Origin of the sequence: Pantoea sp. R13S299 (assembly GCF_048515925.1) — a bacterium.
Lineage (GTDB): Bacteria > Pseudomonadota > Gammaproteobacteria > Enterobacterales > Enterobacteriaceae > Pantoea.
This window is the reverse complement of sequence record NZ_JBLYEF010000002.1, coordinates 230,687-346,029: the sequence shown is the minus strand read 5'-3', so window position 1 is coordinate 346,029 and position 115,343 is coordinate 230,687. Positions and strand designations below refer to the sequence as shown.

General features: G+C 54.1%; 92 protein-coding genes, 1 tRNA gene and 2 pseudogenes (2 of these 95 running past the window's edge). 52 read left to right on the top strand and 43 right to left on the bottom strand.

The window, feature by feature from the left end:
* Both fhuF and ACN1CO_RS12540 read left to right on the top strand, forming a co-directional pair.
* Nucleotides 1–114, top strand: partial view of a siderophore-iron reductase FhuF gene (gene fhuF, locus ACN1CO_RS12545; protein ID WP_419139223.1) — the end only. It extends 681 nt beyond the left edge of the window; 114 of the gene's 795 nt are visible here — the last part of the coding sequence; the start codon falls outside the window, past its left edge; its stop codon occupies nucleotides 112–114.
* A gap of 94 nt (nucleotides 115–208) precedes the next feature.
* Nucleotides 209–673, top strand: coding sequence for a YbaK/EbsC family protein (locus ACN1CO_RS12540; protein ID WP_098051571.1), 465 nt, complete (start codon nucleotides 209–211; stop codon nucleotides 671–673).
* 80 nt (nucleotides 674–753) lie between these two features.
* Here ACN1CO_RS12540 and ACN1CO_RS12535 read toward each other — a convergent pair whose 3' ends face one another.
* The 3 genes from ACN1CO_RS12535 to ACN1CO_RS12525 form a co-directional block, all read right to left on the bottom strand.
* Entirely contained in the window at nucleotides 754–1,740 is a 987-nt protein-coding gene (locus ACN1CO_RS12535; RefSeq protein ID WP_419139222.1) for a nucleoside hydrolase, read from the bottom strand.
* An 11-nt stretch (nucleotides 1,741–1,751) separates the two neighbouring features.
* Nucleotides 1,752–2,774, bottom strand: coding sequence for a LacI family DNA-binding transcriptional regulator (locus ACN1CO_RS12530; protein WP_419139221.1), 1,023 nt, complete (start codon nucleotides 2,772–2,774; stop codon nucleotides 1,752–1,754).
* A gap of 86 nt (nucleotides 2,775–2,860) precedes the next feature.
* Entirely contained in the window at nucleotides 2,861–4,249 is a 1,389-nt protein-coding gene (locus tag ACN1CO_RS12525) for an MFS transporter (RefSeq protein ID WP_419139220.1), read from the bottom strand.
* Nucleotides 4,250–4,832: 583 nt separating this feature from the next.
* Here ACN1CO_RS12525 and ACN1CO_RS12520 point away from each other — a divergent pair.
* Nucleotides 4,833–5,387 carry a histidine phosphatase family protein gene (locus ACN1CO_RS12520; RefSeq protein WP_419139219.1) on the top strand — a complete coding sequence of 185 codons (555 nt, stop codon included), beginning with the start codon at nucleotides 4,833–4,835 and terminating at the stop codon, nucleotides 5,385–5,387.
* Here ACN1CO_RS12520 and ACN1CO_RS12515 read toward each other — a convergent pair.
* Nucleotides 5,369–6,334 (bottom strand): WD40 repeat domain-containing protein, encoded by a 966-nt coding sequence (locus ACN1CO_RS12515; RefSeq protein WP_419139218.1) that lies wholly within the window; start codon nucleotides 6,332–6,334, stop codon nucleotides 5,369–5,371. The genes ACN1CO_RS12520 and ACN1CO_RS12515 overlap by 19 nt on opposite strands.
* A 504-nt stretch (nucleotides 6,335–6,838) precedes the next feature.
* On the opposite strand from ACN1CO_RS12515, the gene ACN1CO_RS12510 reads away from it, so the two are divergent.
* Nucleotides 6,839–7,852, top strand: coding sequence for a glycosyltransferase family 32 protein (locus ACN1CO_RS12510; RefSeq protein WP_419139217.1), 1,014 nt, complete (start codon nucleotides 6,839–6,841; stop codon nucleotides 7,850–7,852).
* On the opposite strand, the gene ACN1CO_RS12505 is transcribed toward ACN1CO_RS12510, so the two are convergent.
* Nucleotides 7,829–8,746, bottom strand: coding sequence for a LysR family transcriptional regulator (locus ACN1CO_RS12505; protein ID WP_419139216.1), 918 nt, complete (start codon nucleotides 8,744–8,746; stop codon nucleotides 7,829–7,831). The two genes, ACN1CO_RS12510 and ACN1CO_RS12505, sit on opposite strands and share 24 nt — an antisense overlap.
* A 102-nt stretch (nucleotides 8,747–8,848) precedes the next feature.
* On the opposite strand from ACN1CO_RS12505, the gene ACN1CO_RS12500 reads away from it, so the two are divergent.
* The 3 genes from ACN1CO_RS12500 to ACN1CO_RS12490 all read left to right on the top strand — a co-directional run bounded on the left by ACN1CO_RS12500 (nucleotide 8,849) and on the right by ACN1CO_RS12490 (nucleotide 12,432).
* Nucleotides 8,849–9,238, top strand: a complete 390-nt coding sequence (locus ACN1CO_RS12500) for a tautomerase family protein (protein WP_419139215.1) — start codon at nucleotides 8,849–8,851, stop codon at nucleotides 9,236–9,238.
* 221 nt (nucleotides 9,239–9,459) lie between these two features.
* Nucleotides 9,460–11,751: a phosphatidylglycerol--membrane-oligosaccharide glycerophosphotransferase gene (opgB, locus tag ACN1CO_RS12495; RefSeq protein WP_419139214.1), complete on the top strand. Its 2,292-nt coding sequence runs from the start codon at nucleotides 9,460–9,462 to the stop codon at nucleotides 11,749–11,751.
* Between the two features lie 216 nt (nucleotides 11,752–11,967).
* Nucleotides 11,968–12,432 (top strand): hypothetical protein, encoded by a 465-nt coding sequence (locus ACN1CO_RS12490; protein ID WP_419139213.1) that lies wholly within the window; start codon nucleotides 11,968–11,970, stop codon nucleotides 12,430–12,432.
* Nucleotides 12,433–12,445: 13 nt separating this feature from the next.
* On the opposite strand, the gene ACN1CO_RS12485 is transcribed toward ACN1CO_RS12490, so the two are convergent.
* On the bottom strand, nucleotides 12,446–13,159 hold the full coding sequence (locus ACN1CO_RS12485; RefSeq protein ID WP_419139212.1) for a GNAT family N-acetyltransferase: 714 nt from the start codon (nucleotides 13,157–13,159) through the stop codon (nucleotides 12,446–12,448).
* A 100-nt stretch (nucleotides 13,160–13,259) separates the two neighbouring features.
* On the opposite strand from ACN1CO_RS12485, the gene ACN1CO_RS12480 reads away from it, so the two are divergent.
* Nucleotides 13,260–14,708 (top strand): PLP-dependent aminotransferase family protein, encoded by a 1,449-nt coding sequence (locus ACN1CO_RS12480; protein ID WP_419139211.1) that lies wholly within the window; start codon nucleotides 13,260–13,262, stop codon nucleotides 14,706–14,708.
* Between the two features lie 5 nt (nucleotides 14,709–14,713).
* On the opposite strand, the gene ACN1CO_RS12475 is transcribed toward ACN1CO_RS12480, so the two are convergent.
* Nucleotides 14,714–15,799: a LacI family DNA-binding transcriptional regulator gene (locus ACN1CO_RS12475; protein WP_419139210.1), complete on the bottom strand. Its 1,086-nt coding sequence runs from the start codon at nucleotides 15,797–15,799 to the stop codon at nucleotides 14,714–14,716.
* 193 nt (nucleotides 15,800–15,992) lie between these two features.
* Between ACN1CO_RS12475 and ACN1CO_RS12470 the strand changes: the two genes are divergently transcribed.
* The 4 genes from ACN1CO_RS12470 to ACN1CO_RS12455 all read left to right on the top strand — a co-directional run bounded on the left by ACN1CO_RS12470 (nucleotide 15,993) and on the right by ACN1CO_RS12455 (nucleotide 19,559).
* Nucleotides 15,993–16,805: an ABC transporter substrate-binding protein gene (locus tag ACN1CO_RS12470; protein WP_419139209.1), complete on the top strand. Its 813-nt coding sequence runs from the start codon at nucleotides 15,993–15,995 to the stop codon at nucleotides 16,803–16,805.
* A gap of 61 nt (nucleotides 16,806–16,866) precedes the next feature.
* Nucleotides 16,867–17,673 carry an amino acid ABC transporter permease gene (locus tag ACN1CO_RS12465; protein WP_283546348.1) on the top strand — a complete coding sequence of 269 codons (807 nt, stop codon included), beginning with the start codon at nucleotides 16,867–16,869 and terminating at the stop codon, nucleotides 17,671–17,673.
* A complete protein-coding gene (locus ACN1CO_RS12460; RefSeq protein ID WP_419139208.1) occupies nucleotides 17,666–18,427 on the top strand; it encodes an amino acid ABC transporter ATP-binding protein in 762 nt (253 codons plus the stop codon). The genes ACN1CO_RS12465 and ACN1CO_RS12460 overlap by 8 nt, the downstream gene beginning before the upstream one ends.
* 19 nt (nucleotides 18,428–18,446) lie before the next feature.
* Nucleotides 18,447–19,559, top strand: a complete 1,113-nt coding sequence (locus ACN1CO_RS12455) for an NAD(P)/FAD-dependent oxidoreductase (protein WP_419139207.1) — start codon at nucleotides 18,447–18,449, stop codon at nucleotides 19,557–19,559.
* Nucleotides 19,560–19,605: 46 nt separating this feature from the next.
* Here ACN1CO_RS12455 and ACN1CO_RS12450 read toward each other — a convergent pair whose 3' ends face one another.
* The gene (locus ACN1CO_RS12450; protein ID WP_419139206.1) at nucleotides 19,606–20,121 is read right to left on the bottom strand and encodes an RcnB family protein; all 516 of its coding nucleotides are present in this window, start codon (nucleotides 20,119–20,121) and stop codon (nucleotides 19,606–19,608) included.
* Between the two features lie 132 nt (nucleotides 20,122–20,253).
* A complete protein-coding gene (locus ACN1CO_RS12445) occupies nucleotides 20,254–21,507 on the bottom strand; it encodes a serine hydrolase domain-containing protein (RefSeq protein ID WP_419139205.1) in 1,254 nt (417 codons plus the stop codon).
* A 241-nt stretch (nucleotides 21,508–21,748) separates the two neighbouring features.
* Here ACN1CO_RS12445 and ACN1CO_RS12440 point away from each other — a divergent pair, with 241 nt between their 5' ends.
* The 9 genes from ACN1CO_RS12440 to ACN1CO_RS12400 all read left to right on the top strand — a co-directional run bounded on the left by ACN1CO_RS12440 (nucleotide 21,749) and on the right by ACN1CO_RS12400 (nucleotide 42,320).
* Nucleotides 21,749–22,417 (top strand): YecA family protein, encoded by a 669-nt coding sequence (locus ACN1CO_RS12440; protein WP_033781757.1) that lies wholly within the window; start codon nucleotides 21,749–21,751, stop codon nucleotides 22,415–22,417.
* Between the two features lie 1,367 nt (nucleotides 22,418–23,784).
* A complete protein-coding gene (locus tag ACN1CO_RS12435) occupies nucleotides 23,785–32,667 on the top strand; it encodes a beta strand repeat-containing protein (protein WP_419139204.1) in 8,883 nt (2,960 codons plus the stop codon).
* Between the two features lie 320 nt (nucleotides 32,668–32,987).
* Complete coding sequence (locus tag ACN1CO_RS12430; protein WP_419139203.1) at nucleotides 32,988–34,247, top strand: TolC family outer membrane protein; 1,260 nt, start codon at nucleotides 32,988–32,990, stop codon at nucleotides 34,245–34,247.
* 28 nt (nucleotides 34,248–34,275) lie between these two features.
* Nucleotides 34,276–36,483 (top strand): type I secretion system permease/ATPase, encoded by a 2,208-nt coding sequence (locus ACN1CO_RS12425; protein WP_419139202.1) that lies wholly within the window; start codon nucleotides 34,276–34,278, stop codon nucleotides 36,481–36,483.
* Nucleotides 36,480–37,661 carry an HlyD family efflux transporter periplasmic adaptor subunit gene (locus tag ACN1CO_RS12420; RefSeq protein ID WP_419139201.1) on the top strand — a complete coding sequence of 394 codons (1,182 nt, stop codon included), beginning with the start codon at nucleotides 36,480–36,482 and terminating at the stop codon, nucleotides 37,659–37,661. Before ACN1CO_RS12425 ends, ACN1CO_RS12420 begins: the two co-directional genes overlap by 4 nt.
* A gap of 254 nt (nucleotides 37,662–37,915) precedes the next feature.
* Nucleotides 37,916–39,433, top strand: a complete 1,518-nt coding sequence (locus ACN1CO_RS12415) for a BglG family transcription antiterminator (RefSeq protein ID WP_419139200.1) — start codon at nucleotides 37,916–37,918, stop codon at nucleotides 39,431–39,433.
* 15 nt (nucleotides 39,434–39,448) lie between these two features.
* Nucleotides 39,449–39,922, top strand: a complete 474-nt coding sequence (locus ACN1CO_RS12410) for a PTS sugar transporter subunit IIA (protein ID WP_419139199.1) — start codon at nucleotides 39,449–39,451, stop codon at nucleotides 39,920–39,922.
* A gap of 107 nt (nucleotides 39,923–40,029) precedes the next feature.
* Nucleotides 40,030–41,454: a PTS fructose transporter subunit IIC gene (locus tag ACN1CO_RS12405; protein WP_283546355.1), complete on the top strand. Its 1,425-nt coding sequence runs from the start codon at nucleotides 40,030–40,032 to the stop codon at nucleotides 41,452–41,454.
* A 5-nt stretch (nucleotides 41,455–41,459) separates the two neighbouring features.
* Nucleotides 41,460–42,320 carry a ketose-bisphosphate aldolase gene (locus ACN1CO_RS12400; protein WP_419139198.1) on the top strand — a complete coding sequence of 287 codons (861 nt, stop codon included), beginning with the start codon at nucleotides 41,460–41,462 and terminating at the stop codon, nucleotides 42,318–42,320.
* 210 nt (nucleotides 42,321–42,530) lie between these two features.
* On the opposite strand, the gene ACN1CO_RS12395 is transcribed toward ACN1CO_RS12400, so the two are convergent.
* Genes ACN1CO_RS12395 through ACN1CO_RS12385 form a run of 3 tightly spaced genes read right to left on the bottom strand, consistent with a single transcriptional unit; the run spans nucleotide 42,531 to nucleotide 44,035 of the window.
* On the bottom strand, nucleotides 42,531–43,016 hold the full coding sequence (locus ACN1CO_RS12395; protein WP_419139197.1) for an Hcp family type VI secretion system effector: 486 nt from the start codon (nucleotides 43,014–43,016) through the stop codon (nucleotides 42,531–42,533).
* 1 nt (nucleotide 43,017) lies between these two features.
* Nucleotides 43,018–43,539 carry a hypothetical protein gene (locus tag ACN1CO_RS12390; protein WP_419139196.1) on the bottom strand — a complete coding sequence of 174 codons (522 nt, stop codon included), beginning with the start codon at nucleotides 43,537–43,539 and terminating at the stop codon, nucleotides 43,018–43,020.
* A complete protein-coding gene (locus tag ACN1CO_RS12385; protein ID WP_419139195.1) occupies nucleotides 43,520–44,035 on the bottom strand; it encodes a DUF2778 domain-containing protein in 516 nt (171 codons plus the stop codon). The genes ACN1CO_RS12390 and ACN1CO_RS12385 overlap by 20 nt, the downstream gene beginning before the upstream one ends.
* Nucleotides 44,036–44,284: 249 nt before the next feature.
* On the opposite strand from ACN1CO_RS12385, the pseudogene ACN1CO_RS12380 reads away from it, so the two are divergent.
* Nucleotides 44,285–44,536 (top strand): annotated as a pseudogene (locus ACN1CO_RS12380) (class II fructose-bisphosphate aldolase); the annotation flags it as partial.
* A gap of 35 nt (nucleotides 44,537–44,571) precedes the next feature.
* Here ACN1CO_RS12380 and ACN1CO_RS12375 read toward each other — a convergent pair.
* From ACN1CO_RS12375 to ACN1CO_RS12355, 5 genes are all read right to left on the bottom strand, one after another.
* Nucleotides 44,572–45,348, bottom strand: coding sequence for a CDP-diacylglycerol diphosphatase (locus ACN1CO_RS12375; protein WP_419139194.1), 777 nt, complete (start codon nucleotides 45,346–45,348; stop codon nucleotides 44,572–44,574).
* 20 nt (nucleotides 45,349–45,368) lie between these two features.
* Nucleotides 45,369–45,764: a hypothetical protein gene (locus ACN1CO_RS12370; RefSeq protein WP_419139193.1), complete on the bottom strand. Its 396-nt coding sequence runs from the start codon at nucleotides 45,762–45,764 to the stop codon at nucleotides 45,369–45,371.
* Between the two features lie 160 nt (nucleotides 45,765–45,924).
* Nucleotides 45,925–46,281, bottom strand: a complete 357-nt coding sequence (locus ACN1CO_RS12365; RefSeq protein ID WP_419139192.1) for a putative T6SS immunity periplasmic lipoprotein — start codon at nucleotides 46,279–46,281, stop codon at nucleotides 45,925–45,927.
* Entirely contained in the window at nucleotides 46,278–46,826 is a 549-nt protein-coding gene (locus ACN1CO_RS12360; RefSeq protein ID WP_419139191.1) for a type IV secretion protein Rhs, read from the bottom strand. The genes ACN1CO_RS12365 and ACN1CO_RS12360 overlap by 4 nt, the downstream gene beginning before the upstream one ends.
* Before the next feature lie 480 nt (nucleotides 46,827–47,306).
* The gene (locus ACN1CO_RS12355; RefSeq protein ID WP_419139190.1) at nucleotides 47,307–50,825 is read right to left on the bottom strand and encodes an AAA domain-containing protein; all 3,519 of its coding nucleotides are present in this window, start codon (nucleotides 50,823–50,825) and stop codon (nucleotides 47,307–47,309) included.
* Between the two features lie 262 nt (nucleotides 50,826–51,087).
* Here ACN1CO_RS12355 and hsdR point away from each other — a divergent pair, with 262 nt between their 5' ends.
* The 5 genes from hsdR to ACN1CO_RS12330 all read left to right on the top strand — a co-directional run bounded on the left by hsdR (nucleotide 51,088) and on the right by ACN1CO_RS12330 (nucleotide 59,135).
* On the top strand, nucleotides 51,088–53,529 hold the full coding sequence (gene hsdR / locus ACN1CO_RS12350; RefSeq protein ID WP_419139189.1) for an EcoAI/FtnUII family type I restriction enzme subunit R: 2,442 nt from the start codon (nucleotides 51,088–51,090) through the stop codon (nucleotides 53,527–53,529).
* 73 nt (nucleotides 53,530–53,602) lie between these two features.
* Nucleotides 53,603–55,075: an N-6 DNA methylase gene (locus tag ACN1CO_RS12345; protein ID WP_419139188.1), complete on the top strand. Its 1,473-nt coding sequence runs from the start codon at nucleotides 53,603–53,605 to the stop codon at nucleotides 55,073–55,075.
* A complete protein-coding gene (locus tag ACN1CO_RS12340; protein ID WP_419139187.1) occupies nucleotides 55,075–56,826 on the top strand; it encodes a restriction endonuclease subunit S in 1,752 nt (583 codons plus the stop codon). The genes ACN1CO_RS12345 and ACN1CO_RS12340 overlap by 1 nt, the downstream gene beginning before the upstream one ends.
* A gap of 10 nt (nucleotides 56,827–56,836) precedes the next feature.
* Nucleotides 56,837–57,937: a nuclease gene (locus tag ACN1CO_RS12335; protein ID WP_419139509.1), complete on the top strand. Its 1,101-nt coding sequence runs from the start codon at nucleotides 56,837–56,839 to the stop codon at nucleotides 57,935–57,937.
* A gap of 625 nt (nucleotides 57,938–58,562) precedes the next feature.
* Nucleotides 58,563–59,135 carry a sce7726 family protein gene (locus ACN1CO_RS12330; RefSeq protein WP_419139186.1) on the top strand — a complete coding sequence of 191 codons (573 nt, stop codon included), beginning with the start codon at nucleotides 58,563–58,565 and terminating at the stop codon, nucleotides 59,133–59,135.
* On the opposite strand, the gene ACN1CO_RS12325 is transcribed toward ACN1CO_RS12330, so the two are convergent.
* From ACN1CO_RS12325 to ACN1CO_RS12305, 5 genes and pseudogenes are all read right to left on the bottom strand, one after another.
* A complete protein-coding gene (locus ACN1CO_RS12325; RefSeq protein WP_419139185.1) occupies nucleotides 59,125–60,192 on the bottom strand; it encodes a beta family protein in 1,068 nt (355 codons plus the stop codon). The two genes, ACN1CO_RS12330 and ACN1CO_RS12325, sit on opposite strands and share 11 nt — an antisense overlap.
* 391 nt (nucleotides 60,193–60,583) lie before the next feature.
* Nucleotides 60,584–60,864: pseudogene (locus tag ACN1CO_RS12320) on the bottom strand (phage integrase central domain-containing protein); the annotation flags it as partial.
* 143 nt (nucleotides 60,865–61,007) lie between these two features.
* A tRNA-Leu gene (locus ACN1CO_RS12315) sits at nucleotides 61,008–61,092 on the bottom strand.
* A 134-nt stretch (nucleotides 61,093–61,226) separates the two neighbouring features.
* Nucleotides 61,227–62,258, bottom strand: a complete 1,032-nt coding sequence (locus ACN1CO_RS12310) for a DUF1176 domain-containing protein (protein ID WP_419139508.1) — start codon at nucleotides 62,256–62,258, stop codon at nucleotides 61,227–61,229.
* Between the two features lie 109 nt (nucleotides 62,259–62,367).
* Complete coding sequence (locus ACN1CO_RS12305; RefSeq protein ID WP_419139184.1) at nucleotides 62,368–62,829, bottom strand: hypothetical protein; 462 nt, start codon at nucleotides 62,827–62,829, stop codon at nucleotides 62,368–62,370.
* Between the two features lie 377 nt (nucleotides 62,830–63,206).
* Here ACN1CO_RS12305 and ACN1CO_RS12300 point away from each other — a divergent pair, with 377 nt between their 5' ends.
* Together ACN1CO_RS12300 and ACN1CO_RS12295 are read left to right on the top strand one after the other, a co-directional pair.
* Complete coding sequence (locus tag ACN1CO_RS12300) at nucleotides 63,207–64,220, top strand: HNH endonuclease (protein ID WP_419139183.1); 1,014 nt, start codon at nucleotides 63,207–63,209, stop codon at nucleotides 64,218–64,220.
* Nucleotides 64,217–64,894, top strand: coding sequence for a class I SAM-dependent methyltransferase (locus tag ACN1CO_RS12295; protein WP_419139182.1), 678 nt, complete (start codon nucleotides 64,217–64,219; stop codon nucleotides 64,892–64,894). The genes ACN1CO_RS12300 and ACN1CO_RS12295 overlap by 4 nt, the downstream gene beginning before the upstream one ends.
* A 99-nt stretch (nucleotides 64,895–64,993) precedes the next feature.
* Here the strand turns inward: ACN1CO_RS12295 and ACN1CO_RS12290 are convergent, their stop codons facing one another.
* Nucleotides 64,994–65,125, bottom strand: coding sequence for a hypothetical protein (locus ACN1CO_RS12290; RefSeq protein WP_269202090.1), 132 nt, complete (start codon nucleotides 65,123–65,125; stop codon nucleotides 64,994–64,996).
* A 129-nt stretch (nucleotides 65,126–65,254) separates the two neighbouring features.
* Here ACN1CO_RS12290 and ACN1CO_RS12285 point away from each other — a divergent pair, with 129 nt between their 5' ends.
* Both ACN1CO_RS12285 and ACN1CO_RS12280 read left to right on the top strand, forming a co-directional pair.
* Nucleotides 65,255–65,896: a hypothetical protein gene (locus ACN1CO_RS12285; protein WP_419139181.1), complete on the top strand. Its 642-nt coding sequence runs from the start codon at nucleotides 65,255–65,257 to the stop codon at nucleotides 65,894–65,896.
* Nucleotides 65,877–66,086 carry a hypothetical protein gene (locus tag ACN1CO_RS12280; RefSeq protein WP_029519648.1) on the top strand — a complete coding sequence of 70 codons (210 nt, stop codon included), beginning with the start codon at nucleotides 65,877–65,879 and terminating at the stop codon, nucleotides 66,084–66,086. Before ACN1CO_RS12285 ends, ACN1CO_RS12280 begins: the two co-directional genes overlap by 20 nt.
* An 832-nt stretch (nucleotides 66,087–66,918) precedes the next feature.
* On the opposite strand, the gene ACN1CO_RS12275 is transcribed toward ACN1CO_RS12280, so the two are convergent.
* Together ACN1CO_RS12275 and ACN1CO_RS12270 are read right to left on the bottom strand one after the other, a co-directional pair.
* The gene (locus tag ACN1CO_RS12275; RefSeq protein ID WP_419139180.1) at nucleotides 66,919–67,914 is read right to left on the bottom strand and encodes a YsnF/AvaK domain-containing protein; all 996 of its coding nucleotides are present in this window, start codon (nucleotides 67,912–67,914) and stop codon (nucleotides 66,919–66,921) included.
* Between the two features lie 16 nt (nucleotides 67,915–67,930).
* Nucleotides 67,931–68,332 (bottom strand): DUF2382 domain-containing protein, encoded by a 402-nt coding sequence (locus tag ACN1CO_RS12270; RefSeq protein ID WP_010251609.1) that lies wholly within the window; start codon nucleotides 68,330–68,332, stop codon nucleotides 67,931–67,933.
* 531 nt (nucleotides 68,333–68,863) lie between these two features.
* Between ACN1CO_RS12270 and ACN1CO_RS12265 the strand changes: the two genes are divergently transcribed.
* From ACN1CO_RS12265 to ACN1CO_RS12255, 3 genes are all read left to right on the top strand, one after another.
* Entirely contained in the window at nucleotides 68,864–69,373 is a 510-nt protein-coding gene (locus ACN1CO_RS12265) for a DUF2501 domain-containing protein (protein WP_419139179.1), read from the top strand.
* Nucleotides 69,374–69,505: 132 nt separating this feature from the next.
* Nucleotides 69,506–70,141, top strand: coding sequence for a hypothetical protein (locus tag ACN1CO_RS12260; RefSeq protein ID WP_419139178.1), 636 nt, complete (start codon nucleotides 69,506–69,508; stop codon nucleotides 70,139–70,141).
* Between the two features lie 15 nt (nucleotides 70,142–70,156).
* On the top strand, nucleotides 70,157–70,825 hold the full coding sequence (locus tag ACN1CO_RS12255) for a MarC family NAAT transporter (RefSeq protein WP_419139177.1): 669 nt from the start codon (nucleotides 70,157–70,159) through the stop codon (nucleotides 70,823–70,825).
* Nucleotides 70,826–70,868: 43 nt separating this feature from the next.
* On the opposite strand, the gene ACN1CO_RS12250 is transcribed toward ACN1CO_RS12255, so the two are convergent.
* The 3 genes from ACN1CO_RS12250 to ACN1CO_RS12240 are packed head-to-tail and all read right to left on the bottom strand — an operon-like array spanning nucleotide 70,869 to nucleotide 74,670.
* Entirely contained in the window at nucleotides 70,869–72,131 is a 1,263-nt protein-coding gene (locus ACN1CO_RS12250) for a c-type cytochrome (RefSeq protein WP_419139176.1), read from the bottom strand.
* Nucleotides 72,132–72,135: 4 nt separating this feature from the next.
* A complete protein-coding gene (locus tag ACN1CO_RS12245; protein ID WP_419139175.1) occupies nucleotides 72,136–73,905 on the bottom strand; it encodes a GMC family oxidoreductase in 1,770 nt (589 codons plus the stop codon).
* 36 nt (nucleotides 73,906–73,941) lie between these two features.
* Entirely contained in the window at nucleotides 73,942–74,670 is a 729-nt protein-coding gene (locus ACN1CO_RS12240) for a gluconate 2-dehydrogenase subunit 3 family protein (protein WP_419139174.1), read from the bottom strand.
* Nucleotides 74,671–75,359: 689 nt separating this feature from the next.
* On the opposite strand from ACN1CO_RS12240, the gene ACN1CO_RS12235 reads away from it, so the two are divergent.
* The 3 genes from ACN1CO_RS12235 to ACN1CO_RS12225 all read left to right on the top strand — a co-directional run bounded on the left by ACN1CO_RS12235 (nucleotide 75,360) and on the right by ACN1CO_RS12225 (nucleotide 79,875).
* Nucleotides 75,360–76,937, top strand: a complete 1,578-nt coding sequence (locus ACN1CO_RS12235) for an ABC transporter substrate-binding protein (RefSeq protein WP_419139173.1) — start codon at nucleotides 75,360–75,362, stop codon at nucleotides 76,935–76,937.
* Between the two features lie 119 nt (nucleotides 76,938–77,056).
* Nucleotides 77,057–78,559, top strand: coding sequence for a helicase HerA-like C-terminal domain-containing protein (locus ACN1CO_RS12230; RefSeq protein ID WP_419139172.1), 1,503 nt, complete (start codon nucleotides 77,057–77,059; stop codon nucleotides 78,557–78,559).
* 26 nt (nucleotides 78,560–78,585) lie between these two features.
* On the top strand, nucleotides 78,586–79,875 hold the full coding sequence (locus ACN1CO_RS12225; RefSeq protein WP_419139171.1) for a DUF445 domain-containing protein: 1,290 nt from the start codon (nucleotides 78,586–78,588) through the stop codon (nucleotides 79,873–79,875).
* A gap of 107 nt (nucleotides 79,876–79,982) precedes the next feature.
* On the opposite strand, the gene ACN1CO_RS12220 is transcribed toward ACN1CO_RS12225, so the two are convergent.
* Nucleotides 79,983–80,828: a BtpA/SgcQ family protein gene (locus ACN1CO_RS12220; protein WP_419139170.1), complete on the bottom strand. Its 846-nt coding sequence runs from the start codon at nucleotides 80,826–80,828 to the stop codon at nucleotides 79,983–79,985.
* A gap of 29 nt (nucleotides 80,829–80,857) precedes the next feature.
* On the opposite strand from ACN1CO_RS12220, the gene ACN1CO_RS12215 reads away from it, so the two are divergent.
* A complete protein-coding gene (locus tag ACN1CO_RS12215; RefSeq protein ID WP_419139169.1) occupies nucleotides 80,858–81,739 on the top strand; it encodes a PfkB family carbohydrate kinase in 882 nt (293 codons plus the stop codon).
* Here the strand turns inward: ACN1CO_RS12215 and ACN1CO_RS12210 are convergent.
* A complete protein-coding gene (locus ACN1CO_RS12210) occupies nucleotides 81,732–82,682 on the bottom strand; it encodes a substrate-binding domain-containing protein (RefSeq protein ID WP_419139168.1) in 951 nt (316 codons plus the stop codon). The two genes, ACN1CO_RS12215 and ACN1CO_RS12210, sit on opposite strands and share 8 nt — an antisense overlap.
* A gap of 324 nt (nucleotides 82,683–83,006) precedes the next feature.
* Here ACN1CO_RS12210 and ACN1CO_RS12205 point away from each other — a divergent pair, with 324 nt between their 5' ends.
* The 6 genes from ACN1CO_RS12205 (at nucleotide 83,007) to ACN1CO_RS12180 (ending at nucleotide 89,137) form a co-directional block, all read left to right on the top strand.
* Nucleotides 83,007–84,029 carry a LacI family DNA-binding transcriptional regulator gene (locus ACN1CO_RS12205; protein WP_419139167.1) on the top strand — a complete coding sequence of 341 codons (1,023 nt, stop codon included), beginning with the start codon at nucleotides 83,007–83,009 and terminating at the stop codon, nucleotides 84,027–84,029.
* A 377-nt stretch (nucleotides 84,030–84,406) separates the two neighbouring features.
* Entirely contained in the window at nucleotides 84,407–85,153 is a 747-nt protein-coding gene (locus ACN1CO_RS12200; RefSeq protein ID WP_283548041.1) for an ATP-binding cassette domain-containing protein, read from the top strand.
* A 22-nt stretch (nucleotides 85,154–85,175) separates the two neighbouring features.
* A complete protein-coding gene (locus ACN1CO_RS12195) occupies nucleotides 85,176–86,177 on the top strand; it encodes an ABC transporter permease (protein WP_419139166.1) in 1,002 nt (333 codons plus the stop codon).
* 3 nt (nucleotides 86,178–86,180) lie between these two features.
* Nucleotides 86,181–87,260 (top strand): phosphotriesterase family protein, encoded by a 1,080-nt coding sequence (locus ACN1CO_RS12190; RefSeq protein ID WP_419139165.1) that lies wholly within the window; start codon nucleotides 86,181–86,183, stop codon nucleotides 87,258–87,260.
* A 12-nt stretch (nucleotides 87,261–87,272) separates the two neighbouring features.
* On the top strand, nucleotides 87,273–88,028 hold the full coding sequence (locus ACN1CO_RS12185) for a glutamine amidotransferase (RefSeq protein WP_419139164.1): 756 nt from the start codon (nucleotides 87,273–87,275) through the stop codon (nucleotides 88,026–88,028).
* Nucleotides 88,028–89,137, top strand: coding sequence for a M20 family metallopeptidase (locus tag ACN1CO_RS12180; protein ID WP_419139507.1), 1,110 nt, complete (start codon nucleotides 88,028–88,030; stop codon nucleotides 89,135–89,137). Before ACN1CO_RS12185 ends, ACN1CO_RS12180 begins: the two co-directional genes overlap by 1 nt.
* Before the next feature lie 96 nt (nucleotides 89,138–89,233).
* Here ACN1CO_RS12180 and lptG read toward each other — a convergent pair whose 3' ends face one another.
* Entirely contained in the window at nucleotides 89,234–90,310 is a 1,077-nt protein-coding gene (gene lptG / locus ACN1CO_RS12175) for an LPS export ABC transporter permease LptG (protein ID WP_419139163.1), read from the bottom strand.
* Nucleotides 90,310–91,410 (bottom strand): LPS export ABC transporter permease LptF, encoded by a 1,101-nt coding sequence (gene lptF, locus ACN1CO_RS12170; protein ID WP_283546394.1) that lies wholly within the window; start codon nucleotides 91,408–91,410, stop codon nucleotides 90,310–90,312. Before lptF ends, lptG begins: the two co-directional genes overlap by 1 nt.
* Nucleotides 91,411–91,678: 268 nt before the next feature.
* Between lptF and pepA the strand changes: the two genes are divergently transcribed.
* The 3 genes from pepA (at nucleotide 91,679) to ACN1CO_RS12155 (ending at nucleotide 96,575) form a co-directional block, all read left to right on the top strand.
* Complete coding sequence (pepA, locus tag ACN1CO_RS12165) at nucleotides 91,679–93,190, top strand: leucyl aminopeptidase (RefSeq protein WP_010251654.1); 1,512 nt, start codon at nucleotides 91,679–91,681, stop codon at nucleotides 93,188–93,190.
* Between the two features lie 65 nt (nucleotides 93,191–93,255).
* Nucleotides 93,256–93,714 (top strand): DNA polymerase III subunit chi, encoded by a 459-nt coding sequence (locus ACN1CO_RS12160; protein WP_283546395.1) that lies wholly within the window; start codon nucleotides 93,256–93,258, stop codon nucleotides 93,712–93,714.
* A gap of 5 nt (nucleotides 93,715–93,719) precedes the next feature.
* Complete coding sequence (locus tag ACN1CO_RS12155) at nucleotides 93,720–96,575, top strand: valine--tRNA ligase (protein WP_419139162.1); 2,856 nt, start codon at nucleotides 93,720–93,722, stop codon at nucleotides 96,573–96,575.
* A gap of 53 nt (nucleotides 96,576–96,628) precedes the next feature.
* On the opposite strand, the gene ACN1CO_RS12150 is transcribed toward ACN1CO_RS12155, so the two are convergent.
* Genes ACN1CO_RS12150 through ACN1CO_RS12140 form a run of 3 tightly spaced genes read right to left on the bottom strand, consistent with a single transcriptional unit; the run spans nucleotide 96,629 to nucleotide 98,039 of the window.
* A complete protein-coding gene (locus tag ACN1CO_RS12150) occupies nucleotides 96,629–97,150 on the bottom strand; it encodes a hypothetical protein (protein WP_419139161.1) in 522 nt (173 codons plus the stop codon).
* Complete coding sequence (locus ACN1CO_RS12145) at nucleotides 97,147–97,509, bottom strand: tlde1 domain-containing protein (protein ID WP_419139160.1); 363 nt, start codon at nucleotides 97,507–97,509, stop codon at nucleotides 97,147–97,149. The genes ACN1CO_RS12150 and ACN1CO_RS12145 overlap by 4 nt, the downstream gene beginning before the upstream one ends.
* Before the next feature lie 50 nt (nucleotides 97,510–97,559).
* A complete protein-coding gene (locus tag ACN1CO_RS12140; RefSeq protein ID WP_419139159.1) occupies nucleotides 97,560–98,039 on the bottom strand; it encodes an Hcp family type VI secretion system effector in 480 nt (159 codons plus the stop codon).
* Between the two features lie 306 nt (nucleotides 98,040–98,345).
* Between ACN1CO_RS12140 and ACN1CO_RS12135 the strand changes: the two genes are divergently transcribed.
* Complete coding sequence (locus ACN1CO_RS12135; protein WP_419139158.1) at nucleotides 98,346–98,846, top strand: GNAT family N-acetyltransferase; 501 nt, start codon at nucleotides 98,346–98,348, stop codon at nucleotides 98,844–98,846.
* Between the two features lie 35 nt (nucleotides 98,847–98,881).
* Here ACN1CO_RS12135 and miaE read toward each other — a convergent pair whose 3' ends face one another.
* Together miaE and rraB are read right to left on the bottom strand one after the other, a co-directional pair.
* A complete protein-coding gene (gene miaE / locus ACN1CO_RS12130) occupies nucleotides 98,882–99,643 on the bottom strand; it encodes a tRNA isopentenyl-2-thiomethyl-A-37 hydroxylase MiaE (protein ID WP_419139157.1) in 762 nt (253 codons plus the stop codon).
* Nucleotides 99,644–99,697: 54 nt separating this feature from the next.
* Nucleotides 99,698–100,120: a ribonuclease E inhibitor RraB gene (gene rraB, locus ACN1CO_RS12125; protein ID WP_419139156.1), complete on the bottom strand. Its 423-nt coding sequence runs from the start codon at nucleotides 100,118–100,120 to the stop codon at nucleotides 99,698–99,700.
* A 160-nt stretch (nucleotides 100,121–100,280) separates the two neighbouring features.
* Between rraB and argF the strand changes: the two genes are divergently transcribed.
* The 4 genes from argF (at nucleotide 100,281) to ridA (ending at nucleotide 103,394) form a co-directional block, all read left to right on the top strand.
* Nucleotides 100,281–101,288, top strand: coding sequence for an ornithine carbamoyltransferase (gene argF / locus ACN1CO_RS12120; RefSeq protein ID WP_419139155.1), 1,008 nt, complete (start codon nucleotides 100,281–100,283; stop codon nucleotides 101,286–101,288).
* Between the two features lie 235 nt (nucleotides 101,289–101,523).
* On the top strand, nucleotides 101,524–102,459 hold the full coding sequence (gene pyrB, locus ACN1CO_RS12115) for an aspartate carbamoyltransferase (RefSeq protein ID WP_419139154.1): 936 nt from the start codon (nucleotides 101,524–101,526) through the stop codon (nucleotides 102,457–102,459).
* An 11-nt stretch (nucleotides 102,460–102,470) separates the two neighbouring features.
* Entirely contained in the window at nucleotides 102,471–102,935 is a 465-nt protein-coding gene (gene pyrI, locus ACN1CO_RS12110; RefSeq protein WP_010251684.1) for an aspartate carbamoyltransferase regulatory subunit, read from the top strand.
* A gap of 72 nt (nucleotides 102,936–103,007) precedes the next feature.
* Nucleotides 103,008–103,394 (top strand): 2-iminobutanoate/2-iminopropanoate deaminase, encoded by a 387-nt coding sequence (ridA, locus tag ACN1CO_RS12105; protein ID WP_283548043.1) that lies wholly within the window; start codon nucleotides 103,008–103,010, stop codon nucleotides 103,392–103,394.
* 76 nt (nucleotides 103,395–103,470) lie between these two features.
* Here the strand turns inward: ridA and lplT are convergent, their stop codons facing one another.
* The 6 genes from lplT to ACN1CO_RS12075 form a co-directional block, all read right to left on the bottom strand.
* Nucleotides 103,471–104,661: a lysophospholipid transporter LplT gene (gene lplT, locus ACN1CO_RS12100; protein ID WP_419139153.1), complete on the bottom strand. Its 1,191-nt coding sequence runs from the start codon at nucleotides 104,659–104,661 to the stop codon at nucleotides 103,471–103,473.
* Nucleotides 104,658–106,808 carry a bifunctional acyl-ACP--phospholipid O-acyltransferase/long-chain-fatty-acid--ACP ligase gene (gene aas, locus ACN1CO_RS12095; RefSeq protein WP_419139152.1) on the bottom strand — a complete coding sequence of 717 codons (2,151 nt, stop codon included), beginning with the start codon at nucleotides 106,806–106,808 and terminating at the stop codon, nucleotides 104,658–104,660. The genes lplT and aas overlap by 4 nt, the downstream gene beginning before the upstream one ends.
* 90 nt (nucleotides 106,809–106,898) lie before the next feature.
* Nucleotides 106,899–108,287 carry an efflux transporter outer membrane subunit gene (locus ACN1CO_RS12090; RefSeq protein ID WP_419139151.1) on the bottom strand — a complete coding sequence of 463 codons (1,389 nt, stop codon included), beginning with the start codon at nucleotides 108,285–108,287 and terminating at the stop codon, nucleotides 106,899–106,901.
* Nucleotides 108,288–108,290: 3 nt separating this feature from the next.
* Nucleotides 108,291–111,392, bottom strand: coding sequence for an efflux RND transporter permease subunit (locus ACN1CO_RS12085; protein ID WP_419139150.1), 3,102 nt, complete (start codon nucleotides 111,390–111,392; stop codon nucleotides 108,291–108,293).
* Nucleotides 111,389–114,610, bottom strand: a complete 3,222-nt coding sequence (locus tag ACN1CO_RS12080) for an efflux RND transporter permease subunit (protein WP_419139149.1) — start codon at nucleotides 114,608–114,610, stop codon at nucleotides 111,389–111,391. Before ACN1CO_RS12080 ends, ACN1CO_RS12085 begins: the two co-directional genes overlap by 4 nt.
* Nucleotides 114,607–115,343 carry the 3' portion of an MdtA/MuxA family multidrug efflux RND transporter periplasmic adaptor subunit gene (locus tag ACN1CO_RS12075; RefSeq protein ID WP_419139148.1) on the bottom strand. 472 nt of this gene lie beyond the right edge of the window, so only the last 737 of its 1,209 coding nucleotides appear in the window; its start codon lies beyond the right edge, outside the window — the gene reads right to left on this strand; the stop codon is at nucleotides 114,607–114,609. Before ACN1CO_RS12075 ends, ACN1CO_RS12080 begins: the two co-directional genes overlap by 4 nt.

Sequence of the window (115,343 nt, the reverse complement as noted above, 5' to 3'; positions counted from 1 at the left end):
CTTTACCGCACTATGATCCCGCGTAACGGCGAACTGGTCCGTCGTAGCTGTTGCCAGCGTTATCGCATCCCTGATGTCGAACAATGCGGCAACTGCACCCTGAGCGGCAGCTAAACAGACTTAATTACGTCGAATTCTCCGTTTATCTCGTTTACAGGCACTAAGGCTTGTGGCAATTTTTACGCCTTCGATCAGCCTGGAGAGAAAGATGAGTCTGGAGTCCGTGCGCCAGTTCTTTGCCGAACACGCCCCTGAAATTGAAATTATTGAACTGGCAGAAAGCACTGCAACGGTCGGAATGGCTGCGCGCGCCCATGGCGTGACGCCAGGAGAGATTGCGAAAACCCTGTCACTGAAAGTGAAAAACGACGTGGTGCTGATTGTGACACGCGGCGATGCCCGACTGGATAATCGCAAGCTGAAAGCGGCGCTGGGCGCGAAAGCGCGGATGCTGAGTGTTGACGAAGTGATTAACTGGACCGGCCATCCGGTAGGCGGCGTCTGTCCGTTCGGCCTGGAGAATCCACTGACCGTTTACTGTGATGTCTCACTGCGCAGTTTCGACGAAGTGTTACCCGCCGCTGGCGCTATCCATAGCGCCGTGCGTATTTCGCCCCAGCAGATGGCTGAACTGACTAACGCCCGCTGGATCGACGTCTGCGAAGCGATTTAATGTTTTGCCTTTGATCGCCATCGCCGCATCATGGAAACGATCCGGCGTAGACCAGGCGGGCGAGTCATTCGCCCTTAGCCTCAGGATTTCAGGCGCTTAAATGCTTCTTCGATGATCGACAACAGCACCGTATTATCGACACGATGCAGCACATGCACTGATGCGCCACAGTGTTCAGGCACCCCGACAGAGAGACGGAGCGGCTGACGAAAACGCCAGCTTTTACCGCGCGTCGCACCGGGACGCAGTTCGATATCAACCCGGTAATCGGTGCCTGACGCAACGCGCTGATTCAGCAACCAGGCCACCACCAGCGCATCGTGGATCCAGCATCCTGCCAGCTGACGCGTCTCCATCGAATAGTCGATCCACGGACGCAGCGTTTCGCGCACAAAATCAGCCAGCGGATGATCGACGGCGGTAAGGCGGGTTAAATCCTGCTGGGTCAGCAGCGTCTGCGTGGTGACATCCATCGGCACCAGTGTTACGGCCGCACCGCTGTGCAACACCTGATGCGCTGCCTCCGGATCCAGGCCGAAGTTGGTGTCTTTGATATAATCATCCAGCGTAAACACGCCACCCATGATCACAATCTCCGCCACAGCATCTGCCATGGCGGGATAGCGCTGCATCGCCAGCGCCACATTCGTCAGCGGACCAATCGCCACCAGGGTAATCTCGCCCGGATTGTCGCAAATCAGTTTGCCGATAGCGTCAGCAGCATCAAACGCATCCGCCGGGATATCCACGGGCTGACGCACATCCTGCCACAGTTTACCCAGTGCCAGCTGATTGACCCGGTTATCCAGCGTTTCGCGCCACGGCGCAGGATCTTCCTGTAACGCCTGTGTCGCACCCTGTACGACCGGGATAGATAACCCCAGCCGGACGATCAGATCTTTGGCAACGCGCGCGCCCACTTCACATGGCGTGTTACCCGCCACTGTGGTGATTAATTCCAGCGACAGTGCAGGTGAAGCTAAGGCCAGCGCAATTGCCAGTCCATCATCGGTGTTGGCACCCGCGATACCGTTGCCGGGATCGCAGTCAATAATGATTCTTTTCATATTTTTATAAGTTAACTCTGGCTTTGCGGCTGACAGCCGCAGGATTCACCGATTTCAAGATAGTGTGGAAACTCCTTTAATTGCGCTTCGCTTTCTCCCTCTTTCAACATCTGAATCGCAGAGCGAGCCATTTCACGCAGTGGCTGGCGCACGGTCGTTAATGTCGGGACATGAAACGATGAGTGATTGGTCCCGTTAAAGCAGACCAGCGCCACATCCTGCGGCACGCGAATCTGATGTTCGGAGAAAGCACGAAGCGCACCAATCGCCTGACCTTCGTTGCTGGTAAACAGCGCACGCGGCACACAGCCCCGGGCGATCATGGTTTGCGCCGCGTCGTAGCCGCCCTGTGGGGTGTAACTGGCGGGGAACATCAGCGACTCATCAATTGGCAGGCCGCGATCTTCCATCGCATCACGCCAGCCCTGAATACGATCCTGCGCGTTGAGCATATCGACCGGGCCGCTGATGATGCCGACCTGCTGATATCCGTGACTCAGCAGATGCGCCGTTACCTGCCAGGCAGCCTGACGCTCATTGACCCGCAGCATGTTAACGCCCGGCTGAGGCTCAACCCGCTCCAGCATGACCAGCGGCGTACCGCTGGCTTTAATCAAATCAATGTAAGGATGGCGATCGACGCTGTTGTAAAAAAGTCCATCCACCTGCCGGTTAAGCAGTCCCTGAATGAGCTCCAGTTCGCGCTTGCGGTCATCTCCGGCATCCCCCAACAGCATGACGTGACCGTGGTTCATCGACTCCTGCAACAACACATGCGCCATTGACGCGACAAAAGGATTGCCGATGTTGGGCACCACCAGTCCAAAAGTTTTGGTGTTACCGGATGCCAGCGCGCGTGCTGCCGCATTGGGCCGGTAACCGGTCGCTTTAATCGCCTCCAGTACCCGCTGACGGGTTGCATCGGCAACCGGACGAGGCCCGTTATTAATGACATAACTGACGACTGCCACGGAGGTGCCTGCCGCTTTCGCAACTTCACTGCGGGTTACTTTTCCCGTTAACGACTTAGGCACATCGCGTTCCTCCATAAAAAAACAGGCCGCTTTACACGGCCTGCTGCTTGTCGCTCTCTCCTGGCAGATGGCATCCTAAGGCAAATCTAGATGGCATCTTCAGGCAGATTGAGATCCCGCCCTCGCGTCTCAGGAGCGACAAAGGTGGTAAAGAATCCAATGGCGGCCATTGCTGAGAAATAGACCGCAATCGGCCACCAGTGACCGGTATAAGAAAGCATAGCAGCGGCAATAAGCGGTGCGGTACCACCGGACAAAATCGAGCCCAGTTCTTTCGCCACCGCCATTTTGGTGTAGCGATGTTGAACGCCGAACATTTCCACGCCCCATGCCGCCTGCACACCATAAATTCCCAGTGACGCCAGCGCCATACCGACCACGATAACCGGGATCACCAGCATCGGTTCACGCGTATCCAGCAGCGTAAAGGCTGGCCACGCGTAGAACATCAGTAACAGACAGAAGACGCGATAAACGATCCGGCGACCAAAACGGTCAGAGAGCCAGCCCGCTAACGGAATGATCAGGAAACCCAGCAACGATGCGAGGAACACGGCGGTAGTCGGTACGGACTTATCCACCATCAACACCTTCGCGACATACCCCACCATGAAGCCCTGAGCCAGATAAGAAGGGCCATTTTCGCCGATGCGCAAACCTATCATGGTCCAGAAAGCGCGGGTACGCTGGAAGAAAGGACGCGAGTCCACTACTGGCGCGGCCAGTACGCCTGCACGTTCCGCTTCCATCTCCGCTTTCCTGCGCTCAAACACCGGCGTTTCACGCAGATGACGTCGAATCCAAAGAGCAACCAGTGCAATCAGCGCACTGCTGAGGAAAGGAATACGCCAGCCCCACTCCAGCAGGCTCTGCTGATCCATCTGCACTACCAGCAGCCAGACCAGCGAGGCCAGCAGCGTGCCGCTGTTAGACCCCAGAGCAATAACGGATGAAACAAGGCCACGACGCTTAACGGGCGCATATTCACCCAGCATCACCGTGCCGCCCGATAACTCCGCGCCAGCGCCGAAACCCTGCGTAAAGCGCAGCAGCACCAGACAGGCAGGAGCCCAGACGCCGATAGAGGCATAGCTCGGGATTAAGCCGATAAACGTGGTGGAAGCGCCCATCAGAATGATGGTGGAGATCATCACGACCTTTCGGCCTTTGCGGTCGCCCAGCCAGCCGAAAAAGAGTGCACCGATAGGCCGGGCAACAAAGCCTACTGACCAGGTAGCAAAGCTGGAGAGCAGTGCCATGGCCGGGGTGGATTCCGGAAAGAAGACGTCGCCAAAGATGATACCGGCAGCCAGGCCATAGAGCGCGAAATCCGCGTACTCCATTGCCGTTCCGAGCCAGCATGAGAAAGTGGCGCGCCAGAAATCTTTGCGGCCTGAGGAGGTGTTAAACCGCTCATCGGCGGCTGAAGTGGATGACAGTGATGCCTGCTGCTTAACGGAGTTTTGTGCCGTCATAACCCTATCCCTGAATGAGTATGCAGATCGATAAACGCCCGTCCATGGGTCGATTCCCTGATGAAAGCGGAATTCCCCCGGCGACGACGTTCAGTTGACTAACCATGATGAAAGGTTAAAGGATTCCCTGGTGTTGGAATCTTGTTCTTCGCCCCATTTCGCCGATGTATTTTTCATCGGTCGCTTAAACTGAGCGAATGTAACTTAACAATCAATGGAGCCTACTGTGCATCGGGCACCGTGAGCAATCACTGGGGTCCTAGTGTATCTACGCGCGTAGATAAATCAATAGATCCTGACGAAAATTGTTAGAAAAACTTCACTATCACATTCCGTCACCACACATTTTTAGCGAAAATTCAGCCAGTTAACAGCATCATGTCGCGTAAAAAAAAGTCACCAGCGGTTGTAAGTTACCATTTTCTCTAATCATTAAGCGTTATAAGAGGGGCAAAGATCCTTTCATCACGTTCTGTTGTCGCACAGGTCGGTTACCTGCAGATGACACTTTCTGTTTATTCTGAAAAGTCGCGGCAGGCACAGACAATGCGTTACCCTGACAAAAAGGGCGGACAGAGATGCTATGAAAATTATTCTGATGCGACACGGTAAACCTGACCACCAGGCGGCGGGTCGTCAGAGCGTGCAGGCACTGGCTGACTGGTGCGAAGCCTACGATCTGTCACAGGTTAGTGACGGACCGCCGCCGCGAAGCATCGAAATTGCCCGTCAGGCCACGTTTATTGTCTGCAGTCCCCTGCCTCGCGCGCAATCCTCCCTGAGCCAGCTTGGTCTGCAGCCCCATGAGGTTGATGCGCTGTTCAGTGAAGTCGCCGTGCCGCTGCTGCGAGCCGGCGCGGTGCAGCTTCCGACCGTGTGCTGGCTGGCGTTGCTACGGCTGTTATGGTTCTGCGGTTATGCGGGCGACGCGGAGTCGCTGCAACATGCGCGCAGCCGCGCCTCGGCGGCGGCAGAGAAGCTGATCGAGCACTCACAGCGAGGCACGGTACTGCTGCTGGGCCACGGCATCATGAATAAGATGATTGCGCGCGAATTACGTAAACGAGGCTGGCAGGCGGAGAAACACGCCAGCAGCCGTCACTGGAGTACTGCGATCTATCATCGTCCGTTTATCTGACCGATCGGAAAATAGCCCAGCACTTCACAGCCTGTTCCGACACGCGGCGTGGCAATCACTTTACGCTGCGCCAGATCGATCACACTCAGGGTGCCATCATCCTGATTGGCAATCAGCAGCTGTTGCCTGTCTGGCGTGAAGCAGCCATCCATCGGCATGTTGCCCACGCCGATATCGCCCAGCGGATTCAGCAGATCGTCAAACAGCGTCACCAGCGGTTCCTGATCCCCTATCGCCACCAGCTGTTCGCCATCGGCGCTGAAGCGCACCACCTGACAGGGCTGCTGATGACCCGGCAGTGTGATGCGCTGACGAATACGGTGGCTCTGCCGATCGATCAGATAGAGCAACGGCGCGTCAGCAGCGCTGGCGACCAGGTAAGGATGTTTCGGTGAAGCAGCAATGCCCGCAATCGGGCCTGGCAGCAGGATGGTATCGATCACCCGCCCCTCCGCTTCACAGAGATCCACCACGGTGATAGTCGCATCCTCTTCGTTATCGGTGAACAATTTGCGGCCACTGGGTGACAGCGTCAGGCGATGCGCGTTATGAGAAGGAATCGGGATGATTTTTTCTACTTTGTCGGTCTGCGGATCGATCACCGCCACGGCAGCACTCTGTTCACAGCAGAGATAGACTTTGCCATCGCGGCCCAGCTGTCCGCTATGTGGTGCACGCAGCGGCGACAGATCGATAAAGCCGCTGATCTCGCGACGCTGTAAATCAATGACCGCCACTTTATGACCCGGATGCGGGTTATTACCATGAACGCCGTCGCCATAAATAGGCACATAGGCTTTACCCCATTGGGCCAGTATCAGGAGTTCATGCGGTCGTGGTGGAAAAGCGTTCAGTTCCCGCTCGACCGCGAAGGTTTCCGGATTAAGAAACAGGACACGATTACCCTGCTTATCTACCGCCAGTAAACCGTAAGCTTCACTCTGCATGCGCGCTCCTTTCTCAGTAAGTTCTTCTTAAGCGTAGACAATCCTCTTCAGGCTGTCTGATTCCGTGGATTGATGAGCCGGGCTTACGCCACACATTAAGCGCAATATTCGCGGCTGCCGGGGGCCATACCGCATGCTAACTCGCAGGCGCAGCATGATATTCAGATATTCCTTAATCCCGGACTCCCTCGTATTTAGATAAATGATTAACGTCAGCGATATTATTATTTCCATAACGTGACCGGATTATTTCCGTATTATCCTAAAGTCGAAAAAAGACATAGCTAATGTGTAAATAATGTTTTATTAAAAAGGTGCAGTGCAATTAAACAGCCGTGAGGAAACTATCGCGCACTTAAGCACTGCGTCGCCACCAGGGAAAACTATTCATTAATTCCCGCACTCTTCGGGATTGCAGCCACTCTGCAATGCCGGCCGTTCCCGCCTCTGGCGGAACGCGCAGAGCCTGCACTATGACGGGAAAATAAAAATAACAGGTGTACCATGACTTCACATCGCCAAGGTCCAGCGCATAAAATCTGGCGTAACTGGAAAAGAATATCGTTCAGTAGCCAGATGTTATGGAATAAGAAACAGCAGAGTCACTGTCAGGCCCCGGAATATGATCCGGGGCAGGAAGATAATGTTGTATTAATCGCACAGCAGAAAGATCTGCCAGAGATTCCAAAAATTGTCTGGATGGTCTGGCATAACGATCATCTGCCGACCTCGATGGCGCTGAATATCAGTAAAATCCGGCGGGACAACCCCGACCACCAGGTTTATCTGATCACGCAGCGCACCCTGTCGCAATGGCTGCCCGAACTCAACTTTATCTCTTCCGATCTGACGCTGGCACATAAAAGTGAAATCATCCGGCTTGAGCTGATTCACCGTTATGGGGGTATCGGCATCGACTGCAGCACCCTGCTGTTTGAAGATCTCGCCTGGGTGCATCGCGTTCACGAAGCACGGTCACTGGATCTCATCGGTTACTACCGTGAGCAATCGACGGTGAATTTGCTCGCACCGGTTACCGAGAGCTGGTTTCTTGCCTCGCCACCGCAAAACCCGTTTATTCGCGAATGGCTGAAACAGCTGGCTCCGGTTAAAAACGTCGGTATGCGCAACTATTTCCATGAACTGAAGAAGCGTGATGATTTCTCGCTGATTGTGCAGAATATGGATAATCCGTCGCGTCAGCTCCTGTCGCTGGCGCAGCAGGTCGCGATGCGCGAATACCGGCGGGCCAATCTCTATCTGCGTAAAGGTGAAGCCAGTGCCTGGTATTATCAGCGCCTGCATGCCGACAGCAGCAGCGCCTTTGCGCAGTCCGTGATGTTCCATCAGCGGCCACAGACGCCGCCACCGATTATCAAATTAACCGGCAACGAGCGGCTGCATCTCGACTTCAATCTGCGGCTCGGTTTGTATAACCGCAGCAGCCTGATTGGCGAGATGATGCAGACCACGCCACTGGCGCTGGCATTGCCATCAGCGGTCAAAGCGCGCGCGTAGCCAGTGCGTAAACGTAGTGACCGCGCGGGGCACCTGCGCCGCCCAGGGCCGGACGATCCACAGTCGGGCGGCAAAGGCTTCGACCGGCTGCCACTCAGGCAAGACCTGCTGCAATGAACCCGCTGCCAGTGCCTCTCGGGCGCTGAAATCGGGCAGCATCGCAATCCCCAGTCCCTGCAGGGCCGCATCGCGTATCGACTCGCTGTTGTTGGTAGCGAAGCTGCCCTGAATCCGCACCTGCACCTGTTCGCTATCCGCTGTGGTCTCAAACCGCCAGCGCGGGGATTCGACGCCGCGCGGGTAGTAAAGACAGTTATGCTGCACCAGATCCTGCGGCGACTGCGGCACACCCTGCTGGTTGAGATAGCCGGGTGAGGCCACCAGCAACGTCCGGGTGTCGCACAGCGGCAGCGCCACGTGCGTTTCCGGTAGCGTGTCACTGTGGCGAATCGCCAGATCAAATCTCTCACTGCTCAGTGACACAATGCGGTCGGTCACATCCAGTTGCAGACGCACCTGCGGATAGTCACGCAGAAACTCACCGATAATCGGCACCAGTTGCTGACGGGCAAACGCCACCGGCGCGGTAATGCGCACCAGGCCACGCACCGGCCCGGCGGTATCGCGAACGCTGAAAAAGCTCTGTTCGATGCGGGCAAAAGGCTCACGTAACTCCTCTACCAGCTTCTCACCCGCTGAGGTCAGTCGCACGCTGCGCGTGGTGCGCTGGACCAGCAACACGCCCGCCATTTCCTCCAGCTCTTTGATTTTCTGACTCATCGCCGCCTTACTGACATCGAGCCGCTCTGCTGCGCGGGTAAAACTGCCCTGCTCAGCCAGTACGGTCAGCCAGTGCAGATGATCCCACAGCGCATCCGTTTTCATCTCTTTCATCGTCATTGTTCACTATAGTGAATAATCATTTCAGGCTACGCGCTTTTTCCCGCCGGATAAAGCCTTCACCATAGGGTCATTAATCACTGTGAGGAACTCGCTATGCCACTGCTGCAATTTGATGTTATTCAGGGTCGTTCAGAATCAGAGCTGCGTACGCTACTGGATGCGGCACACCGTGCCGTGCTTACGGCCTTTGACGTCCCTGAGCGCGATCGCTACCAGATTGTTCAGGAAAACAAGCGTTACCAGATGGTGTTTCAGGATACCGGGCTGGGATTCACCCGCAGCGACAATCTGGTGATGGTGCGGGTCTATACCAGCCCACGCAGCAGCGAACAAAAACAGCGGTTTATGGCGGAGCTGGCGCGGGAGCTGCGCGAGCATTGTGGTGTACAGGGCAACGATTTAATGATCAGCTTTATCACCAACGACAAAGGTGACTGGAGTTTTGCCGACGGCGAAGCACAATACCTCACCGGCAAACTCTGAAAAACGCCCGGACTTCTGCTCTGCTGACGGTGCGCGCCAGCCACCGTCACACCTGATAACCTCCCTTCAGAAATGACAATAAACCAATCTGCTCATCACTGCACAAATCAGTCCGGATATGTTGCAGCAGGATGACAGCCAATATAGATTGTCGAAAAACCATCCCCCGAAGATGGCCGGTTGCGTGAAGCCTCGCGCAACCCTGAAAAGAGGATTTCCCATTGTCCGAATTGGTGTCCGTCGCATTGTTTCTGGCCGCTATTGCTATTTATTCCTGTAAAGCCGGGCGTAACAAATTCTGGTTTGTTGTTGTTCTTATCCTGCTGGTGCTTTTCGTTGTACTAAACGCCACCCTCTTTGCCAGCAACTATTTTACGGGTGACGGCATTAACGATGCGGTGCTCTATACGCTGACCAATAGCCTGACCGGCGCGGGCGTCAGTAAATATGTGGTGCCCGCGATCGGGCTGATCATCGTGCTGTTTCTGCTGTTCTGCCTGCTGTCGTGGATTCTGCGTCGGCGTAAGCGTCCCCATCACATGGGCTGGTCGCTGCTGGCGGCTGCCTGCGCGCTCGGCTCGGTGCAGACCACGCCGGCCTTTCGTCAGGTCGCGACGCTGATTGTGTCGCATACCCAACTGGCGGACTCTGACTTTGACAACTTCTATAGAGTGCCACGTAATCGCATTGAACAGCCGCACCTCAACGTGGTTTACATCTATGGTGAAAGCCTGGAGCGCACTTATTTCGACCCCATCGCCTTTCCCGGTTTGGCGCCCGAGCTGAACCGGCAGAAAGAGCAGAGCATCGACTTCAGCGAAACCGAGCAACTGCCCGGCACCGATTACACCATTGCGGGCATGGTTGCCTCACAGTGCGGCATTCCGCTGTTTGCCCCGTTTGACGGTAATGCGTCGGCGTCGCTCTCCAGCTTCTATCCGCAGAACGTCTGTCTGGGCGACATCCTGAAAAATTCCGGCTACCAGAACTGGTTTATTCAGGGTGCCGATCTGCGCTTTGCCGGTAAAGATGTCTTCCTGAAATCACACGGTTTCGATCCCGAAAATCTATACGGTTCGCAGGAGCTGAAAAGCCGCGTTGCCGATCCTGCTTACCGCAATAACTGGGGCTATTACGATGATACGGTGCTGGATGAAGTCTTTGAGAAGTATCAGGAGCTCTCACAGGCCGGTAAACCTTTTGCACTGTTTACGCTGACCGTCGACACCCATCATCCTGACGGTTTTATCTCGCGCAGCTGCGATCGCAGGAGCTACAGCATTGAGGGCAAACCGAACCAGTCATTCAGTGCGGTTACCTGCTCGCAGGAGCATGTGGCGCGACTGATTGCACGCATAAAAGCGTCACCGTGGTTTAAAAACACCGTGATTTTGGTCAGCTCTGATCATCTGGCGATGAATAACACGGCGCATCCATGGCTGGTCAAACAGCCACGTCGCAATCTGTTCATGGTGATCCGCGGCGATAAACCGCAGGCGGAGCTGATGGAGGCGAAGCGCAGCACGCTGGATAACGGCGCCACGCTGCTGGATATTCTCGGCGGCGACAATGCGATTGGTCTGGGGCGCAGCAGCCTCTCCTCGCTGTCACTCTCCACCCAGTTCGACGATATGAAGAGCAAGGTGACGAGCTGGAAACCCGACATCATTCAGCTGTGGAACTTCCCGAAGAAAATAGACAACTTCACGGTAGATCAGGAAAAGAATACGTTCAGCTTCTCAGGCACCACTTTTAAATTGCCGATCCTGTTTCGTATCAGCGATAAGCATGTGGAGCCGATGCCGGAAGGGGAATATTCGGCCCCGCTGCGCTATCAGCTGGCCGATTTCGCCTCCGCCGATAAATTCCTCTGGGTCGATCGCTGTTTTAAAATGGCGCGACTCTGGCAGCCTTCGCTGGCCCTCTCCGGCGATCTCTGTGTGGCGATGGGGCAGCTCGGCGGTACGCCGTCGGTGACGCATGTCGACAAACCGCAGTGGAAAGGCAAAGTGCAGTTCCCGGACGGCGCCGTCAGCGATGCGCGTTACCAGCAGAATCTGGCGCAAATCCGTATTGAAGATAACAACATTCGCTACAGCGCCGACAGCTTCCGACTCGACGTGCCTGGCGCGCCCGAGAACGTTAAAAGCTACAGTGGCATCTCACGACCAGAGAGCTGGGGACGCTGGTCTAACGCCAATCTCGCACCAGAAGTGCATATCGATTACGTCGATGCGCTGCCCGCGAAGTTCGATCTGGTCATCACCGCGCGCGCGTATGGCCCCAACGCACACCGCGCGATTCCGGTACGGGTCGGCGACCAGCAGCAGCTGCTATCGCTGGGTGAAGAGATATCGACACATACCCTGCATTTCGACAACCCAGGCGCCAGCCATCGTCTGGTGATTGCCCCCCCTGAACCGCAGCTGAGTAACACCGGCAATATCACCGGGCAGGATCCGCGCAAACTGGGCATCGGCATGGTTGAAATTAAAATCGTGCCACAGCCTTAAGACCCGTTTTTTCTTCTCCCGCCTCTGCGGATTACCGCAGAGGCACCTCATCCTGTCCTCGGCCACATGTTGCGAGACAGCTCGCACTCCACTGCACGTTACTTGTTGTACTAATTGATATTTTTCGGCAAAGCGCGCAAAATATAATCGACTGAGTGGTGATACGTTTTTTGCCTGTCATGATGCCGCTATCGCCGAAGTGCACAGGGAGGTGTCGTGATGACAAGCACATTGATGAGTACCCACAAAGCCTTTAAAGCTCTGCAACAGGCAGGGATCGACGATCAGCAAGCGGAGGCGATGGTGGAGGTCTTTAGCGATATGCAGCAGAGGCAGCCAGGCGCACAGGTTGGGAAGCAACTCGGTCAGCTCAGGACGAAAGTCGACCAGATAGACGAACGACTCGGGCATCTCACCATAAAAGTTAATCAGATTGACGAGCGGCTGGGCCATGTGGAAAGAAAAATCGACAAACTGGCCATCCGGTTTTCTCACCTGGAAAACAAGGTGGATAAGATGGAGGTTATGCTCAGTGAAATGAATTTCCGATTAACTGGTGCTGTCGACAGCCTGAGAAATGACGTTGTGACCCTGACCACCGATATGCGCTGGATCAAACGGTTATCCATCCTCATGACCACCACCCTGCTGGCAGCGGTCCTGAAAGATATTTTACTGTGATCCCATCACCCGATCAGGGTCTGTCGCGCAGCGCCTCCAGCTTCTCGCGCTGCTGACCGTCGGCGGTAAAGTTATCCTCCGCCAGCCATCGCTGAAAGCCCTTTTTCACCTGCGGCCATTCGCTATCGATAATCGAGAACCAGCTGGTGTCACGAGAACGTCCTTTGTAAACGATCGCCTGGCGGAAATCCCCTTCATAACGGAAACCCAGGCGAGCCGCGGCCTTACGGGAAGGCGCATTGCAGCTGTCACATTTCCACTCATAACGGCGATAACCCAGCGTTTCAAAAGCGTAACGCATCAGCAGAAAATGCGCTTCCGTCGCCATGCGGGTCTGCTTCAGCCGGGGCGAAAACGTGACATGCCCGACTTCCATCACGCCATGTTCAGGCTGAATGCGCATTAACGACAGGCTACCCACCGCCTGTTCTGTAGCGAGATCGATCACGGCGAAATGCAGTGGGTCGCGACTAGCTTCCAGTTGCTTTGCATAATCCTGAAACGCCTGCCGGTCATCAAATGGCCCCATGAACATGTAAGTCCAGTCACGCCCATCTTCAGCCAGTGACCAGGCTTCATACAGGGCATCGCTATGTCGTGCCGTGCTGTATGGCTCCAGCCGGCACGCTTCGCCGGTGAAAATCTGATGCTGCGGTAAAGGACGGGGTTGCCAGTCTGGTAAAGGCTGACCGACCGGCTGACCGTATTGATTCAGGTGTTGTGACATATCGCCTCCCGGCTGCAGATGATATCCGCAGATTGCCACTATCATGGTGGGTTAAAAAGTACCACAATCATTAAAAATGATAGATCCACGGGAGCAGACGATGAAGCCAGAGATCCCCCCTTTGCTGCTGGCGCCATTGATACCCGCCGCCGGGACAACGCTGCAGCAGCAACTTTATCAGCGGATAAAGCAGAGCATTTTGCAGGGTCAGCTTGTTGCCGGTGCGATGTTACCGGCTACACGGCAGCTGGCTCTTGAGCTACAGGTTTCGCGGAATACTGTGCTTAACGTCTGGACCCAGCTGCAGGCTGAGGGATATCTGATGAGCGATCGGCAAGGCAGCCGCGTCAGCTCACTGGCTTTGCCTGTCGGGCCACCGGATGACGACTCGTTAGCCAGCTGGCCGCTGGCAAAACGGATTGAGGGCTTTCACCAAAGCCAGTGGATCGACACCGGCTCATTGCCCCTGCGACCTGGCATACCCGCCCTGAACCATTTCCCGATGGCGGCATGGCGCCGGGCGCTGAGTCAGGTGATGAGCCACACGCCACCGCAGTTGCTCGGCTATGGCGATCCGTTTGGCGAAGCAGAGTTGCGTACCGTACTGGCGCAACAGTTGCGTATCACCCGCGGTGTCCGTTGTGACCCCGGACAGATTGTGATTACTGAAGGTGTGCAGCAGGCACTTACGCTGTGCGTCGCCCTGCTGAGTAATCCGGGCGATCATGGCTGGATTGAAGAACCAGGCTATCGCAATGCCAAAGCGGCTCTGCAGGCCGGAGAGCTTAACATTGTCCCGATCCCCACCGATGACCAGGGAATGGCCCCTGAGCCGCAGCACTGGGAACAGGCTCCGCCCCGTCTGATTTATACAACGCCCACCCATCAGTATCCCACCGGCGTCGTCATGAGCGCGGCCCGGCGTCTGGCGCTGATTGCCGCCGCACAGCAGCACCAGGCCTGGATTATTGAAGATGATTATGATGGCGACTTCCATTACCACGGCGAGCCCATTATGGCGATGCAGGGCACGACCGATAATGCCCCAGTTATCTATCTCGGTTCATTCAGCAAGACTCTGTTCCCTGCGCTCCGTATCGGTTTTATGGTGCTGCCCGCGCCGCTGGTCAGGCGTCTGCGACCGGCACTGCATCAGATCCTGCGCGGCGGAAACCGTCCGGAGCAGCAGGCACTGACCCGTTTTATTCTCAGTGGTGATTATCGCCGCCATCTGGGCAAAATGCGTCGTCTCTATCGTCAGCGACAGGCACTGCTGCGAACTGAACTGCAGCGCGCTGCGGGTCAGGCGATTCCGCTGCTGGGTGGTGACAGCGGTATGCATCTGGTGCTGCCACTCGATCCCCATCGGGATGACGTCGCTATCACCCGCAAACTACTCCAGGCGGGCTACGCGCCCACGGCACTCTCGACCTTCTATCTGAGCGAACCGGTGCAGCAGGGGCTGGTTATTGGATATGGTAACTGCAGCGACACGCAAATGACCGCAGCTACACGCCAGCTAAGTCGGTTACTTGGCTGGCCCGGATAACGTGATCATTCCGCGCTGATGAGGCTGGCCGGTGCGGCAACCGACTGGCGGATCATCAGACGGGCATCAAAGCGCGGCATCGGCCCGACGGCCTCGCCGCGTATCTCCGCAATCAGGCGTCGCGCCGCTTCACGACCCATCTCATATACCGGTTGCGCCACCACCGTCAGCGGCGGCGTGACAATCTCACTCCACGGGAAATTGTCATACATCACAAATGAGAGATCGGCAGGGATTCTCAGTCCGCGCTGCGTCACCTCGCGCAGCAGCCACATCGCGACCACGCTGTCAGAGGCCACCAGCGCCGTGGGCGGCTGCGGACGCTGCCACAGCTCGGCCACGATACGGGCGATTTCCGCTTCATCCAGCGCATTCACTTTCACCAGCGTTGGATCAAATTCCACATCTGCGGCAGCAAAGGCCTGCATCATGCCGCCAACGCGCTGGGCGACTGGCGTCAGGCCAAAATCGCCTGGCGTGCTGTAATCGGTTGCCAGTGCCATGCTGGTGATATAGGCGATATGACGGTGGCCTGCCTCCAGTAACCGTGCGGTCGCTTCTGCGGCAACATCCGTAAATTCGCAGCAGATAGCTTCCACATCAAGGTCAGTCACGGCGCGATCAAACAATTTCAGCGCTCTGCCCTCCTCCAGTACCTGAGTCAGGTGACGGTTGAGAGGGTGATCTGAACAGCAGGGCGCAACGATAATGCCGTCAACCCGCTTTTCCAGCATCACGCGCACCGCATCCTGCTCAGCCTGCAGCTTTTCATCGCTGTTACTGAGCAGCAGGTGGTAACCGGCCGAGCGCGCCACATCGGCCATGCCGCGCAGCGCCAGGCCAAAGTGGGGATTTTCGATATCGCCGACAATCACCCCAATGGTATTGGAGCGCCCGGTGTTCATGCTGCGCGCCAGGGCATTCAGACGATAGCCCAGCCCGGAGGCCGCGCTGTTGACCCGCTCCTGCACCTCATCACTGACCGCCCCATAGCCTCCCAGCGCGCGCGCCGCCTGAGCTTTAGAGACTTTTGCTGCGCGTGCTACATCCGCCACGGTGGGCGCTTTCGATTGCCGTTTCTGACTCGTCATAATTATTTTGAATCACAGGTTAATGACAGGAATATTGACGCCGAAAAAAGGCTGTGCTTAAACTCATTGTAACCCCTTGAGACCGGTCTCACAATACCCACGTCTTAAGGTGCCACCTGTGTTGAGACCGGTCTCAATTATAATCGCTGGCTCAACAGTCTCTGATGTTTAAACCTGCAAAAACGGATGAGCTATGAAATCGCAAACCACCCTGGGCAAACTGCTCGGCACCACGCTCGCACTCTGTTCACTTTCGTTCTGTACGCTGGCTGCCAGCAATAACAATCCTTATGGGCTGATCGAACCCGGCCAGCTACGCGTCGCCAGCGTCGGCGACTCCAAACCCTATACCTTCACGGATGCCAGCGGTCAGTTCACCGGCTTCGACGTCGAATTCTTCAGAGATGTCGCCCACCGAATCGGAATTGATAAGGTCGATTTTATTGGACAGGACTTCTCAGCCATCATGCCAGCCGTGGCCAACGGTCAGTATGACGCGGCAGTAGCGGCTATCGGCATCACCCCGGCGCGGGAAAAGACGGTCGACTTTTCGACCGGCTATCTGGCGGGATTTCTCACCGTTCTCACCCGCTCTGACAGCGGCGTGAAGGATGTCGCCAGCCTGGCAAAACGCCGGCTTGGCGTCGTTCAGGGCACGCTACAGGAGAGCTATGCCGTCGAACATTTCCCCCAGACCGATCTGGTGCGCTTCCCGGATAACAACAGCGCCGTCTCCGCGCTGAACAACGGCACGCTCGACGCTATCTTCCTCGACTACGAGGCGGCCAAAAGCTACGCCGAACGCTTCAAACTGGTCTCTGCCGCCGACATCCCCTCGTTTGATGCACCGGCTGGCATTGCCATTGCTAAAGGTAAGCCCGCCTTCAAGGCCGCGCTGGACAAGGCCATCAAAGCCGCCATGCAGGATGGCACCTGGAAACGACTTTATGAGAAGTGGTTCCCCGGATCGCCGATGCCAAAACAGTATCTGCCTGGCGGCCAGTAAAGAGGCGGACGTTCGCGTCCTGAGTTAACCGGGGGAAACCCCGCCCTGAATGGAGACGGCGATGGACTTGCTCACGATTCTTTCCCGCACCTTCTTTGATTTTCCATCCATGATGGAAGTGCTGCCGCAGATGCTGACCACCGGGCTGGTCAATACGGTCATTATCTCGCTGGCGGCAACGCTGCTCGGCACGCTGTTCGGGCTGCTGCTGGCGCTGATGGGCATCTCACCCTCACGCTGGATTCGGCTGCCTGCCCGGCTCTATACCGATCTGTTTCGCGGTCTGCCCTCTATCCTGACCATTCTTCTGATTGGTCAGGGCCTGGCGCGATTCAGCTATCAGCTGTTCGGTCCGACGCCCTACCCGCTGGGGATCTTCGCTCTTAGCCTGATCGCCAGCGCCTATATGGGCGAGATTTTCCGCGCGGGGATTCAGAGTGTGGAACGCGGCCAGATGGAAGCCTGCCGCGCGCTGGGGATGAGTTATGGCCGGGCAATGCGACTGGTGGTGATCCCGCAGGGGATCCGCCGCGTGCTGCCCGCCATCGTTAACCAGTTCATCGCCATCATCAAAGATTCCTCGCTGGTCTACCTGCTGGGCCTGATGACCCAGCAGCGGGAGCTGTTCCGCGTGGGTCAGGATGCGGCGGTACTCACCGGTAACCTCTCGCCCCTGATGCTGGCCGGGCTGTTCTATCTCATCATCACCGTGCCGCTGACGCACATGGTCAACTATGTCGATGTACGTTATCGCACCGGCCGCCGTCGCCTGACGGCTCCGCAAAGTGGCTTAAAAGAGGTGGATGAAGTCAGGCAGCCCAGCGTCGCACTGGTCACACATCCCCGCATCGGAGGCAACCATGAATAACCTGAACCGCAACCCTGCCGCAACCTGGCATGGTGCCAGCCTGGAGCTGCGCGATCTGACGCTGGCCTATGGCCCGATTGAGGTGCTGCGTAAAGTCTCGCTGCGGGTCGCGCCTGGCAGTACCACCTGCATCATCGGGCCATCCGGCTCGGGTAAATCGACGCTGCTGCGCGGCATTAACCGCCTGCATGAGCCGCAATCCGGGGATGTTTTACTGGCTGACCGATCCGTGCTGCACGACAAACCTGATGCGCTGCGACTGCGCATTGGCATGGTGTTTCAGCACTTCAATCTCTTCCCCGATCACAGCGCGCTGGAGAATGTGGCGCTGGCCCCGTGGCGGGTCAAAGGCCTGCCGAAATCGCAGGCGATGGCAATTGCGCGTCAGCGGCTGGAAGAGGTCGGGCTGGGTCAGCGCGCGGACCACCGGCCACGCGATCTCTCCGGCGGCCAGCAGCAGCGTGTCGCGATTGCCCGTGCGCTGGCGATGGATCCCGAAGTCATGCTGTTTGATGAGGCGACCTCTGCTCTCGATCCCGAACTGGTGAAGGGTGTCCTGACGCTGATGGCGGATCTCTGTCGTCGCGGCATGACGATGGTGGTGGTGACACATGAAATGGGCTTTGCGCGCAAAGTGGCGGATCAGGTGGTGTTTATGGACGAAGGCGAAATTGTTGAAGCCGGACCGCCTGGCGCCATTTTTGATGCGCCGCAGTCACCGCGACTGCAACGTTTTCTCTCTGAAGTGCTGTAACTGAGTAAGGAACCTGATAATGGCAGTAAAAAATGAAATGAAAGTCGTGGTACTGGGCGGTGGCATCATCGGCGTCTCAACGGCGCTGGAGCTGACCAAACGCGGTGCCGCAGTCACGCTGGTGACCGAAACCGCGCTCTGTTCCGGGGCATCGGGACGTTCGCTGTCATGGCTTAACTCAGCGGGTGAACGCTCCCGGCCCTATCACGCCCTGCGCATGGCGGGCATCGATCGCTATCGCACCCTGTTTGCTCAGCATCCTGACCTCGACTGGCTGCGTTTTGATGGCGGGGTCTGCTGGTTTAAAGACGATGAGGCCGGAACCCAGGCGCGGCATGCTTATGAGAAAGCACACGGTTACGACTCACAGCTCATGACCGCGGATACCGTGGCGCAGGCAGATGCAGCCATCGATCCCGCTGCGCTGCCGTCACAGGCGATATTTAATCCCGGTGAAGGCTGGGTCAGCCTGCCGCACCTGACAGAGCATCTGGTGAATCAGTTCCGGGCGCGCGGCGGTGAAGTGATAGAACACGCCGGTAAAGCCAGTGTGATCACCGAGCATGGCCGGGCCTGCGGCATCCACAGTGAGCTGGGCGAACTGCGGGCAGATGTGGTGGTGGTCGCCTGCGGCCCCTGGACGCCGGATGTGGTTGCGCCATTGGGCGTGACGATCCCCAACGGATCGCCCGTCTCCATGCTGGTGATCACGGAGCCGGGCAGACATGAACTCAAAGCGGTGCTGAACACGCCCCGCGCCGCTATCCGGCCCAACCCCGGCAACCGTTACGCCCTGGATCATGACTGGTACGAGGAAGACATCCAGCCGCTGGCCGGAGGCGATTACCATATCGATAAGCAGATCGTGGCAAAGCTGGCGGACGAAGCGAGCAAGCTATTACGTGGCAGCGAGTCGCTCAGCGTCCAGAGCTGGAAAATTGGCCTGAAGCCGATTCCCGGTGATGGCGATCCGGTGCTGGGCCAACTGCAGAAGGTGCCGGGCTGTTATGTAGCGTTCACACATTCGGGCGCAACGCTGGCGCTGATTGTCGGGGAATTACTGGCGGAGGAGATCGTAAGCGGTGAGAAGCATCCGATGCTGGCAAGCTTTGGTGCGGAGCGTTTCAGCTAAAAAAAAGCCGGTCATTACGACCGGCTGATTTTATTTAGCCACGGAATCAGCCACGGAAGAAGATATCGCCCGATTTACCCATGACGATTTTGCCGGTGTCATTGGTAATCAGAATGTAGTTGGCGTTGATATAGGCCCAGTGGGTATCTGCCTGCGGAGCGGGCAGATTACGCTTTTGCCACTCAGTGATGGTGTACGTTTTATCGGTGTACTTCTCTGGCACGATGTCACCGATTTTGTACTCTTTGTAGTCGATGATGATGGTGCTGAGTTCATAATTAGGGCGCGAGCCGTTGGACGGTGCCGGGGAAGTCGGCGTCGTCGGCGTAATGCCATCATTAGATTGTGAGCTGGTCTGTGGCTGGTTTTGCGCGGCACCGGCGTCAGGCTGAACGCTGCCGGTATCAGGCGTAGCGGGCTGGGCACCAGGATTAGCGGGCTGAATCTGCGGCGGTGGCGGAACGGTATCCGTTGCTTCGCCAGCGGCCTGTACACCGGGGATCAGGCTCAGCGAGCCAACCAGTAATCCCATTGATAAAAGTACACGTTGAGTCCTGCGCATAATGATTTCCACGTTGAATTTTGACAGTCAGGCTAAAGACAATTTTTATCGCACTTCAGTTCCGGTGTGCTGACGCTATGTGTAAGGAAAAACAGCGCTATTCACTTTACTGCACACAGCTCAGGTTACGGATCACTGTGGGACCACTTTATCCTGAGTTGCCAGATCGACCAACAACGCAATGCCTAAATAGTTGCTCCAGTTAAAGCCGTTCTGCAACACCACAATCGCATTGCCGTGACGTTTATCGTAGCCGATAAAACTGGCGTAGCCGCCAATATAACCCACCTGATAGGTGATCTGCTGCCCTTCGATGGTGTCGGTAACCCAGGCGATATTCTGCGCCTGCCCACCCTGCTGATACCAGGGCCGGTTTACCGCCGCAAAAGCCCGATCCCGCGCCGTATCACCGGTGGTATTGAGGTGCGCACGCAGATAAGCACTCAGATCGCGCGCATTACTGTAAAGACTGGCCGCGGCCACCATGTTGCCGTGAAAATGCCAGTCTGGTGTCAGCGTACCACGGTGAATAAATTTCGGCTGATCGCCAGCATGGCCGAGGGCACGCAGCGGATAACCCGGCAGCGTTTCCGGCTCAAAACTGCTCTGATTCATCTTTAACGGCGTAAAGATCAGCTGTGACGCGAGTGTCTGAATGTCCTGATGAAAACGGGTGCGCACGATAAAGCCGAGCAGCGCATAGCCGAGGTTGGAGTAGTGTGGCAGGCGTACCGCAGGCACTGTGAAATCCGCCAGATAACTCAGCAGTTTGTCGCTGTCGAGATTGCCATAGAAGTTTTCGCCCGTGTCCAGATAACCAACGAACTGCAGCAGCATCGGCAAATCCATATCCTGACGCGGCAGACCCGAGGTATGCGTCACCAGCTGCAGCAACGTGATGCGCCGCGCGTCAGCACTTAGAGGAACATCTTTTGGCAGCAGATCCGCCAGGGTATCGCTCCAGCGCAACTTGCCCTGATCCACCAACTGGATGATCACTTCTGCCGTCACGCCTTTACTCAGCGAGCCCAGCGCAAACAGGGTATCGGGTGTGATCGGATAGCGATGCACCCGGTCGGTGACGCCGAAAGGATAATAGCGTGTCGGGCCGCCGCGATGGATCACCGCAATGCTGATGCCGGGAACCTGCTTCTGCTGCATGTAGTGCTGCACGATGTCATCGACATTTTCGTGAAAGGTGGCGTGCGTCAGATAAACGCGCTCACCCACCGGCGCGGAGGTTTGCGACAGGGTACCGCAGCCTGCCAGCAGGAAGATCACGGCGGGTATGCATCGCGTTGTTAATCTGCTCATCCACTTGCTGGCAGTAGACCTCCGTGTGAAGTAAGCGGCTACAGCCCGGCTGCTGGAAAATCCATTTTTCATTTAATAATCATTAGGTTAATTTTAATTAATACGCAGCAGGCTCGATATAGCGCAAAAATGTACCATAAAGTGCTGCAGGCTATCGCATGCACAATGGGGGCAAAGTGGTGTTAAACGCGGTTTAGCCACTGCGTGTCGCCAGAAGATGGTTAGCTGTGCTATGGCCCGCAAGGGTGTACACTGCTGCGGTTTTAAGGCTCAACGCCGCGCTGAAATTTTGAAATGCCCGGGAGGCAACCGCATGAAAGAAGGCCCACTGTCCGAAAAAGAGCTGCAATGGCTGGAAGATATGCTGGAAAAATATGGCAGCGAAGCGTCAATTATTGATGTCTCTGAGCTGGATGGTCTGCTGACGGCCGTTCTCTCCGGTCCCGTTACCGTTGAGCCAAGCCAGTGGCTGGTTGCCCTGTGGGGGGGTGAGAAGCAGATTCCAAAATGGAGCAACGAGCGTGAAATGACGCGCTTTATGTCGCTCTGCTTCCAGCATATGAATGATGTGGCTGATCGCTTATCTGAATTCCCGGAGCAGTTTGAACCGCTGTTTGGCATCCGCGAGATGGAAGGTCTGGAATTTACCGTGGTGGAAGAGTGGTGCTTCGGCTACATGCGCGGTGTCGCGCTGACCGACTGGTCTGCCCTGCCTGCGGATCTGCAGCCTGCTCTGGACGCTATCGCCCTGCATGGTGTGGAAGAGAACCTCGAAAAGATCGATGCCATGACGCCGGACGAGATGGAAGCCAGTATTGAGGCGATCCGCCCTGCTGCGCTGGCGCTGCATGATCACTGGATCTCCCAGCCGGAAGCCATTCCTGTGCCACAGAAGCCTGTCTCGGCAGAGAAACTGCCCGGCCGCAACGATCCCTGCCCGTGCGGCAGCGGCAAAAAATATAAGCAGTGCTGCCTGCATTGATTGACTGATTAGCCCCATCACCTGCCGGGTGTTATCGCTGGCCGGCAGGTCTCGCCAGATTATCTATCCGTTACTTTCCCCGATTAGGCAGTGCATGCCCTGAACAACAACAGACTTATCGCTAAGGTAAGCGCGATTTTAACCGTCTGTAATAAGCACCATTCCCGATTAGGAATAAAAGTTAATAGACTTTCACGCTACGTAGTTAAAAAAGGGAAATGTTGTGTTTAAAAATCCATCATTAACTTCACATTGGATATAGCCTGTACGGGTTTAACAATCCCTATAAGCTTTGATAAATACACACCTTTATTTTAACAACAGTTATAAAATTGCAATCTACAGCTGTTATCAATTAGCTTATTTTGAAAAGTGCATTTAATGCTAAATATGAAAGAGTGTTATTTATTGCCATATAATAATGCACGATTACTTTTTGTTAAAATAACATTAACTGCAATGGTATCTCCTGCGTTTAACTTTATAAAAAAAATAGTCAATCATGCCGAAAAAATATCCACAACCCGATGATATTATTAATTATTTTTAAAAAACAAAAATAAGCAAAAATCATTTTCCGCTTATCAAAGCTTATTAAAGCTTATTAAAGCTTATTAAATATATTTACACAAGATTGACAAAAAATCCCTGCAAGTAATGTCTGATTAGTTATTTTTCGGAATTTAAAATCATAAAAAATCCATAATAACTAATTTTATCCTGCCTAATCACTTCAATTTAGTTTTCTTATCTACAGCATGTGGATCAGGGTGTGTAAATTCCCTTTCATCATTTTATTTGTAAGAATGCAGGTTAACGTTAATGAACTAACTAAATCATCCCTCTCTCTATCAGACAGAAGTGATGAAAGTGATAAACACTTATCTATCCACCCGGACAAGTGTTTAGCCATGAAACAGGATAAAACCTTGCCATGGAAATAGATAACCAACCCTATAGCAGAGCTTAGAAAAAACCGGTCAGCATTATTAAACAGAGTGTCAAATCACACTGATTATTAAGCGTTAAGATAAAAAATATATTTTAGTGATTTTTATTACACCGCGTTATCGGGCCATAACTCACTGCCATCTGGAGGTTAAGTCACTGTTCTAAATTTTTTTATCAACATAACACAGCAGCATCTGGCTATTTTTTAATCGCCAGATTCATTTCAACACTATTGGTGAAAAATGAAAATACAATTAATTATTAAAGACACGCAGGGCAATGTTATTGCTAAACATGCTTTACAACCTGGAAAGTCGCTGGCATTAGAGTCCATGCCACAAGCTGCGTCCTATGAAGTTCACAGTGTTGATGGGCAGCCTCCCCAGAAGATCATTGCGTCAAAAGCTAATGGCCAGATGAAATTTAAGCTGGTGGATGATGTCACGGGTGAGCAGTATGACATCGTCCTGCAAAACGTCAGCGCAGAAGAAATGCCAGTCATGACAGCCTCTGGTTCGGACGGTGTGATCTACGCGTATGACTATGATGCGACTAATAGCGTATATGAACTTGTTTCGACCTCGACCGATCCCCTTATCGCGGACAATGTCTATGTAGCGGGTGGTGTTTTAGGTGGTCTGGCTGCATTGATTGGTGTGGCTGCAGCGTCAAACTCTGGTGGCAGTGGGGGTTCAAGAAATAACAACTCTGTAGCAGCGAATGAAGACAACGCTGCAGCAACCAGTGAAGACAATAGTGCTGCCAGCGTTATTCCTGCCACAACGCCATCTCTCGTCGACGACGCCGGTAACCCGGTGGCGGACGGATCGGCTACCAGCGACAGCACGCCGACCATCAGCGGCGGCGGCATGCAGCCCGGCTCCACCGTGGTGATCTCCGACGGCGACACCGACCTCGGCACCGCCACCGTCGACGCCGACGGCAACTGGACCTTCACGCCTGACGCCCCGCTGGACGACGGCGAGCACGCGCTGGTCGTTGACGGCACCGACGCGAACGGCAACGCCAGCAGCAGCACCGTCGACGTCATCATCGACACCAGCGAAACCGTGCCGGGCATGACCGACGACGCCGGTAACCCGGTGGCGGACGGATCAGCCACCAGCGACAGCACGCCGACCATTAACGGCGGCGGCATGCAGCCCGGCTCCACCGTGGTCATCACCGACGGCGACACCGACCTCGGCACCGCCACCGTCGACGCGGACGGTAACTGGACCTTCACGCCGGATGCGCAGCTGGCTGACGGCGAGCACGCGCTGGTCATTGACGGCACCGACGCGAACGGTAACGCGGTGAACGACACCGTGAACGTGACCGTCGACACCAGCGCCACCGTGCCGGGCCTGACCGACGACGCCGGTAATCCGGTCGCCGACGGCAGCAGCACCAGCGACAGCACCCCGACCATAAGCGGCGGCGGCATGGAACCGGGATCCACCGTGACCGTCTCGGACGGCGATGCTGAAATCGGCACCGCCACCGTCGACGCCGACGGCAACTGGACCTTCACGCCGGACGCCCCGCTGGACGACGGCGAGCACGCGCTCGTAATCGACGGTACCGATGCGAACGGTAACGCGGTGAACGACACCGTGAACGTCACCGTCGACACCAGCGCCACCGTGCCGGGCCTGACCGACGACGCCGGTAACCCGGTGGCGGACGGATCTGCCACCAGCGACAGCACGCCGACCATTAACGGCGGCGGCATGCAGCCCGGCTCCACCGTGACCGTCTCGGACGGCGACACCGACCTCGGCACCGCCACCGTCGATGCGGACGGCAACTGGACCTTCACGCCTGACGCCCCGCTGGCTGACGGCGAGCACGCCCTTGTGATCGACGGCACCGACGCGAACGGTAACGCGGTGAACGACACCGTGAACGTGACCGTCGACACCAGCGCCACCGTGCCGGGCCTGACCGACGACGCCGGCAACCCGATAGCCGACGGCAGCACCACCAGCGACAGCACCCCGACCCTCAGCGGCGGCGGCATGCAGCCGGGCTCCACCGTGGTCATCACCGACGGCAGCACGCCGATCGGCGAAGCTACCGTGGACGCCGACGGCAACTGGACGTTTACGCCAGATACTGCGCTGGACGATGGTGAACATACGCTTATCACTGGTGGTATTGATGCCAGCGGCAACAACGTCAGCAATTCTGTAGACGTCATCATCGACACCAGCGCCACCGCGCCGGTCATGACCGACGACGCCGGTAACCCGGTCGCTGACGGCAGCACTACCAGCGACAGCACCCCGACCCTCAACGGCGGCGGCATGGAGCCCGGCTCCACCGTGACCGTCTCGGACGGCGACGCTGAAATCGGCACCGCCACCGTCGATGCGGACGGCAACTGGACCTTTACGCCGGATGCAGCACTGGCCGACGGCGATCACGCGCTGGTCATTGACGGTACCAATGCCAGCGGTAACGCGGTGAACGACACCGTGAATATCACCGTTGACACCAGCGCCACCGTCCCGGGCCTGACCGACGACGCCGGTAATCCGGTCGCCGACGGTGCGACCACCAGCGACAGCACCCCGACCATCGGCGGCGGCGGCATGGAGCCGGGCTCCACCGTGACCGTCTCTGACGGCGACACCAACCTCGGCACCGCCACCGTCGACGCAGACGGCAACTGGACGTTTACGCCGGATGCAGCACTGGCCGACGGCGAGCACACGCTCGTGATCGACGGCACCGATACTCACGGTAACGCGGTAAATGACACCGTCAATGTGACGGTCGACACCAGCGCCACCGTACCGGGGCTGACCGACGATGCCGGTAATCCGGTTGCCGACGGCGCGACCACCAGCGACAGCACCCCAACCATCAGCGGCGGCGGCATGAAGCCGGGCTCCACCGTGACTGTGTCAGACGGCGACGCCGAAATCGGCACCGCCACCGTGGACGCGGACGGCAACTGGACCTTCACGCCGGATGCAGCATTGGCCGACGGCGAACACGCGCTGGTCATTGACGGCACCGATGCCAGCGGTAACGCCATGAACGACAACGTGAACGTGACCGTCGACACCAGCGCCACCGTGCCGGGCATGACCGACAACGCTGGCAATCCGATCGCTGACGGCGCAACCACCAGCGACAGCACCCCGACCCTCAGCGGCGGCGGCATGCAGCCGGGATCCACCGTGACTGTCTCCGACGGCGACGCCGAAATCGGCACCGCTACCGTGGACGCCGACGGTAACTGGACATTTACACCTGATACCGCGCTGGCCGATGGCGAGCACGCCCTGGTTATCGACGGTACAGACGCCAGCGGTAACCATGTCAATGACACCATTAATGTCGTGGTGCAAACCGCGCCGTCTATGGAAATCGTTGATGATAACGGTACCGCTATTCTGGATGGCGACACCATCAGTGACAGTACTCCAATGTTCAACGGTAAAAACTTTGAACCTGGAACCACGATTGTCATCGCAGACGGCGATACCACGCTGACCACTGTGACTGTAGGCGCAGATGGCAGCTGGACCTTCACACCAACCGCTGGATTGGTTGACGGTGCGCATGCCATCGAGGTCACCGTTACTGATCCACAGGGTGTCAGTGCCAGCGGAATCTTCAATGTGACAGTTGATACAACACCGCCGGAAGGCATTGATATCTCTACGGTCACGATGGTCGATAACGACGGTGCAACCATCACCGCGGCCGGTATCACAGCAGATAATACGCCAACCTTCAGTGGTACTGCGCTGGAGCCGGGAGCGACCGTGATTATTCGCGATGGTGAAACCGTATTGGGTGAAACCACGGTCAGCGAAGATGGCAGCTGGTCCTTTACGCCTTCAACCTCGCTTAACGATGGTGAACATCAGTTCACATTCGAAGTCACCGATGCAGTCGGCAACAGCAGCGGCGTATCTGAAGCGCTGGACCTGTCAATCTCCGCAACTAAAGGTATCAACACGGGTGTTGTGGTTACCGATGATGCCGGCAATGTGATTGTGAATGGTGAAGCCATTAACGACAGCACACCGACATTTAGCGGCCAGGATCAGACGCCAGGATTCACAGTCACCATCGCCGATGGTGAAACTGTGCTGGGCAGTGTCGTGGTTGCTGAAGATGGAAGCTGGAGCTTTACGCCTGATACCGCGCTGGCTGACGGTGACCATGCATTAATCGTGACCGTAACGGATGCGGAAGGAAACACCCGCACCGACACCGTTAACGTCGTGGTCGACACCATTGCGCCAGAGATCATTGATCTGGCCGCAGTGGTCGTCTCTGATGATGCTGGCAATGCATTAGCCGCTGGCAGCGCGATCAGTGACACCACGCCGACCTTCAGTGCCTCAGGACTGGAAGCAGGCACCATCGTTATCGTTCGCGATAATGATGTGATACTGGGTGAAGCTCAGGTTGCAGATGACGGCAGCTGGTCATTCACGCCGTCTGAAGCTCTGACTGATGGTGATCACAGCTTTACGTTTGAGGCAGTCGATGCTGCAGGTAACAGCAGCGGTGAATCTGAGGCTGTCAGCTATGTCGTGGACTCTGTTGCACCTGAAGGCGTGGACATTACTACCGTGGTCATCACGGATGAAGTGGGTGCGGCTATCGATACAGCAGAAATCCAGAGCGACAGCAAACTCACCTTCAGCGGCAGCGATCTTGAGCCTGGTGCCACGGTCACGATGTACGACAAAGGCCAGGTTGTCGGTGAAACCACCGTCGCCGAAGATGGCAGCTGGACTTTCACCGCCACTGACGGATTGTATGATGGCAGCCATGAAGTGACCTTTACTGTCACAGACGCGGCAGGCAACAGCAGCGATCCATCCGGCACGCTGGATCTGAATGTGCAGGGCATCATTCTAACGGCATCCGATAATGTCAGCTCTGGTGCCGCGGTAGGATTTACCTATCCAATTGATGTTAATGCGGATTTGGGAACCTTACTGGAGGACGGTGGGTTAATTGCGTTCAACAATAAGATCGTCAGTGATCCGATTGTGGTCGCAGACGGCACCATTATCGATCTTGATGTAACAGCGACCTCTTCTGCCTTCGTTAACGTCGCCAGTAACTCAACACTGGTGTTGCAGAAGTATGACTCGTCAACCAGCACCTGGGTTACCGTGTCTGAAGAGAACAGCAGAAACCTGTTTGGTCTGTTTGGACTGGGCGCATCGACTTCCACCATCACGCTAACCGGGCTGACTGCTGGCCAGTATCAGCTGGTTTACACCACCAGCGGTATTAACGTCGGCGTAAGCTTTAATCTGGACGCCTCTAAAACCGTCTATACGCTGGCTGAACAGGGCACACCGACCGACTACACCACAGCAACCGGCAATGTGATAACAGACGTCGACAGCGTTTATGGTGCAGATGGTATTCCGCACAGTGCCTATACCTCTGTGAGCGCGGCGAGCGTAACCCACAGTGATGGCACCGTGACCTCTGTCACGCTGGATGCCACCACCAAAACCGCCACGCTGGTCGGTCAGTATGGCACGCTGGTCATCAACGCTGATGGCAGCTATGTCTATAACCCGATCTCATCAATGGACAGCATCGGTAAGGTGGATTCGTTTACCTATACCATTACTGACTCTGCGACGGGTCTGAGCTCATCCGCCCAGATTCACGTACAGATTGGTACAACAAACGAAGCACTGGATCTGAGCTGGGATGCTACCGATCCTGATGCGACAGCATTGACCGACATTGCTTCCAGTAATGATGCCAACGCCCAGGTCACGGTAGCTTATGAGACATCCAGCGCTAGCACGACAGCAATGAATGTGGTGGCGGGCGGAGCGGAACACTACAGTTCGACCTTCTCGCTGACGGGCGTCAACGATGTGGTCACCGGTTCGCTGACGTTAACCACCGAATGGGGATTATTTGGCAACAATTTTACTACACCATTGAACATCACCTATTCAGTGCAAATGCAGAACAGTGATGGTACATGGACTACGGTAAAAACTCAGACAGCCGTAGTAGCAGCCGGACAGCACAACGATGAAGTTATCCAGAACGTGGATATGTCAACGCTGATGACAGACCTGGGTAAAGGGACTTACCGCGTGGCGGTATCCACTACCGGCGCGACAAACGTGGTGACACTCGATATGTCAGTAGAGACTGTCAGTACCACAGATTACGTGATCGTCGCGAATGAAGGGGTAAGCGGTAACTTCCTGACCGATGAGGGTAGCGATGGTGCGGTTGATAAACTCAGCTCAATCTACACCCGAATTTACGCGAAGCAAGGTGACAGCAGCGCTACCCTGGCAGTTGATGACAGCTTTACCTGGGTTACCGAAAGCGGTGTCACTATTGAGGGACAGTACGGCACTCTGGTGATGTATAACAACGGAGCTTATACCTACACCCCTAGCTCAACGACGCTGCCAGCGGGCTCTGAGGATGTGTTTACCTATGCGCTGAAAGGTGCCAATGGTGAAGTCGTTGCCGCTACCATCACCATTCATCTTGGCGTTGGTGTTGCTGGCTACAGCCGTGGCCCACTGGTGTTCCATGGCACAGAAGCGAATGACATTTTCGACATTTACGATACCCAATTCGTCTCTGTAGAGGGCGGCAACGGTAATGATACGCTGGCCTGGCGCGGCGGCGGTGAGCTGGTACTAAGCAGCATCGCTGCGAAGGTCAATGACGTTGAGTCAATCAGCCTTGCGACAACCGACATCGCAGATAATCTGGTCATTGATGCCCAAAGCGTGCTGGATGTCACCAATGCTAACAATACGCTGTATATCAAGGGAGCCGCTGGCGACAGCGTGACGCTGGAAGGCACCTGGATCAACAGTGGTACGGTAATCGTCGACAGCATCACTTACACGCACTACAGCAGCACCACAGCTGCCGGTACGGTAGTCGATATCTACGTGCAGCAGGGGGTTAATCTCTCTTCAGCCACCTATACGGATAGCCAGAATGGGACGGAATATACCGTTACCGCTGCGCAGGATGTAACAGGTACGGCAAGCGACGATATCTTCAACGTGAGCGATACCAGCTTTACCCACATTGATGGTGGTGAAGGTCTGGATACGCTGGTGTGGAGCGGTACGGGCACACTCACACTCAGCGATCTGCAGTCGAAAATCAGTAACATTGAAGAGATCGAGCTGGTTAATGACAGTGCAGTGAATAATCTGGTGGTCACCGCGCAAAACGTGGCGGACATCACCGATGCTGATAACACGCTGTTTGTTAAAGGTGGCATCACAGACACACTGACACTCTCTGGTAGCTGGACGCTGTCAGGCAGTGAAGTGGTCAACAATGTGGATTACGTTCATTACGTGGGTACCACCGCTGATGGTCAGACGGTGAACCTCTACGTTGATCGCGACATGAAACTGAGCAGCACCGAAACCGCGTCTGAAAACAATGCGGCCGACGTAACGGGCGATGTTGCCCTGCTCAGCGACAGCGTGGCGCAGAGCACCACGATGAACACCGCAACCAGCAGCTTTACCAGTGAGAGCTTCACGGTTAACAGCATCAGCGATCTGCAGGAGATTAACGTCAGCGTGACCGGGACGTCGATCAATGCCAGCAACACAGTTTCGGTGAACTGGTCGTTGCAGGTTTACAACGAGCAGACGCTGCGCTGGGACAACGTGACCACCGGCACACAGGCGATCACCAGCGGCAGTCCGCTGAATGTCTCGCTGGAGGGTCAGAATGCGGGAACCTACCGCATCGTGGTCGACAGCACGCAGTCCGGACATCCTGGCTTCCTGTGGTCTACCAGCTATGACGCGCTCACCGTGAAAGTGGCAGTGAACATCGTCAGCACCACCGACTATAAAGTCAGCACCAGTTCCAGCGTCAATGGTTCGGTCTTTACCAGCGACAGCACCAGTGACAGTTCGCTGGTAGTGACGTCGATAACGGCGGGTATTGTGACCGGTGCCGCAAGCTATACGTTGGTTGCCGCTGCAGGAACCACTATCGCGGGAACTTACGGCACGCTGACGATTAAGAACGATGGCAGCTATAGCTACACACTGAATAGCGACTCGGTGATCAAACTGACCGGCAGTGAAGATTCATTCACCTATGTTCTGGCGGATGGAAGCACCAAAAATCTGGTGATTACGCTGGGTGTCTCCGTGGATGGCTCTGAAGGTGGCGCGCTGATCTTTGCCGGTACCGTTGGCGATGACAGCTTCACCGTTCACGACACTCAGTTCACCTCGGTGGACGGGAAGTCGGGTCAGGATACGCTGGTCTGGAATGGCACAGGCGAGCTGAATGTCAGTGAGATTGCGGACAAAGTGAACAATATCGAAATCATCGATCTGCAGGATAACGCCCAGGCAACGGCGCTGCTGATTGGTGCCGATGATATTGAGAAAATCACGGATGCCAACAATGTGCTGTATGTCAGGGGTGGCAGCAATGACTCCCTTTCACTGCAGGGCGTGTGGGCTGTTAACGGCGTGGAAACGCTGAATAACATCACCTACACCCTCTACACCAGCACGGCGCTGGATGGCACGGCAATAAAACTCTATGTTCAGCAGGGTCTGCAATTCAACGAAGTGACAGAGCATCTTGCCGGTTCCATCGAGGATGTCTCCGCCGATCTGACCGTGGTATCGGTGAGCCAGAACGGTGAAACCACCGCGATCACTGACGATGCGGTGAGCTTCAAAGGTGCCTACGGCACGCTGGTTATCGATGAAGCGGGTCACTACAGCTACGTGGTGGATGATGCGTATGCGCACAGCGGCAACACTGACACCTTCACCTATGCCCTGTCAGACGGCAGCAATGCTTCTCTGAGCTTTAACCTGGGCGTTGATGTTGATGGCAGTGCGGGCGGCGAGATCACCTTCACCGGTACCAGCGGTGCAGATGTTTTCGAAGTCTATGACACCGATTTCACCTCTATCAATGGTGCCGATGGTAACGATACGCTGGCCTGGCATGGCACTGGAACGCTGAATCTCAGTGATATCTCGGCCAGGGTCAACAATATCGAAACCATCGACCTGATGACGGATGCCGGAAAAGACAATCTGGTCGTAAGTGCAGAAAGTCTGCTGAAGGTAACTGATAACGATAATACGTTATATGTCAGAGGGGAAAATGGCGACACGGTGACGCTGAATGGTAACTGGGAGCAGGCGGACGGAATAGTGGCAAATGGGGTTAACTATAACCACTACACCAGTTCTGCAGCCGATGGCTCCGTGGTACAGTTATATATTGAAGACGATGTAACCATCGGATAATTAATATCCGCATTAAAAGCAGGCTGGGTTATTTATACCAGCCTGCTTCTTTCCCGCGCCTTAAACCGCCCTTTTATGACGGAGATATATTTAATTATCTAAACATCATGAAAAAAATTATTATCATTTTGCACTGTGTTCTTATTACCCAATATTCTTTTGCTGCAGATCAAAAACTTTTTTCAGGCAGCGAACCCACCGTTAATGAAGCACCGGCAGGTTTCTGGGGCGTATTTTCTAAAACGCCGGATCCCGGAACCTTACCTGCGGGCGGATCTGCCCTGGCAGACAAATTACAAATTAATCCGGCAGAAATTGAAATGCAGCCTGCGGAGTCGAACGGGGCTGAAAGCTTTCCGGCTGACTGGCAGGCGGCTATCCAACTGGCGGTGAATCATCATCCCTCCATCAGCAGCAGCATTGCGACGCTGGAGTCATCAGGATTCACCATTGATGCTGCAAAAGCGGGCTATCTGCCCTCTATAAAAGCGGGCATCACAACCGGTCGACAGCAGGATGAAGGCAGCGGCCATATCGCCACCGTCGGCCTCTCTCAGATGCTTTACGACTTTGGTAAAACCGGCAGCGCGGTCGATCAGGCCAGCGCGAAATATCTGCGCCAGCAGGCTACTGTTCTGATGCAAATCGACACCATTATCGAACAAACCGCACTGGCGCTGAATGACGTTTATCGCTCAACGCAGCTGCTTGATAACTCAAAGAAAGAGGTGAAAGCCCTGCGGGATATCCTGGCACTGACGCAAATGCGTGCCGATGCCGGTGCCAGCACACGGGTGGATCCGGTTCAGGCGCAGGCGCGTGTTGAAGCCGCCCAGGCAGAACAACTGGATCTGGAAATCAAACTCCAGCAGCAGAAATACCATCTGCAATCATTGCTGGGACAGTCGATTGCCGAAAAGAAAATATCCGCGCCGATCTCGCTGCTGCCGCTGATTGAGCGTCAGAACGCCCGGATCGATTTAAACCGTAACCCGACTATTTTAGTCGCCCAGGCCGATGCCGCCGTGGCACTGGCCGAGTTACGTAACTACAAAGCGCAGCGCTATCCCACTTTATTGCTTGAAGCCAACACCAATAAATATATCGGCGACATTGCGGATTATCAGCGCCATAGCCAGTACCAGAACGTTTATCTTTCCGTTAACAGTACGCTTTATCAGGGCGGCGCATTAGTGGCGCAGGAAAGTGCCAGTGCCAGAGCGCTGGAAGCGGCCAGAACCTCCATAGCCAGTAAAAAACTGGAGATCAGCGATCAGCAACGAAATTATTTCCAGAGCGTAAAGGGATTACAAAAAAATATCAGCCTGCTGACGCGCCGCATGAAAACCATTATGGAGACCCGCTCCCTTTATCGTGAGCAATATTTATCACTGGGTAACCGAAACGTACTCGACTTACTTAACGCCGAACAGGAAATAAGTCGTGCTCAGCAGGATTTAATTAATGCCCGCTGCGACCTCTGGGCCTCCTCGGTTAATTATCTGGTAGTAACCGGTATGGCACGCGAAGCGTTTGATTTAAATAATAAGGTCATTCAGGGACTGCGCATTGCGCCGTAATTCTGTCAGCAATTAAGAGAAGATGATAATGAACACGATATCTGACAGCGAGAATGCAACAGCACAGCCTGAGGCGAAAAAGGCTTATACCCCCTGGCTCGAAGCGCTGTTACTGGTGGCAAAACATTACCGCCTTGATGGTTCACCTGAACGGGTGAAAGGGGAAGCGGAATGGCACATGCAGCACCTTTCACAGGATGCCCTGATTGAAAATATGGCGCGCCAGCTCGGCCTGCTGGTGATTTTTGACGCGTTTGACCCGGAGCAGCTCGATCCGTGGCGCATGCCATTGATCGTCGACTTTGGTCCTCGTGGCGTCGGCGTCATCACCACGGTGGGCGAAGATGGCCAGGTCAGCGTGATGCTGAGCGGTGAAAAACAGCTGCAGACCACGCTGAGTATTGAAGAGCTGTCGCAGCATGCACAGCGCGTACTGCTGGCGAAGCCGGAGTCTTCGGTGCCGGATGCGCGGGTGGATGACTATATTAAGCCGCATCGTGCTGACTGGCTGTGGCAGACCATCCTTCGTGAGTGGCCAGCCTATGTAAACGTCATGTTTGCGTCGCTGATCTCCAACGTGCTGGGCCTCTCAGCGATGCTCTTCACCATGCAAGTGTATGACCGGGTGATCCCTTCTCAGTCCGTGCCCTCTCTCTGGGTGCTGTTTGGCGGCGTAATGATCGCCCTGACCTGCGTTTTTGTGATGCGTATCATCCGCACGCATATCTCTGATGCCGCCGGTAAAAGCGCGGATCTACGCATCTCCGATCGCGTCTTTGGTCACGCGTTGCGTATCCGTAACGATCAGCGGCCCAAATCGACCGGATCGTTTATTGCTCAGATCCGCGAGCTGGAACAGATCCGTGAGCTGATTACCTCGACCACCATTTCAGCGATTGCCGATCTGCCTTTTTTAATCATCTTCCTGTTTATCCTCTGGTTACTGGGTGGATGGCTGGTGCTGGTTCCGCTGGCGGCGATTCCGCTGATTGTTATTCCGGGCCTGCTGGCACAGGGTTCGCTGGCGAAGCTCTCCAAAGCGACCATGCGCGAGTCTGCGGTACGCAGCGCCATGCTGGTTGAGACCGTACAGGGCATGGATGACATCAAGCTGCTGCGCGCAGAGCCCTATTTTCAGAACCAGTGGAATCACCTGAATGAGGTGATCAGTAAATCTTCACAGAAGCAGCGTTTTGTCAGCGGCCTGCTGATGAGCTGGACCAGTGAAGTCCAGACCATTGCCTATGTCAGCGTGGTACTGGTGGGTGCCTTTTTTGCCATGAGCGGTGACCTCTCTACCGGCGTGTTAATTGGCTGTTCGATGCTGGCGTCACGCATGATGGCACCGCTGGGCCAGCTGGCGATGATATTTGGCCGCTGGCAGCAGGCCAAAGTGGCGCGTGAAGGACTGGAGAACCTGCTTAACAGCGAGGTCGATCAGCCAGAACGCAGCATCCGCATTCATCGCCCGCGTATTAATGGCGAATATGCTCTCTCCGACGTCATCTATCGCTACGACCCGAACTCCCCTGAACCGGTGCTGACGGTGAAAAAGCTGACCATTAAAGCCGGTGAGAAAGTGGCGCTGCTGGGGCGTAACGGATCCGGTAAATCAACGCTGTTGCAGCTGATGGCAGGTCTGTTGCAGCCGGGCGAAGGTGCCCTGCTGCTGGATGGCGTGCGGCTTTCCTCCATTGACCCGCTGGATGTAAGGCGTGACGTCGGGCTGCTTACCCAGAACTCATCCCTGTTCTACGGCACGATTCGCGAGAACTTACGCCTGGGCATGCCGCTGGCGACGGAAGAGGAGATGCTTCAGGCCCTGGAGATCAGCGGCGCACTCGACTTTATTCAGCGCTTGCCGGAAGGCATGGATTATCTGTTGCAGGAAGGCGGCAAAGGCTTGTCTGGCGGACAGCGTCAGCAGCTGTTACTCGCGCGCACCCTGCTCCGCCAGCCCAGCGTGCTGCTGCTGGATGAACCGACCGCCTGGCTGGATGATGCCGCTGAAAAACATCTGATTGAACGACTGATGACGTGGATGGGTAACCGGACGCTGATTATCGCTACTCATCGTCCGGCAGTATTGCAGCTGGTTGATCGCATCATGCTGATTGATAAAGGCAGGATTGCGCGGGATGGATCAAAAGCAGAGATGCTGGTCACCAGGCCAGAAGCCAGTGCCGCGCCTCATCAGGGCAAAGTGAATGTTAAACCGCAGGGAGCACAGGCATGATTTTCTCCTTATTCCGTAAAAAGAAGCATCAGCGTTCCCGTAAACACGTCTCTTCCGGCGGTCTGATTATTATGTCAGTGCTGGTCATGCTGCTGCTGTTCTTTATCTGGGCCTCGAACTTCGAACTGGATGAAGTCACCGTCGGTGTCGGCAAAGTGGTACCCAGCTCACACGAGCAGATCATCCAGTCGCTGGAGGGCGGGATCCTGAAAGAGCTAAGGGTTCATGAAGGCGATGTGGTTGCGGCGGGCCAGGTTCTGGCCCTGCTGGATCCAACTCAGATTGACTCGGGAGTGCAGGAGAGCACGTCGCGTTTACGTGCTGCGCTGGCGACTGCGGCCCGCTTACAGGCTGAGACCGCAGGCACACCTCTGACATTTCCGCCGGAGGTATTAGCAGTTCCGCCACTGGTAGCCGCTGAGACTGCGCTTTATCACTCGCGTCGTGAGAACTATACCAAAACCATCAGCGGCCTGACCGAAGCGCTGAGTCTGATTAACCGCGAACTACAGCTGACCTCATCACTGGTGGCAAAAGGCGCGGCCAGTAACGTGGAAGTGCTGCGCCTGAAACGTCAGGCTAACGACCTGCAAAGCAAGCTCAACGACGCTGAAAATCAGTATATCGTCCAGGCACGTGAAGAGCTGGCGAAAGCCAATGCCGAAGCGGCGTCTCAGCGCTCCATTATCATCGGGCGAGCGGACTCGCTGAAGCGCACAGTCGTTGTCACGCCGGTCAGAGGGATAGTTAAAGATATCGAGGTGAACACGGTTGGCGGCGTTATCCCGCAGCGCGGCAATCTGATGGAAATTGTGCCGCTGGATGAGCAGCTGATGATTGAAGCGCAGATTGCTCCGCGCGATGTCGCTTTTATCACGCCCGGCCAGCGTGCGGTGGTGAAGCTGACCGCGTATGACTACAACATCTATGGGGGTCTGGAGGGCAAAGTGGCCTCTATTTCACCCGACACTATTCAGGATGAAGTCCATCGCGACCAGTACTTTTACCGCGTCTACATCCGCACCGATAAGGATTATCTGGTTAATAAAAAGGGCAAAAAGTTTCCGGTTTATCCGGGGATGATCGCGATGGGTGAAATCCACACCGGCAGCAAAACCATCATGGAGTATCTGATGAAACCGCTGAACCGGGCGAAAGAAGCGCTGCGGGAGAGGTAAAGATAAGATTTGCTGCCCCTGCTGGTGGGGCAGCTAACCCCGGATTTCATGTAATGACCTGTCCATCAAGCGCCAACCTAGCGTCCCCTTCCCTGTCCCGATATTCTTTTATCTCTTCTCAAAATATTTAAAAAATTTCCTTTCCGGTGGTCAGTCAGTCCACTGGGTTGTGGCCATTTTTTAATATTTACATGGCATAGTACCTTTGCTTAGATGATAACTGACAAGGTGAATAACTGATTAAGCGGAACCTTATGATGATGAAGGCGCTGACTGAGCGGCAACTGACGATTATGCGACAGCTTATTTCTCATAACAGTTATGTGAGCCTGCACTCTATTTCAGAAAAAACAGCCATCACCACCCGAACCTTACGCCGCGACATCGCCGATATTAACGAGAAACTTTCTGACCAGGGAATCAACCTCAGCGGTAAAAGTGGGAGAGGGATCACAATTAAATTCGCTGATGCGCAATCAGAAATAGCCGCGCGCCGGATTTTCTCAACCGAGGTGGATGATTTCAGCAGTAACTTCAGGATGCTGAAAATAGCGTCGGATTTATTGATGCTGTCACCCAAAAGTTCATCGATCAGTGAACTGGCGGATAAATATTTTATCAGCCGGGCTTCGATAGTGAATGATTTAAAAACATTAGAAGCCTGGTTACATCAGTTTGATTTAACCTTATTAAAAAGCCGGGTCGGCACCAGCATAAAAGGCAGTGACCAGAATATTCGCATGGCGATGAAAGCACTGGTATTAAAATCCATTTATAACCGTCAGGACATGATGGAAAGCCGTCTGGATGAAAGCACGTTGCAGGAGCTTTCAGAAAAATTTGGTCAGCAGGCTGTCCACTTTACTCTGCAATTAATTAGTTTTATTGAACAGCAACTGCAATATACGATTAGCGATCCTTACTACATCAATTTATTTACCCATATTCTGGTGCTGATTCACCGGAGTCACTCGCCGATGCACAGGACCGATGCCCGCGCGGTGACCATGAGCCGGGTCAGCGATCATCACGCCTGGCAGGTTTCGCTGGCGGTGATAGAACGCATCGAGACCGCGTACAACACGGTACTGGTGGCCGAAGAGTCGCATTCCATCTATCAGTATCTGGTCTCTTCCGGTAAGGCGGGTGGCGAGACGCCACAGCACGATGACTCGCTGATATCCGAACGTGAAACCCGGTTTGCGGAGGCGCTGATTGCTCGTGTAGCCCAGCGCATCAACATTGAAATCACCACTGACCAGAACCTGCAGGCTTCGCTGTCCTCGCACATCAAGCCGATGCTGAACCGCCTGAGATATCACATCCGGATTAAAAATCCGCTGCTGCATGATATCCAGACCGAGCTGGGAACGGTGTTCGCCGCCGTCAAAGCGGTCATCAGCCAGCTGACGCAGGAGTACAGCCTGGATGAGATCAGTGACGATGAGGTGGCGTACCTGACGGTGCATATTCAGGCCGCCATCGAAAACAGCATCAAGGTAAAACGGGTATTGCTGGTCTGCTCCAGCGGTCTCGGCACTTCACAACTGCTTTACGGACGGATTATCCGCGCCTTTCCTGACTGGAAGATTATCGACATCGTGCCAGGGAAAAACATCGCGGATTCCCTGAAACGACATGAGTGTGACGTGGTGATCTCCACCATCCGGCTGGAGCCGCTGGAAAAACCGGTGGTCTATGTCTCGGCCCTGTTTTCGGCGAAAGATATCGCAAGAGTAACGGAGTGTCTGGTATCGAATTCGATTAATTAATAATGGAGAAGCAACATGACTACAGCCGTGGCTATTAATGAAGTCCTGAAAGAAGAATGTATTATTCTCGATGTCGATTGCCAGACGAAAGAACAGATTATCTCTCAGCTGACTGACCTGCTCTGCCAGACCGGCGCCGTCACCGATAAAGCCGCTTTTCTGAAAGATGTTTATCTGCGTGAAGAATTAGGCTCAACCGGATTTGAAAATCACATTGCTATTCCGCACGGTAAATCCGCTGCCGTAGCCAAAACCCGGATTGCCGTCGGGCGTTTACGCCGGGATATTCCGTGGGAGACCATCGATGGCACCAAAGTCCGGCTGGTTATTCTCTTCGCGGTAAAAGAGTCTGATAAAGATGTCGGGCATATCAAAATGCTCGCCAAAATATCCATCGCGCTAGGCGATGAAGATGTCGTTGAGCAATTACTGAATGTGGAGCATCGCGAAGAGATGTTTCATCTGTTGTTATCCCGCTCGGGAGCCTGAATAAACCGGAGATATTATGAAATAAAAAACCAAAGGAGGTATTCCAGGTTGTAGCCATCCCTTCAGACCGAAAAACATAAATATAAAATTTTCACTGGAGAACGTTTATGAACATCATTGCCATTACCGCCTGTCCTACAGGTGTCGCCCACACCTACCTTGCCGAAAGTAATTTAAAAAAAGCGGCTAAAAAACTGGGCCTGAATGTATTAGTTGAAACTCAGGGCGCAATTGAAAGCGAATATATTTTCAGTGACGACGATATTCATCAGGCCGACGTGGTGTTAATCGCCGCAGATAAGAAAGTTGAGATGGCGCGCTTCCAGCACAAAAACGTGATCGAGGTACCCGTTACCCGTGCCGCGAAAGACGCTGAAGGCCTGTTAAGCGCTATTGTGAACGGAGAACTGGCGCCAAGGCTGGTCGATTCTGCCCCACAGAACAATGCGTCTGAACCGGCTAACAGCGCGCGCGAGGCGTCAGGTTCCCGCTCCTGGATCTCAGAGATTTATGTGCACCTGATCACCGGTGTAAACCTGATGATCCCGTTTGTGGTGGCTGGCGGTATTCTGATCGCCCTGAGCTTTTCATTCGGAATTACTGCGGCCACACCAGGGGACGCTAATTTCAGCCCGATAGCGAAGATGCTTTCGGACATCGGGGGCGGTTCGGCCTTTGCCCTGATGCTGCCGATTCTTGCGCTGGGGATCAGTCAGTCCATCAGCGGTAAAGCGGGCATTGTGGCGGGCGCGGTGGGCGGGATGATGGCGATCCACACCGGCTCCGGCTTCCTCGGTGCGCTTATTGCCGGCTTCCTGGCCGGATACATCACGCTGCTTATCACCAACCATATCCACCTGCCCAAAGCGGTTGCCGGGTTAAAACCTATTTTAATCGTGCCGCTGCTGAGCGTGCTGCTGACCGGCGCACTGATGGTGCTGCTGATTGGTGAGCCAATCAAAATGCTGCTCGGCTGGCTGACCGCCTTTCTCACTTCGCTGGGTAACACCAACGCGGCCATCCTTGGTCTGCTGTTCGGCATGATGGTGGCCTTTGATATGGGCGGCCCGCTGAATAAGACCGTCTGTATGTTTGCGATTGGCCTGATGTCGAGCGGCATTTACGGACCGATTGCGGCCTGTATGGCGGCGGGCATGGTGCCGCCGCTGGGCATCGCGCTGGCGACCACCCTCTTCCGCCGCAAGTTTACCGAGCAGGAGCGCGAGACCGGCAAGGTCACCTACATCCTCGGCCTCTCATTCATTACCGAAGGCGCGATCCCTTACGCGGTTGCCGATCCGCTGCGCGTCATCCCGGCCATTGTGGCGGGTTCAGGATTAGCGGGCGCCCTGTCGATGATGCTGGGCTGTGCTTCCCGCGCCCCGCACGGCGGCATTTTCGTCATCTTCATTCCTAACGTGATCAGCAACGTTATGGGTTATCTGTTTGCGATTGCCGCAGGCAGTTTACTGACGGCGCTCATCCTGTTGTTCCTGAAAAAAGATATCTCCGTTCCTGCAAAACAAGGATAAAACCTATGCTTTACAACATGAAAGATCTGCTCAGCGTTGCCCAGCGTCATCAGTTTGGTGTGGGCGCGTTCAACATCGCCAGTGCAGAGTTTGGACGCGTGGCGGTTGAGACAGCCGAGCGACTGGATTCCCCGCTGATTCTGGAGATCCACCCTGAAGAGATGGCGTTTACCGGCCCGGAATTCATCGGCTATCTGCGGACGCTGGCGATTCAGGCGCGTGTGCCGGTGGTGATCCATCTGGACCACGGCCGCACGCTGGAAGAGGTGATGAAGGCGATCTACGCCGGTTTTACCTCGGTAATGATTGACGCCTCGTCTCACCCTTTTGAGCAGAACATTGCGCTGACGAAGAAGATTGTCGAGATAGCGCACACAATTAATGTCTCTGTAGAAGCCGAGTTGGGCACCATCGGTGTGGCGGAAGGCAGCGGCGAAGGGGGCAGTAACGAGATTCTCTACACCGATCCGCAGCAGGCAGAAACCTTTGTCCGCGAGACCGGCACCGACACGCTGGCCGTCGCTATCGGCACCTCGCATGGTCTCTACCCCAAAGGGAAGCAGCCGAAACTGGACATCGAGCGCCTGCAGCAGATCCGTAAGGTGGTCGATATCCCGCTGGTGCTGCATGGCGGTTCAGGTAATAAAGACAGCGAGGTCGCGGAATCGATCCGTTATGGCGTAGGTAAAATCAATATCTCCAGTGACATGAAGAAGGCGTTCTTCGTGGCGCTGGAGCAGGAGCTGAAACAGGGCGGACACGAGCCTAATGCCTTGTTTGTTAAACCGATGCAGGCGGCAAGTGAAGTGGTCGCGGCGAAGATGGCGCTGTTTAATTCGGTGGGAAAAGCGGGGCTTTATCGGTAAGGGATTTTGGTGGTGGATAAGCTGGGAGTTGAAGCTGGGAAAGGCACTGATGGAGCGGTGTCTTTTTTCGTGGGTGCGCCTGACTACGGCCTGGCAACATACAATTATTGATTGCTAAGAGGCTGTAATCAACATCCTATTACAAGCCTCCGAGTTTAATGTTATACCTGAAATTATTTTGATAATTTAACAAAATCACATCTTATTTATTCAGGCTCGCACGTTCCAGTCATCAGTGTACTGCACATTACCATCAACATACCGCCAGGTAATTTTATCGTACATAAGTGAAACGCTTTCCATATGGTTAATCTGCGAGTTACCCATCATCTTAGCGTTTGGCATGCCGGGGTTAATACCTGTTATCTTCACGCCTTCTATTGTCATAACAAAATAGCACTCTTCCTGTCCGGCATAATTTATGCGATACCAGCGAATCTCCGCACTTTTTAGCGTTTGGCCAGTGGCAACAGCTTTGTATAAGTACGGGCTGGAACTATCAAACTCCTTTTCAATCATCATAGGAGAGTGTGAACGCTTACCGGTTATTTTGCCGTTGGCGCTGTCTACTGGAATGTTAAGACCATGGCTAAAGCCAACAATCTCAATAGTACCTTCACGATCCATAACGTCTACAGATCCCTTGATATCTGCACCACCATCATCTTTAAGCCACATATAAGCTGGAATAGGCATTTTACAAACTCCTTTTGAATGTTATTTTCTTCGTGATAAAGCAGTAACAGGCAATCGTTAATAACAGGTTTAACCCAATAAATGCAGCCAGGGAAAAATCTGAAAAGTTATTCTCATTTTCAAAAAAAGAATGATAAGTCAGGCAGCGGAATAGCACCCAAAAAATAAAAGTAAACGCGAATATCTTTGCTAATCGACGTAATGTAGAAAATATCCATTCCTTGAGAAGCGAAGCTGGCTTTACTTTAAGCGTAACACGGTTAAAAAAAGTGATAACTGCGCTCATGACAGGAACACTAATCAGTGTATTAATTAAGAGATTAAAATAAACCTGTAACGATTCCCAGGGTTCAACATCAGGTTCACCCAGAATGAAATGGGTAAACCTCTGGGTGTTTTGATAATCAAATAACGCTGTGATTGAGTCAACTAATCCATCATAGGGAACTACTTTAGCCACGATCAACATAACTGCAATAAACAGCGATATTTTGACAAACAGGCTAAGGACATGTCTTGCCATTGGCAATTACCTCAATCGTTCCGTAGGACATTAACTTCTTCATGCAAGGAATTTCTATTTTTTGCGTTCTCAATAGTGCAATGCGTAACATGGCATAATCGGAATCATATGGAAGTGTAATACAACCTTCGGATAGTACACCAGGGTGCAAACGGAAGTTACCGCGTTTTACATTCTCTATCCATGTGTAATCGTCAATTGACCAATCATCACGCCATATCGCAAACCATTCTGAATGCCTGAACGTAGCACCGCTGGCGTAGTGATTATAAATATCACTTATGCCAGCCTTTAGTTGTGATCGTAAGCCTCCCTCAGGGCGGTCAACAATCCAGTATTTACCTGCTGGCACAGGTCCTTGTCTGGGAATCATTCCACAGGCACCGCGATTACGGTAAGCACCATTGCCAGAGAATGCTAAGAACGTACCCACGCCCGGAAAAGATAACGGTGAGTAGTCAGCGTCATTGATTACAAACTTTCCATGTAGAGCCATAGACAATCCTGTTATCTATAATCTTTTGTGCGTTTATCCTACGCCTGCGAAATGAAAATGAGGAATAATTTTTGCCGGAAAAAATCTTATTGTCAGAAATGGGATGATTATGTTGGCAGTAAGTTAATTAACAGATGTAATTAACGTGTGTTTATGGATTGCTATTAAACCTGAGGTAATAGCGATTTTATAATTCAAAAATCATGTATAGATGACAACTTTTTAACGAGTTCTCTGGAAATACATACTCCGCCTGTGCTGCATGGCGGTTCAGGCAACAAAGACAGCGAGGTGGCGGAGTCGATCCGTTATGGCGTCGGTAAAATCAATATCTCCAGCGATATGAAGAAGGCGTTCTTCGTGGCGCTGGAGCAGGAGCTGAAACATGGCGGACATGAGCCTGATTCACTGTTTGTTAAACCGATGCAGGCGGCAAGTGAAGTCGTCGCGGCGAAGATGGCGCTGTTTAGTTCGGTGGGGAAAGCGGCGTTGTATCGGTAAGGTGTTTTGTGAGGGATGGCTGGGGTGAGGTTTAGTTACTCGTCGGCTGAAACGTCAGCTGGCGGCGCTGAAAGAATAGCGCAGCGTTTATCCAGTAGCGACTCAACAGACGCCCGGTTGCCCTTATCCCAGCCGCGCCGGGTGGTTAGCAGGATAAACCCTTTTTCTCCCGAGAACGTCGCCGGGATAAGCGCCACACCAGACTCCGCCAGCTGCGGCGAGGACAGATGGAAATGGCGCGCCACGGAGGAAACTGGATAGATTCCCATCGCCGTCGGCTGTATAACGCGACGGGCATAGTAGGTGTGGTTCAGCAAACGGTCGGGCAAGGGTCGCCAGTCATTATGAATAAAGGGGCGCTCGGCCTGAAGCTGGCGATAGACATCTTCCCGCAGGCAGGTCAGATGAATATGCAGTTGATTCTGGCTGCGGCCATAAGCGGAATTCAGCGCCATGCCGAGCCGATCCTCAGGCATTTCAGCACCGTAGGCCGCCATCAGACGATAACGCATTAACCAGGCGTAGCCGAAATAATCGGGACCTCCGGGACGCGACAGCGCAATGCTCTCAATACCGGACATCGCCACCGTGGGCACCAGAATAAAGTGCAGCTTATGGCGAGGATTCTGGATGATGCTGTAGCCCTGTGTACTGTCCTGCGGCAGATAGACTTGCTGGCAAGGTGCCGGATCGCGACGGTAGTGATAGTTATTCATGCAGAGGTCATGCGTGACCGTCCACAGCGCGTCAGAGCGGGCACATCCTGTGAGCAGCAGCGCGATGACCAGCGGCAGAGATCGGCATCGCCACAATAATTTCCCGTTCAGGCGACTCAATTATTCAGGACCTTAGTCAGCTCAACCTCACGGGTTATGGGGTTGAGGTACAGATAGAACAGATCTCCATTTAACTGATCAGGCTTTGCCCATATTTCCTTCTCACCCAGACTGCGCTTTTGCTGCACGTAACCCAGCTTTTCGAGATAAGCGTGCAGCGATGCAGTATCTGTAGCTTCCTTAAATATGATGCTATTTGAAGGGGAATAGCCGTTTCCCGGGTGAGACTCAAAATAGTAGTTGTCCGTTATACGCGGTACATTTTCAATATCGGGGTCTGTCAGCATGTGGTAGTTAAAGAAATCATTTTCTTTATAAACAGTCATCTCATCAGAGCCCGATGCAGCAAACCAGACAAACAAGCCAATGAGAATGAGGACGGTGGTAGCCACAAGTGCGGACCACTTAAATAGGTTTATCATTGCTTTGTCCCCATGAATGAGAGTGATGTCCCATCATTGGTAATGACCTTAACTACCGCAGATTCGAAGTCGTTAAGCCTGGCCTAATGACATGCGTGCGTTTATGAGAATCAAAGGGCCGTTATGCCCCCTATTCTTTTGAATATGAAAAATCAGCAGTGACTAAATGCGACATTGATTTATCAGATTGAACATCATAGGCGAAATAGTAACGTTCTCCAGTTGTGAACTTAAATCCGAACACAGGAAGGCACTCACCTTTTGGAACATAAACAGGTTTGTCATCAAAAACCTTGTGAAGGGAGTTGCTTTTATCGCTGTTGATTTGAATGGCAGTAATTCTTTCTTGTGGCTCCAGTGGCGACACCACACAAACTTGCTTGTCTTTGATAAATGCCGTTGTAGATTCGCGATCCACCATTCGGTCGCCAGGCCCAGGGCATCCCGTTAAGAGAAATACGACACCCAACATCATCTTGTTTTTCATGATTGACGACCCTTTCCTATTACGATTTTCTGATAAAGCGAGGGGACATCCTGCAATATATCATTGCCCCTGTACATCCCCATGCGCCCTGGCCTCTGATAGTAAAACCACTTATCAATTCCATAAACCAGTAGTAACCAGTAATCAGCTAAAATAGAGGCTTGCTGTTCAAGAGAGTAATCAGTTAGCTTGTCTTTATCCAGTCTGTAAGTGTATTCAGCAGCCCAGCTAAATGCGCCCCGCATTTTCACCCATTGCCCGTGTTGATGTTGCCACACGTGGCCCAGTTCATGGATGAAAACATATTTATCTTCTATGAAAACAGAGTGTGCGGAAAAGTCTTCTTTGTACATTGGCTTTCTGTACCATAGCTCCCCGTTGGGAGTCATCGCGTAGTTCTGTTTCTGTAGTCCGAATGGTAAATAGCTGTCGCAATGAATCCAGACACGGCTATAGACTATCGAATCACCGAACACTCTTCGAGCCATTGTAATCTCGCCTAACGTCATGCGGCGTAATGTTCCTTCCTCTGCCTGTGCACTCATAAACAACACTCCTTGTATGGTTTATCTCAGGTTATCCAGGGAGCATAAAAAGCGCAACTAACACATTTTCGACAAAGGTGCCTTATTGCACGCTGGTAGTAAGACAACGCAAAGAGCGGTCAGGCAGCAGCATCAGAAACATATCAGGCATTGAATTTTAACGGGGTAATTATATGGCCAAAAGGAAATGAGATCGAACTGCCGACGCAGCCTGATGATCGTGAGCAGATGCTGACAGCAATATAAACGGGCCTACATCCCTCCAACGTTATATCAAAACGATACAGAGAGGCATCTCCGAATAATAACCTGCTTCTTCTTGATGAATAATGCATTGTCATCGTCTGCCCTTCTAACTCAGGAAAAATATCTTTATTTATACGGCTAATAAAAATTAGCCGTATAAAATACTGACAACATCGTTTTATTGATGTTGTCAGATGATCCTCTGATTAAATCCTCCAAAATGAGAATCAAGAATTACAGCTGGCGTTGCTCAAGACTGGAATATATCGTCTTGATTTCACCTTTTAAGCTTTCCCCACGGTAAACCATCGACGTATCGTATCGTTGATATTTTTCATCCCTTGCGGCACTGAACCAGTTGAACGATCCTATACACAATAAGCTTTCGTCACCCATCACAATTTTACTGTGAACACGATTGACCAGCTTCGTAACAATGCCCATCTCATTGAGTTTTTCTACTGCATCATTAAGGCGCTGCTGTTTTGCTTTGCGCTTTTCATAATCTGAATCTTCGGTATTAGAACCTTTATCCGTTACCACAGTAATGTCGATACCCCGAGCGCGGGCATTGGCCATTGACGCCAGAAAACCGGTTTGTTCCAGCTTTTGCCAGGTAAGCCAGGGAGAAACAATGGTAATACTCTTACCAATAGCGTCAAAAGTCTGATTCAGAAACGTATCGTGCTGCTCAACACCATGCAACGTAGAGAGTTGTGTTTGTGCTGTACTCAGATCCTGCCGTTCTTTGTGCTCAAACTGCAATGCATTATAGGAGGAGGCAAACAGGTATTTTGCCAGCAAACCTCTCGGAGAAGAGCCTGGTTGAATTTCAAAGAGGTCCATATCACCAAAGACCAGGAAGCTGTCTTTAGCACGGGATACCGCAACGTTCAGCATGCTGCTGTCGCTGTCGATAAACCCTCCATCTTCATGTTTCGAATAGACCGGAGAGAAGAGTACGATTGCCCTCTCTGCCCCCTGTAGCGAGTGAACTGTACCAACCGTAAGTGAATCCTCACCACCGCTACAGTTAATATCGAGCTTGCTTAATGCCGCTTTTATAGCGTTGACCTGCGCTGAAAATGGTGTCACAACGCCAACCAATTTATGCAATGGTTTATGGTAATGGCGCTCAATGTCTTCTTTATGAGCCGCAAGCCACGCTGCAATGGTCTCAGCTTCAAAAGCGTTGTAACGACTTCCCCCTTTGGACTTCATACCTCTGCCATCAATATGTAAATAGCCCATTGCCGGGAAAATCGTCTCTTTTTCTTCCCCTCGTTTAGGCTGTAACTTACCGTGATAGCTAAGGGTATTACAGTAACCAATGATGTTGTCGAAGCAACGACGATGCTCATAAAGATACATCCCACGGGCTAAATCAGGATCGTACTGATAGCGCGAGTTAAACTGGGCAACTTTCATGACACTGCCAGACGCAGCGCTTTTACCTGAGTCACATACCAGTGCATATGCTTCAATGAGTTCTTCCTGAGTGCCCCCCGAAAGGATGTGCTCCTCAACCATATTGCCAATATCAATTGCTGGCAGGCTGTTCCAGATAGGCGCGATCTGTTCTGTATCGCCAATCACCAGCGCTTTCTTCGCGAGTGCGAAGGAGGCAGCAGCCACTTCGGGAAGCACCTGCCCGGCTTCATCTACTATCAAGAGATCGGCAAGATTATAAAAATAGCTTTTATCAAATGACCTGCCACTTCCTGAAAATTCACTGGTTTTCATATAATTAGGAAGCATGTAGCAGGTCATCACAACACAAGGTGTGAGCTTCATCCTGCGTTGCCAGCGTGCCTTAACAGCTTTAGCACCGTTGCGTTTTTTTTCAGTTTGGAGACTATCGATGGCAGCCATATCCATCAGCCATCGACCTTCCCAGTAATGCGTCGCCAGCAGAAACGCAGGGAAACGAAGCTGTGTATCGGCCAGCTCATCAGCTTCGTTCAGACTTAGCTCAGACTCACCTGCATAACCCAGTGAATGGGTAGTTTCTAGCCAACATAGGGCTGCGCTCTCTTCACGTCGCGAAATCTCTTCAGAAAGGTCAATTTGCTGCTGGTATCCAGCCTGCTCTTTGAGTGCTTGTGCAATCAGACCATCGATAAAGGCATCAACTCCATCAGGCAGAGGGCCCTGAAATGCTGCCATTCTTGCGCCAAAAGTAGCTTCTAAAAACAGGTTTATTTGATATTGGCGTTTAGTACGAACAGCGGGAAGCCACGAGAAGAGCGCGAACATAATCGACTCACCAGCTCGATATTGCTGCCACTGTTTTTTACCCTGCGTCAAAAGTGAAATTTCATTTGTACTATTGAGCAGTAACGTTCTCTTATCCTGCAAATACTGTTGGAGATCGTCACTTATAGCACGCCGTTCCTGACGGATTGCGTTCAGCCTCTCCCACGTTGGCTTAATTTTCTCAAGCTTTGCAAAAAGGTCAGCTAAACGTTTATGCAGGAGGTTCACAATGTGCTCAGGGGAACGACATTCTTCAGCCGGAAAAGCTGCCCTGGCCTTTTCCAGGAAGAAAACCTGAGCATCTTCTGCATATTCAAGGGATTCAACGCGGTTAAAAAAATCTTCCGTCTGGTATTTTTTTGCTGCCTCAGCTCTTCGGCCAGACGACGGAAAGTAAGCGCCAAAACTTTTCACATCAGGTAGCCAGCGCCCGGCCATGGGTCCGGAGCCGGCAGAAAAATCTTTACCGAAAGCCTCGATAATGTTGGTCACGGCCTGATTGTTGGTTGATGTCGCAATCACCACTGGCGGTTCGGTTTTATTTAAAGCAGCTCGCGCCCACTCAGTAGCAATAATTGAGAGAACCAGGGTCGTTTTCCCGGTTCCTGGAGGACCGTTTACGGCGAGAATATCGCCCGGCTGCTGAGTGAGATAATGGCTAAGAGCATCACGTTGTGCGGCAGCCAGCGGGAATTTGTCGCCTGAATGGCCCAGACGTTCACTGAACATGGCATTGCTGGCAAGAAGCCGTTCAACAGGAGACTTTTCTTTTGAGGCGAAGCGCGCCAGTAAAGGAACCTCTTTTTTGCACGACAGCAAATGATCATACATAGGCAGGATATGAATACTGGCTCCACCTGGCTGGCTGGCCTTAATAACGTAGCCATATCCAGCAGGTTCATATTGCTCAGGTGATTCGAGCCAGTTGCCAGCAACATATTTTAAAAGCTCGCCTGTATCTTTAAGGTACTTTTGCCACAGCTGATGATAACGAGCAAAGCGTTCCTCGCGTTGCTCATCAGTTTCCTCACGTTGCTCATCCTCGTTATCGGGACCAAAAGTAAATGAATCATGAGTGGTTTTGTACCTGTCATACGGCTCCATCTCCCCAATTGAGAAAGTACCGTTGGGAAGTGGCTCAAGGAGGTCACGCGGTATGGTGGCTGAAGAGGTAGGGAATAGAAAACCATCGCGGTTTAACAGTGCAGAAGTAACCAGGGGCGTAATAAAATCAGGCGCTCCCGCCGCTCGTTCTTTACCATGCTCTAACAGGCGTATCCACACATGAGGCCGTAAAAGCACTTCAACAGTCTTGAGCTGAGCGTCTTCACCCTCAAAGAACGATTGAACAATCTCTTCATTCAATCTTCCCTGATCAACGTTCATCCACTGCGTGAATGACTCTTCATCTTTACGCTCAAAAGCCCCTTTTCCAGACTCGGCATCAGCTAAAGTGTTACGCCAGTATGAAGTGAATCCCAGAGTGTTGCTGTCCATTGCTGCCCCGTAACTTAAGTAAAATTATTGATTTCGATGATTGATATTCTTTACATGCTTAACTATTGTCCACGTTGTGAGCGCGATCGCAATAATTTATTAGTCAAAGTTATGAGTTAAGTACATGAAGTTTAAGATGCCACTAATTTGAATTAACCCCATTAATTTGCCAGTTGATGTCCCAATCACCGTTTCAACTCATTACCTGATACATTAATTTGTGTAAAATCAGAGCTAACCTAATATCATGGAGTGCTGTGTTATGGATGGCGTCAACAAAACGCACCTGACAGAAACGGATATCATCAGCAAATTTATTCTCCCCGCGGTTAAGAATGCAGGGTGGGATGATTTGACTCAGATTCGCCAGGAAGTGAAGCTGCGGGATGGCAAGATTGTGGTCCGCGGAAAACTGGCCTCACGTATTAAAGTAAAATCAGCTGATATCGTGCTGTATCACAAGCCAAACTTGCCATTAGCCGTGATCGAAGCCAAAGCGAATAAACATGCTATCAGCAAAGGGATGCAGCAGGGACTCGACTATGCCAGTCTGCTTGATGTGCCCTTTGTGTTTGCCTCTAACGGCGATGGTTTTGTTTTCCATGATAAAACTAACCCCAAGCAGCTCGAATCCGAAATTGCCCTTGGTGACTTTCCTGCACCCGAACAACTCTGGCAAAAATACTGTCTCTGGAAAGGTTTTACTGCCGAACAGCTGCCGATCATCAGTCAGGACTACTTTGACGATGGCAGCGGTAAATCCCCTCGCTACTATCAGATACAGGCGATTAACCGAACAGTCGATGCCGTATCGGCTGGCAAGAATCGCATCCTGCTGGTCATGGCTACCGGTACAGGCAAAACCTACACTGCATTCCAGATAATCTGGCGTTTATGGAAAGCCAGAAACAAAAAAAGAATCCTGTTTCTTGCGGACCGCAACATTCTGGTTGATCAGACTAAAAATAACGATTTTCAGCCCTTTGGCTCTGCGATGACCAAAGTTACCGGACGCAATATCGATCCAGCTTATGAAGTGCATCTGGCACTCTACCAGGCAATTACCGGACCTGAAGAACATCAGAAAGCCTATAAGCTGGTTGCTCCCGACTTTTTCGATCTGATTGTCATTGACGAATGTCACCGTGGTAGCGCATCAGAAGATTCAGCCTGGCGCGAAGTCCTGGAATATTTTTGCGGCGCTACTCAGGTCGGTCTGACTGCAACCCCAAAAGAAACCGAAGACGTCTCCAACATCGATTATTTCGGCGAGCCGGTTTACACCTATTCGTTGAAAGAGGGAATCGAAGATGGATTCCTCGCGCCCTATAAAGTGGTACGCGTCGATATCGACGTAGATGTGCAGGGCTGGAGGCCAGTAAAAGGCCAGCTGGATAAATATGGCGAAGAAATTGAAGACCGTATCTACAACCTGAAAGATTTTGACCGAACCCTGGTGATTGATGAGCGCACCATGCTGGTGGCGCAGACCATCACTGATTACCTGAAACGTACGAACCCGATGGATAAAACTATCGTTTTCTGTAACGACATTGATCACGCTGACCGGATGCGTCATGCGCTGGTCGTGCTTAACCCGGAACAGGTATTAAAGAACGAAAAGTATGTGATGAAAATCACCGGTGATGATGACGTGGGCAAAGCACAGCTGGATAATTTTATTAATCCTAAAAAAGCCTATCCCGTAATCGCCACAACGTCAGAGCTGATGACTACCGGCGTCGATGCACAGACCTGCAAACTGGTGGTACTGGATCAAAATATTCAGTCGATGACAAAGTTCAAACAGATCATCGGGCGTGGTACGCGCATTAATGAAAAGCACGGCAAGCTTTGGTTCACCATTCTCGACTTTAAAAAAGCGACCGAGCTGTTTGCCGATCCACGCTTTGACGGCTTACCAGAAAAAGTGCTGGTGGTGAAACCTGACGACATTTCCGATCTCAATTCAGACTTCAATGAACAACTGGATGAAACAGATAACGCTGAAAAAGTCGAAAGCGTCGTCAATGAGGCACGGGAAGAAGAAGCTGAATATCAGGTTAACCGCAACAAAAATTCTGGCAGCGGTGAATTTCATTCAGATGACGAAAGCAAAATACGCAAGTTTTACGTCAACGGCGTAGATGTCAAAGTGATGGCTAAGCGCGTTCAGTATTACGATTCTGATGGCAAACTGGTAACAGAGTCTTTCCAGGATTACACACGAAAAACGATGCTCAAAGATAGCAACTATGCGTCACTGGATAGTTTCGTGAACAAGTGGCAGGATGCGCCCCGCAAACAGCTAATCATCGAAGAACTTGAGCAACTGGGCATTCTTTGGGATGTTCTGGCCGAAGAAGTAGGTAAGGATCTCGACCCGTTTGATTTGCTCTGTCATGTGGTGTACGGTCAGCCGCCATTGACCCGTCACGAACGTGCGGCCAACGTGCGAAAGCGTAACTATTTCACGAAATACGCTGAACCGGCGCAGCGGGTCCTCAACACCTTGCTGGACAAGTACGCAGACGAAGGCGTACAGGAAATCGAGGATGTTCAGGTACTCAAACTGAAACCATTCGACAAGCTTGGTCGGCCGCTGGAAATTATCAAGAGCAGCTTTGGTAGCAAACAGGCTTACGAAGATGCAGTAAACGAACTGGAAAGCGAAATTTACCAGTTACCCCCGCGCTCAGCCTGATAACCAAACCACGATTCTGCCACCTGGTGCTGATGGCTCCCGGTGGCATCCTTTTTAAGAATGGAAAGAAAACATGTCGATTAGTTCAGTCATTAAATCCCTTCAGGACATCATGCGTAAAGACGCAGGTGTGGACGGTGACGCCCAGCGTCTGGGGCAGCTTTCATGGCTGCTGTTCCTGAAGATTTTTGACACTCAGGAAGAAGAGCTGGAACTGGAGCAGGATGACTATCAGCTTCCGATCCCACAGCGCTATTTATGGCGTACCTGGGCGGCTAATAGTGAGGGCATCACAGGTGATGCGTTACTGGATTTCGTGAATGACGATTTGTTCCCTACCTTGAAAAACCTCACTGCGCCGATTGATAAAAACCCACGTGGCTTTGTCGTAAAACAGGCGTTTACTGATGCCTACAACTACATGAAAAACGGTACTTTGCTACGTCAGGTGATCAACAAACTCAATGAAATCGACTTCAGCAGCAGCCAGGAGCGTCATCTGTTTGGCGATATCTACGAACAGATTCTGCGCGACCTGCAAAGCGCTGGCAATGCGGGTGAGTTCTATACCCCGCGTGCGGTTACGCGTTTTATGGTCAACCGTATTGATCCGAAGCTGGGCGAATCAATTATGGATCCCGCATGCGGTACAGGCGGTTTCCTTGCCTGCGCGTTCGATCATGTGAAAGAACATTATGTAAAAACCACCGAAGATCATAAAACCCTGCAGCAGCAGATCCATGGTGTAGAGAAAAAACAGCTTCCACACCTGCTGTGTACCACCAATATGCTGCTTCACGGCATCGAAGTGCCGATACAGATCCGCCATGATAATACGCTTAATAAGCCTCTTTCCTCCTGGGATGAACAGCTGGACGTCATCATTACCAACCCGCCGTTTGGTGGTACTGAAGAGGACGGCATTGAGAAGAACTTCCCTGCCGAGTTTCAGACTCGTGAAACTGCCGATCTGTTCCTGCAACTGATTATCGAAGTACTGGCCGACAAAGGCCGCGCGGCAGTGGTATTGCCGGACGGCACGCTGTTTGGTGAAGGTGTAAAAACCAAAATTAAGAAGCAGCTCACCGAAGAGTGCAATCTGCACACCATCGTGCGGTTACCAAACGGCGTGTTTAACCCGTACACAGGTATCAAAACTAATATCCTGTTCTTCACCAAAGGTCAGCCAACCAAACACGTGTGGTTCTATGAACACCCCTACCCGGCTGGGGTTAAGAATTACAGCAAAACCAAACCGATGAAGTTTGAAGAGTTCCAGACTGAAATCGACTGGTGGGGCAATGAAGCAGACGGTTTTGTCAGCCGTGAAGAGAGCAATCAGGCGTGGAAAGTCAGCATCGAGGATATTATTGCCCGCAACTTCAACCTGGATATCAAAAATCCATATCAGGGTGAAACCATCAGCCATGACCCGGACGAACTGCTGGCGCAGTACCAGACACAGCAGGCGGAGATTAGCGAACTGCGTAATCAGCTGCGTGACATTCTGGGTGCCGCGCTGGCGGGCAACAAGGAGATAAACTGATGACCGTTGAGAAGCTGATCACTGACCATATCGATATCTGGTCTTCTGCACTGCAAACACGCTCCACAGCTGGGCGTGGCAGCAATGGCAAAATCGACCTCTATGGCATTAAGAAACTGCGCGAGCTGATTCTGGAACTGGCGGTACGCGGTAAGCTGGCGCCACAGGATCCGAATGATGAACCGGCGTCTGAGCTATTAAAGCGTATTGCTGCTGAGAAAGCCGAGCTGGTTAGACAGGGGAAGATTAAAAAGCAGAAGCCGCTGCCTGAGATTAGTGAAGATGAGAAGCCGTTTGAGTTGCCAGAGGGGTGGGAGTGGGTACGGCTTGGAGAGTTATTTAACTCTATAGCGAGTGGAGGAACACCTAGTAAGTCTAATCCTGACTTTTGGAATGGAGATATCCCTTGGGCCAGTGTTAAGGACTTGGGTAAAGAGAAATATATTGCAAAAACTCAGGATTACATTTCTCATCTAGGTTTGAAGGCAGGAAGTAAATTAGCTGATGAAGGTGATATTTTAATCTGCACTCGAATGGGGTTGGGTAAAATTGGAATCGCTTCACGCCCCGTGGCATTCAATCAAGATCTTAAGTCGGTAAAACTAACCAGTAGTGTTTCTCTTGATTTTTTCTTTAATACTTATTCAACGGTAAAAATAAAAGGGACAGGAACTACGGTAGAAGGTATAAAACAAGAACAACTTCTTAATTATGTTATTGGCCTTCCAACGGTTAATGAACAGCACCAAATCGTTGAAAAAGTTGACGAACTCATGTCCCTCTGCGACCAACTGGAACAGCAATCTCTGACCAGTCTGGACGCACATCAGCAACTGGTAGAAACCCTGCTGGCTACGCTGACCGATAGCCAAAATGCCGAAGAACTCGCCGAAAACTGGGTGCGAATCAGCCAGCATTTCGACACGCTGTTTACCACCGAAGCGAGTATTGACGCGTTTAAGCAAACCATTTTGCAACTAGCGGTGATGGGTAAACTGGTGCCGCAGGATCCTAACGACGAACCGGCTTCTGAACTGCTTAAACGTATTGAGCAGGAAAAAGCGCAACTGGTGAAAGAAGGCAAAATTAAAAAGCAAAAACCATTGCCGCCAGTGAGTGATGAGGAAAAACCGTTTGAATTACCCGTGGGGTGGGTGTGGGCTAGGGTCGGTGATATTTTATCACTAAAGAATGGTTATGCATTCAAGAGTAATTATTTTGTTGACTCTAAAAGAAAACATGTTCTAACAACCCCTGGGAACTTCTATGAAACAGGAGGGTTTAGGTATCGAGGTGGTAAAACTAAGTATTATGACGGCCCCCTTAATGAGGAATTTATATTAAGGTTTGGTGATTTGATGATACCAATGACGGAGCAAGCCCCTGGATTACTTGGTAGTGCTGCCTTTATTCCAAAGGATGAGCATATTTACTTGCACAATCAGCGTTTAGGCAAACTTGAATTGTACAATGAAGGGATAACATCTGATTTTATTTTTTGGTTCTTCAATAGTCAGCTACTTAGAGTTGAATTAGCGAGAACATGTACAGGTACAACTGTCCGCCACACTTCACCTGATAGAGTTTTAAATGCTTTAGTTCCTGTAGTTCCTTCAAATGAGCAGCTTAGAATTACGGCTAAGATTAATAAGCTAATGCTACTATGCGACGCCCTTAAATCCCGCCTGCAATCCGCCCAGCAAACCAAGCTCTACCTGGCGGATGCCCTCACCGACGCAGCATTAAGCTAAGGAGCAGATGATGCCGGTTCATCATGCTATCTGGCGAGTGGGTGATAACCCTTTGCCGCTGACCATCAGTAAACTCGCCAGCGAGCAACTGCTGGAGAAGATGATCTTAAACGATCCCACCATTCTCTCCGACCAGTGGATGATCATCGGCCATCAGGAAAATACGCTCGATAAAGGACGTATTGATCTGCTGGCAATCGCACCCGATGCCTCGCTGATCCTGATTGAGCTTAAACGCGACCGCACGCCGCGGGAGGTGGTCGCGCAGGCGCTGGATTACGCCTCTTGGGTGGATGACCTGACCGCCGATCGCTTGTCGCAAATTTATGAAAAATTCTCAGGCGGGGGTAAGCTCGGCGACGCATTCAGGCAGCGGTTTAATACAGAACTTGAAGAAGAGTCTCTGAATCAATCGCATCAGATCATCATCGTCGCGGCAGAGCTGGACCCGTCAACTGAGCGAATAGTGGATTACCTGAGTAAAAATGGCATCTCCATAAACGTTCTCTTCTTTAAAGTGTTCCAGCATGGTGAAGATCAGTTCTTAAGCCGTGCCTGGCTTATCGATCCCAGTGAAACACAAACCAATGCTGCACAAGCAACTGCGTCAAGCTCCAATACAAAGGAACCCTGGAACGGTGAGTTTTATGTCTCGTTTGGCGACCCACATAGCCGCAATTGGGATGAGGCCCGCCGCTACGGATTTATCAGCGCGGGTGGCGGAAGCTGGTACAGTCAGACTTTAAAACAGCTCCAGCCTGGTGATCGTGTGTGGGTAAAAATTCCTGCAACGGGTTATGTCGGTGTAGGTATCGTGCAAAGCGGAATTGAGCCTGCCAGTAGCTTCACTGTAAATACTGAAGAGGGTGAAAATCTGGCGATGGATGTACTGAAGTTCAGCGAGCTTTATCGTCAGAATGCTGATGACCCCGATAAGTCCGAGTATTTTGTTACGGTGAAGTGGCTGGAGACCAGAAGCGAGCAGGAAGCCATCAATGAAGTGGGATTTTTCGGCAACCAAAATACGGTCTGCAAACCTACAACACCTAAATGGCGACATACCATTGAAAAATTAAAGCACTCTTTCCGAAGCTGGAATGCTGAGTGGTGAGGTGCTACTTAGGTTTTTTTGCTATGAAGGTGTTCGTTTTTTCATCGTGAAAAATGAATATCTCATTTAGTCTGGATACTCATCAAATCATGATCTAATCATTACCAGATATCGATTCTGACTCATAAGCGCTTCGGACTGGGCTTACTTTGGTGAGCCCTCTCTTTGGTACAAAAGGCTTGCGGGAGCCAAATTCCAGACAGAAAAAAAACTGGTCTTAAACAACTTTGATTTGCAATCCTAGTGCGGAGGCCGGAATCGCACATAACACATAACTCAATGATATTAATATCATTTGTTTTAACATTAAGCATTTTTACTCGCATTTGTACCTAAAAACAGAACCCCGTAAAAAATCAAACACTGCGAGTAGGTTCACAATCACGTCAGTTGAACACCAATATGGCTACCAACGCAAGATTTGATCAAGCAGGCTACAGATCGGCAACAATTGTAACCATGGTCTGCTATGAATGAGGGGGATGACATTAAATCCACACTAAGCAATTATGCTTGGTAAATGAATAGTCCAGTTATACATGATATGTACAATTGCCCTGGCCAATTTTTGTAAATACAGTAGAATGCAGTGCGCTACAGTGCTTAGAAAGTTGGGGGAGAATTAATGAAAGATCAAGATGTTAGAGCTGCCGTTCATCATAAGCTTCTGAAAGATATACATTCAGACCCTGACTGTATTGTTGTTGACGAGTTTTCTATATCTCTCGGTGCCAGTAGAGCAGATATTGCTGTAATTAATGGGGTGCTCCATGGCTATGAGCTCAAAAGTGAGTGCGACTCTCTTGAACGTTTGCCGCTTCAAATTGAGCATTACTCATCTGTCATGGACAAAGTTACACTTGTTGTAGCAGAAAAACATCTTCTTGGAGCCTTAGAATTAATACCTGATTGGTGGGGAGTGAAAACAGTTTCAGTTGGGCCAAAAGGTGCAATCCATATAAAACATACGCGTGGTGAAAAGTTAAACCACCAGCATAATTCTTTAATACTTGCCCAACTTCTTTGGAAGGATGAGTGTCTTGAAATGCTTGACCGATGGGGCTGTTCTAAAGGATATAAAAGCAAGCCCCGTTTTGAATTATGGAATATAGTGGCAGAAAAAATTCCAGTTACTGATTTAAGACATGAAGTCAGAACAGCGTTAAAAAAACGTGTTGACTGGAAAATTAAGGCCTAGCTGGTAAACTTTTTGCCAATTGAGTTAGTTGCGTAACGACTAGCTTCAAATGATGTGTATGTGCAACTTTTCTCCATTCTTTCGAACCACCTGACTTGTTTGTACCAAGCGCTCTCTGATTGATGTAATCATCTCCCCAGCTAAATTGTGGCCCATAGACACTGTAGATGGGCGAGCTTATCAGAATGTTGCAGAGATTTTTCGTTTGCCCCCAACCATTCCCTTTTACTGCTGTTCCTTTGACAAAGATCCACGATGTGTCATTTGAATATCTCACTGCCACGTACTGTGACATAAAGCGCGGATCCACACTCGAAATAGTAGAACTCGCTGTAGGATAGTCACTAAAACTTGGTGTTCTATTTAAATTTGTACTCTGAACTACGTAAGACCAAAGATCGTATTCATGTCTTGGAATAGGATGAATTTGATGTTGCGGTATTCCGGCCTGAGAAGTTGGATATGCTGTAGATGAAATGATCAACGACCTCCAATGAGCTTGACCAACAAATGTATTAAATACGTTTAAAGCTACTTGTTTAAGACTATCATCCGCATTTTGAATATCACCAAAATCAATAATAACATCAATGAGAGATGGGTGAAGATTAAACTGATTAATTAAAGGACCAAACAGATGCCATGTCTGCGGAGTGATTGAAATTGCAATTCCGTTTGTTAAGTTACGCTGGACTGCATGAATATAATTTAGTGACGATACAGGCGAAACGACAGGTATAACTTCTTTGCCAAAAGATCTTGCATCCTGGATGCACATGTCTAAAGGATGATGGCGATTTGTTCCGTGCACATCCAGGTATTTTACATCAAGAATAATTGGACGATTTGTTGGCCATGAAGATGCTAAGTTAGCTCCAAAATCAGACAAGTAAGAGTTAAGGCTTTTTTTATAACATTCATTTTCATGATCCCAGTCAATGTCAGGTATTGTTATGATTGGGGTTAATCCATCTATTGTTGCCTGTTCTAGCTGCATCAAAGATTCATATTCGGCAGGTCTCCACTTTAATTGTGGATAATACTGATGAAGATTCATTAACATTCCTTATCAGGTTTATCAGCGTGTTTTATAGGACACAGGACAAATGGTCCGAAGTACAAAAGCAGTATGATGCTGAAAATAAGAAAAAAATTTGAACTATATCTAATTTTTGATAATGTAATGGCTGTTATGAACGGAAGCTTCAGATTTGCAATCAACTATGATTACTATTTACATTCAATGAAATTAATGTTACCCCCTGAAGCAGTAATCCGTCGCTGTATATCCATATAAGTAAAAAAACGCCTGCTGGGAATTTTAGGCAAATTATGCGATGAATAAAAAACATGGGGAATAAAGAGGCTAAAATACAGGAACTACCCTGTGAAATTATTGACAGGTCATCCCAGACATTTATAGACCATTTTATCTTTGAAACTGGATAGGTGAGTTCCACTGCCAGCTTGGTTAACGGTCTATTGGAGTGGTGACCAATGCCATGATGTAATTCAGGAATGCGATTAAGTTCTAATGCAGCAGATGGTATCTTTTCTCCCTAACAACTGCACCGGTAATCTCTTGTTCAGGATTATAGTCAATTAAAACGCTCTGAAAGGCAAAGCGCATAATTGCTTTAGTTCGTTGCTATAAACGGGTGGCGACTTCAGGACGCCTTAGCGAATCTACCTCTTTAATATGTACAAGCAGATCCCGTATTTTTAAATCAACCCAAAAATGCACTTTTATCAAACAATTGATGCAAATGGAACCAGCTTGGCTTAAATGACGGATTAAGTAAGGAGAAGCCCGCAGGCATCAAACCTAAGACACAAAAAAAGCCGCACTTAAGCGACTTTAATTTGCATACATGGTGCCGAAGGCCGGAATCGAACCGGCACGCCTCGCGGCGGTTGATTTTGAATCAACTGCGTCTACCGATTTCGCCACTTCGGCACTGAAAGGTATGCGGAAAACGTTGAGGATTATACCGTTACCCCCTGTTTCCGCAACCCTTATCCGCAGGCGAAGGTGCAACTGCTGAAAAAAACGTCTTTTGGCTCTCAGGTTCTACTCACACAACAAACCATCTAACCCGAAACAGCCTTCACGTCCGTTACCAGCGTCGGAAGATCCCAGGTGCCGCCCGCATGGATATAACGGCACATACCGGTCCCACCGTCATAGCTTTTGCGGAAAGTCTTGCCATCCCACACCCAGCTCTCCTGGCTCATGCAGTCACCGATGCCCCGGCCTTTTTGCACACTGGTAATCTCGCCTTTGTCGTAATCTGACCCGGAAATGGTCACCAGCTCAGGCTTTCCTTTTAACTGATTATCAATGACCCAGTAGCCATAGCCTTCGTTATAAGCGGCTCGCCAGCAGAGTGCTGAAAGCAAAGCGTGGCTGTCATCCAGTGGCGTAAGCGTAAGTCCATCGGTTTCAGGATCACTGTTTTCTGCAGGTGAATAGAGGCTATCGCACGTGTCATCGTCATTGTGATTGACCGTTGCAAGCAGTCGGGTTTTCAGCGCGTCGCTCTCTGATGCGGTCAGCAAACGCGGTTCGCCGCTGAGGGTTTTGGCCGCCTGAATAACCGGTGCGGGCACAGCCTTAACCACGCTGCTTTCCGGCTTATTGCCCTTTTTGGTAAGCGCACCTGGCGTGCCGATACGGCCCTGCACGTCGTCCGCTTTCAGCAGCACGGCATACGCGCCTTCGCCGGAAAGCAGGAATGGCTTGGTGCCGCCTTTAAATTCCACTTTACCACTGCCTTTAACGGCGCTGATTACCGCAGAGGTCTGACTGGCCGACATTCGCCAGTTATCATCAGCCGCCACCAGATCGCCAGCTGATTTTCCGTTGATCCACAGCGTCAGCTTTTCCGCCGGTTCGCTGTCATCTTCGGTGTCGCCCAGCGTCACTTCTCCCACTGTCTCCGTTCCAGGTCCAGCGGTACGGGTGAGCAGGATAGAGCCAGACGGGTCCTCTTCTTTGGCATAACCCGCAATGCGGCAGGTCAGAGTGTTATCACACACAACTTCCCAGTCTTTGTGCTCAAGCGTTTTTCCGCTCTGGGCGGCCTGCGCCGACAGGGAGAGCATCGCCAGCACGAAAAGCATCGGTTTACAGTTCACTTTATTTCCTCGAGTTTTATTTCTGATATCAGTACTGGTATCACTCTCACCACGGGTAATAACAGGCACAGGAATGCCACGCCTTCCTGTCATTTCACAGTCGCCCCAGGGTCATTTCTTGTACCTCGGCCGCTGGATTGGCCTCTCTCACGGCGGCAAGAAAACCGGCAAAATCCCGATTAAAAAGGGTGTAGTTGTTCAGGACTCTGAACTCCCTTTCGGTGCGATAAGACCCGGTGACGTAACGCACCAGCCATACTCTACGATTACTGACTTTGGTTCCGGTGACTTTTATCCTGATAATATTTTCCAGCGGCACTTTGCAGAGTGTTTCGCCTTCACGCTGCTGATACAGAAAGTCGCTGTCATAGTAATAATCTTCCGTGTTCATACCCAATTTTTTTAATATCGGCGTATTAGCCGATATCTTTTTCATCTCTCCTGGAGAAGGAGGGGGCCCTTTTTTAAGGGGCAAAGGCCTGAAGAAAGACCAGATGAGCAAAATGAAAAATGCTAACGACAGCAGTGAAATAATAAACAAAAAAATCTGATGCATTTAAACAACCCGGACTGCGCGGATAGTTCCTGATTATATCCAGGAAGATATGACGTCGTTATCCGTTTTTACCGCCCTGCCCGATCATCTTTCAGTGCAGTACGGTCTGTCTGACGAGTGCCAGTTCCAGACAGCGCTGAGCGCCTGCCCTATGACTGAGTTGCCTGAACAAAACCGGCAATGACCCAACGCTTTAGCCTGTGCATCCTCCCTCTACTTACCTCTTACGCTGATGTTGTCTTGATTGTCTTACAGCGCCTGTTCGCCCTTAGAAACGGCCAAACTCCTCCCGACCTTTACGGTTTACATTTACCTGCATTTGTTATGTGATCCTGTTACGTGAATTCTTCGAGCCGTCTCGCAAAACAGGATCCTGCATGCGCTTTTACCAGGCCGATCCCCGCCTTGAAAACTACTGGCGCGGCGTTATTCTCTTTGGCAAAAACGTCGCGTCTTATAAATTTGCTCTGGCCCATGCGCTATACGACCTGAAGCAGCCGGACAACGATTTGATTACGCTGGAAGCGTTGGCCGTGCCTTTTGTGCGGCATTTATGCGCCCATCTGCGTCATGCGCCGAAGCAGATCACCAGCAAAAGCAGCGAGTTTCTGGAGGCATGCAGACAATTCAACGCAGGCGAAATCAACGAAGAACAGTTGATCGCTATTACCGTTAAGCGCGGTTTTGCTAACGTCATCGATGCTTTTCATAATGTGAATCACGCTGAGATCGACAAACGCTTCTTCCTGGATGAACGGCGAAGTCATAAAGGCATCCGGCTTACGGACAACTTTTATCAGCTGACGGAAACCGAACACTTTGCCAGTCTGGAAGCGGAAACGGATGCCAGATGGCGGCTGGTTGAAGAAGCCTGGGCGATGAACGTTTCACGCAACCTGATTGCGGTTGATTATGACGATAATGACAAGATGCTTTTCAGCCGTCAGAGCGGTCGCCGCATCAACATTACCAGCTGTCGCAGCAGCCTGAACGGCTACCAGAAAGGCCGGTGCTTTTATTGCTTCCGTACCATTGGCGTGACGGGAGGCGAGGAGAATCTGGCTGATGTCGATCACTTCCTGCCGCTGATGCTCAGCGACCAAATCGGCAACCTCAACGGCGTCTGGAATCTGGTGCTGGCCTGCCAGACCTGTAATCGCGGCGCTCAGGGTAAGTTTGCGCGTATCCCGTCGATAACGCTGCTGCAGCGGCTGCATGATCGAAACGAGTACTTTATTAATAGCCATCTGCCATTGCGGGAGACGTTACTCCGTCAGACCGGCGCAACGTCGACGCTGCGGCATAGCTTCCTGCAAAATAGCTGGGATACGGCAAAGTTTGCCCTGCTCCATGAGTGGCAGCCAGCGGCACAGGGAGTCAGTCTGTTTTGAGCAACGAAGATTATTACCGGCAGAACGCTCAGCGGTTTTTTACCGATACGGCAAGCGTGGATATGTCTGAGCTTTACCCGCCTTTCGTTGACTGCCTGCCGCCGGGCGCACGCATTCTGGATGCGGGCTGTGGTTCAGGCCGTGACGTCAAAGCCTTCAGTGAAATGGGTTTTGACGTCGAAGCCTTTGATGCATCGGCGGAGCTGGTGGCGCTGGCTCGTCAGTTATCCGGAAAGCCAGTAATGCAGATGCGCTTTCAGGATGTTGATGCGGTTGAAAAATATGACGGTATCTGGTGCTGCGCCTCGCTGCTGCATGTTTCCGACGCTGAACTCCCTGAGGCCATGACAAAACTGGCCATAGCGCTGAAGCCTGACGGTGTAGGGTATCTCTCTTTTAAATATGGCCGCGGGGAACGGGAAAAGGACGGGCGCAGATTTACGGATATGGATAGGGCTGGGTTACAGAAACTGATCGAGAGGATAAATACTCCCGGTGGCAGCCTCCTGACTAAAAATATGACGGAGATAAAAAGTGAGGCTGGCTCTGAGGGCACAACGGTAAAGAAATTTGCTCTTGAAATAGATAAAATCTGGCAGACCGGCGATGTTCGTATCGGACGCGGCGACGAAGTGTGGCTGAATGCGATTATCAGGAAAAGTTTAATCTTCTAGCTGCCCTGTAAAAGGCCCTGGCTCTTTCTTGCATATCACATGCTCAGCATCAGACATTATCAGTGCCCATCAGCGCCTGTTGTTGTCAGGATGAGCGCCTCAATGCGTATGGTCATGATGCAGCTTGTTTTCCACCTTATCCTTCACTTCGCCGGCTTTATCTTTCACCTTCTCAGTCAGGCTTTCTTTGTGGTCGCGGTTATACGCGCCGGGTGCACGTTGAAACTTCAAGGAAAGTTTTTTTACATAAAATCTTAACAGCTGTCATTTTGGCGCGGTCAGGCCCCTCAAAAGATTGCCATCACAGTTACAATATTTTAATGTTAATTCATCAATGGACACGGTTTCCGAGGAAAAGCAATGGACGCAACAATGCTCGCCAGTTCAGTCTTATCGGGCGTAGTTTCAGTACCGATGGATTTTTATCTGGGACTGGAGCGAACCTTTCAGGATTTAAACCTTTCTGATGGTGGCAGGCGCATCCAGTCACGCAATATGCATGACGACGTCCGCGTTGGCCGGGCTGTCTATCAGGCCTTCCGGGACAAAAATAAGATAGCGAAAATCGTTAATATCATCATTGATGATTCGCTGCAGTATCTTCCCGAACCTGCACTGCGTAAGGTTTATGACAAGCTGATAGGCAACGCAACGTCAATGACCAGCCGGACGGCTACGCAACTTACATTGTCTTCTTACCTGGGATCAAAGGTCATCAGTGGTGTCATGCTGTCATTCATTTCCCGCGTGGCACTCCGTGGACTGACCGGTGGCCTGACTGGCGGCGTCATCGCTCAGGGCGTAATTTCCCGCGCCTGTGAAGCTTCCAGACGACTTCAGATGCAAAACCCTGAACTGTGGCGAAAACTGCGGATTAACGACTACGACATGCTCTATTTCATGTTCGAAGAACCCCTGCAGAACTTCATCAAGATGGGTGAAATGTTACGTAAAAACCCCTCAGCCTCCAGAGAATTTATTAATGCTATCGAAACTTATTAGACTTCTTCGTAAGCTCATCGCCGAAGTGTCTGGCGGTCTGGTATTAATGGCTATGGTGGTGGGCATTTTTTTGGCAGCCACACTGAATGAGGGTGCCATGCGCATAATTGCTCCGCTACTCGTTCTTGTTGTGGGCCTGGTTGTTTACGGCCTGACCTGGCTGATAGCTGAAAAGCCAGACCGCCGTTAACCCTGTGCTGACTAAAGCCCGGACAACAAGCATAAGTCGTCATGATTTCAGACCAGATATCTAACGAACACGCTGTCCTTGCCGCCTGCGGAATAGATCAGTCAGGAGGTGGATATGGCGATATTCGCAAAGCATGATAATAAAAAATCTTTCAGCCTTAATTCAATCGAGGCATTAAATTCATCGGCACGCCTATTATTCCATTAACAATAAAAGAAAAAAGGACGACTCAGCAAATATATCCTCAAAGATAAATATCATCCAACCCGACAAAGCCGATTATAAAACGCGCTATAAACAAAGCGGAAACTTTAATTTAAACCAGGACAGTTCATGATAAAATCAGCAAGGATATTAAATAATATTTCAGCGGAACGTACTTATTACTGACTTAAAAAATTACTTCATAAAACAATAACAACTACAAGCATCTGAATATTTTATCACTTTTTTACAAAAGATTCCCAGAGCGCTATTTAATGAAGAAAGTCAGGAACGTTCTGCTCCTCAGCCTTTTTTAAGAACACTGAATAAGTACATACCGAGGTTGAGATGGAACAAGCACAATGCAGTGCGTAGGGATGGGGACTGGTTGCACGTCTGGTAGCAGGCAGTGCATCAGCGGTAAGCTGGCAGGATCAGCTGAGCAATGCAGCGTTACTGCTCAGCCAGTAAAATAACGGCAGCACCACCTTAACAAGCCGCAACCTTAACCGCTCACCTGCCCCACACAAACGCAAAAGAGCCAACCTCGCGGTTGGCTCTTTCTTGCATCTTCAGCATCGGGTATCAGCGATACCCATCAGCGCCTGTTGTTGTCAGGCCAGGCGCCTCAATGCGTATGGTCATGATGCAGCTTGTTTTCGACCTTATCCTTCACTTCGCCAGCTTTGTCCTTCACCTTCTCAGTCAGGCTCTCTTTGTGGTCACGGTTGTGCGCGCCGGGTGACTGCGTCGCCGCACCCGCTGCAGCAGGTTTGACTCCTGCTGTCGTACCCGGAAGCTCGCTCTCCAGACCACCTCGTGCATGGTCGATGTCCACTTCCTGACGACGCACCGTGTCATTAATGGTCTCGGTACGATCGCTGCCGTCGGTACGCACCACCACTTCTTCTTTCACGTGGGTCGTTTTGTTAATCACCGGCTGTTCGTGAGTCTCAGCGACCTCGACGGTTTTCTCAGACCAGTCCACTTCTCCGGCCAGCGTGGGTTCATTCACCGAGCGGCGGAAGATGTCAGCGTGCTGCTCATGCAGCGAGATATCTTCAGATACGGTATCGGTAACGGTATAGCGTCGTACGCGGGTGGAGCCTTCGCTGACCAGACGTTTACCTACTTCCACCTGCTCTTCGGCCAGACGCAGAATATCAGCTTCGCTCTCATCACCAGTCAGTGAGGTGCGAAGCGGCTCAGCCGGGCGGTCATTGGTCTCACCGGCAAACTGCTTACCAGCCGTCGGAATGATGCCCGGCGCGGTGGTGCCGTTCTCAACGGAACTTTGCATGCGTGACGGCACATCTACCGAGTCATGGGAGTGGAGAATCGTCATGGCACGCGCCAGCTTCTCCTCTTCAGTACGGATGGTCAGCACTACGCCGCCCTTGTCCATTGCTCGGGTGTAGACATCCGCTTCATCTTTATCGACGTCGTGCCCAAACAGACGCTGCCACAGGCTCGGATGGCGGACAGACTGCCCTTCCTGCTGCAAACGTTCTCCACTGATAAGACTGATGTCCCGATCAGAAAAGCCTGCTTTCACGAGATTTCTTTTCGCGGCCTCTGCCTGAATTGCAGAATCGAACAGCGTTACGATTTTTTCCTGTGCCATGATAGGTTCCTCTCTGTTAGCTAATTTGATCGTCATCTCTCTCAACGTTCACCTGCTGCTCACGTCGGGTCACCACTTCCTGAAAAGGAACATTCTCCTGCACTTTTCGGATGTGGATCTCCTCTTTAAGCACCAGCTTTCTGACGATTTGGATTTCTTCCTCTACTACCGGGACAATCAGTACACCGTTCTCTTCCCTGATTTCGGGCATCGTTTCAACGGGCTGCGCTTTCGCTACATGCTCAACCTCAACCTTCTCCCGGTTAAGCAGCGTACTGATGACCTCGTCATGCTCAGTTGTGGAACGGGTAACACGGACATGTCCATCCACAATCTTTTGCTTCGTCAGGGCTATTTGCTCTTCAGCGAGTTTAAGCGTGACCTCTGCATTATTATTGTGCTCTGGCTGTCCAGCCATAATATCGCTCCCGTTAAATTAAATATCTGCCACAACTGCCTGACACAGTGATTAAGCATGAACACTCTCGCGGATTCTGCAAGGCGTGATAATAAAAAATCTCGTCACCTCAATTTAATTTCGGCATATAAAACTGCATTAGGAAACAGCGGTCTTGCTTATTTTACCGCTGCGTTAAAAATAAAAATTAGTCAAAAATCAATACACTAACCAGAAGTCATTTCGCAGGTAAATATTAACCATCCAGACGCAATCTCTTAAAAATATGTTTATAATCAAAGCGGCAAATTTAATTTAAACCAGGACAATTCCTGATAAATATGGAGAGGATATTAAATAATGTTTCAGCAGAGAGCGTTTATTAATCAACCCGGAACATGGCTTCACGTAATAATAACACTCGCCATAATTTGAATATTTACACGCCTCTATTACAGAAGATTCCCAAAGCGCTATGCATTGAAGAAAATCAGGAACTTTCTGCTCGTCAGCCTTTCTTAAGAAAACGAATAAGCACATATAGAGGTTGAGATGAAATTAGCACAACGCAGTGCGTGGGGATGGGGACTGGCAGCACTTCTGGTCGCGGGCAGTGCATCAGCGGCAAGCTGGCAGGATCAGCTGAGCAGTGCAGCGTCACAGCTCAGCCAGCAGAACAACGGCAGCACCACCGGCACGACACAGCAGAATGGCGGCCTGTCGCTCTCTTCTATTTCGAGCATGCTGGGCGGCGGCGACAAAGCGGTCAGCGCCAACAGCATGACTAACGCCGCTGGTGTGATGCAGTACTGTGTCGAACATAACGTGGTGAAAAACAATGTGCAGTCGGTGAAAGATCAGGTGCTGAGCAAACTCGGTCTGAATACCACCACCGCGCAGGAACAGAAAAACGATTACACCCAGGGCGTGGCAGGTCTGCTGAATACCGGTAACGGCCAGCAGCTCAATCTGCAAAGCCTGAGCAACTCGCCAATGGGTGAGAAGCTGAAAACCAAAGCCTGCGACGTGGTACTGAAGCAGGGCAAAAACTTTATCTCCTGATCCCTTCTCTTCTTCTCTCCCCTCTCTTCCTGGAGGGGAGCGTTAAACGCCCCCCTTGCTGTGATGCCTGACATTCCCTTAACCTGGGGTTGAGCGCTATAGTGTTGTTTTGATTTCTACAGGACAGCACGCATGAAAGGCATCAACATCGCACTTTACTTCGACCCCGATCAGATTCAGGCCTGCGTTCACGAACAGGACGACAGCTATCTCAGCAAAAAATTCGAGTATGACGATGGCGTGATTGAAGAGATCTATCAGTGGCTGGAGCAGTACGAACCTAAACGCACCCACATCTGCCTGATTGAAAACGAAACCGCCGAGCTGCTGGCCGATGAGCTGGTCGACAGCGGATTCCGCGTCCATCAGGTCACCATGCATCAGCTGCTGAGCTGGTTCGCGACCGAGCCGCCCTCCACGCCAGACGGTACGCCGATGCGCGCGATGCTGCGCTTCCTGGAAGATGAACATCCGCGTGAATATGAGTCGCGCACACCGCAGACCGAAGCGCTGATGGAGATGTTCGACGAGCTGGATGCGCTGGAGATGGTGGATGACGCCGACGACGAAGACACGCTGCCCAGCGATCTGCTGCGTGCCATGAAGAAACACAAAATCACCGCCAGTGCCGCGGCCCAGCGTCTGCTGCCAGACGTTAACGAACGTATCCGCGAACATCTGATGCAGTATCCCGAACTGATGACACCCGAAATCCTGCAGGACTTCTTCCCGGAGCTGCTTGAGGCGCTGGAGCGCCCGAAACACTAATCAGGGAGTTCGGACATGCTGGAGCTGATTAAAGCGATTGGTCTGGGGCTGGTGGTGATCCTGCCGCTCGCCAATCCGCTCACCACCGTGGCGCTGTTTTTAGGGCTGGCGGGTGAGATGAACTTCCAGGAGCGCAACCGCCAGGCGCGGCAGGCTTCAATCTATGTGTTCGCCATCATGATGGTGGCGTGGTACGCGGGCAGCGCGGTGCTGAATACCTTCGGCATCTCCATTCCTGGCCTGCGTATGGCGGGCGGCCTGATCGTCGCCTTTATCGGCTTCCGGATGCTGTTTCCGGCTAAGCCTGCGGGTCATTCGGTTGAAGCGAAGCATAAACTGGATGAGCAGGAGGCAACCAGAGAGCCGGTAAATATCGCCTTTGTGCCACTGGCAATGCCAAGCACGGCAGGGCCGGGAACGATTGCGATGATCATCTCTTCCGCCTCGACGGTAAGAAGTGGCGTCGATTTTCCTGCCTGGGTGATCAGTGTCGCGCCGGTGCTGACCTTCCTGCTGGTGAGCCTGATTCTGTGGATCTCGCTGCGCAGTTCGGGTGCCATCATGAAGCTGGTGGGGAAAAGCGGGATTGAAGCGATTTCGCGCTTGATGGGATTTTTACTGGTCTGTATGGGCGTGCAGTTCATCATTAACGGCGTGCTGGAAGTGGTGCGCACCTTTCACTAATCCGGGATTTCCCCTCTCCTGACGGGCAGAGGGGAAAGCTCGATTACTTCAGCGTTTTACGCACCTCAGCAACCTGATCTTTGCTCACCGCTGGCGCGGTGTTGCTCCAGCCCTGACGAATAAAAGTCGCCAGCTGCGCGACTTCATCATCATTCAGTCGCTGTGCAAAGCCCGGCATCGCCAGTTTCGATGGCGCTTTTGCGGTAGACGGCTGCTGCGCACCGGCCAGAATGGTGTGGATCAAGCCGGTTGGATCGTTAGCATTGACGAGGGTTGCGCCATCCAGCTCCGGGAAGATCCCTGGTGCGCCTTTGCCAGTCACAAAGTGACAGGCACCGCAGTTATCCAGATAGAGACGCTCGCCTTCGCTGAGGTTCTTCGCGGCGGTAAGTTTCGCTTCCGTTGCCTGCTGCGCCTGCACGCTGAACGCCTGCAATGGCGGATTGCCGCCGAGGAACTTCAGGTAGGCTGCAATGGCTTTCAGATCGGCGTCGGTCATGTAGGAGGTGCTGTGCTCCACCACCGAGGTCATCTCACCACCGACTGCCGCTTTATCGTTACGGCCGGTCTGCAGGTAATCCACCACTTCCTGCTCGCTCCAGTGCGGCACGCCACGCAGTGACGGCACATCCCAGTTGTTCAGGCTGCCGCCTGCCAGGAATTTATCGTCACCGCTATCCAGCGCTTTCTCGTTCATGCCCAGACCGCGCGGCGTATGACAACTGCCGCAGTGGCCGAGACTCTCCACGATATAGGCACCGCGGTTAACTTCAGCTGACGCGCCATCCATCGGCTGGAAAGGCTTGTCTGACGCAAATGCCCAGTTCCAGAACCGCATGCCCCAGCGCTGGCTGAACGGGAAGCTCAGATCGGTTTCCGGCGGCTGTTCTGCGCTCGGCTGTACGCCTTTCATAAAGTAGACGTAGAGCGCGTGGATATCGGCATCGCTGATTTTGGCGTAGTCAGGATAAGGCATGGCCGGATAGAGATGCGATCCGTCCGGTAATACCCCTTTGCGCACCGCGTCAGAGAACTGCTGCTCGCTGTAGTTGCCGATGCCGTGCTGCTTATCCGGCGTGATGTTGGTGGAGAAGATGGTGCCGAGGTTCGACTCAATCGCCAGTCCGCCTGAATAAGCCGGCTTGCCGGGCAGCGAGTGGCACGCCATACAGTCGCCCAGCCGCGAGAGATATTCGCCCTGCTTAATCAGTTGCGCTTCATCTTCGGCGTGAACCGGCAGCGCAAATCCGCTGGCCAGCAGCACCGCGTTAGCAAAAATAAAAGACTTCAGTTTCAGCTTATTCATGCGCTTATGCCTGTACCAGTGGGCCGGGATTTTTCAGGTAGTGATCTTTGATCGCCTGAGCCGCCATCAGGGTAATCGCACCGATGGTGTCGGTCGGGTTCGCCTGGAAGTTCTGCGGGAAAGCGTTGCCGCCCGGCACAAAGACGTTATGCACATCCCAGCTCTGCAGATATTTGTTCAGCGCCGAAGTTTTCGGGTTATCGCCCATCACGGCACCACCCACGTTGTGGGTAGAGACATATTTGGTGATATCGAAGTCCGCGCCCATTGGCAGGAAGCTCATGCTCATGCTGTCCGGGTTCAGCTCTTTGGCGATGTTGCCGACGATACCTTTCAGATGCTGCTGCAGCTTCAGCTCATTCTCTTTCCAGTTAAACGTCATGCGCAGCAGTGGCAGGCCACGGTGATCGTTGTAGTTCGGATCGAGATCCAGATAGATATCGCGGTAAGACTGGCAGGTGGTGGTAATGCTGATCTTCATCGAATGACCGTACCACTCTTCCAGACCTTCCTTGTAGCCCATGCCCCAGGATGGCGTGCCTTTTGGCAGCGCGGTGCTGATTGGCGTGCCAGTCGCCTGAGAGCTGTGGATCTTCGCGCCGCCCAGGAAGCCGAGCGAAGGACCGTCGAAGTTGCCTGGCGAGATATCGTTAAACATCTGGCCGGTCGCGCCTGCGGTGGCATACGGATTGAAGTTCTTATCTTTGAAGAACAGCGTCGCGCCGCCGTTCGACAGGAACGCGTAGTTACGGCCAACCACGCCCTCTTCGGTAATCGGGTTGTAAGGCTTGCCGATACCGGAGAGCAGCATCAGACGCACGTTGTAGAGCTGGAAGCTGCTCAGCACCACGATTTTCGCTGGCTGGAAGCACTCGTTGCCCTGCGCATCAATGTAGATCACGCCTTTGGCAGTTTTCTTGTCATCGTTCAGCACTACTTTGATCACTTCCGCATTCACTTCATAAGAGAAGTTCGGCATGCGCTTCAGTGAATCCATCACCGCCGTCTGCGGCGACGCTTTGGAGTAGTTCAGGCAGGGATATTTACTACAGTAGCCACAGTAGTTGCATGGTGCAATCTGGTTGCCGTACGGGTTTTTCCACGCGCGCGACACACAGGCTGACGGGTTCGGGAACGGATGATAACCGAGTTTCGTCGCCACCTCTTTGAACATCACGTTGTTCAGCGTGTCATCCAGCGCGGGCAGCGGATAAGGCTCAGAACGCGGGCCTTCAAACGGATCGCCGCCTTCCAGAATTTTGCCGCGCAGGTTGCCGGTGTTGCCCGACTGGCCGCAAATCAGTTCAAATTTGTAGTAATAGGGTTCGATCTCTTCCCAGCTGAACGGGAAGTCCATCACCCGCATATCATCCTGCAGAATGCCCGGCTTATAAGCCTCGTCGACATAGCTCTTGAGTTTGATATCGGTTGGCGTCGGACGGATCAGGACCGCCGTCCAGTGCAGGCCGGAACCGCCTACACCGGTGCCCGGAGCAAACGCACCCCATTTACGGGTCGGTAATGCCGTCTGGCTGCTGTTATAGCGAACGGTGACCGCCACTTCGGCCGGTGTCGCAAACACTTTGTTGCGCACCGCATAGGCGTATTCATCCGCTGGTTTTGGGTAGGCGAACTCGTCGTAATCACGATCGCCGCCGCGCTCCAGGGCGCGCACGTCCAGACCGGCCAGTGCCAGCTCGATGCTCATCAGCGAGCCTGCCCAGCCGAGGCCGCAGACCACGACGTCGACTTCTTTTTTAGTAACCTGTGCCATGATAATCCTGTTTCAAATACCTGATGTGGAAGCGCTTTAAGCGCGTTCACCTTTGATGCTGACCGGGCCGAGCGGATAAGGCACATTGTGCTGTTTTACCCATTCGGTGAAGCTGGCACGCGCGCCCGGGAATCCGATGGCGATCCAGGCTTTCATGCCTTTATTACCGCCGTACATCGGGTCGGCCAGGTAGCCATGCTTGGTATCTGAAAGCAGCTGGCTGAAGAAATGTGAAGGTTTAAGATCGGCTTCGCCCAGCGCGGCAAAGTCGATCTCGTTTTTGTTCACCTGGGTCAGTGCCGCATCTTTCTCTTCCAGCGTCAGCGCATGAAACGCTTTCTGATGGGTGTTCTGCGACCACTCGTTAATCAGGCGGATGCCGGTCTTATAGATTTGCTGGGGACGGAACGGGATCTGATAGCCCATGGTAGCGGGCGCTTTCGTGTTGAAAGGTCCCTGCATGTAGATTTCGCTGCCAAACGCCTCGCTGTGCAGCTGCTGATCGATAAAGATCGGCACGTTGGTTTCCAGCGCGCCCGGCGCTTTGCCTTTGCCGCCCGCCGGAATCAGACGGTCGGTGGCGGCCAGAATGAACTGCCATTCATCGGCACTAAAAAAGATCGGTTTGTAATCGGCTAACTCGGGTGCGGCCATTTCGGCAGCCTGTGCTGCCGTAATGCCTTTGAAGACCAGCTCACTTAATGGCAACGCCAGCAGTGAACCGAGCAAAAATTTACGCCTGGTGGTGGGTTTTTCTAAAATCATATCCGCACGACTCTCATCTGCTAAATACCCGTTTTATTTGTTATGACGCTGAAAGGCTGAGTACAGGCAGAAAACTTCCCGCAGAGATAAAGGCACACAGCACAGACGACAGCAGAACAGACAAGGGCGGGTAGAATTATGGTTCGGTAACTAACGGAACATATCGGTTAATAACCTGGCAATCTTAGGGATATAACTATGTCTGAATGTAAAAATTGAATTTAAAATGTGTCGCGGTGAAAGTTTATCATGGTGTTGCGGAGGCGTTGCAGAGAGGTAAAAGAGTTACAGCGCGATTTTTGGACCTGAAACCACATAAACATCGGGCATTTAGCCATTATGACGCAGGATTGAGGGTTATTATTTTCGCTCTGATATCATCACGCTAAATAACCGATAAAAAAATATCATACTTCCATACCAGAGAATGATTCTCATCGTTAACACTATAGTGACTTTGATAGTCATACAATCAGACAGTGCGCAATTTGTGATCGCCTGAGTAAAACCAGCTTTATTCCGCCCGTTGCAAAATGACCACGAAATAATTACTGACCGTCATTATCTTATTTTGTTCTTTTGCCTGAATCTCTACGCTAATAATTGTGCAAAGCTCAGAACAAACCGGCATTTTGAGATTATCCGGCGACCGATAGAGTAGAGCTATCAACGACTCAGGATAACTCTCGATGCGCAAAACGCGACTCTCACTCTCTTTATTAACTGCTCTGGCACTGGTTCACCCGGCACACGCCGCGACGCCAGCCGACACGCTGGTGGTCGCCGTGCCACTGGATGGCATCATCAGTTTCGATCCGGCGGAAAGTTTTGAAACGGTCAGTAACAGCAGCCTGCGCAATATCTACCAGACGCTGCTGGAGCCGGATCATCAGAACCCGCAGAAACTCTCGCCACTGGCCGCCACGCGCTGGCAGGCTGGGAAAACGCCCCACAGCCTGGTGTTTGACCTCAATCCGCAGGCCCGTTTCGCCAGTGGTCATCCGCTGACCGCGCAGGATGTGGTCTTCTCATTAACCCGCGCGGTAAAACTCAACAAAGCGCCCTCTTTTATACTGGGTGAGTTTGGCTGGAAGCCGGAAAATATCGATCAGCAGTTCACGGTGATCAACGACCACCAGCTTGAGCTGCGCTGGCCCGCTGAAATCGGCAGCGATCTGGCGCTGCGCCTTCTGACCGCGCCGGTCGCCTCCATCGTCGACAGTAAACTGGCGCAGGAGCACGCCAGCAACAACGATTACGGCAATGCCTGGCTGAAGAACCACTCCGCCGGCAGTGCCGCCTATGCCATCAAACAGTTTGTGCCGCTGCAGGCGCTGGTGCTGGAAGCCAATCCCCACAGCAGCCAGAAGCCGCATCTGAAGCGCGTACTGCTCAAGGGTGTGGCCGATCCCGGCACACGTCGTCTGCTGATCCAGCAGGGGGATGTGGATGTCGCCTATCAGCTCGGTCCGGATCAGATTGCCGCACTGAAAAATGTGGCGAATGTGCGTGTCGACGCCTTCCCGTCCAGCCTGATTTATTACATCGGCTTGAACACCCAAAGTCCGCAGCAACCGGCACTGGGGAATCCGGCGCTGTGGCAGGCGGCTCGCTGGCTGGTCGACTATGACAGCCTGGCAAACCAATTGCTGAAAGGTCAGTACCGCGTTCATCAGAGCTTCCTGCCGGACGGCTTCGATGGTGCGCTGAACACCACGCCGTTCCATTACGATCTGAAGAAAGCACAGGAAATCCTGCAGAAAGGCGGCATCAAACCTGGCACTCATATTGCGCTGACGGTGGTGAACCAGCCGCCGTATATCGACGTGGCGCAGGCGCTGCAGGCGAGCTTTGCCAAAGCGGATGTGCAGCTCGATATCCAGCCGGTGGCGGAATCGGAGCTGTGGAGCAAAATGCGCAGCCGCGACTTTCAGGCAATATTCTCCTACTGGGGCGCGGACTACATCGACCCTAACACGAACGCCAGCACCTTTGCCTCTAACGTGCCGGGCGGCGGCAAAACCCTGGCGTGGCGCGTCGGCTGGACCATTCCGGAACTCAGCGCCCAGACCCGCGCCGCTGCGGGTGAAAGCGACGCTGTGAAACGCCGCAGCCGCTATGAGGCACTGCAAACCCGCGTCCAGCAGGATTCGCCGTTTGTCGTGCTATTACAGGGCGCAACTCAGGTGGCGGTGCGCAGCAACCTCACTCATCTGCAGCAGGGCATCGGTGTCAGCCTGCTCAATTTTGAAGAGGTACAGAAGTAAACGTTGATTCAGGCCGTTGCTTTACGGAGTAGCGGCCTTTTTTGGTGAATAGTTCTCCTCCTGTGCCGCTCCGGCTTGCTATCCTTCAGGCATAACCTTCAGCCTGAGAGTGGAAAATCATGACTTCCCCGCTACTGATTGCCCGGACGCCGGACGTCGAACTTCATCTGTTACCGCAAATGGCTAACCGCCACGGCCTCATCACCGGCGCGACCGGCACCGGTAAAACCGTCACGCTGCAGAAGCTGGCAGAATCGTTCTCTGCGAGTGGCGTGCCAGTCTTTATGGCCGATGTTAAAGGTGATTTGACCGGCGTAGCGATGGCGGGCCAGTCCAGCGAAAAGCTGCAGGAGAGACTGGCGAAAATCGGCGTCACCGACTGGAAGCCTCAGAGCAATCCGGTGGTGCTGTGGGATATCTTCGGCGAGAAAGGCCATCCGGTGCGCGCCACCGTTTCCGATCTCGGTCCCTTGCTGCTGGCACGTCTGCTGAACCTGAATGAGGTGCAGAGCGGCGTTCTGCAGATTATCTTCCGCATCGCCGATGATCAGGGATTGCTGCTGCTGGACTTCAAAGATCTGCGCGCCATGACCCAGTACATCGGTGACAACGCCAAAAGCTTCCAGACGCATTACGGCAACATCAACAGCGCCTCGGTCGGCGCGATCCAGCGCGGGCTACTGACGCTGGAGCAACAGGGAGCAGAACACTTCTTTGGTGAACCAATGCTGGATATCGCCGACTGGATGCGCGTCGACAGCAACGGTAAAGGCGTCATCAACATCCTCTCCGCTGAGAAGCTCTACCAGATGCCGAAACTCTACGCCACCAGCCTGCTGTGGCTGCTGTCGGAGCTTTACGAGCATCTGCCGGAAGCGGGCGATCTCGATCAGCCAAAGCTGGTGTTCTTCTTTGATGAGGCGCACCTGCTGTTTACCGACGCGCCCGCGGTGCTGCTGGAGAAAATCGAACAGGTAATGCGGCTGATCCGCTCCAAAGGCGTCGGCGTCTGGTTCGTCACCCAGAACCCGGCGGATATTCCGGATCGGGTGCTGGGCCAGCTCGGCAACCGCGTCCAGCACGCCCTGCGCGCCTTCACGCCTAAAGATCAGAAAGCGGTGAAAACTGCCGCCGATACCCTGCGCGCCAACCCGGCGTTTGACAGCGTCGAGGCGATTCAGGCGCTCGGCACCGGCGAAGCGCTGATCTCCTTCCTGGATGCTAAAGGCAGTCCGTCGGTGGTGGAGCGCGCCATGGTCATTGCACCCGGCTCGCGCATGGGTCCGGTCACCGGCGATGAACGCAACGGCCTGATCAACCATTCCCCGCTGTATGGCAAATATGACACCGAAATCGATCGCGAATCGGCGTTCGAAAAGCTGCAAAAAGGCTTTCAGACCGCCAGCGATAAGGCCAGCGCGCCACCGGCCAAAGGCAACGATGTCGCGGTAGACAATGGCATTCTCGGCGGTCTGAAAGAGATTCTGTTTGGCCGCACCGGCCCGCGTGGCGGTAAGCACGATGGCGTGGTGCAGACCATGGCGAAAAGCGCTACCCGTCAGATTACCAATCAGATCATCCGTGGGGTCCTCGGCAGCCTGCTGGGTGGCCGTCGCCGATGAGCCCGGCTCTCTGCTAAGATCAGGTTATGGATAAACAACACGAACTCAAACGGACCAAACGTCTGGCGCTGCTGCTGTTACTGCTCGCCGCCGCGACTTTCATCGTCACCCTTTTTCTGCCGCCCGGCTTCTGGGTCAGCGGCGTAAAAGCGATTGCGGAGGCCGCGATGGTCGGCGCGCTGGCGGACTGGTTCGCGGTGGTGGCGCTATTCCGGCGCGTGCCGGTGCCCTTTATCTCGCGCCATACCGCCATCATTCCGCGCAACAAAGATCGTATCGGCGAAAACCTGGGTCGCTTTGTGCAGGAGAAGTTTCTGGATACCGACTCCCTGCTGAATCTGATCCGCCGTCACGATCCTTCAAACCTGCTGGCGCAATGGCTGAATGCGCCGGGCAACGCGGACCGCATCGGCCGCCATCTGTTACAGGTGATGCGCGGCTTCCTCGATCTCACCGATGATGCGCGGATTCAGACCTTTATGCGCCGCGCCGTGCATCGTGCCATCGATAAGGTCGATCTCAGCCAGACCAGCGCCCTTGTGCTGGAGAGCCTGACCAAAAACAACCGTCATCAGGCGCTACTGGACGCGGCAATTGAACAGCTGCTAAAGCTGCTGCATAAACCCGCTACCCGCGAGTTTATTGCCATGCAGCTGGTGCGCTGGCTGAAACGCGAGCATCCGATCAAAGCCAAAATGTTACCGACCGAATGGCTGGGTGAACACAGCGCCGAGCTGGTTTCGAACGCGGTCGATTCACTGCTGGATGATGTCGCGCTGGATCAGGGCCATGAGCTGCGCCTCGGCTTCAACCGGGCGGTAGATAAGCTCATCATTAAGTTGCAGAACGACCCGGAAATGGCCGAGCGCGCCGAGGAGATCAAAGGCTGGCTGAAAGAGGATGCCTCGTTTAACCGCTACATCGGCGAGCTGTGGAATGATATGCGCAACTGGCTCAAGGCGGATCTGAGCAGTGATGATTCACGGGTGCAGGAGAAAGTGCGTGGCGCGGCGTTGTGGCTGGGTGAAACCCTGGCGGCCGATCCGGCGCTGCGTGACTCCATGAACCAGCATCTGGAACAGGCAGCGCGTAGCGTGGCCCCAGAGTTTGCCAGCTTCCTGACGCGTCACATCAGCGACACCGTGAAGAGCTGGGATGCGCGCGACATGTCGCAGCAGATCGAACTCAATATCGGCAAGGACCTGCAATTTATTCGCATCAACGGTACGCTGGTGGGCGGCACCATCGGGCTGATTCTCTATCTGCTGTCGCAACTGCCCGCCGTGCTGCCGGTGGTGAAAGGCTGGCTGTTCTGAACCCGGTCCGGCACGGTGACCGCCGCATTCCACCGTGCTGACCTGAACAAAAAACGTCGCTTCACCTGCTGGATTTTCGATTGCCTGCGTCAGGGGTTAAACGACGGCTACGCCTGATCCAGCGCAGCCTGCGCCACCGCCATAAAATGTTTTACCCTGTCCCGATCCACATCGTTCCACCAGACGCCATCGACTTTGAGCGCGCTGGCCACAATGACGGCCTGGGTGCGCGCCAGAATCTGGCAGACATTAGCGGGCGTCACGCCCGAGCCCACCAGCAGCGGCAGGGTGGTGGCGGCGCGGATCTCGTCGATTTCCTCCAGCGTGGCGCTGTCACCGGTACGTTGTCCGGTGGCGATAACCGCATCCGCTTCGAAGAAATCGACATCGCGGGTCAGTTCCTGAATTGAGCGATCGGCCACTATCGCATGGCTGCCGTGTTTAACGTGGCTGTCGGCAAACACCCGGATATGTTCGGCGCGCAGCAGGCTACGATAGCGCAGCGCTTTCGCGGCAGCCCCTTCAATAAAGCCTTCGTTAGCGATATACGCATTGGCCCACTGATTGACGCGGATAAAATCCGCACCGCCCGCCAGCGCGGTGGCAAAAGCAGGTAAGGCTGCGTTCGCCAGCACGTTAATACCCAGTGGCACGCCGAAACGTTCCCGCACTTTTTCTGTAATCACGGCCATCAGTGCCGGCGTTTCCGGGCCAATATCCTCAGGTTTTGAAAAGGGAATATCGCCATGGTTTTCTACAATCAGGCCGTGAACGCCGCCAAGAATATAGTTTTCCGCATCACGTAAGGCACGATCAATTATCGCACTGACGGGTTTGCCGCGATATTTTGGCGAACCCGGAAAAGGGTCACAGTGAATAACGCCAATAACCGCTTTAGGGCGAGAAAATATCGCTTGTATTGCATCAATTTTTTCTGCTGATATAGCAACCATCGCTTCTTTATCCTGTTCAGGAAAACACTATGCGTGTTTATGTGGCTGGTAATATTACTGTCGATGAAACCTGGTCTGTTACAGATATTCCGGCTAAGGGCGCCTCTGTTCACGGTTATCAACGTTCGCGGGATATCGGCGGTAAAGGCGCGAATCAGGCGATACTTTTATCCCGTTGCGGCATTGAAACGTATTTAATTGCCGCGACCGGTAATGACAGCAATGGAAAATGGATCCGTCAGCAGCTCATGAACGAGCCTGTGACGTTATTGCCCACGCAGCCCATTACTGCGTTGAGCGATACCTCGCTTATTCTGCACAGCGCCGATGGCGATAACGCCATTATTACCAGTACAGCGGCGGCAGATGCGCTGGATATCAATACGCTTAAGCACCATCTTGCCAGCGCGCGTCCGGGCGATCTGCTGGTGCAGCAGGGCAATTTCTCGCCAGAGAAAACCCATGCGCTGTTTAGCCTGGCCAAATCCCATGGCCTGATAAACGTATTTAATCCCTCGCCCGTGCACGTCGGTTTTGCTTCCTGCTGGCCACTGGTGGATATCGCCGTGGTCAATCAGCACGAAGCGCAACAGCTGCAGCCGCGCGCAGTGAAAACGTTAGTGACCACACTCGGCAGCGCGGGTGCCTGGCTGACTCAGGGCGAGCAGCGAACGTTTCATCCGGCGCAACCCGCCAATGCCACAGATACCACCGGCGCAGGCGATACCTTTCTTGCCGTGATGCTGGCGTCCGCGATCCTGCGTGGAGGTGAAATCGATACATTAGCACTGACTCATGCCAGTCAGGCGGCTGCGTTGACCGTCAGCCGTCATGGGACACTTCAGGCCTTCCCCACCGCAGAAGAACTCGCCGCGCTGCTCCAGACAGGCGGCGAGTCAGCGATTACTTAAACATCGCCCGGTAGCTGTCCACGTTGGCTTCGGTGACCACCGTGGCCGGCACCAGAATGGTTTTTGACACAGTTTTGCCCGACGCCAGCGCGTTCAGGGCTTTTACCGCCTCTTCACCCATCTTTTTCGGATCCTGCTGCAGCACGGCCGTGACATAACCGCCATCAATGCCGCTAATGGCTTTTGACGTCAGATCCCAGCCAAAGACTTTGATGTCCTTCTGACGCCCCTGGTTTTCAACGGCAGCAATCGCACCCAGCAGTGCCGGTTCACCGGTCGCGTAGATAGCGGTTAAATCCGGGTTACCGGTAATCAGGTTTTCTGCCGCCGTCATCGCAGTATCCTGCACGTTCTGACCATCGACCACATCCGCTACGGTAATGCCCGGATTGCTCTTAATGGTTTCTTCAAATCCTTTCTGACGCTGGTTCTGCACAGCCGAGTTCAGCGCGCCCACAATGCCCAGTCGCGCTTTGCCGCCCATACTTTTCGCCACGTAGTCGACAAAATATTTACCAATGATTTTGCCGCCTTCCAGGTTATCCACGCCCACCTGCGCCGCCTGAGGACCCGCCGGTAATACCGCATCAATCGCAATCACCGGTATTTTAGCGGCGGCCGCTTCTTTTATGGCTGGCATAATGCCGTTGACGTCAATCGCATCCACCATAATGCCCTTCACGCCCTGTTGAATATAATTTTCGATCGCATCGTTTTGCGACACTGGATTATCGTTGGCGTTAAAGATCACTAATTTTTTACCGCTGGCGTTCGCTGCGTCCTGCGCGCCCTTGTTCATCTGATTAAAAAACAGGGCCTGCTGATTAATCTGAACCAGCGCATAAGTGGGAGCGGCCTGCGCCAGTGAAAATAAAGAACCCGCAGACAGTAAGCCGGTTGCCAGCGCAACAGCACGTAGTTTTCTGGTGTTAAATGCCATCATCTTAAAATTCCTCGTCGGGAATGAGCGATAACCAGTTGATCTCCGCATCGAAATGCAGAGGGAATTGTGTTGGCGGGCAAATATCGTCTGAATGGCTGCTTCAGCCAGGACCTGAATAATCGACTTTCTGCACACCGTCCATTATGGTGCACGTGTGAAAGGAATTAATCGGGTTTGGGAGTGACTCCCGGGTAATGCGGTAAACTGCCATTAACATTCGCTTCTGGCTAAATTTTGTCAAGCGATTATTTTATCGTCAGCGGTCAGGGAAAAAACTGTATTCGCTGCGCGCAACTGTGTAACTGATAGCCGATTCCGGGCAAGGTGGCTGGTGATATGAGTAAAAAACGGGTGCTGTTATCCGATGTCGCAGCGCTGGCCGGACTGTCAAAAGCGACCGTATCCCGCTATATGAATCAAAGCATTATGCTGCCGCAGGAGACGATTGACCGTATCGAAGCGGCGATTCGTCAGCTGGATTATCGCGGTAACAGCCTGGCACGTCGCCTGAGCAAGGGCGGTAGTGAAACCCTGGGGCTGGTGCTGCCCGATATTACCAATCCCTTCTTTGCCGAACTGGCAGATGCCGCCGAAGAAGCCGCCTCTGCCCATGGCTACAGCCTGGTGCTGTGTATTACCCGCAACCATCCCGACAAAGAGAGTCAGTTTATCCGCTGGCTGGATACCTGCCAGGTGGACGGCCTGCTGTTTACCACCAACCATCCTGATAACGGTCTGCTGCGCAAAGAAATTAACCGCCACCAGCGCATCGTGCTGCTGGATGAGGACATTCCTGGCAGCGAAGTACCCAAAGTGTTTGCCGACAACGTTCAGGGTGGCCGGATTGCTACCGAAAACCTGATCGCTGCGGGTCACCGGCATATCGCCTTTGTCGGCGGCCCGGATGAACTGATGAGTGTGCGCGAACGCTACCAGGGGTTTTGCACCGCAATGGAGCAGGCTGGCCTGCATGTCCCGCCCGAATGGGTGATGTACGGCGAATACCAGCGTGAGTTCGGTAAACAGGCGCTGGAACGGCTGTTTAGCCGCGCGGAACGCCCTACCGCCGTCTTTGCCGCCAGTGATTTTCTCGTGCTGGGATTGATGGACGGCCTGCGCGCGCGCGGACTTAAAGCGCCCGAAGCGCTGTCGCTGGTAGGCTTTGATGACGCGACTTATGCTGACTTTACCCAACCCCGTATTTCAACCATCCGCCAGCCCGCACGTGAACTGGGCCGCACGGCGGTCGGGATCATGTTGCGTATTCTGAATGATGATCTCCCCGTCCCCGCCGAAACCCGCCTGCCGGTAGAATGGGTGGCGCGCGATTCGATACGGATTTGTTAACAACGTCCCAGAATGGCGCAAAAGCGCACAGATTTGGCGCAAAAAATGAGCTTTATGATTTTGCCCGTTTATAGTAAGTAAACCGGTTTACCTGAAGTAAAACATGAAATGTTTTTTATTACAGTCAGTTAGACCCCGAGTGCAGCGCCTGATTACAGGCTGGCACGGAAGCTGCAAAGTCTTACCCGGCAAACAAATATCGTTGTAGCGTGTTGTTCTGTGTGTGGTGACAAAGGTTTTATCCTGCAGGTAAACCGGTTTACAAGGGCGTAAACCGTGCCGGATAACCCCTTTTTTACATGCAGAGTAACGGTCCCGTTAATGGTGATGGGAGTAATCACATGCAGCAAGTACAAACTGCCCGGACTCGGGTAGAGATGGTGAATATTACCAAGACCTATGGCGCGATACGGTCTCTGCAAGGGGTAAATCTGCAACTGGCTCCGGGAGAAGTGCTGGGCCTGGTGGGCGACAACGGCGCGGGAAAATCCACGCTGACCAAGGTGCTGTCAGGCGCGGTCGTACCGACCAGCGGCACGATTCGTATTGATGGCGAAGAGCAGCATTTCACTAACCCGGCGGATTCTCGCCGCTGCCATATCGAGATGGTTTATCAGGACCTGTCGCTGTGCGACACCGTTGATGTGGCAGGCAATCTGTTTATGGGACGTGAGCCAATGAAATCCATTCTCGGCATTCCGTTTCTGGATGAAGAGAAAATGCACGCTGACGCACGGGAAATGCTGAAGGGTCTGGGGATTTCTATTCCGGATACCCGACTGCTGGTGCGCAATTTATCCGGCGGGCAGCGCCAGGCGATTGCCATTGCGCGCGCTGCCGCCTTCGATCCCAAAGTGCTGATCATGGATGAACCCACCGCCGCGCTGGCCGTCGCCGAAGTGGAGGCGGTGCTGGAGCTGATCCGGCGAGTATCAGCACGTGGCGTGAGTGTCATCCTGATCACGCATCGCCTGCAGGATCTGTTCCTGGTCTGCGATCGCATCATGGTGATGTACGAAGGCACCAACGTGGCGGAGCGCCGGGTGGCCGAAACGGATCTGACCGAGATCGTCAATTTGATCGTGGGTGAGAAATTTGTCGCCCGCTCGGCCGCAGCGCACTGAGCGAGGTAACAGGATGACTATTATGAATCTGAGCAGTTCCCGTATGGCACAGCACTCGCTGCCGCGTCGTCTTCTGCACAACCACTCTGGCGTAGTCAGCATCGCGCTGTTTTTCGTCTTCTGCTGCGTGGTGTTTTCCCTGATCACCGGCAATTTTCTCAGCAGTGCGAACTGGCTGAATATCATTCGTCAGAGTGCGCCGCTGCTGATCGTCGCCACAGCGATGACGCTGGTGATCACCACGGGTGGGATTGATCTTTCCGTGGGATCGACACTGGCACTGGTTGGCGCCCTGTCCGCGATCGCCCTGAATAACTGGGGCCTGCCCTGGCCGGTGGTGTTGCTGGGCGGCCTGCTACTGGGTGCGCTGGTCGGCGCCATCAACGGCTTCTTTATTGCTTACGAAGGCATCCCGGCCTTTATCGTCACGCTGGCGACGCTGGCCGTGGTGCGCGGCGTGGCGCTGCTGATCACCCAGGGTTACTCCATTCCCATCCCTGCCGACAGCCTGTTCGCCCTGATGGGACGCGCCTGGGTGCTGGGTGTTCCGATGCCCGCGCTGATTGGCATCGTGGTGCTGGTAGTCGGCCATGTCGTGCTGAACCATATGCGATTTGGTCGCTATGTCACGGCAATTGGCGCGAATGCGGAAGGCGCACGCCGTAGCGGAATTAACACCAAAGCCGTGACCATGAAGGTCTATATCCTCAGCGGCATGGCGGCAGCGCTGGCGGGCATGATCATCACCGCCCGTCTCGGCAGCGGATCCTCTAATCAGGGCGAAGGCTTCGAGTTGCAGGTGATCGCTGCGGTGGTGCTGGGCAGTACCAGCCTGTTCGGCGGCTTCGGCACCGTTATTGGCACGCTGTTAGGCGCGCTATCGATTGCCATCATCCAGAACGGCCTGATTTTGTCGCATATCTCTCCGTTTTACACGCAGATCGCCACCGGTACGATTATTCTGCTGGCGATCTGGCTGAACACCCGCATTCTCAACCCGACGCGGTCGGCGGCGAAAGGATAGCGCATGAAACATTCCCTTTTTCGTCATCCTGATCCCCTGCCGCTGGGCATCAACAGCGGCTATGTGATGACCGTACTCGGCCCGCTACCTGTCAGTGAGATGGGGGTGACGCTGATGCACGAACATATTTTGCTGGATGCGTCCGGCAAATGGGTGCCGCCCTGCTGCTGTAGCGATCGTCATCTGGCGGAAATGCCGGTAAGCATCGAAAACCTGGGCGAGCTGTCGCTGAATCCGCTCATCAGCCGCGATAACTGTCAGCTGTTTGATGTGGATTTAGCAATTGAGGAGCTCATGAAGTTTCGGGCGCTGGGCGGCGATACCGTGGTGGACCCTACTAATATTGGCATTGGCCGCGATCCCAAAGCCCTGCAACGCATCGCGCGCCTGACCGGGCTGAATATCATTATGAGCACCGGGTTATATCTGGAACCCTCGCATCCGGATTGGGTGAAAACGATCAGCGTCGAAGCCCTGACTGACAAGCTGATTTACGACCTCGGCGGCAGGGAAGAAAAACCCGAGGTGCTGGCTGGCCTGATCGGCGAGATCGGCGTCTCCAGCCGCTTTACGCCCGACGAGGAGAAATCCCTGCGGGCGGCGGGCCGTGCCAGTGCCGCGACACGCGTGCCGATTGAAGTGCATCTGCCCGGCTGGGCGCGATTAGGGCATCAGGTGCTGGATATCCTTGAAGATGAAGGGGCTGATCTGCGCCATGTAGTGCTGTGCCACATGAACCCCAGCTTTGCTGACAAGCGTTACCAGCGCGAACTCGCGCGGCGCGGAGCCTTTCTGGAGTACGACATGATCGGCATGAGCTATTACTACGCCGATGAGTCCGCGCAGTCCCCCTCGGATGAAGAGAATGCCCGTGCCATTCGTGAGCTGATCGATGACGGCTTTATTGAACAGATTCTTTTGTCCCAGGACGTGTTCCTGAAAACCATGCTGACCCGCTACGGCGGTCACGGCTATGGCTACATCCTTAAACATTTTGTTCCGCGTCTGAAACGCCACGGCGTAAGCGGCGAACAACTTGAAACTTTACTGATTGCTAACCCACAGCGCGTTTTTGGTGGGTAAGGGAGAATCGTAATGCAGAAGAAAATTTTACTGGTCGGCGAGTCCTGGACCAGCACGTCCGTTCACGTCAAAGGCTTCGATCAGTTTGCCACCGCCACCTGGCATAATGGCGCAACCGACTTTATGGCGGCGCTGGCCGACAGTGATTATGCCATCACCTACATGCCCGCCCATGCTGCCGCCACCGAGTTTCCTTTAACACCGGACGGGCTTCAGCAGTGGGACGCGATCATTCTCTCCGACATCGGCGCCAATACGTTGCTGCTGCATCCGGATACCTGGCTGAAGAGCCAGCGCACGGCGAACCGCCTGACGCTGATTCACGACTATGTGGCCGCGGGCGGTGCGCTGATGATGGTGGGCGGCTACTTTAGTTTTCAGGGTATTAATGGCGGCGCGCGCTATCGCAACACGGCAGTTGAGAAAGTCTTGCCGGTGCGCTGCCTGGCCTGGGATGACCGTATCGAAACGCCCGAAGGCGCTTATCCCAGCGTGACGGAATCCCACGCGGTGTTCACCGATATGCCAGACGAATGGCCGTGGTTACTGGGTTATAACGAAGTTGAAATGCATCCTGAAGGCAAACTGCTGGCGACCATTGACGGTACGTCACATCCGCTGCTGGCGGTGCGCGAGTATCAGCAGGGCCGCTCACTGGTCTGGACCAGCGATATGTCAGCGCACTGGCTGCCGCAGGAATTTTCCCAATGGCAGGGTTATCGGCAGCTGTGGATCAACTGCCTGGACTGGTTAACGGTGCGCGCATGATGAGCCAGAGCCAGACGCTGGCGCAGCAGCTGCTGCGCTTTGACACCATTAACCCCCCGGGCAATGAAGCGGCCTGTATGCACTTTCTGGCGACCTGGCTGGTGGAGCAGGGCTTTGACGTCACCCTGTCCCCCTTCGGTGAAAATCGCCTGAACCTGATTGCCAGTCTGCCTGGCAGTCAGCCCGGACCGCAGCTGGCGTTCACCGGCCATCTGGATACCGTACCGCTCGGCAATGCTGACTGGCAGTACGATCCTTTTGGTGAAATCGTGGGTGACAGACTTTACGGGCGCGGGTCGAGTGACATGAAGGCTGCTGTCGCGGCTTTTGCTGTTGCCTGCGTGACGAATCAGCAGGCGATTCGGCAGGGTTCCGGCGTAGTGCTGTTGATCACCGGCGGGGAGGAGACGGGCTGTGACGGCGCACGGGCGCTGATTGATTCCGCTGACCTGCCCAGCGTTGGCGCATTGATTGTCGGCGAGCCCACCGCCAACTATCCGGTGATTGGCCACAAAGGCGCGCTATGGCTACGCTGTGAAACCCGCGGGAAGACAGCCCATGGCGCAATGCCGGAACTGGGCATTAATGCTATTTATCTGGCGGCGGAGGCGCTGGGCAGGATTCAGCACTTCTCACCTGGCGCACCCCATCCGCTGATGAAGCAGCCGACCATTAACGTCGGACGCATTGCAGGCGGCCTGAATATTAACTCTGTGCCCGATTACACGCAGTTTGACGTGGATATCCGTAGCGCACCCAACCTGCAACACACCACCATTCGTCAGCAACTGACAACCTTACTGGGAGAGAGCGTAACGGTGACGACGCTAGTGGATCTGCCGGCCGTGCTGAGCGAAGAGAATCAGGCCTGGATTCATTCTGTTTATCAGCATTGTCAGGCGTTACATGACGCCCCGCTGACCCCGCGCATTGTGCCCTATTTTACTGATGCGTCACTGTTGTTGCCCGCACTGGGTACGCCGCCCTGCATCATCCTCGGTCCCGGCGAGCCATCAATGGCACACCAGACCGATGAATACTGCCTGCTGAGCCGGTTAGCGGAAGCAGAGGTGTTATATGGTGCGTTGATTAACGACTGGATGAAGTAAAGAAGGGATGCATCAGACTGCCGGACGAATAAACCGGCGGATGGTGCCCGCCACGAAAAAGGCCGCCCTGAGAGGCGGCCATTTTTATGGTGACTGTCAGCGCCGCTTAATCAACATAAACATACTGATAGCGAAGAACGCGAAGCTCGGCAGAATTGCCCCCATAATCGGTGGCAGCCCGTAAACCAGACTCAGCGGACCGAAAATCTGGTCCAGCACGTAGAACAGGAAGCCAAAGCTGATACCGGTTACCACTCGCACACCCATCGACACGCTACGCAGCGGACCGAAGATAAACGACAGCGCCATCAGCATCATCACCGCGACGGACAGCGGCTGGAAAATCTTGCTCCACATATTCAGCTGATAACGCCCCGATTCCTGGCCGCTCTGCTTCAGATATTTGCTATAGCTATGCAGACCGCGAATTGATAACGCGTCCGGATCCAGCGCGACCACACCCAGCTTGTCTGGCGTCAGATTGGTTTTCCATTCGCCGCTCAGGCTCTGTGAACCGCTAATCTGCTTCGGATCGGTGAGGTTCGACTCATCGACCTGTGACAGTATCCAGCGCTTTTTATCCTTATCCCAGGTCGCCGTCGCCGCGTAACGCACGCTCTGCAGACGACGCTGATCGTTGAAGCTGTAGATGCTCACGCCATCAATTTCGTTGTCGCCTTTAATGCGCTCGATAAAGATAAAGCTATTGCCATCTTTCGCCCACAGACCGTTCTGCGTCGAGACCAGTGCGCCGCCGTAAAGCTGCTGCGCCCGGTAATTACGCGCCATCTGCTCGCCCGATGGCGCAACAAACTCACCAATCGCCATGGTCAGCAGCACTAGCGGAATCGCCGTTTTCATCACCGACAGCGCAACCTGCATGCGGGTAAAGCCCGCCGCCTGCATCACGACCAGCTCACTGCGCTGCGCCAGCGCGCCCAGTCCCAGCAACGCACCCAGCAGGGCCGCCATCGGGAAGAAAATCTCAATATCTTTGGGCACGCTGAGCAGGGTGTAATAACCGGCGCTCAGGGCGCTATAGCTGCCCTGGCCGGTTTTACGCAGCTGATCGACGAACTTGATGATGCCGGAAAGCGACACCAGCATGAACAGCGTCAGCATGATGGTATTGAAGATGGTTTTACCGATATAGCGGTCAAGTACGCGAAACATCAGACCGACCCTCCGCGGGTAAAGCGGGCGCGAATCCGACGCATCGGCACCGTATCCCACAGGTTAAGGAGCACCGCCAGCACCAGATAACTGATATTCACCACCCACATCCAGATAGCCGGATCGAGCCGCCCTTTTGCCCCGCTCGACTTCAGCGAGCTCTGCAACAGGAAGAAGATCAGATAGAGCAGCATGGCAGGCAGCATCGACAGCACGCGACCCTGACGCGGGTTCACCACGCTGAGCGGCACCACCATCAGTGCCATCACCAGCACCGCGAACACCAGCGTCAGACGCCAGTGCAGCTCGGCCTGGAAATCAGGCGTCTTATTCGCGAACAGGTCGCTCATGCTCGCCTGTTCGGCATCGTTCGGATCGAGCGTTGCCGCTTTATATCCCACGATGGCCTGATAGTTGGTGAAGTCGGTAATACGGAAATCACGCAGCAGCGCCGTGCCCTCAAAGCGGGTGCCTTTATCCAGCGTCACCACCTGCGAGCCATCTTTATGCTGCTCCATGTGACCGCTGTCAGCCAGCACCACCGAAGGGCGCGCGTTGCCTTTTGGCCGTAACTGCGCCAGGAACACGTTACCAAAGTTGTTGCCCTTCACATCCTCGACAAACAGCACGGCACTGCCGTCGCTGGAGGTCTGGAACTGTCCGGCGGCCATGGCTGCCGCACCCGGGTTCGCCTTGGCGTTCTGCGTCACTTCATCCTGATAACGGGATGACCACGGCCCCAGCCAGATGACGTTCACCGCCGCCACTATCGAGGTAAACAGCATCAGTACCATCGCCGCTTTCACCAGGACAGCCTTACTCAGGCCGCAGGCGTGCATCACGGTAATTTCACTTTCCGTGTAGAGACGCCCCAGCGTCATCAGGATCGCCAGAAACAGACTTAAGGGCAGTATAAGTTGTGCCATTTGAGGCACACCGAGTCCTAACAAGGTCAGAACGAGGTTTGTCGGCACTTCGCCATCCACCGCGGCACCCAGGATCCTGACTAACTTCTGACAAAAGAAGATGAGTAGCAGGATAAACAGGATAGCCAGCTGGCTTTTGAGCGTTTCCCGAACCAGATATCTAATGATGATCACGCTTAGTACGCCTGTGAAAACTTGTCTTTTTGCAGGAAAATCGCTAGTTTCAACGCTTATCAGCCATTTTTCTTCATCAATGGCCGTCGCCGTAGCTAAATTTGTATGAAAAACGCGTCCGGGTGGTGAAAAAACAACATCTTGTCACCCTGATTCATTATGACCTCCAGCGGCACAATGTCATGCTGCGACGATGAATAAATGGGTCATGAGCGCGCTTCATTCTAGCGGCAGCAGCGGCCGTTGTCTTTAAGATTCAGGAGAGTGCATGGAGTTCAGTGTAAAAAGCGGAAGCCCGGAAAAACAGCGCAGTGCCTGCATTGTCGTTGGCGTTTTCGAACCGCGTCGTCTGTCACCGATTGCCGAACAGCTGGATAAAATCAGCGACGGCTACATCAGCGCCCTGCTGCGCCGCGGCGAGCTGGAAGGAAAAGTGGGCCAGACACTGCTGCTGCATCATGTGCCAAATATCCTGTCCGAGCGTATTCTGCTGATTGGCTGCGGTAAAGAGCGTGAGCTGGATGAACGCCAGTACAAGCAGGTCATTCAGAAAACGATTAACACGCTGAACGACACCGGCTCCATGGAAGCGGTCTGCTTCCTGACCGAACTGCATGTCAAAGGCCGCAATACCTACTGGAAAGTGCGTCAGGCCGTGGAGACCTCAAAAGAGGCGCTCTACAACTTTGACCAGTTGAAAAGTAACAAAGCCGAGCCGCGTCGTCCGCTGCGCAAACTGGTGTTTAACGTGCCGACCCGCCGTGAACTGACCAGCGGCGAACGCGCAATCCAGCATGGCTTAGCCGTCGCTGCCGGCATGAAAGCGGCTAAAGATCTCGGCAACATGCCGCCGAATATCTGTAACGCCGCCTACCTGGCGTCACAGGCGCGCCAGCTGGCCGATGCCTTCAGCAAAAATGTGACGACCCGAGTGATCGGCGAACAGCAGATGAAAGAGCTGGGCATGAACGCCTATCTCGCCGTCGGTGCCGGTTCGCAGAACGAATCGCTGATGTCGGTGATTGAATACAAAGGCAATCCGGACGCAGAAGCGCGCCCGATTGTGCTGGTGGGTAAAGGGCTGACCTTTGACTCCGGCGGCATCTCCATCAAGCCTGCCGACAGCATGGACGAAATGAAGTATGACATGTGTGGCGCGGCCGCCGTTTATGGCGTGATGCGCATGGTGGCCGAGCTGAATCTGCCGCTGAACGTCGTGGGCGTGCTGGCAGGCTGTGAAAACATGCCGGATGGCCGCTCAATGCGTCCGGGCGACGTGCTGACCACCATGTCGGGCCAGACGGTTGAAGTCCTGAACACCGACGCCGAAGGCCGCCTGGTGCTGTGCGATGCGCTGACTTACGTCGAACGTTTCGACCCGGAAGTAGTAATTGATGTCGCGACGCTGACCGGTGCCTGCGTGATTGCGCTGGGTCATCACATCAGTGGCCTGCTGTCGAACCACAATCCGCTGGCACATGAGCTGATCAGCGCCTCGGAGCAGTCGGGCGATCGCGCCTGGCGTCTGCCGATGGCGGATGAGTTCCAGGAGCAGCTGGAGTCCAACTTTGCCGATATGGCGAATATTGGTGGCCGTCCTGGCGGCGCAATTACCGCCGCCTGCTTCCTGGCACGCTTTGCCCGCAAATATAACTGGGCACACCTGGATATCGCCGGTACCGCCTGGCGTTCCGGCAAGGCCAAAGGCGCCACCGGACGTCCGGTGCCGATGCTGTCGCAGTTTCTGTTGAATCGGGCAGGATTGAACGGCGACGACTAAGCGCCCTCTTTCCTGACAGCAAGGGCGGATCTGAATCCGCCCTTGATCTTCTGATGAGCTAACCGATGAAAAACGCAACCTTCTACGTGCTGGAAACCGATGCCCCGAGCGATGGCCTTAGCGCCGTTGAAGCGCTGGTGTGCAATCTGGCGGAAACACGCTGGCGGGCCGGAAAGCGGGTGTTGATCGCCTGCGAAGATGAACAGCAAGCCATTCGTCTCGACGAAGCGCTGTGGCAACGACCGGCAAACGCCTTCGTACCACACAACCTGGCGGGTGAAGGCCCGCGCTACGGTGCGCCGGTCGAGCTGGCCTGGCCACAGCGTCGCGGCAGTTCACAGCGCGACCTGCTGATTAGCCTGCTGCCCCACTTCGCAGATTTTGCTACTGCTTTCCATGAAGTGATAGACTTCGTTCCTTACGAAGACGCTCTCAAACAACTGGCGCGCGACCGCTACAAAGCGTATCGCAGCGTTGGATTCCAATTGAATACGGCAGCGCCACCACAGCCGGAAACGACATAGCAGAAATGGAAAAGACATATAACCCGCAAGATATCGAGCAGCCGCTTTACGAGCATTGGGAAAAGCAGGGCTACTTCAAACCGAATGGCGATACCAGCCAGGAAAGCTTTTGCATCATGATCCCGCCGCCGAACGTCACCGGTAGCTTGCACATGGGTCACGCCTTCCAGCAAACCATCATGGACACCATGATCCGTTACCAGCGCATGCAGGGGAAAAATACCCTGTGGCAGGCTGGTACTGACCACGCGGGCATCGCCACGCAGATGGTGGTTGAGCGCAAAATTGCGGCTGAAGAGGGCAAGACGCGCCAGGACTATGGCCGTGATGCGTTCATCGAAAAAATCTGGCAGTGGAAAGCCGAATCCGGCGGCACCATTACCCGCCAGATGCGCCGTCTGGGTAACTCCGTCGACTGGGAGCGCGAGCGCTTCACCATGGACGAGGGCCTTTCCAACGCCGTTAAAGAGGTGTTTGTTCGCCTCTACAAAGAGAACCTGATCTACCGTGGCAAGCGCCTGGTAAACTGGGATCCTAAGCTGCGCACGGCAATCTCCGATCTGGAAGTGGAAAACCGCGAGAGCAAAGGCTCAATGTGGCATATCCGCTATCCGCTGGCTGACGGCGCAAAAACGGCCGACGGGAAAGATTACCTGGTTGTCGCCACCACCCGTCCGGAAACCCTGCTGGGCGATACCGGCGTGGCGGTTAACCCGGAAGATCCGCGTTACAAAGATCTGATCGGCAAATTTGTGATGCTGCCGCTGGTTGGCCGTCTGATCCCTATCGTTGGCGATGAACACGCTGATATGGAAAAAGGCACCGGCTGCGTCAAGATCACCCCGGCTCATGACTTCAACGACTATGAAGTCGGTCGTCGTCATAAGCTGCCGATGATCAACATCCTGACCTTCGACGGTGATATCCGTGACCGCGCCCAGGTGTATGACACCAACGGCGAAGCCAGCGATGCCTGTTCCGATGAGATCCCGGCCGCTTTCCAGAACATGGAACGCTTTGCTGCGCGTAAAGCCATTGTTGCCGCTGTCGATGAACTGGGCCTGCTTGAAGAGATCAAACCTCACGACCTGACCGTTCCCTACGGCGACCGTGGCGGCGTGGTTATCGAGCCAATGCTGACCGACCAGTGGTATGTGCGTACCGCACCGCTGGCGAAAGTGGCGGTTGAAGCCGTTGAGAACGGCGACATCCAGTTCGTGCCGAAGCAGTATGAAAACATGTACTTTTCCTGGATGCGTGATATTCAGGACTGGTGTATTTCCCGTCAGCTCTGGTGGGGTCACCGCATCCCGGCGTGGTACGACAACAACGGTAACGTCTACGTTGGCCGCACCGAAGATGAAGTCCGCGCCGAGAACAACCTGGCCGCCGATGTGGCGCTGCGTCAGGATGATGACGTGCTGGATACCTGGTTCTCCTCCGGTCTGTGGACCTTCTCTACCCTGGGCTGGCCGGAAAACACCGAAGCGCTGCGTACCTTCCATCCGACCAGCGTGCTGGTCAGCGGCTTCGACATCATCTTCTTCTGGATTGCCCGCATGATCATGCTGACTATGCACTTCATCAAAGATGAAAACGGCAAACCGCAGGTGCCGTTTAAAACCGTCTACATGACCGGTCTGATCCGTGATGAAGAAGGTCAGAAGATGTCGAAATCCAAGGGTAACGTGATTGACCCGCTGGATATGGTCGACGGCATTTCGCTGGAAGCGCTGCTGGAAAAACGCACCGGCAACATGATGCAGCCACAGCTGGCTGAGAAGATCCGCAAACGTACCGAGAAGCAGTTCCCGGACGGCATCGAGCCATCAGGCACCGATGCGCTGCGTTTCACTCTGGCGGCGCTGGCCTCAACCGGTCGCGACATCAACTGGGATATGAAGCGCCTGGAAGGGTATCGCAACTTCTGTAACAAGCTGTGGAACGCCAGCCGCTTTGTGCTGATGAACACCGAAGACCAGGATTGCGGACAGAACGGCGGCGAAATGACGCTGTCGCTGGCGGATCGCTGGATTCTGACCGAGTTCAACCACACGGTGAAAGCGTATCGTGAAGCACTGGATAGCTATCGTTTCGATATCGCGGCTAACCTGCTGTATGACTTCACATGGAACCAGTTCTGCGACTGGTATCTGGAGCTGACTAAGCCGGTCATGAACAGCGGCAGTGAATCTGAACTGCGCGGCACCCGCCATACGCTGGTTCACGTGCTGGAAGCGCTGCTGCGTCTGGCGCACCCAATCATTCCGTTTATCACTCAAACCATCTGGCAGCGCGTGAAGGGACTGAAAAATATCAGCGACGACACCATCATGCTGCAGCCTTTCCCGCAGTATTATGCGGCGAAAGAAGATGCCGAAGCGAAAGCGGACATCGAATGGATGAAGCAGGCGATCGTCGCGGTACGTAATATCCGTGCCGAGATGAACATCGCGCTGAGCAAGCCACTGGATGTGCTGCTGCGTGACTGCTCGCCTGCGGCATTGCGTCGCGTTGAAGCTAACCGCAACTTCCTGTCGCGCCTGGCGCGTCTGGAAAGCCTGACCATTCTGCCTGCGGGTGAGAAAGGCCCGGTGTCGGTGACCAAACTGGTTGAAGGCGCAGAGCTGCTGATCCCGATGGCGGATCTGGTGGATAAAACCGCCGAGCTGGAGCGTCTGGCGAAAGAGCTGGTTAAGCTGGATGTTGAGATCGAGAAGATTGAGACCAAGCTGGCGAACGAAGGCTTTGTTTCGCGTGCGCCGGAAGCGGTCGTCGCGAAAGAGCGTGAACGCGTGGCAGACCTGCAACAATCAAAAGCAAAACTGATTGAACAGCAGGCGGTCATTGCGGCGCTCTGATTGATCTCTATTGCTCTGAAAAAACCCTGCGCTCTTGCGCGGGGTTTTTTATATCATTTCTGCGATGATACCCTTCCCAGCCTTGTTTCAGCAGCAAGATGATCATGACTCCTTTCCAGTACAGCCAGGCAACTTTTTTTCCGGTCACTTTGTGATGCTAAATTAATAAGCGCCGCGCGGGTTTTTAAAAAGTATGTTTCTGTTTCATCCGGAGTGGGCTCAATAAATGGCATGCCACATAGCTTATTAACATTGTCTTGATTAACATATTTCAATACCGATTCAGGATTTTCAGGTAAGGCAGACGCCATGGCAATGTCTAAACCTTCCTGAAAAGAGGTTGCACCTAAGAAGGGTGATTGATTAAGTATGGGATAAAATTCAATCCAGCGTGTTCGGCCCTGAGAGAGATATTCAGTTATCCTGTCAAAATCAGTATCTGAGAGTGAACTGCTGTCGTTATTGCGGGATGCCGTAATCACTTTATCTGATAAACATTGCTCTGCAGATTTAACCCCCCTTGACGAGCAGGATACGGAAAATAAAGTTAATACCACGATAATAAGCCATTTCATTTCACAATTAACTCCCGGTCGCCACTGTCTGCGATACTCTTTCTGACATTAAAAGAGGCGACAATACAACCATTCGATGCGGTACCAAAACCATTATCTCCATGGATAAGAAATCCGGAACGACCACACATATCGTTGCCCGCATAAGGTGTCAGACGCAGAACAAATCGGCCGGCGGTAGGATGCTTTGCCATAGGGCTGCCAATCTTATACTTACCTGATGGTAAAGGGCCCTTGTTCACCTCACATGCTAATGCAGGATCGTCTTTGTATCCCTCAGCACCGGCATATAACGCATCGAATTTGTAGACACCATTTCGTGTAAAAGATCGCTTTCTCACGTCATAAACCCACGTCATAGCTGCTCCTTAAAATGACGCACATAAGTGCTGCGCCATTGATAGTTGAACTAAGTGCGTTCCTTCCATGAATCTGAGTGTTGAATATTGCCATCGCAGTACTTCCAGGTGATTTTGTCGTAGCGCAGTGTCACTGACTCAAGATGGTTCATGTTCTCAATCGATTTAATGTTATGCATAAGCGGATTAACCGAAACGACTTTCACCCCTTCAATGAACATATTGAAGTACTCTTCTTCCTGACCAGCATGGTTAATGCGATACCATTTTATTTCCGCTGATTTTAGGGTTTGCCCGGAAGAGACTGCTTTGTAGAGATAAGGACTGGATGAGTCGAATTCTTTTTCGAATTCTAATGCACTGTGAACACGCTTTCCTGTAAGTTTACCCGTGTGGGCATCAACCGGTATGCTCAAACCATGCATGAAACTTAGCACTTCTATACTTCCTTCCCTATGTTGAACATCAACTGACCCTTTAATATCTGCACCGCCATCATCTTTAAGCCAAAGATAAGCTGGAATTGCCATGAAGTTAATCCTTTAATTAGCATTAAAGACCTTAACTTACAGCAGTAACATTCATGAATTTTGATTCATATCAAACAAGGCAACCACAATTAATTAAAATTAAACCAACTTACCAAGGCCGCGCAGGGAAAGTTATTTATTATTAATGAATAGAGTAAAGATAAAAGATGAAATATATTTTCAAGTCACTTTGAAAAAAAACCAATGCGGTTTAGACCGGTTTGGATTATCAGCAATATTGCTTTTACATGACGATAATGTTACTTCTGGTATATGTCCAACCGATTTGCATAATCCAATCCCAACATGATTTCTGACTCTCAGCACCTCCAGGTGCGGCCGATTACTGCCGCCGATAATCCGCATATTGCCCAGGTGATCCGTGATGTTTCTGCGGAGTTCGGCCTGACGGCTGACAAGGGCTATACCGTTTCCGATCCGCAGCTCGACCAGCTGTTTGAGCTGTACAGTGCCGAACAGAGCGCCTACTGGATTGTTGAGTATCAGGGCAAGGTGGTGGGTGGCGGCGGTGTTGCGCCTCTCGCCTGCAGCGCGCCCGATATTTGCGAACTGCAAAAGATGTACTTTCTGCCCGAGGTGCGCGGTCAGGGTCTGGCGCGCGAACTGGCGCTGCGGGCGATGGAACATGCTCGCGGCCATGGCTTTCGTCGCTGCTATCTGGAAACTACCGCCAGCCTGACGCGGGCCATTAAACTGTATGAGTCGCTGGGCTTTGAGCATATCGACAGCGCGATGGGCTGCACCGGCCATGTCGACTGCGAAGTGCGGATGCTGAAATTACTGTGACAATCGGGGCTGGCAGCCCCGCTGATATGATCGAATCAAAACGCTGGCACGCCGCTGTGAAAGCGTAATTCGTTGTCAGGCTCGCTGATAAGCCGCCCTTCTGTTACCCCAATCGCCTGTACCCGTGGCGCGATATCTTTACCGGCAATCTGCGCCGCCAGCGTTAAATAGTCCTGATAATGCCGCGCCTCTGAGCGCAGCAGCGACAGATAGAACTTCGCCAGCTCCTCATCAAGATACGGTGCCAGACTGGCGAAACGTTCGCAGGAGCGCGCCTCGATGTAAGCGCCACAGATCAGCTTATCCACCAGCGTTTCCGGCTCATGCGTGGTCACTTCACGCAGCAGCGATTTGGCATAGCGGCTGGCGGTGATCTTCTGATAAACCAGTCCGCGCGACTGCATAATTTCCCACACCTGATAGAAGTGATGCAGCTCCTCTTTAATCAGCAGCACCATCTTCTCCACCAGCTCATCCGCCCACGGCAGCGTATTACGCACGATAATGCGTTTCGTCAGGCTCTTATGGGCGTTGATAAAGTCGCTGTCGCCATCTTCGCGGAAGATAAAATCTTCATAGGGTTTCAGCCACGCCAGAATGGCGTCGCCGCTGGGTTTGTCAGCCACATATTTGCGGATCAGCCACACTGCGGTCTGCGCGGCTTTTAGCTCGCACACCAGATGGTCGGTTAACAGCAGGGTCAGATTTTCCGGTTTGCGCGCCTCATCAATCCAGGCCTGTGGCGTGCGGCAGTGCAGAAACTGATAGATCGGTTCGAGTAAGGGTGCGTAGTTCATGATGTCAAAAGGCGTGGCAGAAGTGACAGGCGGAGAACTCTCCGCCCCGGCTACTTAGTGGCGAATACCATCATCGTCTTTATCTTCGGTGGTGTCGTCATCTTCGTCTTCATCTTCGGCATCAGGATCTTCAAAATAGGTGCCCCAGCCGTCGTAATCGACGTTGTATTTACCAATCAGGTTCACCAGCTGCTCAACCTGTACATCGATCAGTTCAGGCTTCAGCGCAGATTCGCTGATGATATCGACGCACATAACGGTGGTGCCATCTTCCAGCTCCAGCTCTTCCGGCTCGGTCACTTCATAACCTAGCTTGAAGGCGTCAACCGCGGCTTTTTCCAGCGAATCAAAATTATTGCATGAGAGATGGTGTTCGATGGTGTAGAGCGCATCAGGATCGCTGCCATCCTCCAGCAGCTCTTCGATAATCAGCCGCGTCTCTTCCTGCTGCTCTTCCAGTAATGCTTCATATGCCATGACGATGTCCTCTCTGAGTTCGGCAATAATCACTTATTTTCCCACACTGCCTGTCGCGCCACTACACAAAACGAAAAGTTTATTAGCCTTGTACTTGAAAATGCATATTCATACGGTTAAATTGAATTTTAATTCATTTTGATGATTACCGGAGTGTTGTATGAGTCAGCTGTATCAGCGCCATTTCCTCAGGCTTCTGGATTTTACCCCCGCCGAAATTGATCACCTGCTCTCCCTTTCCGCTGAATTAAAACAGGCTAAAAAAAGCGCCAGCGAAGTGCAGTATCTGAAAGGTAAAAACATCGCGCTCATCTTCGAAAAAGACTCGACCCGTACCCGATGCTCTTTCGAAGTTGCCGCTTATGATCAGGGTGCAAACGTCACTTATCTGGGGCCGAGTGGCAGTCAGATTGGCCATAAAGAGTCGATGCGCGACACTGCGCGGGTACTGGGCCGGATGTACGATGGCATTCAGTATCGCGGTTACGGTCAGGAACTGGTGGAGACGCTGGCGGAACACGCCGGTGTGCCAGTGTGGAACGGCCTGACCACCGAGTTTCACCCGACCCAGCTGCTGGCCGACCTGCTGACCATGCAGGAGCATCTGCCGGGCAAAAAGCTCAGCGAGATGACGCTGGTCTATGTTGGCGATGCGCGCAACAACATGGGTAACACCATGCTCGAAGCCGCCGCCCAGGTGGGTCTGGATCTGCGTCTGGTGGCACCGAAGAGCTGCTGGCCAGAAGAAGAACTGGTGGCGCAGTGCCGCGCAGCCGCGCAGCAGACCGGCGGTAAAATCACCCTCACCGAAAATATTGCCGATGGCGTGAAAGGCGCTGACTTTATCTACACCGATGTCTGGGTGTCGATGGGCGAAGCCAAAGAAGTCTGGGCCGAACGTATCGCCCTGCTGCGTGACTATCAGGTTAACCGGGCCATGCTCGATCTGACCGGCAACCCTCAGGTTAAATTCCTGCACTGCCTGCCCGCTTTCCATGACGATCAGACCACACTGGGCCAGCAGATGGCAGAACAGTACGATCTGCCCAACGGCATGGAAGTGAGCAACGAAGTGTTTGAGTCGCCGCACAGCATTGTGTTCGACCAGGCCGAGAACCGGATGCACACCATTAAAGCGGTGATGGTCGCTACGCTGGGCCAGCGCTGACCGATCCGCTACAGAGGCGCAAACGTTTTCCTCTTGCTGCTCCCCCGCGAACGGGTATAATGCGGCCCAATTTGCCGGAGGAAATATGCTACAGCTCAGCGCACAATTTGACGCTCAATCACGCCTGACCGCAGGCGGTGCTGTTGTTTCTTTCGGTCATCGACCCGATCTTAAAAAAGCCCCTTAAGCAGGGGCTTTTTTTTGTCCGCAATCCGGCCGCGCAGAGGAGAAAGCTATGCCTAACCCGCTATATCGCAAGCACATTATTTCAATCAACGACCTTAGTCGTGAAGAGCTGGAACTGGCACTGGACACCGCCGCTACGCTTAAAGCCCATCCGCAGCCGGAACTGCTGAAGCACAAGGTGATCGCCAGCTGCTTCTTTGAGGCCTCGACCCGAACCCGCCTGTCGTTTGAAACCGCGATTCATCGTCTTGGCGCGTCAGCGGTGGGTTTTGCGGACGGCAGTAATACCTCGCTGGGAAAGAAAGGCGAAACCCTGGCCGACACCATTTCAGTGATCAGTACCTACGTCGATGCAATCGTGATGCGTCATCCGCAGGAAGGCGCGGCGCGGCTGGCGACCGAGTTCTCCGGCGGTATCCCGATTCTCAACGCCGGTGACGGCGCGAACCAGCATCCGACGCAGACGCTGCTCGATCTCTTCACCATTCAGGAGACGCAGGGCCGCCTTAGTCAGCTGAACGTGGCGATGGTCGGCGACCTGAAGTATGGCCGTACGGTGCACTCTCTGACGCAGGCTCTGGCGAAGTTTGATGGCAACCGCTTCTTCTTCATCGCACCCGATGCGCTGGCGATGCCGGCTTACATCACCGACATGCTGGATGAGAAGAATATCGCCTGGTCACGGCATGACAGCTTTGAAGAGGTGATGCCGCAGCTCGATATCCTCTACATGACGCGGGTGCAAAAAGAGCGGCTCGATCCGTCCGAATATGCCAATGTCAAAGCGCAGTTCATTCTGCGCGCCGCCGATCTCAGTACGGCGCGCGACAACATGAAGGTGCTGCACCCGTTGCCGCGCATCGACGAGATCACGACCGATGTCGATAAAACCCCTTACGCCTGGTATTTCCAGCAGGCGGGTAACGGCATCTATGCACGCCAGGCTCTGCTGGCTCTGGTTTTAAACAGCGAACTCGCCCTGTAAGGAGAACCCCCATGACGCAGGACAACAAATTGCAGGTCGAAGCGATCAAACGCGGCACGGTCATCGACCATATTCCGGCGCAGATCGGCTTTAAATTGCTCTCCCTGTTCCGGCTGACCGAAACCGATCAGCGCATTACCATCGGTCTGAATCTGCCCTCGGGCGAGATGGGCCGCAAAGATCTGATCAAGATTGAGAACACCTTTCTCACCGACGATCAGGTGAATCAGCTGGCGGTCTATGCGCCCCATGCCACGGTTAACCGCATCGACGATTATGAAGTGGTGGCGAAGATCGCCCCGACGCTGCCGGATCACGTTGAACGGGTGCTGACCTGCCCCAACAGCAACTGCATCAGCCGCAGCGAGCCGGTCTTCTCCAGCTTTGCCGTGAAGCAGCGCGCCGACGATGTGCATCTGAAGTGCAAATATTGCGAGAAAGAGTTCGCCCGGCATGTGGTGCTGGGTCACTGGTAATCGCCCTGCCCGACCCTATAATGGGCAGCACCGGCGGCATCGCCGCCTGACGACATAATCAAAGGAGCAATGATGTCTCGTGAAATCAGTACTGCAAAAGCCCCTGCCGCTATCGGTCCCTACGTTCAGGGTGTCGATCTGGGCAGCATGATCATTACTTCGGGTCAGATTCCGGTCGATCCGGCGACCGGCCAGGTGGCAGATGACGTTGCCGCACAGGCGCGTCAGTCACTGGAAAATGTGAAAGCGATTGTTGAAGCCGCGGGTCTGAAGGTTGGCGACATCGTGAAGACCACGGTGTTTGTGAAGGATTTAAATGATTTCGCCACGGTCAACGCGACGTATGAGGCGTTTTTCACCGAGCATGAAGCTAACTTCCCGGCGCGTTCGTGTGTCGAAGTGGCGCGTCTGCCAAAAGATGTGAAAATCGAAATCGAAGCGATTGCCATTCGCCGCTAACCGGCGTTGATAACGTCCGCTGTGAAAGCGTACGCGCGCCTCTCTCCACCGATGCCGGAGAGAGGCGGTGAATCACTTACCGCTTAGCCGGTCGCCACAGCCACAGCACCGTAATTGCCAGCGCAAACAGCACGCCAAAGCCGACGCCCGTCGCCACCGCAGGTGCTCCCGCCTTAATCGCCAGCGTATAGAGTCCCAGCATGATCAGCATGGCGCTGTTCTCACCCAGATTCTGCACCGCAATCGCATTGCCTGAACCGACGCTCTCTTTACCCCGCGCCTGCAGCAGCGCATTCAGCGGCACGACAAAGAAGCCGCCCAGCGCACCAATCAGCATCAGCACTAAATACGCATTCATCAGGGAGTGCTGCAGCGCGAAGACCACCACCATTACGCCAATCAGCACGCCAGCTGGCATACAGCGACGCACGGTCTCCAGCGTCACCAGCTTCGCCGCTGCTGCCGCGCCAATCACGATGCCGATCGCCACCATGGCATTCAGCGTGGTTGGCGTGGTGTTGTCATGGATGCCCAGCGCCACCGGCACCCAGAGCACCAGCAGGAAACGCAGCGTCACGCCCGCACCCCAGAACAGACTGGTGCCGAGCAGCGAGAAGCGCGTCTCTGCGTCACGCCACAGCAGCGTGGCGGCACTGAAGAAGCTGCGCGTCATCACGCCGAACTGCCAGCTCTGACCGGGACGTGCCGCCTGCAGTTTCGGGATAAACAGGTTCGCAACCACGGCAATGCCGTAGGTCAGCGCACAGATCCCCAGCGCCGCCAGAATATGCCAGTCGGCCAGCATCCCGCCGGCCACCGAACCCAGAAGAATAGCGGCGATGGTCGATGCCTCCATCAGCCCGTTGGCTTTCACCAGCTTTTCGCCGTGGGTGATTTCACCAAGGATGCCATATTTGGCCGGAGAATAGGCCGCTGCGCCTGCGCCCACCAGGGTATAGCCGACGAAGGGATTGAAGCCGAAGCAGATCACCAGCGCGCCGAGCAGCTTCAGGCTGTTGGCGAGCATCATCACCCGCCCTTTCGCCATGCTGTCCGCTACCTGACCGACAAAAGGCGCCAGCAGAATATAGGCCGCGACAAACAGCATCTGTAATACCGGCTGGCTCCACTCGGGATAGAACTGGCTTTTCAGTACCGCCAGCGTGGCAAACAGCAGCGCGTTATCGCCAAAAGCCGAAAAGAACTGGGCGATAATCACGGCAATCATGCCGCGCGACATCAGCGGCGCATTACGATCAAGGCTCATGCCTGCTCCTCTTCCGCCATTTTTTTCAGCGTGACGTAATCAGGTTTACCACTGCCCAGCTGCGGCAGCTGCTTCATGACACGGATGTCACGCGGCAGTGCCAGCTCTGGCGCACCCAGCTCGCGGGCCGCTTTCTGCAACCTGTCGCGCGCCAGCTCAGCATCAGTGGTGAACAGCACCAGTGCCTCACCGCGCTGCCCATCCGGGCGCAGCGACGCCGCGTGTTGTTTGTCCGGCGACGCTTTGAGGGCGATCTGCTCGACGATCTCCAGCGACACCATCTCACCGGCGATCTTCGCAAAGCGTTTGGCACGTCCCTGAATCTGGCAGAAACCGCCTTCATCAAAGCTGACGATATCACCGGTGTCATACCAGCCCGCTTCCAGATTGCCTTCACCATCGTCGGCGACCGGCGCTTCCAGCACGCCAGGATTCTCCACGCGCAGATAGCCCTTCATCACGTTCGGCCCGCGCAGTTGCAGACGTCCGCCGTGCTCGATGCCCGGCACCGACATCAGGCGCGAATCCATGCCCGGCAGAATGCGTCCCACGGTGTGCGTCTTCGCCGCCATCGGTACGTTAATCGCCACGACCGGCGCGCACTCGGTTACGCCGTAGCCTTCGAGAATGCGAATGCCATATTTCTCGATGTAGAGCTGACGGGTGTTCTCCTGCAGTTTCTCCGCACCGGCAACCACATAGCGCAGACGGGCAAAATCATAGGGTGCGGCAAAGCGCGCGTAGTTACCCAGGAAGGTTGAGGTGCCAAACAGCACGGTGCAGTTACGGTCATAGACCAGCTCCGGCACGATGCGATAGTGCAGCGGGCTGGGATAGAGGAAGACCTGGGCGCCGGTCATCAGCGGCGTGAACAGCCCGACGGTGAGACCAAACGCATGGAACAGCGGCAGCGCCGACATGAAGCGGTCGCGCGGCGTGAAGTCGGCGATGGTGCGGATCTGCTCGACGTTCGCCAGCAGGCTTTTATGGGAATGCACCACGCCTTTAGGATTGCCTTCAGAGCCGGAGGTAAACAGCACCATCGCGGCGTCTTCCGGCTGCTGAGGCAACTGGGCGCGATGCGGCATCAGCAGATGGGCGAGGATCCATAGCTTGTCTTTGCCGGTGACGGTATCTTTCAAATCTTCCAGGTAGATCCACTGCACATCGTCCAGCCCCTGCGGCAGATGCCACAGGTTGCCTTTGTCCAGGAACTGCCGCGAAGTGAAGACGGTTTTGATCTGTGCGGCGGTCAGTGCTGCCCGCATGCCGTTAACGCCCGCGCTGTAGTTGAGCATGGCCGGAACGCGCCCGCGCAGGGTGGCCCCGAAAATCGCTGCCGCCGTCACGGTGGTATTCGGCAGCAGCAGCCCCACCACTTCACGCGGCTGGCTGTAGCGCTCCAGAATACGGCCCACGCCGAGCGACTTTTTCAGCAGTCCGTTGTAGCTGTCAGGCTTGAAATTCACATCTTCGATGCAGCGTTTAAACGCGCCATAACGGGTACGTGCTGCCAGAAACGCCTCAAACAGGGTTTCACGCGGACGCACCGCCATCCGTGCTTCCATCATCACATGATGCAGATGCTCACCGGCCAGCACGCGCCGATCGCGCGCCCGTTTCGCCTCTGGCATCGGAATGCGGGTGGCGGGCAGAACGGTCAGGGTGATGCGCGGGAACAGGCGACGTTTAAACACGCCCGCCAGACGACCAAACGGCGTGTATTCAGCGCCTTCGATACGCATCGGCACCACATTAGCGCCTGAACGCGCCGCGACAAAGCCCGCCCCGCTGTAGATTTTCATCAGCGAGCCAGTGACGGTAATGCGTCCTTCCGGGAAGATCACCACCGGACGGCCTGTGTCGATCAGCCTGACCAGCTGCTTCAGTGCCATAGGCCGGGTCGGATCCAGCGGCACAAAGTCGATAAAGGGTTTCGCCAGACGCATAAACCAGCTTTCGCTGATGGTCGAGTAGACGGCAAACACCGGCCTGATCGGCAGAAACAGCGCCAGCAGCATGCCGTCCAGAAACGACATATGGTTCGGTGTAATCAAAACCTTCTGCTTATGCAGTTCGGCGACGTCGCCCCGCAGTTCGACCCGCCATAACAGGCGAAATAACAGGCGTAATAATTTGAAAGCCATGCCGGTTCCTTAGCATCGTGAAAATTAGCCCCTCACGATGCAGGATTTGACGCAGTTCGACAACCGAATTATCGGTAACCTGACGCCGCCTCAGGGAGCCTGCCAGCCTCCGCCGAGTGCGGCAATCAGCGCCACGCTGCTGACCCACTGCGTGCTCTGCAACGTCAGCAAACTCTGCTGCGCACTCAGGCTGCTGTTCTCTGTCGTCGCCACATCCAGGTAAGTAATCATGCCCGACTCATACTGCAGACGCGTCACCCGTGCCGAAGTCTGCGCCGCGTCGGTGGCGCGCTGCTGCGCGGCAATCTCGCCCTGCAGCGTGTTCAGCTCCACCAGCTTATCTTCCACCTCCTGCATCGCGGTCAGCACCGTCTGACGATAGGTGGCGACGCTGGCATCCCAGCTCGCCCGCGCCTGATCGACTTTCGCAGAGGTCGCACCCGCATCAAGCAGTGTGCCGCTCAGCTCCGGCCCCAGCGACCAGACGCGGTTCGGCAGCGAGAACAGCGAATGCAGCACGGAAGCGCTGACGCCCCCGCTGGCGCTCAGGGTCAGGTCGGGATAGTAACTGGCCACCGCCACACCCACCGCGGCATTGGCGGCGGCCATGTTGCGTTCGGCGTAGGCAATGTCGGGACGGCGCTGCAACAGCTCGGCCGGCAGGCCCGCCGGAATTGCGGGCAGCGTGGCCGTCAGCGGCGCGGCGGTCAGGCTGAAGTCGGCGGGGGCTTTGCCGACCAGTAGTGCTATGGCGTGCTCCATCTGCGCGCGCTGCCACTGATAATCCTGCGCCGAGGCGCTGGCGCTCTCCAGCTGCAACTGCGCCTGGGCCAGCGTGGCACGCGACGCGGTGCCCGCCTGATACTGGCTGTTAATGACTTTCAGGTAGCGCTGATACGCGTCAACGCTCTGCTGATAGAGCGCGATTTTCTGATCCATGATGCGCAGCTGGAAATAGTCCTGTGCCAGCTCAGACTGGGCGCTCAGGGTGATGTTGGCCAGTTCTGCCGCGCTGGCCGAGGCACTGGCGCGGTTCTCCTCCAGCGTTCGCCGCAGTTTGCCCCACAGATCCAGCTCCCAGCTGGCACTCAGATCCGCCTGATGGCTGCTGCTGGTAGTACGAACGCTGCTATTGGTTGCATGGCTGCCGCTGCGCGTTACGCTGCCGTCATAGCCCAGCGAGGGAAACAGCGACGCGCGTGACTCTGCCGCCAGTGCCTGCGCCTGCCGGTACTGCGCGGCATAGGTTGCCACGTTCTGATTCGACACGCTGACCTGGCTCAGCAGCCCGCCTAGCGTGGCGTCATGATAGACCGTCCACCATTCGCCTTTGCTTAGCGCATCCAGCGGCGTCGCCTGCTGCCAGCCCCGGGCCTCTTTATAGTGAACCGGCATTGCCACCGCCGGGCGCTGATAGTCGGGACCGACGCTACAGCCAGCCAGCAGCAGCAGCACAATAAACGTGGTAAGAGATTTCATCGTTCAGGATTCCGCATGGCGCAGACGACGCCATTGACGTTGAGTGGTACGGCCCAGACGATCGAGCCAAAGATAAACAACCGGCGTGGTAAACAGCGTCAGCAGCTGGCTCAGCGCCAGTCCGCCCGCGATAGCGATCCCCAATGGGCTGCGCAGGTCGGCATCACCGCCGCTGCCCAGCGCCAGCGGCAACGCGCCGAAGAAGGCGGCCAGTGTGGTCATCATGATGGGCCGGAAGCGCATCAGGCACGCCTGGGTGATTGCCTGCTGCGGCGACATGCCCAGCCGCCGCTCCGCGTCGATGGCGAAATCGATCATCATGATGGCGTTCTTTTTCACGATGCCGATCAGCAGGATGATGCCAATCAGCGCGATCACCGTGAGCTGCGTGTTAGTCAGCAGCAGCAGTAACATCGCCCCGACGCCCGCTGACGGCAGGGTCGAGAGAATGGTCAGCGGATGGATGTAGCTCTCATAGAGCACGCCGAGCACGATATAGACCGCCGCCAGCGCCGCCAGAATCAGCCACGGCATGGTGGCAGTGAGCTGTGAAAAGGCAGCCGCGGTACCGGCAAAACCGGCATGAATAGTCGATGGCAGGCCCAGCTTCGCCATCGCCTGTTTAATCAGCAACTGCGCCTGCTCCAGCGAGACGCCATCGTTGAGGTTAAATGCCACCGTGCTGGTGGCCGACTGGCCCTGATGCGCCACCGACAACGGTGCATTGCCGCCGCTGAAGCGGGTAAAGGCGGAGAGCGGCACGCGGTCACCGCTGTCGTTAATTACATAGAGCTGCTGCAGCGTCTCCGGATTGGCGGTATCGCTGTCCTGCAGCGACATCACCACGTGATACTGATTCAGGGTGTGATAGAGCGTAGCGATCTGCCGCTGACTGAACGCATTGTTCAGCAGCGTATCCAGCATTTTCACATTAACGCCCAGCCGGGTGGCGCGGTCACGGTCAATCGTCAGTTCTACCTCCTGGCCGCCGGTCTGCGAGTCGGAATCCACGCTGTTAAGCTGGGGAATAGCCGCCAGCGCCGCCTGCACTTTCGGCGTCCAGACCCGCAGCAACTCCAGATCGTCTGCCTGCAGGCTGTACTGATACGTCGCGTTAGCGCTGCGTCCGCCAATGTGCAGATCCTGCGCCGCCATCAGGAACATCTGCGCCCCGGCGATGTGGCTGGTTTTGCGCGTCAGCCGGTTGGCCACCTCAGTAGCCGTGGCATCGCGCTGGTCAAAATCTTTAAGTCGTACAAAGAAGTTGGCGCTGTTGCGGGAGCCAAACATCCCGCTGCCCATCGACGACATCACGCTCTCGACCGCCGGGTCTTCCTGAATGATCTTCGTGAACATCAGCATTTTCGGCTTCATCGCCTGGAATGAGATGTTCTGATCGGCGCGCAGTGCGCCCATCAGCAGCCCGGTGTCCTGATTGGGGAAGAAGCCCTTCTGCACCACGGTGAAGAGAAAAACATTGAGCAGCACGGTCAGCAGCAGGCTGAGCAGCGTCAGTTTCTGATGGCGCATCACCCAGGCCAGCCCGCGTGCGTACGCGGCCAGCAGGCGATTCAGCTGGTTTTCAATGAACTGATAAAGCGGATGCGGCCGCTGACTGACGGGCGGCCTGGGTTTCAGCAGGCGCGCGCAGAGCATTGGCGTCAGGCTGAGTGAGACAAACAGCGAGATCAGCAGCGACACGGTGAGCGTCACCGCAAACTCGCGGAACAGCCGCCCGACAATGCTGCCCATCAGCAGGATCGGGATGAATACCGCAATCAGCGATACGGTCATCGACAGCACGGTGAAGCTCACCTCCTGCGCCCCGCGCAGCGCCGCCCGCAGCGGGCTGAGTCCGCGCTCAATGTGCCGGGTAATGTTCTCCAGCACCACAATTGCATCATCCACCACGAAGCCGGTGGAGATAATCAGCGCCATCAGCGACAGATTATCCAGGCTGTAGCCCAGCAGGTACATCACCGCGCAGGTGCCGATCAGCGACACCGGCAGCGCCAGCGCCGGGATGATCACTGCCTGCAGATTGCGCAGGAAAATAAACACGACCGCGATTACCAGCAGCACCGCGATCAGCAGCGTCTCTTCGGTGTCATACAGCGAGGCGCGCACGCCGGGCGAACGGTCAACCACCACTTTCAGCTGGCTGTCAGCGGGCAGGCTCTTTTCCAGCAGCGGCAGCTGCGCTTTGATCGCATCGATGGTTTCGAGCATATTGGCGCCCGCCTGACGTTTAATGCCGATCATCACCGCAGGCGTGGCATTGAGGAATCCCGCCTGATAGCGATCTTCCACCGAGTCATAGACCGTGGCGACGTCGCGCAGCCGTACCGCCTTGCCCTGCTGATACGTGATGATCAGATCACGGTAGCTGGCGGCCTTCTCCAGCTGGCCGTTGCTGTCCACCAGCCACGACTGGTCACTGCTCTGCAAAATCCCCTTAGGCAGATTGGTGGTGCTGTTGGCGACGGCGGCGCGCACCGTCTCCAGCGAGATGCCGTATTGAGTCAGCTTCAGCGGCTGCAGATCGATGCGCACCGCCGGTAAGGCGCTGCCCATCAGCGACACTTCTCCCACGCCCTGCACCTGGCCCATCGCCTGTTCGATCTTGCTCTCCGCCAGATCATAAAGCTCGCCGGGCGTGCGGGTAGCGGAGGTCAGCGCCAGCATCACAATCGGCGCATCTGACGGGTTGGCTTTGCGGTAAGTTGGAAGCGAGGCCATTGCGCTCGGCAGCAGGCTGCGCGACGCGTTGATCGCCGCCTGCACGTCGCGCGCCGCGCCGTTGATATCGCGGTCCAGCTCAAACTGCAGGATGACCGTGCTGGATCCCTGCGAACTGCTGGAAGTCATTTCGGTGATACCGGCAATCTGCCCCAGCGAACGTTCCAGCGGCGTGGCGACGGTAGCGGCCATGGTTTCCGGGCTGGCTCCCGCCAGGCTGGCGCTGACCATGATGGTCGGGAAATCGACCTGCGGCAGCGGAGCCACCGGCAACAGCCGGTAGCCCAGCGCGCCGAGCAGCAGGATCGCCAGCGTCAGCAGCAGCGTCGCCACCGGACGAAAGATAAACAGTCGGGTCAGATTCATTGCCCGCTCCGCGCCTGCTGCTGACGGCGTTTCACCCAGGCATTGCCGCGCTGTGCCAGCCCATCAAACAGCAGGTAGATCACCGGCGTGGAGAAGAGCGTCAGCACCTGACTGACAATCAGCCCGCCGACAATCACCAGTCCCAGCGGCTGCCGCAGCTCTGCGCCCGAGCCGGAGGCCAGCATCAGCGGCAGCGCGCCGAGTAGCGCCGCCATGGTCGTCATCAGGATCGGACGGAAGCGCAGCAGGCAGGCCTGATGAATTGCGTCACGCGCGCTGAGGTGCTGCTTATGTTCCGCCTCCAGCGCGAAGTCGATCATCATGATGGCGTTCTTTTTCACGATGCCGATCAGCAGGATGACGCCAATCAGCGCAATCAGGCTGAACTCCGTGCCTGCCAGCAACAGCGTCAGCAGCGCGCCTACCGCCGCCGAGGGCAGCGTAGAGAGAATCGTCACCGGATGGATAAAGCTTTCGTAGAGAATGCCGAGCACCACGTACATGGTGATCAGCGCCGCCAGAATCAGCCACAGCGTGTTGCCCGTGGCGCTCTGGAACGCCGAGGTTTCCCCCTGATAACGCAGCGTGGTGCTCTCCGGCAGGTGTAGCTGCTGCCGCACGTCGGCGATCGCCCGCTGTCCATCCTCCAGCGAATAGCCCGGATTAAGGTTGAAGGAGATCATCACCGCCGGAAACTGATTCAGCCGCATGTGCATCAGCGAGCCGGTGCGCTGATGAATAGTGGCGATGGCGGTGAGTTTCACCATCCCGCTGCGGGTGGATGTCGTGTCAGAAGCGGTGGTGGACGTCGACGTTGATGAAGACGTGGATGTTGATGACGAAGACGTGGATGAGGTCGTGCTGGTGGATGACGACGAGCTGCTGCTGGAAGAGGGCTGCAGATAAACATCATCAAACGACGCCGGACCCTGCTGCCAGGCCGGAGCCACTTCCAGCACCACCCGATACTGATTCGACTGGGTGAAAATCGTCGAGACCAGCCGCTGACCAAACGCGTTATAGAGCGCGGTGTCCACGTCCGACGCAGTAATGCCGAGGCGCGCCGCTTTGTCGCGGTTCAGCTCCACGTAAGAGACGCGCCCCTGATCCTGCAGGTTACTTACCACGCCATTAAATTCGGGCCGCTGCTGCAACGCCGCCACCAGCTTCGGCGTCTCGCTGACCAGATTTTCACTGTCGGCGTCGTCGAGGGTGAACTGATACTGACTCGGCGAGACCTGGTCGTTGACGGTAAGATCCTGCGCTGGTTGCAGATAGAGCCGGATACCTGGCACATCGTTGGTCGCCTGTTTCAGCTGGCTGATCACCTCGCTGGCGCTGAGATCGCGGGAGCCAAACGGCTTGAGGTTAATCTGCAGCCGTCCGCTGTTGAGGCTGGTGTTGGTGCCGTCGATGCCGATTGTCGATGAAACGCTCTCCACCGCCGGGTTTTTCAGGATCAGCGCTGAGAGCGCCTGTTGCCGCGTCGCCATTGCTTTAAACGAGACATCCTGGGAGGCGACGGTAATGCCCTGAATCAGCCCGGTATCCTGGGTCGGGAAGAAGCCTTTCGGCACCATCATGTAGAGCAGCGCCGTCAGTCCGAAGGTCGCCAGCGCCACCAGCAGCGTCAGTTTCTGATGGTTCAGCACCACGGTCAGCAGCCGGTCATAGCCGCGCACCAGGCTATCAAAGAGTTCGCCGCCCTTGCGGGCAAAGGTTGACTGCTGCTCGGGCGGAATATGGCGCAGCAGGTACGCGCACAGCATCGGTGTCAGGGTCAGCGACACCCCCATTGACACCAGAATCGCCACCGCCAGGGTAATCGCAAACTCCCGGAACAGTCGCCCGACCACATCGCCCATAAACAGCAGCGGGATCAGCACCGCAATCAGCGAAAAGGTCAGCGAGATAATGGTGAAGCCAATCTGCTGTGAGCCTTTCAGCGCCGCCTCCATCGGTGACTCGCCCTGCTCCAGCCGCCGTGAAATATTCTCGACCACTACGATGGCGTCATCAATGACAAAACCGGTGGCAATGGTCAGCGCCATCAGCGACAGGTTATTCAGGCTAAAGCCCGCCAGATACATCACGCCAAAGGTGCCGACGAGCGACAGCGGCACCGCCACGCTCGGGATCAGCGTGGCGGCGACATTGCGCAGGAACAGGAAGGTCACCATCACCACCAGCGCAATCGACAGCATCAGCTCAAACTGAACGTCGCTGATCGAGGCGCGAATGGTCTGGGTGCGATCGGAGAGAATCGTCATCTTCACCCCGTCCGGCAGCGCCGCCTGCAGCGTGGGGAGCTGCGCCTTGATGTTGTCCACCACCTGAATCACGTTCGCACCCGGCTGACGCTGCACGCTGATCACAATGGCGGGCTGGTTGTTAGCCCACGCCGACTGGAAGCTGTTCTCCGCGCCCTGTTCGATATGGGCGATATCTTTCAGGCGCAGCGCCGCGCCATTTTCATAGGTGAGGATCAGGTTGCCGTACTCTTCGGCGGTGCGCAGCTGATCGTTGGCATCGATAGTGACCGAATGATATTTGCCGTCAAAGCCGCCTTTGGAGCCATTGACGTTGCTGTTGCCAATCAGCGTATTCACCGCCTCCAGCGTCAGATGATGCGCCGCCAGCGCCTGAGGATTCATCTGCACCCGAATCGCGGGCTGATGTCCGCCCGCCAGCGTCACCATCCCGACGCCGGAAATCTGCGACAGCTTCAGCGCCACCCGGGTATTAACCAGGTCCTGCACCTCGGTCAGCGGCAGCGTGCTGGAGCTGGCCGCCAGCGTCACCACCGCGCTGTCCGCCGGATTGACCTTTTTATAGGTCGGCGGATTGGGCAGATCGTCGGGCAGCAGGTTATTCGCCGCATTGATCGCCGCCTGCACCTCCTGCTCGGCGACATCCAGCGACAGATCGAGGCTGAACTTCAGGGTAATGATCGACGAGCCGCTGGCGCTGGTGGAACTCATTTGACTCAGCCCCGCCATCTGCCCTAACTGGCGCTCCAGCGGCGACGTGACTGACGACGCCATGACATCCGGGCTGGCTCCCGGATAGAGGGTAGTGACCTGAATGGTCGGATAGTCGACCTGCGGCAGCGCCGAGGTGGACAGGAATTTATAGGCAAAAATACCGGAGATCAGCACGCCGACCATCAGCAGAATGGTGGCGACCGGACGCAGAATAAACAGGCGAGATGGGTTCATTTCGACACAGCACCGGCAGCAGGCGTCTCATCGGCCAGCGTGACTTTGCTGCCGCTGGTGAGGCGATCGATCCCTTCCGTCACCAGCCGATCGCCTGGCGAAACGCCGCTGAGGATCGCCTGCTGATCGTCGCCGAACGCGGGGCCGGTGGTAACCGCTTTGCGCGTGACGGTGTTGTCCTGATTAATCACGAAGACGAAGCTGCCGTCGCTGCTGAGCTGCAGCGCCTGGGCAGGGATCACCGTCGCGCCTTTCAGCACGCGGGTCTGCAGCCGCAGATTCACAAACTGGTTAGCAAACAGCGACTCATCCTGGTTGGCAAACACCGCCTTCAGCGCCACGGTACCGGTGGCGGTGTCGATCTGGTTGCTGATGAACTTCACTTCGCCGCTGGCGAGCTGATGCTGGTTGCCCTGATCGAACAGCGTGGCGGGCAGGCTCTGGCCCTGATGCAGCACGCTGACCAGTGCCGGAATGTTGCTCTGTGGCACGCTAAAGGTGACGGCGGCGGGCTGCATCTGGGTGATGATCACCAGGCCGGTGCTGCTCGAACTCTGAACCATGTTACCGGGATCGACCTGACGCAGACCGACGCGCCCGCTGATCGGGGCGGTAATGCGGGCATATTCAATGCTCAGCTTCGCACTGGCGATCTGCGCCTGATCGGCGGCGACCGCACCGCGATACTGCCCGACGGTGGCAATCTGGGTGTCCAGATCCTGACGCGCCAGCG

Excerpts from the sequence above, each read along its gene's own strand:
- ACN1CO_RS12190 (WP_419139165.1), top strand. The coding sequence starts at position 86,181 with ATGAAACATTCCCTTTTTCGTCATCCTGATCCCCTGCCGCTGGGCATC.
- ACN1CO_RS12365 (WP_419139192.1), bottom strand. The coding sequence starts at position 46,281 with ATGAAAAACAAGATGATGTTGGGTGTCGTATTTCTCTTAACGGGATGC.
- ACN1CO_RS12275 (WP_419139180.1), bottom strand. The coding sequence starts at position 67,914 with ATGGCACAGGAAAAAATCGTAACGCTGTTCGATTCTGCAATTCAGGCA.
- ACN1CO_RS12085 (WP_419139150.1), bottom strand. The coding sequence starts at position 111,392 with ATGAATCTGACCCGACTGTTTATCTTTCGTCCGGTGGCGACGCTGCTG.
- ACN1CO_RS12430 (WP_419139203.1), top strand. The coding sequence starts at position 32,988 with ATGCAGCCTGCGGAGTCGAACGGGGCTGAAAGCTTTCCGGCTGACTGG.
- ACN1CO_RS12230 (WP_419139172.1), top strand. The coding sequence starts at position 77,057 with ATGACTTCCCCGCTACTGATTGCCCGGACGCCGGACGTCGAACTTCAT.
- ACN1CO_RS12360 (WP_419139191.1), bottom strand. The coding sequence starts at position 46,826 with ATGAGTGCACAGGCAGAGGAAGGAACATTACGCCGCATGACGTTAGGC.
- ACN1CO_RS12310 (WP_419139508.1), bottom strand. The coding sequence starts at position 62,258 with ATGCTTTTCGTGCTGGCGATGCTCTCCCTGTCGGCGCAGGCCGCCCAG.
- ACN1CO_RS12200 (WP_283548041.1), top strand. The coding sequence starts at position 84,407 with ATGGTGAATATTACCAAGACCTATGGCGCGATACGGTCTCTGCAAGGG.
- ACN1CO_RS12415 (WP_419139200.1), top strand. The coding sequence starts at position 37,916 with ATGATGATGAAGGCGCTGACTGAGCGGCAACTGACGATTATGCGACAG.
- ACN1CO_RS12135 (WP_419139158.1), top strand. The coding sequence starts at position 98,346 with ATGATTTCTGACTCTCAGCACCTCCAGGTGCGGCCGATTACTGCCGCC.
- ACN1CO_RS12145 (WP_419139160.1), bottom strand. The coding sequence starts at position 97,509 with ATGACGTGGGTTTATGACGTGAGAAAGCGATCTTTTACACGAAATGGT.
- aas (WP_419139152.1), bottom strand. The coding sequence starts at position 106,808 with ATGGCTTTCAAATTATTACGCCTGTTATTTCGCCTGTTATGGCGGGTC.
- ACN1CO_RS12400 (WP_419139198.1), top strand. The coding sequence starts at position 41,460 with ATGCTTTACAACATGAAAGATCTGCTCAGCGTTGCCCAGCGTCATCAG.
- ACN1CO_RS12420 (WP_419139201.1), top strand. The coding sequence starts at position 36,480 with ATGATTTTCTCCTTATTCCGTAAAAAGAAGCATCAGCGTTCCCGTAAA.
- hsdR (WP_419139189.1), top strand. The coding sequence starts at position 51,088 with ATGGATGGCGTCAACAAAACGCACCTGACAGAAACGGATATCATCAGC.
- rraB (WP_419139156.1), bottom strand. The coding sequence starts at position 100,120 with ATGGCATATGAAGCATTACTGGAAGAGCAGCAGGAAGAGACGCGGCTG.
- ACN1CO_RS12160 (WP_283546395.1), top strand. The coding sequence starts at position 93,256 with ATGAAAAACGCAACCTTCTACGTGCTGGAAACCGATGCCCCGAGCGAT.
- ACN1CO_RS12470 (WP_419139209.1), top strand. The coding sequence starts at position 15,993 with ATGAAATCGCAAACCACCCTGGGCAAACTGCTCGGCACCACGCTCGCA.
- ACN1CO_RS12260 (WP_419139178.1), top strand. The coding sequence starts at position 69,506 with ATGAAAGGCATCAACATCGCACTTTACTTCGACCCCGATCAGATTCAG.
- ACN1CO_RS12155 (WP_419139162.1), top strand. The coding sequence starts at position 93,720 with ATGGAAAAGACATATAACCCGCAAGATATCGAGCAGCCGCTTTACGAG.
- ACN1CO_RS12185 (WP_419139164.1), top strand. The coding sequence starts at position 87,273 with ATGCAGAAGAAAATTTTACTGGTCGGCGAGTCCTGGACCAGCACGTCC.
- ACN1CO_RS12335 (WP_419139509.1), top strand. The coding sequence starts at position 56,837 with ATGCCGGTTCATCATGCTATCTGGCGAGTGGGTGATAACCCTTTGCCG.
- ACN1CO_RS12285 (WP_419139181.1), top strand. The coding sequence starts at position 65,255 with ATGGACGCAACAATGCTCGCCAGTTCAGTCTTATCGGGCGTAGTTTCA.
- ACN1CO_RS12440 (WP_033781757.1), top strand. The coding sequence starts at position 21,749 with ATGAAAGAAGGCCCACTGTCCGAAAAAGAGCTGCAATGGCTGGAAGAT.
- ACN1CO_RS12505 (WP_419139216.1), bottom strand. The coding sequence starts at position 8,746 with ATGAAAGAGATGAAAACGGATGCGCTGTGGGATCATCTGCACTGGCTG.
- ACN1CO_RS12090 (WP_419139151.1), bottom strand. The coding sequence starts at position 108,287 with ATGAAATCTCTTACCACGTTTATTGTGCTGCTGCTGCTGGCTGGCTGT.
- ACN1CO_RS12305 (WP_419139184.1), bottom strand. The coding sequence starts at position 62,829 with ATGCATCAGATTTTTTTGTTTATTATTTCACTGCTGTCGTTAGCATTT.
- ACN1CO_RS12540 (WP_098051571.1), top strand. The coding sequence starts at position 209 with ATGAGTCTGGAGTCCGTGCGCCAGTTCTTTGCCGAACACGCCCCTGAA.
- pepA (WP_010251654.1), top strand. The coding sequence starts at position 91,679 with ATGGAGTTCAGTGTAAAAAGCGGAAGCCCGGAAAAACAGCGCAGTGCC.
- ACN1CO_RS12180 (WP_419139507.1), top strand. The coding sequence starts at position 88,028 with ATGAGCCAGAGCCAGACGCTGGCGCAGCAGCTGCTGCGCTTTGACACC.
- ACN1CO_RS12475 (WP_419139210.1), bottom strand. The coding sequence starts at position 15,799 with ATGACGAGTCAGAAACGGCAATCGAAAGCGCCCACCGTGGCGGATGTA.
- ACN1CO_RS12150 (WP_419139161.1), bottom strand. The coding sequence starts at position 97,150 with ATGAAATGGCTTATTATCGTGGTATTAACTTTATTTTCCGTATCCTGC.
- ACN1CO_RS12410 (WP_419139199.1), top strand. The coding sequence starts at position 39,449 with ATGACTACAGCCGTGGCTATTAATGAAGTCCTGAAAGAAGAATGTATT.
- ACN1CO_RS12345 (WP_419139188.1), top strand. The coding sequence starts at position 53,603 with ATGTCGATTAGTTCAGTCATTAAATCCCTTCAGGACATCATGCGTAAA.
- ACN1CO_RS12425 (WP_419139202.1), top strand. The coding sequence starts at position 34,276 with ATGAACACGATATCTGACAGCGAGAATGCAACAGCACAGCCTGAGGCG.
- ACN1CO_RS12325 (WP_419139185.1), bottom strand. The coding sequence starts at position 60,192 with ATGAATCTTCATCAGTATTATCCACAATTAAAGTGGAGACCTGCCGAA.
- ACN1CO_RS12220 (WP_419139170.1), bottom strand. The coding sequence starts at position 80,828 with ATGGTTGCTATATCAGCAGAAAAAATTGATGCAATACAAGCGATATTT.
- ACN1CO_RS12535 (WP_419139222.1), bottom strand. The coding sequence starts at position 1,740 with ATGAAAAGAATCATTATTGACTGCGATCCCGGCAACGGTATCGCGGGT.
- ACN1CO_RS12080 (WP_419139149.1), bottom strand. The coding sequence starts at position 114,610 with ATGAACCCATCTCGCCTGTTTATTCTGCGTCCGGTCGCCACCATTCTG.
- ACN1CO_RS12450 (WP_419139206.1), bottom strand. The coding sequence starts at position 20,121 with ATGCGCAGGACTCAACGTGTACTTTTATCAATGGGATTACTGGTTGGC.
- miaE (WP_419139157.1), bottom strand. The coding sequence starts at position 99,643 with ATGAACTACGCACCCTTACTCGAACCGATCTATCAGTTTCTGCACTGC.
- ridA (WP_283548043.1), top strand. The coding sequence starts at position 103,008 with ATGTCTCGTGAAATCAGTACTGCAAAAGCCCCTGCCGCTATCGGTCCC.
- ACN1CO_RS12405 (WP_283546355.1), top strand. The coding sequence starts at position 40,030 with ATGAACATCATTGCCATTACCGCCTGTCCTACAGGTGTCGCCCACACC.
- pyrB (WP_419139154.1), top strand. The coding sequence starts at position 101,524 with ATGCCTAACCCGCTATATCGCAAGCACATTATTTCAATCAACGACCTT.
- ACN1CO_RS12395 (WP_419139197.1), bottom strand. The coding sequence starts at position 43,016 with ATGCCTATTCCAGCTTATATGTGGCTTAAAGATGATGGTGGTGCAGAT.
- ACN1CO_RS12255 (WP_419139177.1), top strand. The coding sequence starts at position 70,157 with ATGCTGGAGCTGATTAAAGCGATTGGTCTGGGGCTGGTGGTGATCCTG.
- argF (WP_419139155.1), top strand. The coding sequence starts at position 100,281 with ATGAGTCAGCTGTATCAGCGCCATTTCCTCAGGCTTCTGGATTTTACC.
- ACN1CO_RS12515 (WP_419139218.1), bottom strand. The coding sequence starts at position 6,334 with ATGCAGAGTGAAGCTTACGGTTTACTGGCGGTAGATAAGCAGGGTAAT.
- ACN1CO_RS12510 (WP_419139217.1), top strand. The coding sequence starts at position 6,839 with ATGACTTCACATCGCCAAGGTCCAGCGCATAAAATCTGGCGTAACTGG.
- ACN1CO_RS12270 (WP_010251609.1), bottom strand. The coding sequence starts at position 68,332 with ATGGCTGGACAGCCAGAGCACAATAATAATGCAGAGGTCACGCTTAAA.
- ACN1CO_RS12520 (WP_419139219.1), top strand. The coding sequence starts at position 4,833 with ATGAAAATTATTCTGATGCGACACGGTAAACCTGACCACCAGGCGGCG.
- ACN1CO_RS12485 (WP_419139212.1), bottom strand. The coding sequence starts at position 13,159 with ATGTCACAACACCTGAATCAATACGGTCAGCCGGTCGGTCAGCCTTTA.
- ACN1CO_RS12140 (WP_419139159.1), bottom strand. The coding sequence starts at position 98,039 with ATGGCAATTCCAGCTTATCTTTGGCTTAAAGATGATGGCGGTGCAGAT.
- ACN1CO_RS12300 (WP_419139183.1), top strand. The coding sequence starts at position 63,207 with ATGCGCTTTTACCAGGCCGATCCCCGCCTTGAAAACTACTGGCGCGGC.
- ACN1CO_RS12240 (WP_419139174.1), bottom strand. The coding sequence starts at position 74,670 with ATGATTTTAGAAAAACCCACCACCAGGCGTAAATTTTTGCTCGGTTCA.
- ACN1CO_RS12225 (WP_419139171.1), top strand. The coding sequence starts at position 78,586 with ATGGATAAACAACACGAACTCAAACGGACCAAACGTCTGGCGCTGCTG.
- ACN1CO_RS12480 (WP_419139211.1), top strand. The coding sequence starts at position 13,260 with ATGAAGCCAGAGATCCCCCCTTTGCTGCTGGCGCCATTGATACCCGCC.
- ACN1CO_RS12445 (WP_419139205.1), bottom strand. The coding sequence starts at position 21,507 with ATGAAAAATGGATTTTCCAGCAGCCGGGCTGTAGCCGCTTACTTCACA.
- ACN1CO_RS12195 (WP_419139166.1), top strand. The coding sequence starts at position 85,176 with ATGAATCTGAGCAGTTCCCGTATGGCACAGCACTCGCTGCCGCGTCGT.
- lptG (WP_419139163.1), bottom strand. The coding sequence starts at position 90,310 with ATGTTTCGCGTACTTGACCGCTATATCGGTAAAACCATCTTCAATACC.
- ACN1CO_RS12525 (WP_419139220.1), bottom strand. The coding sequence starts at position 4,249 with ATGACGGCACAAAACTCCGTTAAGCAGCAGGCATCACTGTCATCCACT.
- ACN1CO_RS12210 (WP_419139168.1), bottom strand. The coding sequence starts at position 82,682 with ATGATGGCATTTAACACCAGAAAACTACGTGCTGTTGCGCTGGCAACC.
- ACN1CO_RS12280 (WP_029519648.1), top strand. The coding sequence starts at position 65,877 with ATGCTATCGAAACTTATTAGACTTCTTCGTAAGCTCATCGCCGAAGTG.
- ACN1CO_RS12390 (WP_419139196.1), bottom strand. The coding sequence starts at position 43,539 with ATGGCAAGACATGTCCTTAGCCTGTTTGTCAAAATATCGCTGTTTATT.
- ACN1CO_RS12245 (WP_419139175.1), bottom strand. The coding sequence starts at position 73,905 with ATGGCACAGGTTACTAAAAAAGAAGTCGACGTCGTGGTCTGCGGCCTC.
- ACN1CO_RS12355 (WP_419139190.1), bottom strand. The coding sequence starts at position 50,825 with ATGGACAGCAACACTCTGGGATTCACTTCATACTGGCGTAACACTTTA.
- ACN1CO_RS12250 (WP_419139176.1), bottom strand. The coding sequence starts at position 72,131 with ATGAATAAGCTGAAACTGAAGTCTTTTATTTTTGCTAACGCGGTGCTG.
- ACN1CO_RS12435 (WP_419139204.1), top strand. The coding sequence starts at position 23,785 with ATGAAATTTAAGCTGGTGGATGATGTCACGGGTGAGCAGTATGACATC.
- ACN1CO_RS12500 (WP_419139215.1), top strand. The coding sequence starts at position 8,849 with ATGCCACTGCTGCAATTTGATGTTATTCAGGGTCGTTCAGAATCAGAG.
- ACN1CO_RS12330 (WP_419139186.1), top strand. The coding sequence starts at position 58,563 with ATGAAAGATCAAGATGTTAGAGCTGCCGTTCATCATAAGCTTCTGAAA.
- ACN1CO_RS12235 (WP_419139173.1), top strand. The coding sequence starts at position 75,360 with ATGCGCAAAACGCGACTCTCACTCTCTTTATTAACTGCTCTGGCACTG.
- ACN1CO_RS12340 (WP_419139187.1), top strand. The coding sequence starts at position 55,075 with ATGACCGTTGAGAAGCTGATCACTGACCATATCGATATCTGGTCTTCT.
- ACN1CO_RS12215 (WP_419139169.1), top strand. The coding sequence starts at position 80,858 with ATGCGTGTTTATGTGGCTGGTAATATTACTGTCGATGAAACCTGGTCT.
- ACN1CO_RS12455 (WP_419139207.1), top strand. The coding sequence starts at position 18,447 with ATGGCAGTAAAAAATGAAATGAAAGTCGTGGTACTGGGCGGTGGCATC.
- ACN1CO_RS12465 (WP_283546348.1), top strand. The coding sequence starts at position 16,867 with ATGGACTTGCTCACGATTCTTTCCCGCACCTTCTTTGATTTTCCATCC.
- pyrI (WP_010251684.1), top strand. The coding sequence starts at position 102,471 with ATGACGCAGGACAACAAATTGCAGGTCGAAGCGATCAAACGCGGCACG.
- lplT (WP_419139153.1), bottom strand. The coding sequence starts at position 104,661 with ATGAGCCTTGATCGTAATGCGCCGCTGATGTCGCGCGGCATGATTGCC.
- ACN1CO_RS12385 (WP_419139195.1), bottom strand. The coding sequence starts at position 44,035 with ATGGCTCTACATGGAAAGTTTGTAATCAATGACGCTGACTACTCACCG.
- ACN1CO_RS12460 (WP_419139208.1), top strand. The coding sequence starts at position 17,666 with ATGAATAACCTGAACCGCAACCCTGCCGCAACCTGGCATGGTGCCAGC.
- ACN1CO_RS12265 (WP_419139179.1), top strand. The coding sequence starts at position 68,864 with ATGAAATTAGCACAACGCAGTGCGTGGGGATGGGGACTGGCAGCACTT.